The following is a 114,080-nucleotide window of genomic DNA, read 5'->3' as shown; positions in this document are numbered from 1 at the left end:
TAAGGGGATTTTTTCTTCATTGGAATACCTCGATTAGTTCCGGGCCTTGATTTTTCACATTACCCACGGCGCGAGTCACGGCGTGCCAGATAAATTTGTCGGCAGGCACTGCTCCACATGCAACAATCTCTTCAACTTCCTTCCCGCCTACATCCTGGCGCATCCACTCCCTTGCCGCTTCCGGTGTAAGCACAAGTGGCCGCCGATCATGAATATCGACCAGACCTTTATCAGCAGCAGAAGTCACTATCAAAAAACCTTCCGCTTCGTCACCACGCTCGAATGGCGTGCTGCCGATCGCTGCCATAAATATTGGCTGACCGTCGGCGCGGTGAATGAAGTAGGGCTGTTTCTTGTCACCTTCCTTCTTCCATTCGAACCATCCATCCGCAAAGCAGATCGCCCGACCGTGTTGCCACAACGGCTTAAACATTCTGCTGGTGGCCGCCGTCTCGACGCGCGCGTTAATCAGTGGGGCTTTATCCCACCAACCGGGAGCGTATGACCACAGGACCGGATCAAGGTGCAACTGCTCGTCGCGTTCGCTCAACAAAAGGACTTTGGTACCGGGTGCCACATTGTAGCGTCCGATCGGTTCCGGGTCATATGCGATGTCGCGATCGCCTTCATCGGCCAGGTAAGCCAGATATTCTTCACGCGTTTGAGCTTGTGCAAAACGTCCACACATAGAAACCTCAAGCCAGATGTCAGACTGAAAGTATAGGGCAGAGAGAAAAGAGGTACGCACTGGGTAAAGTTAGGGGCAAATTTAGGGGCAAAACTGCGGAATAGGGGCAAAAAAAGGGCATTAAAAATGTAGTCCTGGGTAGCTTTAGGGTGAAATCGCTATACAATAACTAATTGAATTAATTGATAAAGAAAATGGTATCAATGAGTTGACAAAATCAGCGTAGCTTATTCAGGTTGTACTGCTCTTTTTTTGTAATTTCTTGATTCTGTGACATTTATTCTTTACTCAAATATCAAATGGGGCACCAGTGGGACAATCCATTTTAAGCGCAAGCTTTGGGTTAAGCATTGCCACCTGTTCACTATCCAGCGTTTCAATCCTTGTAGCATAGATTTCATACACCCTCTGCGCATTTTCGTGCCCCATCGGATTGGCAATATAAAGACGGGTTAGCGCCTGCGGATAACAACCAGCATGCGAAAGTGTGCCGTGTATGGTACGGATTGCGACGACGAATGCCAGCACGTTTTACAGCAGAGTTCCACAGTGCGCCAATACTGCTCAGTGAGTAGAAAGTTTTTGAGGGGAGATCCCCTTTCTCACAACCTTTTGAAACTGGTCTTACGTGATGAAACCAATGGCTAACCCTAAGCAGCGATAACCAGTCAGAATTAAGGAAGGCGGGCAGTTTCGTTTGTACTATATTCAAACGGCGGATAAGACGTGTTCAGTCTTTATGGCATAAAGTCATTGGGTATGAACCTGCTTAGCTTTTTGAGGTCCTATGAAATTTCCTGGTGTTCCGGAAAACGAGGAAGAGCGATTAAAATCCCTCTATCTGGCAGACCTTCTTGATAAAGGTGCGGATAAACGTTTTGATCGTTTAACCCGCATCGCAAAGAAAATTTTTCAGGTACCTGTTGTATTGATAAGCCTGCTTGATCGCGATCGCCAGTGGTTGCTGGCGTGTGAAGGATTAGGTATTCGTGAAACTCCGCGCAAAATCTCCTTTTGTGGTCATGTCATTTTATAGGAGGGCCCCTTTATTGTTAACGACGCCGTTAAGGATGAACGTTTTCATGATAACCCTCTGGTTATTGGTGAGCCTTACATACGTTTCTACGCCGGTTATCCTGTCCATCTGCCTGATGGACAGGTCGCTGGTGCGCTGTGTCTGATTAATACCAAACCACGTGGCTTTAACGACGATGATATTGCCTCACTCCGCGATTTAGCCTTTATTGTAGAGGATGAATTCAAGGTGATTGGCATGGCAATGACCGATAGCCTGACAGGCATATCTAATCGTCGTGGTTTTTTCACGACGGGCGAAAAAAGATTCCTGACTCTTGATAAAGAGAATGCGGCATTCAGCCTTATCTTTTTTGATCTTGATAAATTCAAACCTATCAACGATCTCTGGGGACACGCCGAAGGTGATGAGGTGTTGAAAGTATTCTCAGCGCTGTTGTACCAACATCTTGGTCGCGAAGATATTGCAGGGCGTATTGGAGGGGATGAATTCGCCGTTCTCATTACTCATCAGGCTCATGCTGATTCTTTTTTGCACGATCTGCGAAATAGTGTGAACGTGTACAACAAAGAGTCTGGTAAACCCTACAATATTAATTATTCCTATGGAATGTTGCACAGTGGTGGGGGCCGATATCCTTCACTTGGGGAGATGCTTAAAGAAAGCGACGAGGTGATGTACTCGGCAAAGCGACGAAAGGGGATATAAGCAGAGACGGGTCACCGCTTGCCTGGACACCTTCAGTAGCCTGGTGAGCTGCTTGACTGGATCTGGGCAATTTTATTCTCTCAATACTCATTTGCGACACACGCAGGCTTGACCGTCTTGAATGCATTTAATAACGCATTTATCAGCCTTTAACCTAAATTTCATCCAGGGATATTGATAGCTGAAGGCCATTGGTAAGAGTATTTAGCTGGTATTCAGGACTCATTAACTAATCGGATTTGTTCATAATTAAGAGTGGGCAAATTACAATTAATGGCTATCTTGTTGAAGTTTTTCTTTTTTTTTACTGTTCATAATTGTAAAACCAGAGCAGATAATATATCTGCCAAAATATAAAATTATTGATATTAAGTTTGTCTTAAGGTTTTTGTTGTAACATACTTGAATAACGTGTTTTGTAAGTTATAAAGAATATATCGGTAGCGCAAAGTCTCCACTATTTATCAATGGGTATCAGTCAACGCAGCGAACGATATCCTTAGCTTTTGGTATCGCTTGATAAAGTTAATCATCCTTAATGCAAATTACCCTGCCAGAAAAATCTGACAATATGTCCATTTTTCATTGGTCCAAGCCCTTTCACTATCAAGGGTTGATCACTGTGACATTCTGAGCAAAAACATGACATCGTTGAATCTTATTTAATCATTATAATGTTATGTGTTTTTTCTGTAAAAACAAGCCAGATAATCACTTAACTGTCATGCTGTAAATGATAATCCGGCGTTTTTTTGCTGTCGCCTACCATTTTTAACGTAACTATGGAAGGACCCATACGTATTTATTAAAGGTTATATTAATGTACTCCGCTTCTCTGTGTGTCAAAGAAATTCATTATCTCAATCTATCGTATCTTCTTCTTATTCAACGGATTTCCAATTGCGATGAACCTACCATCTTCTCTGGAATCGATGCGGAGTTGTCTCTAGTTCTCCAAAAGTTGTCCTTATCAAAGCTTGTTGCGTTGGCTGAAACAAATCAACTGCTGCTTACTCTCAGGCCAGAAAAAATAGTGCAAAAACTGGGCGTGCCAACAACGTAAATATCCTGTAAAAACATTCGGCTGATTTCAAGAAAGTGCCAGAAGAAATTCTAAGCAGAACATGAGAATTGCATTTCACTAAAGGAGAATAAGTTGGATTAATTAATACTTATATTTTTCCTGCCATTGAAAGAGTAAACATTGAACATCAAGAGGTTTGTTGTTTTTTTGTCCAGTTCATGGGCGGAAAACTGTATGTATTATCTTCTATTTTACAGGAAGCATATTGTAAAATGAATTTTAAGCTCATGTTTCAAAACGTTATTTAATTTAAGGCTCAACATTGTCTTTCAGGCGCCGATAACTACTATCAGAACAAAACTTGATGAGCTGAAATGTTCTATCTAACTGCCATGTTAAACAAGGTGAGCATTGTGTCTGTAAGACGTTTTTCTTTAATCGTATTAATATTTTTATTGGGTATTTTCCTCGTTAGTTCAGCTTCCAATCTTTGGTCACTAACACGGAGTAATGATTCCCTCGATCGGGTAAACAAGGAAATCCGAGTGGTTCTTTCGGTGATTGACCCTATCAATCACAGTAGAACATTGCGTGTGAAACTGTCTGAAGCAATGATTTATATGTCCCTTGGGGATAACGTAAAAGCGGAATCATCACTCAACAGTGCCTTGAGCGTGAGAGAGAAAGCAGTTGCCGCCTTCCAACACTATGAGTCGGCTACTCATATTGCAGGAGAAGACGCGTTGTCGGAGCCTTATAAAAAAGCCTGGACACGTTACCTTGATGAGGGCTTGACGCCTCTCATTGGCGCAGTAAAGGATAAAGATAACGCCCGTTTCAACCTACTGATGGCTACCACGGTGCCTTCTCTTGATCGTGAGTTCGAAATTACCCTGGATAAATTGCTTTCTTTCCGTGAAAGTTATGCAAAAAAACTTAATCAGGAGGCACAAAAAAGTTTCTTTAACAGCATCTTGAATATTACTGTTTTTGCATTGATTTTTACCGTGGTGATGATCACCATCTTTATTTTAATCAGGCGTCGTCTTCTTTCCCGACTTGATTCGGCAAAACAACATTGCCAGAAAATGGCCGCCGGAGAATTGCATCTTCCTCTCGATACGGGTTCAAAAGATGAAATTGGAGAAATGCTCGCTTCTCTGGAAGAAATGCGTCTTGCTCTTACCGGAATAATATCGCAGGTACGTCATTCAAGCCAAAGTGTGGCTTCTGCTTCCGAAGAGATTGCAGCAGGCAATACCGATCTTTCTGCAAGAACGGAGGCGCAGGCGGCCTCGCTTGGCGAGACAGCAGCCAGCATGGAAGAACTGACGTCAACGGTCAAACACACTTCTGACAATACCCGCCAGGCCGATAACCTTGCAGGAAATATGCGTAATGTTGCGCAAGAAGCCAATATTATTGTGGGTACAGCCGTATCCTCAATGAAAGAGATTAAAACGAGTTCTGAGAAAATAGGCTCAATTATTGGTCTCATTGAGGCTATAGCCTTCCAGACTAATATTCTGGCGCTCAACGCTGCCGTTGAAGCTGCGCGAGCAGGTGAGCAGGGGCGCGGCTTTGCTGTTGTAGCAAGTGAAGTACGAAACCTCGCTCAGCGGTCATCGACGGCAGCAAAAGAGATCAAAGAACTTATTGAGCTTTCTGGTAAACAAGTGTTAATTGGAAGTGAACGTGTTGAACAGACAGGTAAAAGTATGGAGAGGATTATTGGTTCAGTGAAACAAGTTTCAGAGCTGATGTCTGAGATTGCACTTTCAACCAATGAACAAAGCCGTGGAATCGAACAGATAAATCAGGCTGTTGCTCAGATGGATACTGTTACCCAGCAGAATGCCTCACTCGTTGAAGAAGCTTCAGCAGCGGCTAAATCGCTTCGGGATCAGTCTGAGGTGCTTAAAACCACGGTCTCTGTATTTAAGCTGGCCTGATATAAGTTCTCGGTTGCGTAAACTATCCCGAAAGACTCCACTTAACCGTAACCATAACTTCGGTTAAGTGGGGCATCTTCACCTTTTTCAAGCGGAGCACTGTTATTTGCTGCCCTAGATATGGACAGGCTATCAGCGCGATGGACGAAGAATGGACATGAAATGTGCGGCGGGGAAAACTATCAGCACCTTTACCATGACGGCGACGTTGCACTCCGTTTGCAGACGATATATCCCTTCTGCGTGTAAATTTGCGTTATGGTGGTTGCTCCATTCACTTGATTGGAGGGGATATCCCCAACATTCACTTTCAGTGCCCGGTTTGTTCGAGCAAAAAATTCTTCTTTACCTGTTTTAGCGCTGAACAGAACCAACCTCACGGAGCCGTGTGTTCATTATGCGGAACCAGAATGACATCGTCGTCTTGTATTCAGAAACTCAAGCGCAGACGATGGCCAAAACCCGTAGCGTAACCTGAGGCCTTATTGGCCTCATGTTTTATTTATCGTAAAGAGGGCTGATGATGTCACAAAATCTGAATGCACAATGCCATTGCGGTGGGGTGAAATTTACGGTTGAACTGGCGGATGGTTTTAATACCGCCCGGCGGTGTAACTGCTCTTTTTGTCGAATGCGTGGCGCGGTGGTGGTTACAGCGTCTTTATCGGGAATCAAGATTATTCAAGGCGAAGACCAACTAACGGAGTATCGTTTTAACACGCAAGAGGCCCGACACTTTTTTTGCGCTGTCTGCGGAATTTATACTTTTCACCAACGCCGTTCGAATCCCGATCAATATGGCGTGAATGTCGCCTGCATTGAAGGGGTTAGCCCTTTTGATTTTACAGAAATAGACGTGACGGATGGCGTGAATCATCCAAATGATGGGGCCAGTGATGGCATTGTGGGTTTTCTTTCGTTTCGGGCAGTGAAAAGACCTCCTCAGCAATAAACGCTGTCACTACACGTTAACTTCGGTAAACTTTCCTTTAACCACACCGTCGTAGAATCGCCCTTTGGACACCACCTGCAAAAAGTCGTTATAGATTCGGGCTGGCACACGCTGATATTGAAGCGTCCGGCGATCGATAAAGCGAATCTCAAGCGTAGCGCTACGCTCATCGTAGGCAATAGAGGCAATACGAGACGATCTAACCGGGTGATGGACCATGATGCGTTCTCCCTTACCGCTCAAAACAGGAGATTTATCATCTATCAGGTAGGCGTATCAGCGCAAGGGTAAATTATGATCCTGAATCATTAAGCGCAGTAATAAGATAGAGTGCACGGGCTGACTTATCGTGTCTGGCTGACATATTAATACCCGCGATTTTTTCACACGCATCCCGTATTTCATTCTGACCAGATGTGAAGGACTTCTGTTTTTTATAAAGTAAATTTATAATGACTTATATATCTATTATGAATTTCTTATGCTGTTAGTCGTTTGCTATTATCTGGCGTGCGATAAATGCCGTGAATGGGTTATGCCAATGAATAATAAATAAAAATTATTCATTCGTGGCTGAGGGCGGTAGACTTCGCCTCGTTATATGCCTTAAGATTCTTTATCCGTTTACAGGTGAGTGTGTTTTTTTGAAATACAAACACTCACTTTATTATTTGGATAAGCCCGGAGTTGATACTCCGGGCTTTTTTTATTACTCGCTTGCGGATTTTTCTGTTTTTCCGGCCATCTGCGCCAGGAAGTCGTAGCGTTTTTGCAGATCCGCCGCCGCATCTTTCCAAAGCTGCTCGGCCACCTCAGGCTGCTGAGCATTCAGTCGACGGAAACGCTGTTCCTGGAGCAAGGTTTCGGCAAGTGCATCTGATGGCGGACGTGAGTCCAGCGCCAGCGGCAGTTTGCCTTCATCCGCACGGCGCGGGTCGAAGCGATACAGCGGCCAGAAGCCTGTGGCGGTGAGCTGGCGCATCTGATCGTGGCTCAGCGCCAGATCGTAACCGTGCTCTTCGCAAGGACTGTAGGCAATAATCAGAGAAGGGCCTGGATACGCTTCCGCTTCCTGAATGGCTTTCACGGTCTGATTAAGCTGCGCGCCCAGTGAAATCTGCGCAACATAAACATGGCCGTACATCATCATGCTTACACCCAAATCTTTGCGCGCTTTGCGTTTGCCGTGTTCGCCAAATTTGGTCACTGCGCCCAGCGGCGTTGCTTTGGACGCTTGTCCGCCCGTATTGGAATAACACTGCGTATCAAGCACCAGAATATTGACGTTTTCGGTCAGACTCAGAACATGATCCAGACCACCAAAGCCGATATCGTAGGCCCAGCCATCACCGCCAATCAGCCAGATTGATTTCTCCACCAGCGCGTCGGCGTCGGTTAAGAGCTGTTCAGCGCCCTCGACGCCAGCCAGATGTTGTCGCAGTTCGGCGACTTGGTCACGACGGACTTCAGGCGTGGCGTCGCTGTGCAGCGCGGTGTTCAGCGCCTCTGGGATCTTATCGGCAAACTGCTCCAGCAAACGCATGACGCGAGCGCGATGCTGATCGACCGTCAAACGAAAGCCCAAACCAAACTCTGCGTTATCTTCAAACAGCGAGTTCGCCCATGCCGGACCACGGCCATTGGCATCGGTGGTATATGGCGTAGAAGGTAAATTGCCGCCGTAAATAGAGGAACATCCGGTGGCGTTAGCGATTAGCATGCGGTCGCCATACAGTTGGGTGAGCAACTTAATATAAGGTGTTTCGCCGCAGCCCGAGCAGGCTCCGGAATATTCAAATAACGGCGTAATGAGCTGCGACGTACGGATATCAATACGTTCCAGCTTGCTACGATCTATTTCCGGCAGGTCGAGGAAGAAATCGTAATTCACTTTTTCTTCTTCCACATGTTCCAGGCGCGACATCATATTGATGGCTTTAATCTCTGGATTTTGACGATCTTTGGCCGGGCACACTTCGACACACAAATTACAGCCGGTGCAGTCTTCCGGTGCGACCTGCAGGACGTATTTTTGTCCACGCATATCCCGGGATTTCACATCGAGTGAATGCAGGCTGGAAGGGGCGTTTTCCATCTCGTCTGGCGAAACAACTTTGGCGCGAATAGCTGAGTGCGGGCAGGCCGCAACGCAGTGGTTACACTGGGTGCAAAGCTCCTCTTTCCAGATGGGGATCGCTTCAGCGATATTGCGTTTTTCCCAGCGCGTCGTTCCAACCGGCCAGGTGCCATCTGGTGGCAGCGCAGAAACGGGCAGGGCATCGCCCAGTCCCGCCAGCATCGCCGCAGTCACTGTCTTCACAAAATCAGGTGCGGCATCGGACACGACCGGCGGTCGATTTGGGCTTTCGTCATTGACTGGCTGCAGTGGGATCTCAGAAATGGATTCACGCGCCAGCGCCAGGGCTTGCCAGTTGCGCTCGACCAGGTCCTGGCCCTTACTGCTATAGCTTTTGGCAATCGCGCCCTGCAATGCCGCCAGTGCGCTATCACCCGGCAGAATATGGGTCAGATGGAAAAACGCCATCTGCATAACGGTATTAATACGTGCTGCCAGGCCACATTCGCGGGCAATTTTTGCCGCATTGATGGTGTAAAGGCGGACTTTTTTCTGATTTAGTACCGCTTGCACTTCGCGCGGTAAACGTGACCAGACTTCATCGGCGTTGTACGGGGTGTTGATCAGGAAAATACCGCCAGGTTTCAGACGCTCTGCCATCTGGTATTTATCAATAAATTGCAGCTGATGGCAGCCGACAAAATCGGCTTGCGAAACCAGATAGGCCGAACGGATCGGCTGCTCGCTGACGCGCAGATGCGAAACGGTCAGACCGCCTGCTTTTTTGGAGTCATAAACGAAATACCCCTGCGCATACCACGGCGTCGAGTTACCAATAATCTTGATGTTGTTCTTCGTTGCCGAGACGCTACCGTCGCTACCCAGACCATAAAATAGCGCTTCGAGCTTCGCTTTCGATGGCAACGCCTCTTCAGGGAGCGGCAGAGAAAGGTTTGTGACGTCGTCATAAATGCCGACGGTAAAGCGCGGTTTTGGCTTCGCGGCGTTTAGCTCGTTGAATACGGCCATCACGCAGTCGGGACCAAATTCTTTTGAGGAAAGGCCATAGCGGCCGCCAATCACACGCGGCAGCATTTCGCGTTCACCGCTGTTGAATGCCTCGGCCAGCGCCGTCATGACGTCCAGATACAGCGGTTCCGCATGCGCGCCGGGCTCTTTGGTGCGGTCAAGTACGGCAACAGAACGCACGCTTTCTGGCAGAACGGACAGCAAATGCTTCGCCGAGAATGGGCGATACAGGCGCACTTTCAACACACCGACTTTTTCGCCGCGAGAAAGCAGTTCATCGACCACTTCTTCACACGTGCCGATCGCGGAGCCCATGAGAACGATAACGCGCTCAGCCTGCGGATGTCCGTAATATTCAAAGGGTTTGTAGTCACGTCCCGTCGCGGCGGAGAAATCATCCATCGCCTGTTCGACGTGGTCGTAAACCGCGTTATACCAGGGATTTGTTGCCTCGCGAGACTGGAAATAGGTATCCGGATTCGCTGACGTGCCGCGAATAACCGGATGCTCTGGATTGAGCGCCCGTGCGCGATGGGCATCAATTTCCGCCTGCGGCATCAACTCAAGAATCGTGCTGTCAGCCAGCGGCACGATTTTATTGATTTCGTGCGAGGTACGGAAACCGTCAAAGAAATGAATAAACGGCACGCGGCTTTTGAGCGTTGCCACGTGAGAAATCAACGCAAAGTCCTGCGCTTCCTGCACGTTGCTGGCGCAAAGCATCGCACAGCCCGTCTGACGAATGGCCATCACATCAGAGTGATCGCCAAAAATCGACAGGGCATGGGTCGCCACGGTACGTGCGGCGACGTGTAAAACAAACGGGGTTAACTGTCCAGCCAGCTTATACAGCGTGGGGATCATTAACAGCAAACCCTGGGAAGAGGTAAACGACGTAGACAGCGCGCCGGTTTGCAACGCGCCGTGTACAGCGCCGATAGCGCCGGCTTCCGATTGCATTTCCACGACCCGAGGGACATCACCCCAGACGTTTTTAAGCCCGTTGCCCGCCCAGGCATCTGCCTGTTCCGCCATCGTCGAACTCGGTGTAATAGGGTAAATGGCGATAACTTCACTGGTGCGAAACGCGACGGACGCGGCCGCGCCATTACCGTCAATAGTGATCATGTGACACCCTTACATTGCGCAAAAAAGAGGGACCCGTGAAACGGCGACGAGTCCTGATAATTATTCCCTTATTTTAGCAAAGGTCAGCATTTGCGATTTTCGCTTTTGTGTCCTTGTTATTCACCGCAGCAATGAGCAGATCAAACTTAGGTCATAAAAAGTGACAGAAAATGTTTCAGGAGTGCATAAATGCACGCTGTTGCTCTCGACGGCGCGGCGTGTGATGCCTATGATGCATAGGTTTCGCAATTTAAATGGGGAAGAGAGAATGCGCGCAGCGTTTTGGGTTGGGTGTGCGGCGTTGTTGCTGTCAGCATGCAGCAATGAGCCGGTTCAGCAGGCGACAGCAGCACATGTTAAGCCAGGTATGAAAGCAGCGATGTCCAGTTCCGGACAGGCTAATTGTGCCATGGTGGGCGGTTCGCTATCTGCCGCACGTCAGCTTGATGGTTCAGCCATTGGCATGTGCGCGCTACCCAACGGCAAACGCTGCAGTGAACAATCGCTTGCCGTTGGCACATGTGGAGCTTACTGATTAATCAGCACGTTTGAACATTAACGTCTGTTCTGCTGTTGCCAGCGTTAACTGATCTTCTGTCAGATCAACCTGCGCGCCTTTGCGCAGCATATCGCCGATCGTACTGTCCAGTTCATTGAGTGCAGGGTCGGCGCAAAGCTTACGCGTCATCGCTAACGTTTTGACTGTGAGTTCGCCTTCCGACAATTTCCCTTCACCGGTAAAGCGGTTGCACATCACACCTGAAATCGCCATTTTATCGCCAATGCTCATTTCTGGCGGTACGGCGCTGGGTTTGACTGCAACACCGTTGACACTCTCCAGCATAAATCGGTGACCCTGAAGTTGTTCCGGCTGAACGGAGGCTTTACCGGGATTCACGCAGCCAGACAGTGCCAGCGAAAACAGACCTACTGCAACGAACTTTTTCATGTTTCTTCTCAAACTATCATTACTGTGAATATTTTTAACGATAGCGCGCGGGTTGTCTTCGGTGTTTATCTGAAAGTGCGAGGAGGGTTCCGGGCAGACGTTACGCTACCCGGTTTAGTGGAGATTAATGCGATTTAAAACCTGCGGCAGTCATCAGCACGCGGAAGATCATACCCACCGCAGCCAGAGCCAGCACGCTGCCGCCCCAGAGAATGACCAGCCACATCAGGCGTTTCCAGACAGGTTGTTGCATCAGTGATAACCCTCCCCATGTTGAACTTTGCCGCGGAACACGTAATAGCTCCAGAATGTATAGACCAGGATGATAGGGATAATCAGCAGCGCCCCGACCAGCATAAAGCCCTGGCTTTGCGGGGGTGCAGCGGCTTGCCACAGCGTTATCGACGGCGGAATGATATACGGCCAAATGCTGATCCCCAGCCCGCTGAACCCGAGGAAAATCAGCCCTAACGTGAGTACAAACGGCGTATTGTGGCTGTTCGCGTTGTTCAGGGTTTTCCATAATCCGCCGCTCAGAACGAGCACCAGCAGTGGAACCGGCATCAAGAAGTACAGGTTCGGCACGCTAAACCAGCGATCGGCAATACTCTGATGCGCCACCGGCGTCCACAGGCTGATGACCGCGATGATCCCTAGAAGCGCCAGCAGGAGCCGTTTTGACACTCGACGCATTCTGGCCTGCAGCGGGTTTTCACTTTTCATCACCAGCCAGGTGGCACCCAACAGGGCGTAAGCGACCGTCAATCCCACGCCGCAGAACAGGTTGAACAGCGTAAACCAGTCAAATGGCCCGCCGCTGTAAGCGCGTCCCGTGACGGAGAAACCATTAATGACCGCACCGACAACCACGCCCTGGCTAAAGGTGGCGAGAATCGAGCCGCCAATAAACGCTTTATCCCAGAAGGGCCGATGCGCGGGTGTCGCTTTAAAGCGAAACTCGAAGGCGACGCCGCGGAATATCAGGCCAATCAGCATCAGGGTCAGCGGAATGGTGAGGGCGTCGATAATCACCGCATAGGCCAGCGGAAATGCGCCGAACAACGCTGCGCCGCCCAGCACCAGCCAGGTTTCGTTCCCGTCCCAGACGGGGGCGACGCTGTTGACCATCACGTCGCGGTCATCCGCGTCCTGCGTAGTAGGGAACAAAATACCGATCCCTAAATCGAAACCGTCCATCACGATATACATCAGCGTGGCGAATACGATGATCACGAACCAAATAACGGAAAGGTCGAGCCCCATTATGGTTTCTCCTTAGTTACAAATTCTGTACTGGCGGCAGACAGCGGACGCGCGGGACGGCCATCATGCTCGGTGGCAAACGTTTCATCTTCCTGCGGGCCTTTCTTGATAAGACGCACCATATAGCTGTAACCCACGCCAAACACCGAGGTGTACACCACGAAAAAGGCCAGCAGGCTCACACTCATATGCAAATCGCCATGCGCAGAGACCGCGTCTTTGGTGCGTTGCAGTCCGTAAACCACCCACGGTTGGCGGCCCACTTCGGTCGTTACCCAGCCGGCCAGAATCGCGATAAGCCCAGAAGGACCCATCAGCAGGGCAAACCACAGGAACGGACGAGAGGTATAAACACGCTGTTTATAACGCAGCCATAATGCGACAGCGCCCAGCAACAGCATCAACATTCCGAGCCCCGCCATAATGCGGAATGACCAGAAAACGATGGTGGAATTGGGGCGATCTTCTTTTGGGAAATCCTTGAGCGCCGGAACCTGCTTGTCCAGACTGTGCGTCAGGATCAGGCTACCAAGCGCGGGGATTTCCAGGCCATAGCGAGTGCGTTCCTGTTCCATATCAGGCCAGCCAAACAGCAGCAGCGGCGTGGGTTCGCCAGGGGGATTTTCCCAGTGGCCTTCGATGGCCGCAATTTTGGCCGGCTGGTGTTTTAAGGTGTTCAGGCCGTGCATATCGCCGACCATCGCCTGGATGGGCGCGACAATCAGCGTCATCCACAAAGCCATCGAAAACATATGCCGAATGGCGGGCGTGTTGTTACCGCGTAACAAATGCCAGGCCGCCGATGCACCGACAAACAGCGCGCTGCTCAAAAACGCCGCGATGGACATGTGCAGTAGTCGATAGGGGAACGAGGGGTTGAACACCACGGCAAACCAGTCCACCGGCACCACGACACCGTTGACGATTTCATAGCCCTGCGGGGTTTGCATCCAGCTGTTCGACGCCAGGATCCAGAAGGTAGATATTATCGTTCCCAGCGCCACCATGCAGGTCGAGAAGAAATGCAGTCCAGGACCGACTTTATTCCAGCCAAACAGCATCACGCCCAGGAATCCTGCTTCGAGGAAGAATGCGGTTAACACTTCATACGTGAGCAGCGGGCCGGTAATGCTGCCCGCGAACTGTGAAAATCCGCTCCAGTTGGTACCGAACTGATAGGCCATCACCAGCCCGGACACCACGCCCATCCCAAAGTTGACGGCAAAAACTTTTGACCAGAAGTGGTAGAGCGATCGCCATACCGGATTTTTGGTTTTTAACCAAAGACCTTCCAGTACGGCCAGATAGCTGGCAAGACCAATGGTGATCGCCGGGAAAATAATGTGAAACGATACGGTAAACGCAAACTGTATTCGCGCTAAATGAAAAGCATCTAAACCAAACATGCACAGCCTCAATGTCAATCGGTGTGCTGTTATGGTATAGGGCGGAAAAGGGAACTATCAGAGTCAGAAAAGCGATATTTAGGTATAACAGTTTGCGAAAGTGAGAATCTTTACTAATCTGATATAGTCGCCAGGTGGCTGATAGCGGGCGAGGGAAGTGACTCATGAAGTATAAAAAAATCCTTTTTTATGACGTTTATGCATAAAATGGCTTGCGTTCTTTTCTGCAACGTGCGTTAATGATTCTTCGGTTTGAATTCCAAAAAAATATCTGACGTAGCATCTAAGCATTTCTCATCACGTTGTGCCTCTCCGCAGCCTCTTGGGTCTTTCTCCTACACTCTGATTAGTTTTGTCTCAGACCTCTATTGCCATAAAGGCCCATTAGCTATTTACGTTTTTACGTACAGGAGAATCATATGATTTCTTATATCCATTTCCGTTGTCCGTGCTGTCACGGCTCGCAATACCGCACCTCAATTTTTGACGTGTCAGAAAAAAATCCACATGGCGCGAAATGCATTTTCTGCAAATCGTCTATGGTGACGTTGGATCATTTAGCTGCGGCGATGCATACCCAACAGGCGTCACTGGATTATCGCAAGTAATAAACGCTTAACGTATTCGATCATCAAGTCGTTTCAGAACCGTCTGTAGATAACTATAACAGTTCATAAAATCTGCCTTTTTTCTCTTGCTGATATACTATGGTGTGCAGCGAGGAGAGACCGATGAAAAAATACCAGCGCCTGGCGCAGCAAATCATTTCGCAAATCGAACTTGGCGTGTGGTTGCCAGGAGATAAACTGCCGTCGTTGCGTGAGCAAGTTGCCAGCAGCGGCATGAGTTTCATGACCGTGGGTCATGCGTATCAAACGCTGGAAAGCCAGGGGCGAATCGTTGCTCGCCCGCAGTCGGGGTACTATGTTGCCCCGCGGCCCGTTAAGCAGCAGCCTGCGCCTCCGGCGCAGGTGATGCGCGATGAAGTCGTTGACATCAACACCTATATTTTTGATGTTCTTCAGGCCAGTCGCGACCCTTCAGTCATTCCCTTTGCTTCTGCTTTTCCCGATCCGCGCCTTTTCCCGCTTCAGCAGCTTAATCGATCGCTTGCCAACGTCAGCAAAACCGCGACGGCAATGAGCGTGATTGAAAATCTGCCGCCGGGCAATGTCGATCTGCGCCATGCCATTGCGCGCCGTTACGCCCAGCAGGGCATGAACATTTCCCCCGAAGAGATCGTCATCACCGCCGGCGCACTGGAAGCGCTCAATCTGAGTTTGCAAGCGGTGACTGAGCCAGGCGACTGGGTGATCGTTGAAAACCCCTGTTTCTATGGTGCGCTTCAGGCGCTTGAACGCCTCAAGCTGAAAGCGTTGTCGATTGCCACTGACGTGCGTGAGGGGATTGATCTGAACGCCCTTGAACAGGCGCTAAACGATTATCCCGTTAAGGCCTGCTGGCTGATGACAAACTGTCAAAATCCGCTCGGTTTCACGCTCAGTGCGCAGAAAAAATCTCAGCTTGTCGCGTTGCTGACGAAGCACAACGTCACGCTTATTGAGGATGACGTCTACAGCGAGCTCTACTTTGGTCGCGAAAAGCCGCTGCCCGCAAAAGCGTGGGATCGCCATGACATGACGCTGCACTGCTCGTCGTTCTCCAAATGCCTGGTGGCGGGATTTCGCATTGGCTGGGTAGCAGCCGGGAAACATGCGCGTCGCATTCAGCAGTTACAGCTGATGAGCACGCTCTCGACCAGTTCACCGATGCAGCTTGCGCTGGTGGATTATCTTGCCACCAAGCGTTACGACGCCCATCTCCGTCGCTTGCGGCGCACGCTTGCCGAGCGCAAACAACAGGCGTGGCAATCGCTTTTGCGCCATATGCCTGCCGACGTCAAAATTCATCACAGCGACAGCGGCTATTTTTTGTGGCTGGAATTGCCCGCGCCGTTAGACGCCGGGAAATTAAGTGAGCAGGCGCTGGCGCACCATATCAGCATTGCGCCGGGCAAAATGTTTTCAACCTCAGATGCCTGGACACCCTTTTTCCGTTTTAATACGTCCTGGGAATGGGGTGAGCGTGAAGAACACGCCGTCATCCAGCTGGCGCACTTAATTAACGGTATGCTGAAATAACACCCGGATCGTATTTTCAAACCTCCCCGCTGAAATAAACAATTCTTATTCTGTGGCAGGCGTTGGGTTTATTCCCAAACGTCTGTCATAGGAAATCTGCATACCGTCACCCGCCGCTAACTCCTTGTCTATAATCCAGTTAACAGGGAATGCGCCCTCGGTCACAACCTGATGAAATTTCCCCAGGCCAGCAGGTGCAGCGCATTTGCGCGGTCTACGTTTATGAAGGGAGATAATTTTACGGCACGGCTGCCGCCAAATTTTCATTGCGACAGGAGTACTACGAATGAGCATAAAATTTGCCCGCAGCAGCCTGTGTGCGCTCGGCATGACGATCATGACCGTGCAAGCCGCAGAGCCACCGAAAGAGATCGGTAAAGGCGAGGGAAGACTGGATATCATCGCCTGGCCGGGATACATCGAACGTGGTCAGACGGATAAAAACTACGACTGGGTCACGCAGTTTGAAAAAGAGACCGGTTGTGCGGTGAATGTGAAAACGGCCGCGACCTCCGATGAAATGGTCAGCCTGATGGCAAAGGGCGGTTATGACCTGGTCACGGCCTCCGGTGATGCCTCATTGCGCCTGATTATGGGTAAACGCGTTCAGCCCATTAACCCCGATTTGATCCCTAACTGGAAAACGCTCGATCCCCGCCTCGTTAAAGGCGAGTGGTTTAACGTCGACGGAAAAGTCTACGGAACGCCTTATCAGTGGGGACCCAACCTGCTGATGTACAACACCAAAACCTTCCCGACACCGCCTGATAGCTGGGCCGTTGTTTTTAAAGAGCAAAATCTTCCGGACGGAAAATCCAACAAAGGGCGCGTTCAGGCTTATGACGGGCCGATTTACATCGCCGATGCCGCGCTGTTTGTGAAAGCCACGCAGCCAGAATTAGGCATTACCGACCCGTACCAGCTCACTGAAGCGCAATACGCGGCGGTACTGAAAGTGCTGCGCGATCAGCACGCGCTGATTCACCGCTACTGGCACGACACCACCGTGCAGATGAGCGACTTCAAAAATGAGGGTGTGGTGGCATCAAGCGCGTGGCCCTATCAGGCCAATGCCCTGAAGGCGGACAATCAGCCCGTGGCGACCGTTTTTCCGAAAGAGGGCGTAACCGGCTGGGCAGACACCACCATGCTGCACGCAGAGGCCAAACATCCGATGTGCGCTTATAAGTGGATGAACTGGTCGCTCACGCCAAAACTTCAGGGCGATCTGGCCGCCTGGTTTGGCTCTCTGCCGGTTGTGGCCGAAGGCTGCAAAGCCAGTACATTGCTGGGTGATAAAGGCTGCGAAACCAACGGCTATAACTATTTCGACAAAATCATGTTCTGGAAAACGCCGATCGCGGAAGGCGGAAAATTCGTGCCGTACAGCCGCTGGACGCAAGATTACATCGCCATTATGGGTGGCCGTTAATCGCCCTGGAGCAGAACATGACGTACGCAGTAGAGTTTAGCGATGTGTCCCGTTTTTACGGTGATGTACGGGCGGTGGATGGTGTCACCATCGGCATTCGTGACGGCGAGTTCTTCTCCATGCTGGGGCCTTCGGGCTCCGGTAAAACCACCTGTTTGCGGCTGATTGCCGGTTTTGAACAGCTCAGTGGCGGGGCGATCAAAATCTTTGGCAAAGAGGCAAGCGAGCTCCCGCCGTGGGAGCGCGACGTTAACACGGTGTTTCAGGATTACGCGCTGTTCCCGCATATGTCGATAATCGAAAACGTGGCTTACGGCTTGATGGTGAAAGGCGTCGATAAAAAGCAGCGTCAGATTCAGGCTCGCGAGGCGCTTGAAAAGGTCGGTTTAGGTTTTGCCGAAAAACGCAAACCCTCTCAGCTCTCGGGTGGTCAGCGTCAGCGCGTCGCGATTGCGCGTGCGCTGGTGAATGAACCTCGGGTGCTTTTGCTTGATGAGCCGCTTGGCGCGTTGGATTTGAAACTGCGCGAGCAAATGCAGTTTGAGCTGAAAAAGCTCCAGCAGGAGCTGGGCATCACGTTTATTTTCGTCACCCACGATCAGGGTGAAGCACTGTCGATGTCCGATCGCGTCGCCGTATTCAATAACGGCCGCATTGAACAGGTCGATACCCCGCGTGAACTGTATATGCGCCCGCGCACGCCCTTTGTCGCCAGTTTTGTCGGCACCTCTAACGTTTTTGATAGCGCTGTTGCGCGCCAGATTTGCGGCATGGAAGGCATGTATTCGCTGCGCCCTGAACATATTCGTCTCAATGAGAGCGGTGAAGTCCAGGTACAGGGCATCGTGCAGGCGGTGCAGTACCAGGGGGCAGCAACCCGTTTTGAGCTGCGCCTGACGGATGGCGCAAAACTGCTGGTGAGTCAGGCCAACTTGAGCGGCGCTGATTTACCGGCTGGTGTTGAGCCTGGGCAACAGGTGCAGGCATCCTGGTCGCGTCAGGCAATGGTGCCGCTGCAAGAGGAACGGTGAGATGGAAATGAGCGCCTTGCACACCCGTTCCTCGCGTGGTCCCGTTAGCCGCATGACCGCGCTGCTGTGGCGCAAACCGTCGCTCGGCCTGTTTTTATTGCTGCTTGGTCCGCTGATGTGGTTCGGCATCGTGTATATGGGATCGTTGCTGACGCTGTTGTGGCAGGGATTTTATACTTTCGACGACTTCACCATGTCGGTGACGCCCGATCTCACTTTCGCGAACATCCTGGCACTTTTTAACCCCGCCAATTACGACATCATTCTGCGCACCTTGCTGATGGCGATTGCCGTCACGATTGCCAGCGCGATTCTGGCGTTCCCGATGGCGTGGTACATGGCGCGTTACACCCGTGGGAAATGGAAAGCGTTCTTTTATATCGCGGTCATGCTGCCGATGTGGGCGAGCTATATCGTTAAAGCCTACGCGTGGACATTGCTGCTGGCGAAAGATGGCGTCGCGCAATGGTTTCTTGGCTATATGGGGCTGGAGCCGGTGCTGATGTCGGTACTGACGCTGCCGGCGATTGGTGGAAATACGCTTTCGACATCCGGTCTTGGGCGGTTTCTGGTGTTCGTCTATATCTGGCTGCCCTTTATGATCCTGCCTGTACAAGCGGCGCTGGAGCGTTTACCGCCCTCGCTGTTGCAGGCCTCCGCCGATCTGGGCGCACGTCCCCGTCAGACTTTCCGCTATGTGGTTTTACCTCTCGCAATCCCGGGTATTGCGGCGGGCTCCATTTTTACCTTCTCGCTGACGTTGGGGGATTTTATCGTTCCGCAGCTGGTTGGCCCACCGGGGTATTTTATCGGCAACATGGTCTATTCCCAGCAGGGCGCGATTGGCAATATGCCGATGGCGGCGGCGTTCACCTTAGTGCCTATTGTGCTTATCTCACTCTATCTGGCGTTCGTGAAACGTCTGGGAGCATTCGATGCACTCTGAACGCGCGCCGTTGTTCCTGAAAATAGCCACCTGGGGCGGGGTGATATTTCTGCACTTCCCGCTGCTGATTATTGCCATCTATGCCTTTAATACCGAAGACGCCGCATTCAGTTTTCCACCGAAAGGGCTCACGCTGAAGTGGTTTAGCGTGGCAGCGTCGCGTGGAGACATTATCGATTCTGTGACGTTGTCACTTCAAATTGCGGCATTATCCACTGCTATTGCGCTGGTGCTGGGTACGCTGGCGGCAGCAGCGCTGTGGCGTAGTGAATTTTTTGGCAAAAACGCCATCTCGCTGCTGCTGTTATTGCCGATTGCACTGCCGGGGATTATCACTGGACTGGCGTTGTTGACGGCATTTAAAACCATCAATCTGGAGCCGGGATTTTTCACCATTGTCACCGGTCATGCCACTTTCTGTGTGGTCGTGGTATTCAACAACGTGATTGCACGTTTCCGGCGCACCTCCTGGAGCCTGGTGGAAGCGTCAATGGATCTGGGCGCAGACGGCTGGCAAACCTTTCGCTACGTGGTGATGCCCAATCTGGGCTCGGCGCTGCTGGCTGGAGGAATGCTGGCATTTGCGCTGTCGTTCGATGAAATCATCGTCACGACGTTTACGGCGGGACACGAACGTACGCTGCCGCTGTGGCTGCTGAATCAACTCAGCCGCCCGCGCGATGTGCCCGTCACCAATGTGGTTGCGCTTTTGGTCATGCTGGTGACAACCATTCCAATTCTGGGAGCCTGGTGGCTTACCCGCGACGGCGAAAATGTCGCCGAGAGCGGCAAATAACTTCGATTTCAACAGGACAAGACTATGCAAAATCAACTGCTGATTAATGGTGAACTGGTCAACGGAGAAGGTGAAAAACAGCCTGTCTATAATCCTGCGACGGCCGAAGTGCTACTGGAGATTGCCGAGGCGTCTGCGGCTCAGGTTGATGCCGCCGTCAGAGCTGCCGATCGTGCCTTTTCCGAATGGGGGCATACAACGCCTAAAGCGCGAGCTGAATGTCTGCTGAAGCTGGCTGACGTGATTGAAGAAAATGCCGAAACCTTTGCGCGTCTAGAGTCGAAAAACTGCGGCAAGCCGCTGCACTGCGTCATCAGCGATGAAATCCCGGCCGTCGTGGATGTATTCCGATTCTTTGCTGGCGCGGCGCGTTGTCTGAACGGGCTGGCGGCGGGAGAGTATCTGGAAGGGCACACGTCCATGATTCGTCGCGATCCGGTGGGGGTGGTGGCCTCTATTGCACCCTGGAACTATCCACTGATGATGGCCGCGTGGAAACTGGCCCCCGCGCTTGCGGCAGGCAACTGTGTGGTCATTAAACCCTCTGAAATCACGCCGCTGACGGCGCTGAAGCTGGCAGAACTGGCCAAAGACATTTTCCCGGCAGGCGTGTTAAACGTGCTTTTTGGCCGCGGGAAAACCGTCGGCGATCCGCTCACGGGACATGAAAAAGTGCGCATGGTTTCTCTGACCGGTTCGATCGCCACCGGTGAACACATCATTAGTCATACCGCCTCTTCCATCAAACGCACGCATATGGAGCTGGGTGGCAAAGCACCGGTCATCGTGTTTGATGATGCCGACATCGATGCCGTTGTCGAAGGGGTGCGTACTTTCGGGTTTTACAATGCGGGTCAGGATTGCACCGCCGCATGCCGCATTTACGCGCAAAAAGGCATTTATCCGCAGTTAGTCGAAAAACTGGGCGCAGCGGTCGCCACGCTGAAAACCGGTGCACCGGATGATGAGTCGACCGAACTGGGGCCGTTAAGCTCAGCGGCGCATCTGGAGCGCGTCTGTAAAGCCGTTGACGACGCGAAAGCACTCGGCCATGTCAACGTGGTGACGGGCGGCAATAAAGTCGAGGGAAGGGGGTATTTCTTCCAGCCAACGCTGCTGGCCGGGGCGAAACAGGAAGATGCGATTGTCCAGCGTGAAGTGTTTGGTCCCGTTGTCAGCATGACCGAGTTCGACGATGAAGAGCAGGTTCTGGCCTGGGCGAATGACTCGCACTATGGGCTGGCGTCGTCAGTCTGGACTCAGGATGTGGGGCGCGCGCATCGCATGAGTGCTCATCTGCAATACGGCTGCACCTGGGTGAATACCCACTTTATGCTGGTCAGCGAAATGCCGCACGGCGGGATGAAACTCTCGGGTTACGGCAAGGATATGTCGGTGTACGGCCTTGAAGATTATACCGTCGTCAGGCATGTAATGATTAAACACTAGACGTTTAAGGTGGCTGCAATGTTGACTTATTGAAGCCACCTTAATTTAAATATAAAGAGTATTGTTAGTGCCGTTTAACCTTTACAGGACAACTTTTTTTGCTCTAAAACCACGCTATTCTTATCGGGGTAATTGCCGAAGAACGTTGATAGCGAATTCCGCTCTACCACTGTTGTTATAACCAAATCTGGCTTGAATTCACGAATCACCCTCTTAAGCTGGCAGGGGTCTTCTAAGGCTTCCTTATAGTGTTTTTGCATAATTGTAGAGAATGTTGCATTCATATAAGGATAAAGTGCCATGCCAAATGAATCTCTTAACCATAGTACTTTTTTATTATTAAGAGCGTTCGATGAATTTATGATCAGATCATGTGTCATATTTTCTTGACGGTCTGAGATGTCACCATCCCTGATAGTTTTACCTTCCCAGTCAGTAATGTGCAGCTTCGAGTTCGGCTTTATTTCAACTGCAACCTCAGTATCTTTAATAAAAGGCGCAATCCGTAAGAAGCGACTTAAGTCACCACCATTTCTCTCATAATATTTAAAGCGAATGTTGCTATAGTCCACCCACTTTAGAGACGAATCTGTCATGCTGATTTTATTCTTTAAGGCCTGATAGCCATACCATGCACCTAATTCATTCCAGTGTGTATCAGTCTTATAATATAGAGGCGTCCGTGAGGAGATCTTATGCGACATGATTAACTCACTGAGGTCGGCAAGTGTTTTATCATCCTTTGCTTGATGCAACAGGTAATTGATATTTGGACTTGTATTTGCTTTTGCGGCCCACTCAGGCATCATTTCGCGATATATGGTGTGCGAATTCGGTGCTACGCTAACAAAATATCCGATACCACCTTGTTCTTTAACCATCTGGTCCCAGCGACTCCTTGCGTTTGCGAATCCCTGTATTTTTGTGCGTTTAAAAGTTTTTTGGCCTCTTGATTCTGAAATTACATAGGCATGACGCTCGCCAAGAAACAACCATCCTTTTTTTCCAATTATTGTATTCTCAGGAGAGATGGAAAGACCAAGCGTGTAGTAGATAAACCCAAGGTATGGAAGAGTAAAGTCTATATTGAATAAATTGGCCCGATTAAACCATGATATACCTTGGTGATTTAAATTCTTAGGGCCTCTAATGTCATTTGAAATGTTGACAATAGGTGCTGTAGACAAGCCTGTAAACGATGCAATTAAAAAAATAATAATGAACTTTTTCATCGTTTTCCTCAGAAGTTAAAGTACAGAAATACTGTGCTTGTAGATTGGATAGTCGCAAACATTGCAATGATAAAAAGAAGTGTCATCCAAATCGTTTTTGCAATATATGAACCTTTTATAATTGTTAACTCGTAGGCATTTTTAAAGGAAGTAATAATGAAAGCAAATGATATAAGTATCAGGCAGATAAAATTTTCCACGACGGGTACAGGTAGATAATTTGCAAGCGTATCTCCGAGTGTCCCGCTCCATTCGATCATCGTTGTAGGTGCTTGTGTCATTGTTATTGCGTTTAACGAGCCAAAATCAATCATTCCGGACAGTATTTTCTTTGCATCCTCAAGAGAGTGAGCACGGAAAAACACCCATGTAATGTTCACAAAAAAGAATGTTATCAGCCAGGCTAACGGTGAGGGCATATTGCACCCAAGTTTTTTCCAACAACGGTGAATTACTAAAGCGCCTCCGTGCAATGCTCCCCAAATGACAAACATCCAACTTGCCCCATGCCAGAGGCCGCCCAGAACAAATGTCACAAAAAGATTTATATGCACACGCATATTAGAACAGCGGTTACCACCTAGCGGTATGTATATATAGTCACGAAGATAACGACCTAGAGTAATATGCCACCGCCTCCAGAAATCCTGTATATCAAGGGATTTATAGGGGGAATTGAAATTTAGGGGCAGCCATATGTTAAAGAGAAGTGCTGCGCCTATAGCCATATCGCAGTAGCCGCTGAAGTCGAAATAAAGTTGAAACGTATATGATAAACTCGTGACCCATGAACTAACGAAATCATGCTGTGCACCAGGAGCAAAACCAGCATCTGCATAGATTGCGAAATTATCAGCAATTATAACTTTCTTAAATAAACCAATGCTAAAGATGAATAAACCCATAAATACGTTTTTATAACGAATGGCCCATGTCCATTTTGACCTGAACTGAGTCATCATCTCTTTGTGGTGAAGAAACAGTGTTGTAACCGTATTGATTTACAAGAATATTATCACTACGCAGATTTCACTTGGGGCATCAGTGGGGCAATAACGCCTATTTTTCTGTTTAAAAGCTCCAGTTGTTCGTTGTCATTATCACTCATCCATTTCCCGTAAACCTGATAAAGCATCTGGGCATTCGCGTGCCCCATTTGCGATGCAATGAAGCTAGGGTTTGCTCCTGCGGTTAAAAACCAGCATGCAAAAGTATGCCTGGACTGATAGGCATTACGGTGTCGCACCCCAGCTCGTCTTAATGCCTGAGTCCAGTTTCTTCCCAAAGCCCCCACACAGTAAGAGATCCCATGAAGTCCGTTCAGCATATTCTTTGATGGATCAAACACGAAAGTGCAATCATGCGACTCCTTCCTTTTATACTCTCTCAGCACCACTGTAACCTTTTGCTTTTTCCCAAGCCTGGTAAGTTCGGCCTGATCGCGCAATATCTCTAACGCCGGGTCAATCAGCGTGATGACGCGGTTAGTGCCAGACTCAGTTTTTGGCAATGTGTACTCGCCAACCTGAGTGAAGTTTCTCCTGACTGTGATTGTGCCTTTTACCAGGTCGATATCTTCCCATGCCAACGCGCACAACTCACCGTGCCGCATCCCGGTATACACAGCCAGCGACCAGATGTTCGCATCCTGTCTGTTCTTGCATGCAGAAATGACGCGGGAAAATTCGTCTTTGGTTAGCGGATCGGGTTCGACTCTGGACATCCTCAAGGGCTGCATTTTTTCCATCGGATTGGATTCTATATACCCACTATGCTCAGCAAAATTCAAAACCCCGTTGAGCCTGGTCATATAGCTCTTCACCGTAGATACTGACCGACCTTCACTGGCGACCTTGTGGTTGGGCTTTAAAATCTGAGTTCCCATTAGAAGCGTTCTCCTGAGTTCAAGCACGAACTCGACGGTTATCCTGCTTGCCATGCAGTCGCGTCCGATCACCTCCTTCAGAACGGATAATGCCGATATGTAGCGCTGCATCGTATTCCTGCATATCTCAACTTCCTTCAGCTCAATCCATTTGTCACAAAGCTCGCCGAAAGTGATATCCCGCCTGGCGTGACCAAAGCGTTTCAGGTTTACCGACTGCGGAAACCTATCCCCGTAATTAAAGACACCTGTTTTTATTGCGTAGCAGACTGAAGACCTCAACTCCCCGGCTACACGCCTGTTTTTTGGCGTATCTTCCACGCCTAAATTCTCTCTGACTCGCACCCCAAGATACATGAACCATATTCGCAGTTTTCCGCCATGGCATTCCACTCCAGTTGGATATGACATTTCCTTGCTCCTCAGTTAAATGGGATAGTATTTAAGCAGATTTGAAGCGTGATTTCGCTAACGCCTGGCTCTCAATCCATTTATCAATTTCATCGAGGTTGTAGAAACAGGGGCTGTTGTCCCATGGCTCGCAGTCATATGACACATGCTTGTAGTGCTTACCCTCCAGAAAGGTATTCTCACGAGCCTTTTTAAGTGTTCCTTTCTTGATACCCTTGAGTGCCATTAGGCTATCCTCAGAAACCCATTTCCCTGGGTTAATAACAAGGTAAGTTGTTTCGCTCATTGGCTATCTCCAGGCAATAAAAAACCGCCTCGGTGGGCGGCTAGTCGATGCGGATGTGTGGGATTTTCCCTGCGGCGATGGCGTCGTAAATCGCTTCGCGGACATCCTTCCCCAGCATTACATCTAGTGGCAAAGTATAAAACATGGATTCAACCGCAGCATCGCGCTTCTTATCTGCTTCTGAGCGGATAGGGCGTAACTCATCCGCCCAGAAAGGTCTGGTTGTGATGCGGTTAAATACCAGAGCTTCATTCCATACCGACTCGTCACTCTGAGATTCTGGGCAATCATTGTACGCAACAGTGACCTCTACCCACTCACCCTCAAATCTAGCCTCTACATTACTGCCAACTGGAGGCAACCCCTCGCCATCCCATTCTACTGGCTCAAATTTCCATGCAGCCGATATTACGTGGTATTTCTCACCCCCCTCTCTAACACCTTCCCATGCTGGCGACATGTAAAAACTCGGTTCTTTCGTTAAAACATTAAAAGGGGAAGCTCCGCGATTGAAGCTACCAATAGGTACAAACTGGCCAATGATTGGCTTATCCATTTAGATCTCCTTACGCTAATTTCTTATACACACGAGGCTCGTTCACAGTAGCCGAGCGAAGTTCGTTTTCGTTGTGTACCGAGTAGCTACCGTCATCCCATCGGCACCAGTATTTCGGGTGATCGCTATCCGGTTCTATCTGGCTCTCAACGTATCCATGTATGCCGCCAGTCTTAAGCTGGACTAATGCGCCCACAGCAAACTTAGCCATTGCACACCTGCCGGTTCATGTAGAAATGAGATGAGAGCGCCCAGCGCGATAAGTGCGATGATGAGCCAGTTCATAGGATTGGATTGCATGATTTACTCCCAAAAAAGAAGCCGCTTGTCAGGCGGCCGTCACATCAGGAAATAGCGGCAGGGTTAGTCTTTCAGGAATTCTTCTGTTTTTACTACGTGCTCACCCTGGAATGGCTCTGCACTGGTGCTTGTCACGATAACCGTGTGGTGAGGGTGAGCACTTTCAGCCAGCCACTTAATCAGTGGTTTTGCGGCTTCTTCAAAACCGTTCTGACGGGATGAATAATTTTCTTCTGAGTAGTAATCGCTTTTCACTTTTTCGCTCATGATTTCACCTTAAAAAAATGCCCTCACGGGGAGGGCTAAATGGGGTTTACGAGGCAGTGCTTTCGCACCCAATAGCCAGCTCGTCAGAACCGGCTATCAGTTGCGTCGTGGTTTGATGTGCAGACGCGGTTCCCCGTCTTTCGGTTCCGGCCACTGGCGAGCCATATTCACTTTCAGTTTTTCTTCGAGCGCCGCAGTGATCTGCTCATCAGTGATACCAGCGCGCCGCTGCGCGTCCCATAGTAAGAACTGCATATCAGCCCACTCACTGAGGTCGTCAGGATCGGCAGCAGCTTCCAGAGCCTCTTTGGAAAGGTGCTTTAGAGGTTCGATGGGGCCGACATTGCCGAAGGTCTTTTCTGACCATTCAGCGTGGCGCCGTCGAATCAGGTTTCTGGTGAACTGCGATTTCTTCGATTCGTAAAGCTTCACACTCCCTCCTCATGCCGCACGCTGGGTGCGTATCTATCTCTGATCCAATAAAAAACCCGCACTTGGCGGGTTTGAAATAGCAATTTAGCAGTTCACTCGTCTTTTTTTGCGGGTTCTTCTCTCTGATGCTGAGGATATGCTTTTCGCTCAATTTGGTCCGTTTCCCCACAATTACCGCATATCCAGTCTCCAGTCTGAGATCCCAGAATGTATTCTTTTCCTACTCGACCAGAACCGCATTTTGGACATGAGCTTGGTATTCCTGCTGGCATTAGATACTCCCTAATAATATTGAAAGAAGCATGAAAATATAGGCTTATCATCAATATTTCCGTGCCGACTGTCTCATTTCATTCCCTGCTTATTCCTCAAACCGATCCGTCACTGGGTGCAGATGACTCAGCGTGCCTTTAACGACTGGCGCCGTGAAATGCTCCTGGCTGCCGGGCATGTCTGCATCTCATGCGGAACAAAGACCGCTTTTGCCTGGCATGCAGGGCATTACCGCACCACGGCCGCCGCGCCACAACTGCGCTTCAATCCCGATAATTTGTGGCTTCAATGCTCCGCGTGCAACGTCCACAAATCCGGAAACATCGAGGCGTACCGTGCCGCTCTGGTCGAACTGATCGGCGAAGAGCGCGTGCTGGCGCTGGAGTCCAATAACGAAAACCACCGTTATACCCGCGAGGAGTTGGATGGCATCCGCGCTAAGGCCCGGGCAGACCTTCGCGCAATGAAACATCAGGAGGCTGCATGAGCCACGCCGACTTCCTCCGGTACCAGGCAGAAAGCGTTAAGCGCGCCAGCATGCCGCCAGTAGCAAAGCACAGCCAGACCAAAACCAATCAGTCACAGAAGGAAGCTGCATGAACAGTCAGCAACTGGAATACGTACGTCAGCAGCTCATTGTGGCGACCGCAGACCTCAGCGGGGCGACGAAAGGGCAGCTGGTAGCTTTCGCCGAGAATGCGCAATTCACTGCGACGGCGCGCAGCCGGGGCCGGAAGAAAGTCACCGATCCGGTCACCGGCCGGAAAGTTAACCCTGATGGACCGGCGATGAGCGGCGGCCAGTCCCGTGCCAAGGGATCATCCATAGCACTGGTCAGCCCGTTAGAGTTCGGTACCGCATCGTGGCGCCGCGCTGTCCTTTCGCTGGAAGAGCACCAGAAAGCATGGCTACTCTGGAACTACAGCGAGAACATCCGATTCGAACACCAGGTGGCGATCACCCAGTGGGCGTGGGCAGAGTTCCGGCAGCAGTTCGGCGCGAAGAAGGTGGCCAGCAAGACGATGGAGCGCCTGAAGAAACTTATCTGGCTAGCGTCTCAGGATGTGAAAGCAGAGCTGGCAGGGCGCGAGGTTTATCAGCATCAAGACCTGGCCGCGCTGTGCGGCGTTAAACCTGATAACTGGTGCCATAACTACGCCGATTACTGGCGGGCCATGTGCACCATCTTTAAGCTGCTTGATGGCGATTCTCTTCTCTGCACTGTGAGAACACGATCACAACAAAAGGCGACTTTTTCGCAGCGGGGTATTGCAAAAGTCAATTAAATAGCATACATTTCATGTAAATCTGATATCGTCGCCATAGTTTTGGTTGACGACCAAATTAAGAGCCTCGGTTAACGCCGGGGCTTTGTCGTTTTAGGGGCGGCAAAGGCTGTTTGCCACCTTTATCGTGTGCCCCTCGATCTCAGGGTCAAAAACTACGGCATCTGCCTTATAAGTTGGGAAGTAAAGGATGTACTGTGGGCCAGCAAATCCCTTGATTCTTGAGTAGGCTTCTACTTTTGCAAATTCGCCAAACCAACTGTAGCCAGTATCGGTGGCTGTGATGCAGTCGCCTTGCTCATATTTGCCTGTTTCATCCGAGGCTAAACATCCCGCGGAGATTAAGAGCAGTGAAGTGGAAATCATGAGACTTTTCACGTGGATTCCTTTTCGTTTTAAAGAGGCTGAATTTTAAGTGTTTTTGAACGCTGTGCATTTTCCAGATGCTAAGCGACAAAACACCAAACTCATATTGGATGTTAGCGGGTTAGAGTCCATTCGGGTGAACCAATTCCGCAGCTTGAAAACCGAAGGTTTCAGAAGCAACATTGTCGCGCAACCCAATACTACTCATTTCTGGCTGAGTTTTCTCTCATGCGTACTAAACATTTCCATTCCTCTTCCGATAATACTTCTGGTGCTATCGGGTTTTGGTATGTGCTTTTTTGCATCCTTGCTTGATGGATGAGTTTCACCCATTTTCGTTGGGATGTATATGGATAAAAATCTTTCTAGTTCGCAGATGAAAATTCAAAATTCTGTAAATATTAAATCGTGGATTTTTGGTGTCATTTCCGCATTTGTTATTGGTTTTATAGCGATTAACTTTCTTCCCAAAGACTCATTTCTACGTATTTCCAGTTTGATAGCCTTTACAGGTGCTGCTTTGGTTCCTGCAAAAAAAATCATCTATCACTTTCTGTCCGCTGATTCTCGTTGTAAGTCCTGCAATACAGAGTTCGCAGTGCAACGGGTTGATTCAAACAAGGAATTTATTTCAGCAATCCCGCGTAAGAACATAAAAAATATGGGGAAGGTGGGTGGTCATGGCCCTGATGTAGGTAAGCAAATTATTCTTCATGAATCCTGGACTGAAGAGCGTTATAACATTACCGACACCTTTGCTTGCGTTGAATGTGGCGACACCCACACATCCTCCCGTGTAACAACTCAACGATCTGGTTATACAAGTACAAAGGTACGCAAGTAATAATGAATCTTCGTTAAAAAATCTTTGGAGGCTGCTTTAAGCAGCCTTTTTCATTTTCAGTCCCCGGGAACCATCCTCGACATGCCTTCTTGTTAAATCGTCCCGAGGGCCTGACCCTTTTAAACACACAGCCCCCGCTTTTAAGCCGGAGGTTAGAGACTATGAAAATGCATAACGATCCCCACTCCTGGACGGAGTTTATCGAACTACTCCACAGTTGGTGGCGTGGCGAAACGCCGATGGGTGCCGTATTGCTATCGGTTGCCATGGCCGCATTGCGAATTGCTTACGGTGGTGGCGGCTGGAAGAAAATGCTTCTTGAAGGAGCCATATGTGGGGCTCTGACCCTTACCGCTGTGTCAGCTCTTGATTACTTCAACCTTCCACAGTCTCTGTCGATTGCTTTCGGCGGCGCGCTCGGATTTGTTGGCGTAGAGCAGGTTAAGGTTATGGCTTCCAGGGTGTTTAATTCTCGCTTTGGGGGTGGTGATGCAAACCAGTGATAAAGGTATTGCCCTGATCAAAGAGTTCGAAGGTTGCAAACTCACCGCCTACCAGGACAGCGTAGGCGTCTGGACGATCGGCTATGGCTGGACTCAGCCTGTGGATGCGAAACCAATCCGCGCCGGAATGACCATTAAGCAGGAGACGGCAGAACGCCTGCTGAAGACAGGAATGGTCAGTTACGAAAGCGACGTGTCTCGCCTGGTTAAAGTTGGGCTTACTCAGGGGCAATTTGATGCCCTGGTGTCGTTCACGTATAACCTCGGCGCCCGGTCACTATCCACATCGACTCTGCTGCGCAAACTCAACGCAGGTGATTACGCTGGCGCTGCCGACGAATTCCCGCGCTGGAATAAAGCCGGTGGCAAAGTCCTGAATGGGCTGACCCGTCGGCGTGAGGCAGAGCGCGCTCTGTTCCTGTCGTGATTAGCGCACTGGCAAAGCGCTACTGGCTGCAGCTGATTGTAGTGGCGGTAATCGGTGTGCTGGCGTTCTTCGTGAACCACTACCGCGACAATGCCATCATCTACAAAGTCCAGCGCGATAAAGCGACAGTCAGAGCAGACACATCGGAGGCGATCACTAACAACGTGATCACCACGATGAACATCATCCGCGACATCTCACAGGCTACCCAGAATGCTAAGAACGAACTGGCCCAGAAAGGCGAAACGCGCATTGTCTACATCAGGCAGGCGCTTGAAGGCGATCCGTGTGCTAAGCAGCTTGTTCCTGCTGCCGCTGCTGACAGCCTGCGGGAATACGCACACAGTTTACGTTCCAACCCCGGTGGTGCCGATAAGCGCTGACCTGACCTCAGACACTCCGACCCCCGGAATGGTAAATCCTTTCACGTGGCAGGCAAGTCTGGAGTTAAACGCTCAGCTTTATACGGCGCTGGGTCAGTGCAATCTGGATAAGGCGGCAATCCGGCAAATAGAGTCATCAAGAGCCACTCAATAATGCCACACAATTTACCTGTTTTTATGGAGTCGGTGATAGGATTCTGATACTACAGGTCGATATGAGGCAAAGTGGATAAATGGTTACTGTTAGCGAAGTCTATGAAGCAGGAAGCAAATATTTTAAGGGTGGTAATTTCTTTGTAGAGATACATAGAATTGGTATCCGGTTTGTTCACGAGACCGCCGTTGATGGGCAAACTAAAACCGAAAGCCATTTTTTACAGCGTAATCTGGATGATATTTCAGTGCCAGAATTGTTAGGTTTCCTTCAAGGCTCAACAGAAGAGCCTAACTACAGCGAAAACTGACCGCCTCCGGGCGGTTTTTTATTGCCATCACCATGGGTAGGCTCATCGTAATGGAAATATCCCCGCAAAGGGATAAAACAAAAATATCCCCGATCGCGGATAAAGAGGTTCTCAATGTCCGATATCTACCAAATCACGATCACCACCACATCGAAAGAAACCTTCACAGGCCTGATGAAGCGCAGCCAGCCTGAGATCGTTAACGGTTTCGTAGCGCTGGCGACCGACACAGGTGAATGGCGTTACTTCCGGCCTGACAGCGTTGAGCAGTTCCACTTTGTGCCAGTAGAAGATGGCAAAACGTAAGGCTATATTTATGGCCTTGAACTTAATTGCTCCGCTTCGAAGTGAGACCGCATTGAAAACATTGCATATAACATAATCAACTTATCTCGAAGTAGTGTTTCTGATTCATTAAATCGAACAACTCTAGGTTCACCAATGTAGACACCTAGGCGGAAATCTCTTATTGGCACTAGTTCAGAAGGGTAGTTCTGCTGCATTAATCCTTCGAGAGTATCAATTTCACTGATTGTTATTTCCGAGTTTTCTATCTGATGCGATCTTTTATTTCGAAAATTATTGAACTTTTTAACGAATTTAACTAGTTCTCGACTCATCCCAAAATTCATGGCTAGTTGAGCTTTGGCTGCAAAGTCAAGGCTAAGATTCTCGCCAAAACCAGCTAAAAAGTCTCTGTTGTTAGTAGAGCAAATTAACCATGCCTCTAAAGTTTGCTCAATCAATAAGTGGGCCCTCAGGTAAACGCCAATGTCATCCTGAGAGTTTATCAAGGAAACAATCTTTTCATCTTGCCCACTCTGCGTGGTCAGTGTTCTGTAATGTTGTAAGTCAAACATATATATCCCTAAGGTAATCTATGGCACTCACCGACAAGCAAGAGATGTTCTGTCGCGTGTACCTCATCGAGTTAAATGCCACGCTAGCAACGGCATCTTTTACAGCATTGATAACATCACAAAATGATGGTTAAAGAGCAAGTTTGCGGCTTCACTTTTACGATCTTAAACCGTAATACAGCCATTGATACAGGAATAAAAAACCGCTGCCACCTTGGTGTAGGGAAGTGGCGTACATTTACAATGGTGTAGCCATCCTTTTGGGCCAGTCGATGCAGCATAGCTAGTCTCTTTGAATCGATCAGATGGCTCTCCATTGATACACTTGCATAACCTTTTTTCTTCAGTTTTTTAAGTGCATTAATAAATGATGTCGTGAGTTTATGTACTCCTTTTTTATTTCTTGGTGTCCCAAAAATTGCCATATGTAGAGTTACGTCTTTGGTTCTTTTATCTACATAGAGAAACCTTCCCGCGATGCCATGTGTGAACGTTGAGCGGAAAATCAACGCAATAAGCGAAAAAAACAATGTTGCAAGTAACCAGTCCATTTAATACTCACCTCAAAATTGAAATCTGTAAGATTTATAACGGCAAAATCTCCATAAACTTAAACAAAGGATAACCAGTGAAATCACCCGACTGGGAGGCCATCGAGACGGCATACCGGGCCGGAGTGATGTCTCTTCGTGAAATTGCGGCACAACATGGTATCAGCGAAGGCGCTATCCGTAAGCGCGCTAAACGGGATGACTGGTCCCGCGATCTCAAGGCTAAAGTTAAAGAGCGTGCCGATGATCTGGTACGCAAAGCCGAGGTACGCAAACAGGTACGCAGTGAAGTCACTTTTAACGAACGCGTACTCATCGAGGCGACGGCTGAGGTAATCGCCAATGTCCGTATGGAGCATCGCGGCGACATTAAGCGCGCTCGGCAGATAACCAATGCACTATTTGATGAGTTGGGCGCAGAGTGCGCAGACGTGGCCGCGCTGGAGAAGCTCGGAGAGTTGATGTTCGACCCAGACGACAAAGGCCAGGACAAGCCCAACGAGATTTACCACAAGGTCATCAGCATGCCGGAGCGCGTTAAGTCGGTTAAGGCACTGAGCGACGCGCTGAAGAATCTGATCGGGCTTGAACGTCAGGCCTACGATATCGACGGGCCGGAAGGCGACAACTCCGTTAAGCAACTTTCGGACCTTATGGATTCACTGTCTCAGGGGGCGTAATGAAACCTGAGCACATCAAGCTGCTGGCCGACAAAGACTGGCGACTGAACAATCTCTACTGGATCACCGACAAAGAGGGTAATGGCGTATTGGGATGACGGGGTTCTGACGTTCACGCGCGATCAGAAGGTTGACTACCCGGCGGCGGTATTCAACCGGGCCAATATGAAGACCGATGAATACAAAATCTCATACGAAGCTACGCTGCCTGGAGGTTATGACGGCGTTCAGGTGTCCTACGTTCATCCGACGACAAACAACAAGACGTACATCAATTACCGCGTGCTGAACGGCGCTATCGTCGAGCAGGAAGCGGAGAACCCGAACAAACTGGAGATAGTTGGCTTCCGTGATGAGTACCAGGCGCGTGATCGTGCGGTGCGGGAAACGAAACGCCTTATCTACTCGCGGGTGAAGATGAGCGCCAAAGTGTTTGAAGACGGGATTATCCAGGTGGGTAGCGTCATTCAGATGCCAGACATCTACGACAGCAACCAGCAGCAGGGCTACATTACTGGTCGGGCAGGGAATAACTTCGACACAAGTGAGCCGATCACGTTTACTGGTTCGATGTATGTGCTGGTCACCGACAGCCTTGGCAATCCCACACTGCGTTATCCGGCGACGGCCCGCAGCGAAACGAAGTACGGATTCACCGCCGCAATACCCAACATTCAGCTCAATATCTGGAACGGAGATACAGTGCAGCTCCCATCGCGATATCTCATCGCAACAGTTGAGGAAATGGACAGCCAGCTTTGGACTGTCAACAGCATTAAACCAAACCCCGATAACACAGTATCTCTGACCGTAGCGGAGTACAGCGACAATATCTACTAAAAGACCAATCCACCAATCTCAACCCGGCCAATGCGCTGGTTTTTTTATGGAAAAAATATGGCTACCATCCCAACTCAAGACACTGTCCCGAGTGAATCCCCGCGCGATTTGAAATTCAATGCTGGGAAAATTGACGAGTTCGTTACATCGCTTGCACTGAAATATATCGACCGATTCGGCACTGAGCATTACACGATTGAGGGCCTTAAGCAGCTTGTACTGGAGCAAATCTACAGCCTTGGCTGGAACCTAAAGGGTTCATTCCAGGCTGGCGGAACGGTTATGAATCCTGGTGATCTTCTTCAGGATACATCAACCGGGTTATGGTATCGGTGGGATGACCTTTCATCGCTACCAAAAACAGTAACATCAGGTTCAACTCCGGGATCTTCTGGCGGTACCGGGCCCGGTAAATGGCAGCCTGTCGATGTTGCAGACGTACTGAGAAAGGATTTAGCTAAAACATCCGGCGCGGGGCTTTCTGGTTATGATTTTGCAGTATCCTATGAGGCAGGGACTGTCGGAAGTGAGCTGAGCAAGCGTAGAAGTAATATTGTATATGCCACTGCTGACGCCGGAATTTCGAATGATGGATCAGACGTTTCTGCGCAAGTATCGACATTTCTGAATGCGAACAAAGGTAAATTTATTGTTTTTGATTCAGGGACATATAAGTTTGCAGGAGTTGAGCTTACGGGGACAGGGTGGGAAGGGACGACAATTTACTTCAAGGGTAAGCACCTTTTAACGGAAAATACCACGGCACAAAGCAATAAATTCGGGGCATGGAATGGCTTAATAATTAACAGCACGGTAACTGGTCTTACCCTTTACTATCGCGGGGATGGCAACAGAGCAAACCAGTTCGACAGGCAGCACATTTTCAACGTCTCAATCACTGGGGCATCGAAAATCAACATCCCGTATTTCGAAGCTAATGAGATCCGAGGCGACGGGTTATATATCAGTCGCGGAGACCCTGTCACAGAGGGGACCAAGCAGCCTAACGATATTAATATCGGAACAGTTATCGGCAGAAACTCCACGCAGGACGGTAGGAATTTAGTGTCGGTTATTGCCTGTATTCGCGGCAGCATTAGCTACATGTATTCAGAGAATATTGGTGGTGTTGTCGGTGGTGAGCTGCAGCCGGGTGGCCTTGATATTGAGCCGAATGCAGGCAATGACTTTGTCGTACGAGACTTTATCGTATACAGCGTCGATGTAATCAACGGCGGAACGGGCGGCATCGCTATGTACTACGGTGGTGTTGTAAATCCGCCAAAAATTCAAAGTTGCCACATTCTCAAAGCCAACCTCCGCGGCTCCGGAGCTGTTCGAGTGGAAGGCACAAGCAATTGCAGCATAAATTTTGTTGGCGATACATTATCGGCTGTCGCTCTATTTTTTGAAGATTCAATCAGGACTAAAATTACCGGTGTTGTAAATGGGTGCATAGTTGGCGCTCGCGTCGGACAGAGGGTTGCAATCCGTCAGTGTTCGCTTGATTTGAACATGACCAACGTCCAGGATACCGGGGTTCTCATTGGCGGTGCTAATAACTGCGACATTTCTCTAAAAATCACTACGTTCTCGCCTGCCGTAGGCTCAAATCTATTCGGCCTATGGTTCAGAGATGCATTATTAGTTGGTGGGCTTGAGCAGCGAAATAACACATACCTCGTTAATATACCGGGTGCATCAGGCGCAGCGCGCTGCATAGAGTATTCGGCTACTTCACCAATTACATTCACTGGTTCGAATGTGGTTTTGCCAGGATCTAATTTCTTTGGGGTGGCAAACTACACAACATTGATGGGTGCAGCTGGGTTGTATCTTGTTAAGGGTGAGAATATTAATGGCATGACTCTGGCCGCAACTGTGCCAACGGTAGGCGTTTGGCGTCAGGGCGATATGGTAAGGAACTCAGCCACGGCAGCGGCTAACCTGACTTACGGCTGGATTCGCCTCACGACAGGCAATACAAATGTTGTTGGGACCGACTGGATGAAAGTGTCATTTAGCTAAACAAAACTAAGGCGGCTTGCGCCGCCTTCTTTTACATACTTATCGTTTTTATGATGTTTGCTTTCTTTGTTTCTCTATTATAAATCCCAATAATTATTCTTTCGATGTCATCTTTTGATACCCCTTCAAGGCTTTTTGAAGAGAAGAGTCTGCCATCTATATTCACTGGATTGGAGCCAACATCACAGTTAACAGTTTTCCCTGATTTGCTAACAATATGAATTGTGATCATTTCATTATTTTTTAGAGCAGGATAAAGCGGCTTATTGAACTCAAAGATAACATGAGGGCCAATCCCATACCCATCATCTCCAAAATACGCTGATTTAAGAGTCAGATCGCTCGTTAGTTTGATGTTGATATCCAGAGGGGTGGAGAAGTATGCGGGTGAATAGTCAAACCCAACTTTGAAAAGACCAATTTTATCTGCGCCATGATATTTTGCGAACGCAAAACTATGGTATAAATCAAATGCGTCCAGTTTCTTAGATAGCTTAGTAAACTCGAAATCAGGAATATTAAAATTCTTAACTCCATTGTCCAGATTATTTTTGATTATTTCATTTCTAATTTGTGCCTGCCTGTCTCCTACAATCCATGTGTTTGTAAGGAAAAGATATGAAGGTATGAAATAGAACAAGCACATTAATAAAACTGATGACAAGGCAGCTTTGTTTTGCCAGCTGCTGTGTCTAATAGATGAGGAAATAATGAACGACATGCTGATCAAAGTCAGGATTAATGCGCCGTTGTTTGAGCGTGCTGGGATGCCTGGTGCAAATAAGAACGCACAGTTAGCAGCAAGAGCGCCTGCAAAAAAGACCAGGCTGTAAAGCTTCGTTTTGTCTTTAATGTACTTTCCGACGGTGCCAGCGATTAGCAAAACTATAATTGCTATATATACCTGCCAGAACGAACCCATTAAATCAGGAAGTCGCTCGTAGAAATGGATGTCGAATCTATTGGGGAAACTTTTGCTATACCATGATTTGAACCTGGTCGCACGTACAGCATTGCCCGGTGCAAGTAGTAAAATCGCAGCCCCTACAGTTAACGAAAGCAGCCCTGTGATAAGCAGCTTCCTGTTCCCATCCTTTTCAAGAAAAATAGCAAATGCAGTAATCAATATGGTTACCATTGCTGTATTTTCATTTGAACATCCAGCAATCAGCCCAATTACTGCAACCATTGCATAGTGCTTGGAAGAACTTTTGGCGCGGAGAAGGCTAAATAAAGTCATAAAATAAATGCATATGAACAAGTTTGTCCACATGTAGTTAGCTGATCCGACGATCCAGAATGATGTTTGGCCAAGATTTGGGTTTGCTATCCAGTACAGCAAGAAGATTATGATAGGCCCAAAGAAGCTTGATTTTGAATCTTCACTACCAATAATATATTTAGGTAATTGAGCAATAGCTAAAATTAAAGCAGACACTCCGGCCGCATTGATTATTTCATACAGCCAATGAGGAAAGTAAGCGAGCATTGTTCCGCTTACATAATCTGCCACGAGCCGACCAGACCAATGTATGTAATGTGAGTAATGGTCCTTTACAGACGCACCCATTAGCGCATATGAATAATCGTCAGATTGCATCGGTGTAAACATAGATGGAATCAGCATTAATATAAATACTATGCCGAATGCCATCGCCGATGGATATCTTTTAAAGTAATGCATCCTTTAGCCTTCCTTTTTTAAAACATAGCGAGGTCTTTTTTTGACTTCTGTGTAAATTCTTCCGATGTACTCGCCGAGTACGCCGATGCCAATCAACTGTACGCCACCGAGAAACAGGATTGACACGAGCAGCGAAGGGTAGCCGCGGACGGGATTTCCGAAAGCCAGAGTGTCCACAATCATCCAGGCGCCGTAAAAGAATGACATCCCGGCGACAGCCAGTCCGATGTATGTCCACATGCGTAATGGCACAGTTGAGAAGCTCGTTATCCCTTCAAGTGCAAGGTTCCAGAGTTTCCAGCCATTGAATTTCGAATCGCCAGCCACGCGTTCAGCTCGCGCGTACTCAACAACGTCAGTTTTACCGCCAACCCAGCTTAATATGCCTTTCATAAAAAGGTTGCGTTCTGGCAGAAGCTTAATGTTTTCCACGATAGCGCGAGACATCAGGCGAAAGTCGCCCACGTTCTCTTCAATTTTGGGATTGCTGATTTTGTTGTGCAGCTTATAGAACCATTCGGCAGATTTACGTTTTAGGTGCCCATCTGTCGAACGGTCAGTGCGTTTTGCCAGGACCATATCCGCGCCAGCCTGCCACTTTTCAATCAGGTGCGGGATGACCTCAATTGGGTCCTGCAGGTCAACATCGATCGGTATAACAGCATTACCGGTCGCACGGTCAAGGCCAGCGAAAAGAGCGGGTTCTTTACCGAAATTACGGGTAAACGACAAAGGAATTACTAATGGGTCAGCTACGGCAAGTGCGTTGATTATCGACTCAGTAGCGTCTTTGCTGCCGTCATTGATGAAGACTATTTCTATATCGTGTTCTTTTAGCCCTTCGAATTCTCGGACCGTTTTATAGAAGATAGGGATCGCATCTTCTTCGTTGAAGACAGGAACGACAAGAGAGATTTTCATTTAGCATCCCTAAATACGATGTATTTTGAATAAATGAATCCGCATACCAGACTAATCGCTGAGAACACTACCAGCGTCACTATCGGCGCGAGAGAAACCCTGTCGGCTTCCCATCCAACAACGGCACTAAGCGCCCCCATGAACCCCACATAAAGCATGTAGCGCATCGTGGTTGTGCGAGCCTTAAACGTGAATCTGGCGTTAGCGAAAAAGCTGAAGCTTACTGCAAATACGAATCCTGCGAAGTTAGCCAGCGCCTGTGAGCTGTGGAAGACATAAATGCAGATCGCAAACACGACCCAGTGAATGAGTGTGTTGATGATGCCGATCGATGTGTACTTGGCGAATAACTTTAACATGTTAGAAATCAGTGAATTCGGAAAGGTCTGAAGTTTAGCATCCGATAGATACTTGATCGACCCTTATAATTGACGATACTGTATATATATACAGTTTATTTGTGAGGTCTTCATGCCACGCCTACGGGACATCAACGCTGCTTTCAATGCGGCCATACAGCGTAACCCCAAAGGATACCTGTGCCTTCGCACGGATGACTTTGTTCGCGAGCTTGGAATCCTGAACTGGCACTTCAGCCGGAAAGATGCGAACGAGTGGATTGAGCGTTATCAGAATGACTTTGCTGACAAGACTCCAGACCAGAGCGATAACCGATACTGGATGCTCCGTAACATGGGGAGGATATTCTAATGGGATTCCCTTCACCGGCAAAAGACTATGAGGAAGATCGTCTGACGGTAGATAAGCTTTGCGGCGTAGATATGAACTGCAAGGTTATCGAAACGGATAGAGGTTGGGCGGTGATCAATTTCGCGCTGCCAGTTATTCCTGGTGTGGTAGTTTTGGCCACGTTTGACGGACGAAACCACTTCGCGAAGGTAATGGGGAAGTCATTAATTACTGAAGATGGTGAAGCGGTAGAAGGTGAATCGCTGGAAGATGTCGTGGTGCACGGAGTGATTACATTCACCATCAACCGGATCAGAGATGAGAATTGTCCGGTGTAAGAAGCGGTGCGCACCTTTAAGTCATACAACGGATCGGTGGTGATAATGCTGATGAAGTTGGCATGCGTAAAGCGATGAATTGAGAAACTGGAAACAGCTACGCAAAGTTTATGTGATGGGGCACCCTTGGGGCAAAAAATTACCGCAGACATCTCGGATAAGTACATTTGTACCGAAATTGGCTGCGGTAAGGTCTTGCTAAATACTTAGACTATATTGATGAATACCTACACTCTCAAAATCAGGTGTCATCTCTTTGTGATGGAGTATCGGCCCGGCAATTAGATGTGGAAAGAAAGTTACGAAAAGAGCATAATTTATAAAATCGTACTCTTGGACTTTTCCACGATAGCTATCAACGAGAAAAGCAATTTGCGTAAAAGTATAGAAACTAATTCCAAGGGGAAGGATTATATTTCTAAAGGTTAGCTCTATATCTGTTAGGCTGTTTATATTTTCAATGAAAAAATTCGTGTACTTATAATAACCTAAGAAAGCCAGATTAATACTAATGGCGATACCTAATAATGTACCTCTCGAGATACCAAGGCGAACACCTTTTGTGAATGGAGAAACAGCACTACCAATCATAAAATTAAAGAAAATTGAGCCAAGAAGTAGTGGGAGATAACTAACATCCCAGTAACCATAGAAAAAAAGGCTACATGCAACAAGCCAGCACTTTCCTGCAGATATTAGCCTACGATTATTAAGAAAAAAATACCCTATAAAAGATATAGGTAAAAATATAAATATGAAAATTGATGAGCTAAACAGCATCGTGTGACCCCGTTGTTCCCGTGAGGTAATATGAACAAAATCAGTAAAATTTTAAAGAGAACGACTATAGCACTATCTTAGAGTCTGATCGATACTGACGTTTTGAGTTGCCGTTTATTTATACAGATCTCCATTGTGAAAAATTGTGTAATGCAATCCGTATAATGGGCAGCAAGTACTAATCAGCTCTAATGATAGATGTCTCCCTAACAGAAATGGATACCCAAAGGCCAAGGGCAGGGAGAGATAAATTCGTACCGCGAAGGTTTGGAGAAGATTATTGCAAATGGAATACTGATGATGTCGTCAAGGGTTCTGAAAGATTTAGCATATGCCGGATGATGTTACGTCATCCGGCGATTCTCCTACCAACCGCACACATCGTGCTCGTTTTCAGTATCATAGCCGCGAACGGTATTCACCAGATCCTTCACCACGTCTGCTGCGACATCCGGAATCAAAAGCTCCATCGGGGCTTGCGTCTCATAATCTACCGATACACCGTTGCTGTTATTGGTCACGGTGACGGTATACGTTGCTTTGCCCATTCTATTACCCCTTATGTGTGTTAACGACTTTGCCCAGCCCCGCGCCTTCGAGGTTTGCCTGTGGATCGGCGAAGAAATCAATGCTGAAGTAGGTATCGTCGGTCAGCAGCTCAATGCGGTGCCATTTTTCGGGTGGCGAAATGCCAAATGAACCCGCTTCAATAACGAGTTCCAGATCGGGCTCTGTTGCGTCGGCATCCGGAAAGCCAAAGTATTTCACCGCACCCTGCATGACAGAGAGGCGGCCATAGACGCCCGCCTTCGTGTTGTGGTGAGTGAAAAGGGCCTTTGGCGCAGAATCTTTATTCCAGAATGGCGTCGCGCGGGTGTGAACATAATTTTCAGGAATACTAAGCATAGGTTTTTCCTTATAAACGTTCAGAAGTTCAGAAAGATTTCAAAACCTCGGGTTCGACAAAGAAATCGACGCTGAAGACGGTATCGTCACTCATCATTTCAATGTGATGCCATTTTTCGGGGGGAAATACACCGAAGTGACCAGCCTCAATGATGAGTTCGCTATCAGGGTGCGGGGTGACATCGTCAGCATAGCCCAAATAACGCACCGCGCCCTTGCTCACCGATAAGCGGGGATAAACGCCCGGACGGGTACCTTGATCAAGATGGCGTTGGAAAATGCCAGCAGGGGCGGTGTCTTTGTTCCAGAAAGGGGTGGAACGAGTATGAATACAACTCGACGGAATGCGTAGCATATTAACTCCCTCTAAATCTTGGGACTAGTAGAGCACGACCTTGATGGCATCATTTTGCAAAAGATGCACTTATTATGCAACTTTAAAGGGGTAGTAACCCCCCTCTTTATTGACAGTTCAAACTTCCTTTATGATTGTCGGACTCGTTGAGAAACGTCGAGATAAAGGGGGGAAGGGGGAATAAACGCCCTGAAGATGTAGCGCTGATTACTCTATTGTTATTATCCATAAAGTTATAGTGGATAACCCGTAACATTAAAACTTGATCTGTATCAACATATGACGCATATTGCGCGCGGTTATTTTTAGATAAGGTGCACAAAATGACGTTGTATCAAAAAATGTTGGTCTTTTACGCAGTCATGGCGGCACTGTGTGCGCTCATCACCTGGTTTTTGTCCAAAGACCGTAAGCGGATTCGCTTTCTTAGCGCCGTCCTGGTCGGTTCGACCTGGCCTATGAGTTTCCCCGTCGCGTTGCTTATCTCCCTATTCTAAACACGCTTTCACGGTTTTGCGCCGACACTACAGCTCGACGAACGCTGGCCGGCGCAGTGTAGCGTTGCCTTGTACATGAAAAGCCGTCCAGACGATAATATGTCTAACACATTCTATCTTTAGCTATCTCTTCGAATGATCCCTTCAAGCTTGCGTTAAAATCCTTTTGCCCATGCGCAAGCCAGAGATATTAGCTCTGATCCCTCTACGTTCATTTTGTTAATTTCAGCCGTTTTTGATTTAGCGCTGAAGAAAAATCTATTTTCTCCGATATTAACGTAAGGCTTTCTAATGATTCATCGGCATTAAGCGTACCTCTTAATTTCCATGATGATCATTGGAGTTATTATAAAAGGGAGAGTTATGAAAATTAGCAACATGCGTATTGGAACCCGCCTGAGTGTAGGTTTTTTTCTTGTACTATTTATGATGTTTATCATGGGGATGATGTCATGGCAATTAACGCAGTCGAACAGCACTAGCGTTAATACTATGATCTATCAGGATTTACAGAAGGAACGGCTGGTACAAGAATGGATTACCCTGGTTGACCGAAATAGCGGAAATACCATCGCCGCAATGGCAACACAGGACCCGAAATTACGAGAGAAAATTCTCAACAATATTAAAAATGACACGGCGAGAACCTCGGAAGTGCAATCCACTCTCCAGCCGCTTTTGCGATTTGAAAAGGGGAAAGCGTTTTTCCGTGCCATTCAGGAAACGCGAGGGAAATATCTTGTCTTGCGGAAAGAGGGGCTCGAGATGGCTGAGCAGGGAAAATATGAAAACATGAGTGAATTCATATCCACCCGGTTTATGCCTGTCACGCAGGAATATAATAAAACGCTGCACTCTCTTCTTGAACTGCAAAACGAGATCATCAACGACACCCACGCCAGCATAAAAAAAGCGTCGCATCTCACTGAGATGGTGATTGTGCTGTCTGTGCTCTTCGGCATCGTATTGGGATCGTTAATTGCCTGGTATATCACTCGCAGTATTACGCGCCCGCTGAAAGAAGCCGTGACGGTAGCCACCCGGGCAGCGCAAGGTGATCTGACGACAGACGTTAACGTCCACTCGACGGATGAGCTGGGTCAGCTGATGAGTGCGTTGAAAGAGATGGTGTCTGAGCTGGGGTCAACGGTACTTAAGGTGAGACATGGCGCGGAAAGTATCTCTGTTGCCGCGGATCAAATTGACGCAGGTAACCAGGATCTGGCTTCTCGTACGGAAGAACAGGCGGCTGGCGTGGTCGAAACGGCTGCGACGCTGGAGCAGCTAACGTCCACCATCAAAAGTACCGCTGATAACGTCCGTCGCGTAAATGAGTTGTTCACGGAAACCGGTCAGGTTGTCAAAATCAACAGCGATCGTATGCATGAAGTTTCAGCAGCCATGGAAGCGATTCATAAAGGTGCTGAAAAGATGGGCGATATTATTGCCGTTATTGAGGGTATCGCCTTCCAGACCAATATTCTGGCGTTGAACGCTGCCGTTGAGGCCGCCAGGGCCGGGGAGCAGGGGCGTGGATTTGCCGTTGTGGCCGGAGAGGTCAGAACGCTGGCGCAAAGAAGTTCGGCGTCAGCCAAAGAGATCCGCGACATTATCAGCGCCTCGGTCAGCAAAATTGCCGACGGTCGCGGGCTGGTCTCACAGGCTGATAACGGTATGCAGGAGATCGTCGATACCGTCTCGAGCGTCCATACGTTAGTGGATGAAATTGCACGCGCCAGCCACGAACAAAGCGAAGGTATCACCCAGATCAACATTACGATGGGCCAGATTGACACTACGACGCAGCAGAATGCCTCTTTGGTTGAAGAATCCTCGGCCGCCAGTGGCTCACTAAAAGAGCAGGCGCGCATCCTGATCGAGAGTATTCGCGTCTTTGTGTTGCGGGATTCAGAAATGAACAACCCACCTCTGCGCCCTCAGGTTTCGTCCGCTGTGATACAAGGCAAACCTATAGAGCCGCGCGGTTCCGAAAAGGACTGGCAGGCGTTCTAATTCAGTTGCCATAAGTGTTGAAAAAAAGTATCGGTTAGCCTGCCAATGAACTGCGGCAGGCTATTTCTTTCTACGTCATACCGTTTTGAAATGATTCAGGCCTGGACGCTACCCATTTTCCGATCGGCAGAGAAATAGCGTAGTCACAGAACCCTCCTTCATACATCCGCCCAAAAATGCATCACTATATTCAGGCAAATTAACAACATGCCGTAAACCGTGATCGTCACACTCAATAAAAAGAAACACCGGTGCTATTTTTACAAAACTACAAACCAAAATGATGAAAGGATATCGTTATGTCCACTCGTACTCTACCTTTGTGGGTCGCAGCGGCCGCTGTCGGCATATTACCTTTTCACCTCGCACAGGCGGCAAGTTCAGTGAAGTTTCCAGATAAAGTTTGTAATATCACTCAATACGGTGCCGAAGGCCATCGGCTGCAAATTGCGCTGAACACCGACGCCATTCAAAAAGCCATTGATGATTGCGCTGCTGCGGGTGGGGGCACAGTTCTGGTGCCGAAGGGCAATTTCTTAACCAATCCGCTGTTCCTGAAAAATAACATTCAGCTAAAACTGGAAAAGGACGCCACGCTGGTGGCTTCAACCGAGGTCGCTGCGTATCGTGCAGATGAGAAAACTAAATTTGCCGAAGCGGAAAACGGCTGGCTACCGTTTATCAGCGTCGCAGACGCGCAAAACGTCGCTATTGTCGGGGAAGGAACTATCGACGGTCAGGGCGCAGTGTGGTGGGAGCGCTGGAGAGAAAACATCCGCGCGACCGGTAAAAAAGGCGGTACCGATCGTCCGCGGCTGATTTACATCACGCGCTCACATAACGTCCTGATCGATGGCGTCACCTTAACCCATTCACCCAGCTTCCACGTCGTGACTCGCTATGCGCACGATGTTGATATTAACGGTACGCGAATTCTTTCTCCGTGGCATGCGCCAAATACGGACGCTATCGATCCTATCGACAGCCAGAATATTCGTATCACCAATAACTATATCGATTGCAATGACGATCATATCGCCATCAAAGCTGAAAAAGCCGATCCGCGCTTCCCTGATGGGGTGGTAGATAACATCTATATTGCCAATAATACCCTCAAGCAGGGCCGCGGAATTTCTATTGGCAGTGAAAGTGCGGGTGGCGTGAATAACGTACTGGTGGAAAATAATACCTTTGAAGGATCGATGTACGGTATTCGAATAAAAAGTCCGCGCGGGAAGGGCGGCGAGGTAAAAAATATTATTTACCGCAACACCAAAATGCACAACGTCGAAGTACCGCTGGTATTTTCCGCTTATTATAAAGCTGCGCCTATTGTTGAAGCTGAGGTCGATAAATTGCTCCAGGAGGGCGGTTTTACGCTCGGCGAGCAAATTTATCCACCGGACAGCGATCCCAAACAGCCCTTCGAAAAATATAAAACGCCGCACTTCAGTAATATCACCGTGGAAAATTTAACTTCCACCGGCGATAGCAAAGCGGCCGCCTATATTATTGGAACGCCGGAAGCACCGCTCAGTGGTTTCCACTTTACGAATGTGAATATTGAGGCAGCCCAGGGTCTGCGTATTCGTCATGCCGAACTCGAGACCAAAGGACTTAATCTGACCGTAAAAGAAGAACCGAAAATTAAGAAAGATGCTGGCGCCATCGTTCAAGAATAACGTGACGTTGACGGAAGACTGCACCAATGAGACCTGCTATTGCGTGCAGTCTGTCCTGCTTAAAACCGCACCCTCACATCGTGTCAGGGCGCTGTTCCATGTCCAGTGCGCTTGCACTGGCGGGGTCAAACAGCGAAAAGCTTTCAATCTGATCCAGCATTATTACCCTGCGAAACGCCATTGCGCTCCTTGGCTCTGAATCAAGCGTTATGTCATGTTCGGCATACCACTTGCTGTAATTGTGTTCAATGCGCATATCCATTTTCTTGCCATCACGATAGCCGCTGAGCATCGGGATCAGCACGATATTCGCCGTCTTTTCATATTCCAGCGTCGCGGTATGTATCATCCCGATGTAAATTCGCCGCGATTTAAGCGTCACCATCGCCAGCTCGCCTTCTTCCATACACTGATAAAGCAACTGTTCGATACCGCTCGAACGCGCCAGACGTTTATAGAGTTGCTTCCTGCCTTCACCGTCCAGCCTGGCGCTGCCAGCCCAGTTTGAACGATAGAGACAAAAAATGATCGCAAAGGCCAACATGAGGATCACTGGGGCCTGAATACCCAGAAAGCTCCAGTTCATAAAATCGATTTGCCAGTTGGCATAGTGTTGCGAAGTAAAATGGAACCGATTATCGGCCAATGAGAGTCCAAGCAGCAGTAACCAGAGCAGCCCGGTGGCGATCACGCCCTGCAACACGAAAATGCAGCCATACAGCGCGACAAGAAAATAGACATCCCAGCCGAAGGAACGCTTGATTTTAAAACGGGTCGAGAGATCGCGACTGGTGTACCAGTACCCACACACCATCAGCACCATAAATATTGCCGTGCCCATATTATGCCCTCTTCAGCGCATTCACGTGGCGCAGAAAGTCTTGCCGCACCTCATTGCTCTTGAAGTTGACCGAGGCATTACCGTCCTGGTCAATAATAATACGGTCACCGTCCTCAACGGCCTCAATAATTTCCTGCTGACTCATCACCTGCAGTAACGACTCTGGGCTGGAGAAAACCGACATGAATATGCGTTTCATCGTCTGACATCCTTATAAACAAAAAGGATAAGCCTGGTAGACTCATGCCGGTGTCGCCATAAGGTAATCCTGAAAATGCATATTTTATTGGGATATGAAGGGATATATTTTTGGTTGGTTGGTTGGTTGGAGGAGGGGAATTGTCCGCTTTTGCTTATGGTCGATAGTATTCGACACATGAATTGACAGCAAAAGCGGCCATAATTTAACGATGCTGCCTCAGATATTATTTCGTCGCCAGTTCTCTGCGGATAATTTCAGCACCGGCACTCAGTGCATTGAGCTTGCCGTTGGCAACCTGACGAGCAAGGGGCGCCATGCCGCAGTTGGTCGACGGATAAAGTTTGTCGGCGTCAACAAACTGAAGCGCTTTTCGTAACGTGCTGGCCACTTCTTCTGGTGTCTCAATGGTATTGGTCGCCACGTCGATGGCACCGACCATCACTTTTTTACCACGAATCAGCTCAAGCAGATCCATGGGAACGTGTGAGTTATGACATTCCAGTGAAATGATATCGATAGAAGAGGTTTGCAGTTTTGGGAAGGCCTCTTCGTACTGTCGCCACTCAGACCCCAGCGTCTTTTTCCAGTCAGTATTGGCCTTAATGCCGTATCCGTAGCAGATATGGACAGCCGTTTCGCACTTAAGGCCTTCGATGGCGCGCTCTAACGCCGCAATTCCCCAGTCATTCACCTCGTCAAAGAACACGTTAAAGGCGGGTTCATCAAACTGGATAATATCCACACCCGCGGCCTCTAACTCTCTGGCTTCCTGGTTGAGAATTTTGGCAAATTCCCAGGCCAGTTTCTCGCGACTTTTATAGTGATTATCATACAGCGTATCGATCATTGTCATCGGCCCAGGCAGCGCCCATTTAATCGGCTGCGTGGTGAGCTGACGTAAATATTTGGCATCTTCAACAAACACGGGCTTTTGGCGTGCGACGGCACCGACGACCGTTGGAACGCTGGCATCATAACGATTGCGGATTTTAACGACCTCGCGTTTCTCAAAATCCACGCCGCTGAGGTGCTCGATAAAGGTTGTGACAAAATGCTGGCGGGTTTGCTCGCCATCACTGACGATATCAATCCCGGTGCGCAGCTGATCGTCCAGCGATAAACGCAGAGCATCCTGTTTGCCCGTGATTAATTCTTCATTTTGCAGTTTCCACGGAGACCACAGGGTCTCCGGTTGAGCAAGCCAGGACGGTTTGGGTAAACTGCCAGCCGTCGATGTTGGGAGCAATGTTTTCATAACAGGTGACCTTTTTATTTTTAATTAATCAAAGCGCGCAAGGGGCGGTAAATTTCTCAAGGATGTTTTTATAGGGTTTGATGAAATGTGTTTCAGTAAATTTCCCCTGCTCAATCGCTAACTGGCTGCGTTCTTCTCGATCGTAAACAATTTTAGTCAATGAATGATCCTGGTTATTCAGGTTAGGCTGATAATATTGCCCAGCGACCGAGTTAGCATTGTAAATTTCAGGGCGATAGATTTTCTGGAATGTCTCCATGGTACTGATGGTGCCAATCAGTTCAATAAACGTGTAATCATTCAGCAGATCGCCGGAGAAAAAGAAGGCCAACGGCGCGGCGCTGTTTGGTGGCATAAAATAGCGAACCTGCAGCCCCATCTTTTTGAAATACTCTTCAGTCAGCGAAGCGCCATTTTGCGTGTATTCAAAGCCCAGAACAGGATGCTCATTTCCGGTACGCTGATAGCTGTTTTTATTCGAAACACTCAGGCAAATCACCGGCGGCTTGCTAAAGTTAGCTCTGTATTCACTTGAATTTGCGAAATATTTAAAGATATTGCCGTGCAAATCACCAAAGTTATCGGGGATGGTAAACTCAGCCCGATCTTTATTGTGATCTAACAGCACCACGCTAAAGTCATAATCACGCACGTAGGAGGAGAAGTTATTACCGACAATTCCTTCGATACGCTGCTGCGTTTTCTTATCCAGAATAGTGGTTTTCAGTATTTCAATCGCAGGGAAGCGGGTGTGATTACCCTCTGCATCAATATTCATCTCAACGGTGATGATGTCGAGTTCGACAGAATAACGATCGCCCTTAGGATTATCCCAATGCGCTAATGTATTAAAGCGATTATCGATCATCACCAGCGTATTGCGTAAGTTCTCCTGACGGTTTTCGCCTCGCGCCAGATTTGCAAAGTTCGTCGTAATACGCGTGTTTTCCGAAGGGTTATAATTCTCATCGAAGCGGCTGTGCTTAATTGTGAAGGTGAAATTTTTATTCATAGTCATCTCGCTTCCTGAGTGCTGACGTAAAAACTGACTTTATCGCTGGATGTTCCAGTATTTGGAGAATCCGTTTTCATGTTGCCAATTCGTTAACATTGCATCTTTTATGCCAGAGCCAATGAGTGAGGGGAAGCGACTAAATTTCACGACAACATGAGCTATCTTCATGATCGCGGGCATGCCCGAATTTTGTCATGGTAAAGCGGTTAAAACCCATGCGGCGTACAGCGGGAATCAGTGGGGAAGGCAGGCTTGCAGTAAACGGTGAACCTGAGCGCCAGAAAATTCATCCACTATCAAGATGAAAAAGTGACACACCAGACAGCATAGGGGCGATGAACAAACGGAAGGAATGAGGCCCCTTACAGAGCCTCAGTCAAAGCAATTTTCGAGGGTAATCACTGCCTGACGGCAACAACCATCTCCAGCTCAATGGGCGCGCCGCGCGGCAGCTCGGCGACGCCAACGGAGGTGCGGGCATGTTGCCCCCGCGCGCCAAGCCGTTCAACAAGCCGATCGGACGCGCCATTCATCACCTGCGACTGTTGAATAAATCCAGGCGCTGACGCGATGTATCCCACCACTTTCACTACCTGGACGATGTGTGCATCGCCCCCCACGGCTTGTGAGACCGCATCAAGGCATAAGTCCGCGCAAAATGCGGCCGCTTCCTGAGCACTGGCGAGATCAACTTCAGCGCCGACCTTACCGGTGTACAGCAGCGTTTCTCCGCGCCGCGGCAGCTGACCGCTCACGTACGCAAGACCCTCATGAATCATGACAGGGACGTAATTCCCCCCTGGCGTATTTAGCGTATCTGTCATCATTCCCCCTGCGTCAGGCGCTATTTTACAATCGCCTGTAACGCTTTACGCGCGGCAGGCGTGATGTCGTGTGGATGCTGATACCCAATATTTTCAATTGCACGCGTGTAGAGTGCGACCAGCCAGTCATAGACATAAATCGTCGCAGCATGAACCGGCTGCTCTCCCAGGCGGGTGAGTCTTGGCGTTGTGTTGCTGACCACGGGCGTCACGAAAATGGCCTGACCTTTACGCACGCGACTGGCCGGACGAGACGACTCAGGCGTTTGCGCGTAACCTAGCCAGCCGATGAAATTCCCTATAGATGCATGCAGCTGGGCGGCGCTGCTTTTGTCGGCTTCGACAATCGCCTGCAGCATCTTCGGAAGATCCAGTCGGTAGCTGCTCAGCACTAGCGTATCCGCTATCTGCGGCAGCACGTTGATGTCCAGGCCCAGTCTGCTGGCCGCCGCGTCGTTGCGACTCCACTGACGCAGGTGATTAACCCATACGCGATGCGCCAGACGGGCTTTATCTTTGGTCTGATAAACATCACCGCCTTCGCTGGCATTATCGGCAAACAGGTCGATAACGTCGGTGAACAGGCCATTAACCTGTTCCTCACGCGGCTGTTGAACAGCCAGAAGCGTTTCGAATGCTTTAAGCGGGGGCAGCAAGCCCTCCAGCAGCTCGCCATGACGTGCTGCGCTGTTCTGCAAGGCTCTCACCATCGCTTCAGCCTGGGTGCGCTGCACTTCCGGTTTCACTGTCGCAGGCGTGAGATAGCTTTGCATCAGTGCACGACGCTCACGCTGTTGTGCCGTTTTCAACGCCTGAAGCCGCGACTGACGCTGTGCGGGGAGCGTGGCCTGTGACAGCCATTCCACGACGCGCTGCATGCTGTGTGCGTCCAGAGCCTGCAAGGTCCCCCAGCGCTGGCCCGGTTTACCGAGCAGTTGCTGTACAGCTTCATCCAGATTTTGTTTAGTGGTAAAGCGCGCATCATGCGGAGTGATCGCCCAGACCAGCCCCGGCAGCGCAGACTCTTCACCCGCCTGTGTATCTTTGACCCAGTTCAGCAGGGCTTTTGCCGTTTTGGCGGTTTGCTCGTGCTGTGCGGTCGCGTTGCAAATCACCAGCACATCCGGCTGCATTTGCTGGCGATAATGCTCCAGCAGCCAGACATATTTTGCCTGCGCCAGCGGCGATAATTCGGTATCGGAAGGGGCAGGAATATCAATGATATCGACATTTTCCAGCACGCCATTTTCAGTCGGGAGGACCAGTTCACGGGTCAAAAACGCCAGGACGTCGACGGGAATACTGATGGCATTCAACATCTCGCCATCGTTGAGCGGATGCAACACCGCCTCCTGCGCTTCAGGAGAGGTGAACTCACCGCGCGTCAGGAATCCTTCGCTCGGCAGGCCAAAATTATCAACCAAAAGACTCAGCGGCGCGGCCAGTTCGCTGGCATGACCGGTTTGATGCAGAACGTGCGCGAGCTTCAGCCACTGCTGCGTCAGTTCCTGCTGCTCGCCCCATAACAGCGACCAGATGCTGGCGCGCGTGCTCAAATCGAGCGACGGAATGAGCTGCGCAAACTGGTGCCACAGGGCATCATCCATTTGCTGTTCCGATCCCGGCACAGTGCTTCGCCAGAATCGCGCAATGGCTCCCACTTCCTGCGCCGTCATTCCCGGCACAGCCTGCGGCTGGCGCAATGCGCGCCATTTTTCCACGCGCGCTTCAATGACCGCTTTCTCAACCGGACGAATCAAGCCCTGTAGGGTGGTGCGCGCAATGAAAAGTTGAACCAGCTCGGCTTCGGTGACCAGACTCAGACGGAGAGGGAAAGCGTCGTCGGTCACCGCAGGTGAGAACGGGGTAAAGCGCACGGCCATATTGGTCAGCGCATGGCCGGGATTCAGGTGTGAAAAGTAGTCAAAGGTACGCAAACCGGGCGCGACATCCAGCCGTCCGCTGCCGCTTCCGCACAGCGCCACCAGGAGGTGCGCTTTGGCGGCCTGCGAGTGGCCATACAATCCGATACTGCTGTGCGCGTCGATGGCGCGGTCAAGCGCCTGTTCACGTGCTTGCACCGAGGTCAGTCGGGCCAGCAGCGCGTCGGCGTCATTATCCAGCATCGGGGCGTGCAGGCGCGTTTCATTGATCCACCCGATCAAGGCCTGAGTGGTGGCAGTCTTCGCTGTCATTTCAGATATACGCTCCCGCTGTCGATCCAGTAATGACTTCCGCTATGACGGCGGTCAGCCAGGGTATTCAGTTTAAAGGTTAATGCATCAGGCGGAACCGGAGTACCGTCCTGTAACCAGGCATCGCTCAGCTCAAAGGCTTCCGGGCCTTCCTGTTTGGTTCCGCCGGTCAATTTAAGACGCACGTTCAATACCCCGTCTCCTGCGATGGCTTTCGCCAGTTCCGCAGAGTTAATGCTCAGGGTATACAGCGGCGTAGCTGGCCAGCGCGCGTTTTCCAGCTGACGGAATCCCAGCGTCACGTTGCCGCGCAGCGGGAAGTGCAGTTTGGTGTCGAGTTTCGCGCCAGGTTTGTCCAGATCGATATTTTGATACCAGACGTTTTCCTCACGCAGCGTATTGACCGTATTGTCCAGCACGCCCAGATAACGCACGGTGGAGTAAGCGCCAATATCGGCCGCTTTAAAATTAAAGCGCGGCAAACGCAGGTCGAGCGCAAGGCTGCACAGCATCGCCCCAACCGCCGCCGTTGATTTTGGATTGCCAATTCGGCCCTGCTGGCTGAACGGATACCACTCATGGACGCGGTATTTATCCAGCCAGACGATGCGGTTCACCGGCACCGGTTGCAGGTGGCGAATTAATGCCTGCACGCCAGGCAGACAGCCAGGGCGTCCGGTAATCAGCAAAATATCGCAGGTATAATGTGAAATCGCTTCGCAAACGGCGTGCAGCGGAGCGGCCAGCGTAAACTGACCCGCCAGCATCGCATCCTGCATTTCGTGGAAATTCACGTGCAGCGGGACGGCAAACAGATCGAAGGCGGCAGAGCCCGCAGGCAGCGCATGATCAATCGCCTGCTGCAGGTAATTCATGACGTTGCGCGTCGGTTTTTGCGACAGCAGATCGCCAAAGGTGGCGTGTAAACCCGCCAGCGGATCGTCGATATCGCTGCTTTCCCACGCCGCCAGAATGGCGTGGCCAATCGGCATAAACAGCTGCAATGCCGTTTGCTGGCGTAATACCGCCTGCGTATCGATGCGTCCGGAATCGCCAAACAGCGACGCCATCAGCAGGGACGCGTCCGCAATTCCGGATTTTTGTAACTGGGTTTGCAGCGCAGGCAAGACGTAGCGCTGAATAACATCCAGCAGCGTGTCATCGCCCGCCACTTTAAAGCCTTCGCGGAACAGCAACTGCGGGGTGATTTTGACGTTATTGCCGGAGCCATCATCAAGCTGATAATGGGTGATCGCCATATCGGTCGTGCCGCCGCCAATGTCAATCGAGGCAACGCGCAGCGCGCGGCCTGGCGATGAATTCGTTTCGGCCGCGCGATCCGGGCGGGCGAGGGAGGCAAAGAACGCTTCCGTCTGGCCGCCAAAATGGGAAATGGCTTCGTTATAGAGCCACACCAGCTGTCCGCAACTCGCTTCGTCCCATTCCATTTGAATTTCCGGAACGGGAATGACGCTTTTATCCTGCTGTTTGCGGCTGGCAAAGTCTTCATCCTGCGGGTGCCAGCCCATCGCTTTCCAGACAATCGCGATAGCTTCAAACATACGGCGGCGGAATATTTCACGCTCTTGCTTTGGCATGGCTGACGGCAGGGTGAGGATCAGCGTGCGGAGCTGTCGCGGCGAGGCCGGGAAGCCCAGACGCAGGCGCGTGGCGACGCTGTTGATTTGGCCCAGCGCCTGCGCGAGTAATTCACACAGCATATGCGTCATCAGCGTGCTGCGGCTGTATTGCGGTGAAAAGACCGGCAAGCGTTCATCCTGAGGCAGGGTAAACAGCGGTTGCCCGTCATCATTCATTAAGTTCATCAGCGGGAAGGCGGTCGCCAGCGGCTCGCGCTGGGTTTTGCTGTTCATCTGACTAAAGCGCCAGTCCTGAACCACCGGCGTTTCATCCCACAGATAGCGGCGTGGGCTGGAAATTCCGCTGTTGCCTTCCGTTCCCAGGCGTTGCATCGCCAGCTTGCGCGCTTCATCGCCCACTCGGACGATAGACGGCCAGACGAACGCATCTTCACGTCCGCTTTCGACCGAGAAATGCTGTTTGCCAAAACGCGCTTCAGAAAATTCAAGACGACTGGTAAACAGGGGCTCATTCAGGAACTGAGGTTCGCTTAACGAGCGCACCTGCAGCTCGGCTGTCTGGCGTAAACCGTCGTTGGCATCGCCATGATCTTCAATGATCACGCCGCAGGTGTGAGTGTTGCCCACGTCAAGAATCAAATCGACGGGGATCGCCGGCGTGCTGAGCGTATGCGTAACAAATTTGACTTCAGGGACGGTGATTTGCTCGCCCAGCATAGTCATCAGGTTGAGCCAGTGTGCCTGGTACTCAAAGCCGCGCATGGCCTGTTGCAGATCGCGATCTGAGCGGTTTTCTACGCCCGTGGCATAGCCGGTGAACGCTTCGCGCAACCAGCCGTCAATCCAGGTCTGATCGAGGAAATTGAGCACTTCCTCATCACGCCACGCCAGCGCAAAACGGGTGCCGTTGAGAATATCGTTCTCAACAGGCGACAATCCGTGGGTGGCGTGCTCGGCGATTTGACTGTCGAGCGCAAAGGTCACACGGTGGGTATTGCCTGCGCCGTCAGGGATTTCCAGCTTGCGCACCTGAACGCGCGCCCAGTTGTCCGGGCCGTCCACAAAGGTACGCGGCGGGTTAAAGCGTAAAAAAGGCACCGGCAACCAGACGCCGTCGAGCACCGTCAGTGACTGATGCAGCAGGATTGTGTTTTCCGGTTTTACGACTTCAGGATGACCGCCGCCCGCGCCTGGCAGGGTATAGCGGCCATTGACCAGATCGTAATTCAGGCGCAGCAGGGGACCGTTGGCGGTTTTACGCACAAAACGACCGTGGCTGGCCGAGTCCTGCGGCGTCAGGCCGAAATCGAGAAACTGTACGCCGCTGTTCGCAATCAGCGTGACGCTTTGTTTGTAGTCGCAAAGATTTACCAGCATAGAATCAGGCACCTGCTTTCTTGAACGTCAGCGGAACGACGGTTTTGGCATCATAACGGGCAGTACACTCTGCCACATCGTTAGTCCCTGCTTTACAGGCAATCTCTGGCATCGGGTAGCGTGAACCATCCGAGCAACGGGCGTTGCCGCGACTTTTTATCATCAGCTCACCGTTGCTGTGCAGACCCGAGAAAATATCCGTTCGGCAAACAACATTATCGCCGTGAACCACACGCGCCGTACCTTTATTGTTCTGAACCTGATAGCGCATTGACGGTGGTTTGCCGGTAATCGGGTCCTTCACGTCAAGCAGTGCGCGCCAGGTCCCGTTCAGGAATTTGGTCGAACCGGTTTTCACCTGCATGGCGTCCATCACCAGCGCATCTTTAGGAATGGCTGAGATGATGACTGCTTCTTCTGCTGGCGCTGGCGTCACGACAGGCGCGGCAACGGGTAAAATTTCGGCCTGGTGGAGCGGCAGGTTCATGGCGATGTCGGCCACTGGCTGCACCGGTTTTGGCGCGATCGCTACGGGCGCAGGCGCAGGTGTTGGGGCAGGTTCTGCTGACGGTGCCGCTTTCGGCCACAGCAGTGGTGCCGCGACGGCGGCAACAATCACCGCTGCAACAGGCAATGTCCAGAGTGGAACGCGGCGCTTTTTGGTTACGGCTGCCGGTTCAGGCTGAGCGGGCGCAGTCGGTTCATTTGGGGCTAATTTGGCAGGCTGCGCAACGTACAAATCGTCTTCGGTAACACGAAGTACCGCCGTGGTCACTGGTGCAGGCACAACGGCTGTCGCAGGCGTTGGGGCAATCAGCGGCGCATCGGCCTCTTCAAAGGTCACTACCGGAAGCTGTTCCGGCTCTGGCTCTTCTTCGACCGGAGAAGGCATCGGCTCAGGCGCGAGCGATTCGCGCAGGCAATCCAGAACATCCTCGCGCGCGTTCTCATTAAGGTTTACAAATCCCCAAAAGGCGATAACCGGCTTGCCCTCGATCAGGTAAATGAAATTTTCGCCGGGGAACTGGAACGCTTTGGAAAGCAAAGAGCCAAAGAGCTGCTGCGCCGTTTTAGGCGACTGAAGGCTCTTTTTACTCAGCGACTCGACGCTGGAGATCGTATTTTCCAGATAGCGCAGGGCGCGGAAACGGGCGTCTTCGTCGGCGGCGTTCCAGCCGGTGACAGCGCCATCCACGGGAGAGTACCAGTCAACGCGATCGCCGCCGTCGTTAACTTGCGGAATGGCCAGGCAATCGACTATTGCCTGTTGTTTGCGCAGGCGAAGCGCCTCGCGGATTTGCAATGCTGATTCAAATACGGCCTGACCGCCGCCGCCAACGGCCTGAAAATCATCCAGATTGCCGCTGCGTAAAAGTGTTTTTGCCACGATTTGGTCCTGTAGACTTTTTCACGCCTCTACTTTAACGAAACTGGATGGCAAGCAAACGGGCGAAGAGACGCCAAAAGGGGCGATTTCTTCGCGCATAGAAAATGACGGTAGTGCTTGACGAACAATGGCACTTAAGGCAAATCAATCCGCGGGGGCTGGTGACAAAATCAGCGAAATTATCTGCTTTAGAATAACCTGATAGTGTTTCGTTATTTGCCACTGTTACTTCCCTGTGCTGTTATTAACCCTCTATATAATAAAATTGAAAAGGCTTATAACCATGTCTACAGGGAAAACACTGCTCGCATTAGCGCTGAGCACATTGTTACCGGCAAGTGCCGCGTGGGCGGCGAAAAGCGACACCCTTATTTATTGCTCTGAAGCCTCACCGGAGTCGTTTAACCCGCAAATTGCCAGTTCAGGCCCGTCATTCGTCGCCAGCTCGCAGGTGCTTTATAACCGCTTGATTAACTTTGACCCGGTGAAAAATACGCCAGTTCCTTCTCTGGCTGAATCCTGGACAATTTCACCTGACGGTAAAACCTATACTTTTGCTTTGCGCAAAGGGGTGAAATTCAATAGCAATAAATTCTTCAAACCAACGCGTGATTTTAACGCCGATGACGTTATTTTCTCGGTGATGCGTCAGAAAGACCCTAAGCATCCGTATCATAATGTGTCGAAGGGCAACTACGAATACTTTAACGACGTCGGCCTGGACAAACTGATTCAGGAAGTGAAAAAGGTCGATGATTATCACGTTCAGTTTGTCTTAACCGAACCGAATGCGGCGTTCCTGGCGGACTGGGGAATGGACTTTGCCTCGATTCTGTCTGCCGAGTATGCGGATGTAATGCTGAAAAAAGGCACGCCGGACAACGTGGATACCTGGCCTGTCGGGACCGGTCCATATGTGCTGCAACAGTACAAAGTCGATTCACTGATCCGCTATATCGCGAACCCCAATTACTGGGATGGCGACGTGCCGACTAAGCACCTGATTTTCTCCATCACGCCAAATGTCGAAACGCGTCTGGCGAAGTTGCAAACCAACGAGTGCCAGATCATTCCTGCGCCGTCACCGGTGCAATTTGATGTGATCAAGAAGAATAAAGATCTGGCGCTGCACTCTGTCGATGCGCTGAACGTCGGCTATCTGGCGTTTAACACCGAGAAAAAACCGTTCGACAACGTGCTGGTGCGGCAGGCGCTGAACTATGCCACGGACAAAAAAGCGATCGTTAATGCTGTCTTTATGGGCTCCGGTACGGTGGCGAAGTCGCCGATTCCGCCAAATATGATGGGCTATGACAAAGAGTTGAAGGACTACAGCTACGATCCAGAGAAAGCGAAAGCGCTGCTGAAGCAGGCCGGGCTGGAGCAGGGCGCGGAAGTGACGCTGTGGTCAATGCCGGTTCAGCGTCCCTATAACCCAAACTCGCGCCGTATCGCGGAGATGATCCAAAACGACTGGGCAAAAGTGGGCGTGAAAGCGAAAATTGTTTCCTATGAATGGGGCGAATATTTGTCCGGTATGCGTAAAGGCGAGCATGATTCTGCGCTGTTTGGCTGGATGTCTGATAACGGCGATCCGGATAATTTTGCGGATGTGCTGCTGGGCTGTAACAGCATCAAAACCGGTTCTAATGCCGCACGCTGGTGCGATAAGGGATACAATGACCTCGTGCAAAAAGCGAAGCTGACCAGCGATCCAGCCGCACGCGCCAAGCTCTACGGCCAGGCGCAGGAGATTTTCTATCAGCAAGCGCCGTGGATTGCGCTGGCGAACGGCAAAACGTTCTTCGCCACCCGCAGCAACGTGACGGGTTATAGCGTCAGCCTGATGGGCAGTGATTTCTCGAAAGCGAAGCTGAATTAATGTAAAAATCCTCTCCCGCGAGGGAGAGGAAAGAGACAAAAGGAGTGACAATGTCACATCTGGATGCAGTGACGGCGCGTGTGGATGCCGCTGTGGAAGAAAGTGTTATTACGCATATGAATGAACTGTTGGTCGAATTGAGCGAGGACGCGGAACTGAGCCGCGAAGATCGTTACGCGCAGCAGCAGCGCCTGCGTAACGCCATTGCTCATCACGGCAAGCATTACAAAGAAGATGCCGAAGCGCGGCAGGAACAGCTCACCAAAGGTGGCACGATCCTGTAAGGTTTAAAACTGGCGTCGGGCAACCAGCCAGGCGCCAATCACCAGCAATACCGCACCGCAAATCGGGCCAATCAGCGCACGCAGGGGGATCCCCTGGCTTTTCAATACGTCCATCACCAGCCCGCCAATCAACTGACTGGCGACCAGCACCGCAATCGTCGTGGCTGCTCCAACGTACTGGTAGCCGCTGATACTGGCAAAGACAAAAAACGATCCCAACAAACCGGGAATTAACGTCCACCAGCGAATCGTCGACGCCAGTTCGCTGAATCCCGCCACGCCATTTTTAAGTAATAAAATACTCACGAACAGCACAATGCCGACCAGCGAGTTCAGCAGCATCGCGATCAAAATGGTGGAGGATGACTGGGTGATGCGCACCATCAACGTATTTTGCACCACCAGACCGATCCCGGCAGCGACCAGAAAGACCAGCGTCAGGGATTGATTCATCAGATAGCGTCCGGGTCGTTGCGCTCATCAAGCTGGAGCTGCATAAAGGTAAGATCCAGCCAGCGGCCAAATTTGGTCCCGACCTGCGGCATTTGTCCGGTAATCACAAATCCGAGCGTCTTGTGAAGGTGAATCGAGCCGTGATTTTGTGCCTCAATTCCCGCCACCATAACGTGTTTACCGATGTTGCGCGCTTCACCGATCAGCGCTTTCATCAGCTCACGACCAATCCCTTTGCCCTGATACTCGGGGTGAACGTAAACCGAATGTTCAACCGTATGTCGGAATCCGTCAAATGCCCGCCAGTCGCCAAATGAGGCATAGCCCGTGATGACACCCTTTTCTTCGCTCACCAGTACCGGATAGCCCATCAGCGTCCGCGCTTCAAACCACGCAATGCGGTTCTCGGTATCAACGGTAGTGTCATTCCAGATTGCGGCAGTGTGCACAACGGCATGGTTATAAATTTCGCCGATTGCGGCGCAGTCTTCTTTATTGGCGTGGCGGATGATCATGAGGACCTCGGAATAGAGTGTTCACTATAGTGGTACAGTTTTATCACAATATTATACAAACCGCGCCGTGAAACACGACGGCATAAGCCATATTTTTTTGTTATGAAAGGGGGCGTTGAAATCGATTTCATACACTATAGTATGACGTCATGAATACTATGCCAGACGATATGAATCAACGGATCAGCGCGCGCATTCGCCTTGAACGCGAATCGCGTGGCTGGTCACTTAGCGAACTCGCCGAGCGAGCGGGCGTCTCGCGTGCCATGATCCACAAGATTGAACGCAGTGATAGCAGCCCGACGGCCACGCTTCTGGCCCGTCTTTCCGGCGCATTCGGGATCAGCATGTCGACGTTAATTGCCCGCGCTGAAATGCAAGAGGGCAAACTGTTACGCTTCGCGAATCAACCGGTCTGGCGCGATCCGCAAAGCCATTACCTGCGACGTCATGTTTCTCCGCGTACCGATTTGCCTATCGATCTGGTCCAGGTTGAGCTCCCGGCGGGCAGCGATGTGCCGATGCCAGCATCTTCGTATGCGCTGGCGCGGCAGTTGATCTGGCTGCAATCGGGCGAACTGGTGTTTCAGGAGGGGGATACCCGCCATGAAATGCAGGCGGGGGATTGTCTGGAACTGGGCCCGCCCAACGACTGCCGGTTCATTAACGAAAGCCAGCAGCCGTGCGTGTATCTGGTGGTTCGGCTGAATCAATCTGGCTCGTAATGTTAAGGCAGTCGCCGCAAACAGGGTCTAGTCTTAAAGGTCATTTGTATAAGAAGGAGCGAACCATGAGTCAATCTGCAAAAACAAACCGTCGCCTTGTGTTAGCGTCACGCCCGCACGGTGCACCGGTTGCTGACAATTTTCGCTTAGACGAACATCCAGTCCCTGCGCCTGCTGAAGGGCAACTGTTGCTGCGCACCATCTGGCTGTCACTTGATCCCTACATGCGTGGTCGTATGAGCGACGCGCCGTCTTATTCTCCACCAGTGGATATCGGCGCGGTGATGGTGGGCGGTACGGTCAGCCGCGTGGAACAGTCCAGGCACCCCGATTATAAAGAAGGTGAATGGGTGCTGAGTTATAGCGGCTGGCAGGAGTTTGATCTGTCCGACGGCAAAGGGCTTGTTAAGCTTGGCGAGAATCTGGCGCATCCCTCGTGGGCGCTTGGGATTCTGGGTATGCCGGGCTTTACAGCCTATATGGGGCTGCTGGATATCGGTCAGCCTAAATCTGGCGAGACGCTGGTGGTCGCCGCAGCAACCGGGCCGGTCGGCGCAACCGTTGGGCAAATCGGCAAAATTAAAGGCTGTCACGTGGTCGGCGTTGCAGGCGGTGCGGAGAAATGCCGTCATGCCGTTGAGGTGCTTGGATTCGATCGCTGTCTCGACCATCACGCGGATGATTTTGCGCAACAGCTGGCGCAAGCCTGTCCTGACGGTATTGACGTCTATTACGAAAACGTCGGCGGCAAAGTCTTTGATGCGGTTCTGCCGTTGCTGAACACCTCCGCGCGCGTGCCCGTGTGTGGTCTTGTCAGCGGTTATAACGCCACAGAACTGCCCGCTGGACCGGATCGTTTACCGTTGCTGATGGGGACAATTCTGAAAAAACGCCTCCGGGTGCAAGGGTTTATCATCGCTCAGGACTACGGTGATCGCATTGATGAATTCCAGACCGAGATGGGGCGCTGGATTCAGGAAGGCAAAATTCACTACCGCGAGCAGGTGACAGAAGGGCTGGAAAATGCACCTGAGGCATTTATCGGGCTGCTCGAGGGCAAAAACTTCGGCAAAGTGGTCATACGCGTCGCCAACGATAATTAACGATTTTTGTTTGACGCTTATATGGCGGAAATATCCGCCATAATATATTCTTAATTTTTGTCTATAATGTCTTTAATAATACAAGCATAGCCATCCACTCTCTCGATAGAGTGAGCTGAGCCATGTGAATTAACATCATAATTAGTTCTTGCTTTTTTTGCGATATTCCCAACACCAGGCATGAAAATACAGGATATATCTGGCAAGCACCGTTAGGGGCAAACGGGGCGGTGAATAGCGCTTATTTTAAGCAAAAGGAAAAATACATGCTTGATTTGGAAAACCTTGAAAAAGCACAACGTCTGAGCCTCACTATGCAAGTGGAGGTCAGTCTTAAGGGAGCGCTGATAGCTGGCGCACTTAAACCCGGTGCGAGACTCATTACTAAAGAAATTGCTGATAAATTAGGAACCAGTATCACTCCGGTGCGTGAGGCGCTGTTGCGACTGGTCTCTGCAGGCGCGTTACACGCGACCCCCGCGCAGGCGTTTTTGGTGCCAGAAATCACCCTCGAACGCTATAACGAAATCAACGCCATTCGTAAACAGCTTGAAACCATGGCGGTGACGGCAGCGTGTGAGAATATGTCTGCCAGCCAGGTACAAGAGTTACGCGATCTGGCGGAGCGATTCCATGAAGCGATGCGTAACGGCAACGCGCAGCGTGCGTTGCATGCTAATCGCGTATTTCGCTTCAGGCTATACGAGTTTGCCCATATGCCGACATTGACGTCGATGATTGAGCAACTTTGGGTGCGTATTGGGCCATGCTTTAACTATCTTCATGAAGATGAACACGACATTGCGAAATACCCTTATCGTTACGATCAGCTGCTGGACCATCTCGAACGCGGGGATGTTGTGGCCAGTCAAAAAGCGATAGATAAACTGATTGATGAGTCAACAGCGCTCTTATTACAACAATATTTTAGTTAGGGAATCATTTAATGCAGTTTTAGTTTTATATATAAATTATCTCCCCTCTTCATTATTTGCCCGGTGACGAATGTTTACCGGGAACGCTATTTCATTTCTGTGACAGATAAGACCAGATGACTATGCATTAACCGAAAATCCTGCCGATAAAGGATCAGGCACATTTGCCTTTTGAGGAGCAGGAAGATGAGTTTCAGCCAACGATTACGTAATATAAAAATGAGCAGAAAGCTCGCGGCGGGTTTTGGTCTGGTATTGCTGCTGGTGGCGGTATCTACCATCATGAGCGTATTACGCTTTAAAGAAATTCGCGATGTCTATCAACAAACCAATCTTATTTATAACATTAATATCGAAGTTTTTCAGGCCAAGATTAATCGTCTCAAATTTCTGTATAACGGAGACGAAAAATCGGGTCAATTACTGGCGAACTATGTCCAACATGCGGCGGAAATAACAGCAGAAGCGAAGAAACTAAAATGGACGCCTCAGGAAGGGGTCATTATTAACGCTATCGCCGACAATCTGGCACGTTTTGAAAGCAGCGTTGCCGAAATGCAAACCGCAATGGCCGGTCTTAAAGCGAATAAAGACGATCCCACAGCGCAGCAAGCGCTAAAAGTTGCTGAAGATAAAGTTAAAACGGCAGGTGATGACAGCAGCGCGTCTATTCGCGAAATTATCGCGCTGGTCAAAATCCATAACGATTCGCTCGCCAACAGTTCAAGCACGATTACTGCCATTGTCGGTGTCGTTGCCGTGCTTTTTGGCATCCTGGTTTCATGGTGGGTGACGCGTCAGATTACTCATCCAGTGAGACACAATTTGCAGCTGGCGGAACTGATTGCCAGCGGCGATCTGAGTTCGGTTATTCGTGCTCAGGGTGATGATGAGCTCGGCAAATTGACGGGTGCGATGGGGCGCATGAACGACACGCTCCGCGCAATGATTGGCGAAGTACGCACCAGCGTCGCGCAAGTATCGCTGGCCGCCAGTGAAATTGCCGAGGGAAATACCGATCTTTCGTCACGCACTGAGCAACAGGCCGCCGCCGTCGTGGAAACGGCTGCCAGTATGGAAGAGTTAACGGCAACGGTGAAAAACAATGCTGATAATGCGCGCCACGCCAGCAAACTGGCGGCGGAAGCGTCGCAAACGGCCACCCAGGGTGGACGCGTGATGCGCGATGTCGTCAGCACCATGAGTGATATCAACACCAGCTCGAAGAAAATCGCCGACATTACTGCCGTGATTAACAGCATTGCCTTCCAGACCAATATTCTGGCGCTGAACGCCGCCGTCGAAGCCGCGCGAGCCGGGGAACAGGGCCGTGGATTTGCCGTTGTGGCGAGTGAAGTTCGCAGTCTTTCCCAACGCAGTTCGCAGGCCGCGAAAGATATCGAATTGCTCATTAGCGAGTCTGTATCGCGTATTACGACGGGCAGCGATCTGGTAACAAAAGCCGGGCAAACCATGGAACAGGTGGTGCATTCTGTCACGCGCGTGAACGATATTATGGGCGAAATTTCGTCGGCGTCTGAGGAGCAGAGCCGAGGCATTGAGCAGATATCCCGGGCCGTAATGGAACTGGATAGCACGACGCAACAGAACGCCTCGTTGGTGGGGGCATCATCTTCAGCCGCGGGCGCGCTGGAAGATCAGGCGCGTTTGCTGGAATCACTGGTGGCAGCGTTCCGTTTAGAACAGAACGCCAGAGCCGCTTAATCTCTACCCGGCAACGCTGTGTTGCCGGGGTTTTATCACTCGAAGCGGTATGAAACAGACAACCCTACGCCGTAGTTTCGTCCCGGAGCCGGTTCGTAGTAGCGCCCATTAGACTCATTGACGATGACCGATCCGACATATTCTTTATCGAACAGATTATCGACCCGTCCAAAGAGGTCCATTCCCCAGTTGCCGTAATTGAATTTATACCCGGTGTTCAGGCCCACAAGAGTATAAGAGGGAGCTTTGGCGCTGTTTTCGTCATCCGCCATAATGTCACTCATATAACGGATGTCGGAACCCGCGTACCAGCCTTCTTCCGGTTGCCAGCCAAATGATGCATAGCCCATATTGCGCGCGATCCCCGGCATGCGGTTACCGTTGCAATCTGCGTCAGAGCAGACGTTGGTGCGATAGGTGGCATCCAGCCAGGTCCACGCCATTTTCAGCTTCCAGTTCTCGGCAAACTGCTGATCGAGAGACACTTCCACACCCTGACGTCGCGTTTTTCCGGCGTTCTTATAGCTGGTGCGCCCGCCAGAACTGGCATCAACCACGATTTCATCGTCGGTATCAGTACGGAATAAGGCTGCCGTCAGCAGACCGTTCCCCACACGCGTTTTGCTGCCCACTTCGAAGGTATTATTGGTTGACGGTTTAAGACCAAAATTCAGGCCGCTCTGGTTACCGGAACGATATGAAAGTTCATTGATCGTGGGCGTTTCAAACCCGCGTCCTGCCGCAGCGTAAAGATTCCACGCGTCGGTCACCGAGTATTTCAGCGATCCCGCTGGCAACCATTTGTGATAACTCGCTTCACCGCTGTCATCACCGTTTGCGCCCTGCACGTAGCGATCGTTGGAATCGAACCACACCGAGCTGTAGCGTACGCCCGCATCGAGGGACAGTTTCTGCGTCAACTGCCAGCTCGTTTGCAGATACGGATCCACGTTCCACATCAGATTACGTTCGTCACGGCGTTTGTCGCCCTTCACGCCGTAATCCGGTACGCCATTGTTCATGACAAAGTTTTCGTATCCGCGACGATCTTCGCTCATGTTTTCGTAATTAAGACCGGTGGTGACTGTTACAGGAACGCCTAGTTCACCGCGATGCGTCCAGCGAGTATCGATACCCTGATAGTGACGCTGCATGTCGATTACGCCGCCGGAGTGGGTAGGGCGCAGCTGCGGCTGATAGGGAATCGACTGGTACTGCGTCATCTCGCGTTCGCCCGCATAGGCCATCACGCTGAGATCGTCCTGCTCGCTTAACTGGCGGTCATAGCGCAAACCCGCCTGCGTCTGTTTGATGGTTTTGCGCGTATTGTACTGATCTCCGCGCGGCGACTGACGCGGATTGTCGCGCCACTCCTGATAATCCAGACCGCCCGGATCGTTGGCTTTCATGTCCACGCTGTTGAAGATCAGCGTCAGCTTGCTGGCGTCATCAATGCGTACGCCGAGTTTTGCGTTGGCGAGATTTTTGCGCGCGCCGCTGTGGTCGCGATAGCCCTGGGTGGTGAAACGCGTTGTCGACACCGTGTAATCCACGTCGCCGGCGTGGGTGCCGTCACCCATTGCGCCCGTTGCTTTCATCCCATAACGCCAGGTGCCGTAGCTGCCGTAATAGCTGCTGGCTTCGACTGTAGGCGGTTGCTGACCCGTCTGAGTGGCGATATTAATCACGCCGCCCGAGGCGTTTCCGTACAGCGCCGAAAACGGACCGCGCAAGACTTCGACGCTCTCAATGCTGGAAAGATCGATATTAGACGTCTGCCCCTGGCCGTCAGGCATAGTGGCCGGAATGCCGTCGACATACATGCGGATGCCGCGCACGCCAAAGGTCGAGCGCGCGCCAAACCCACGCATTGAAAGCTGTAAATCCTGGGCGTAATTTTGACGATTTTGAATTTGTAAGCCGGGCACGCTACCGAGAGATTCCGAAAGATTAATGCGCGGTGCGGCCTGGCGCATGTCGTCCCCGTTGACCACGCTAATGGCGGCCGGGGTATCCAGCTCAGAAACGGTCTGCGGAGTGGCGCTAACGATCATCGTTTGTTCTTGTGCGGCGAGCGCGACTGCGGGGGCCAGGACGATCGGAGCCCACAAAAGGGAGAGCGTTGCCTGCCGGGCGGAAATGATTTTCATGGATAAAAGCCAGTTAAGAGAGTGACGAACCAAATGGAACACATGCGCGTATGGTAAATCTTTTGTAAACATTATGAAAACTTTAACAGCACATTGCGTTAATGGGAGTGTAGATAAAAAGAGAGCGGCGTGCGAAACAGGAAACAATTACTCCACATTCAAGGGAATAATGATTACTATTCTCAACAATAAACATGACGAAGCGATGACTTCGTCTCAAGGAAGCACTGTCGGCATTACACATTTTTTATCAAAGGGAGTCGTCATGTCATTACGTCATCTGTGCTCGCCGCGTCTGCGTGGTTCACTGCTGTTAGGTTCTTTACTGATCGCGGGTTCGTTCAATGTGCATGCTGCAGAGGAGATGCTGCGCAAAGCGGTGGGTAAGGGCGCATACGAAATGGCCGTGAGCCAGCAGGAAAATGCCCTGTGGGTGGCCACCACGCAGAGCCGCAAAATGGACAAAGGTGGCGTGGTGTATCGTCTCGATCCCGTCACGCTTGAAGTGACGCAGGCGATCCATAACGATCTGAAGCCTTTTGGTGCGACCATCAACAGCAAAACCCAAACTCTGTGGTTTGGCAATACCACCAACAGCGCCGTCACGGCGATTGATGCAAAAACGGGTGAACTGAAAGGCCGTCTGGTGCTGGACGATCGTCAGCGTACCGAAACCGTTAAACCTCTCCAGCCACGCGAGCTGGTGGCGGATGACACGACCAATACCGTGTATATCACCGGAATCGGCAAAGAGAGCGTGATTTGGGTGGTTGATGGTGAAACGCTGAAACTCAAAGACACCATCACCAATACCGGAACGTACAGTACCGGTCTGGCGCTGGATCCGCAGGCAAAACGTTTGTATACCACCAACGCCGACGGCGAACTGGTAACGATCGACACCGCCACTCACAAGGTGTTGAGCCGTAAAAAAGTACAGGACGATGGGAAAGAGCATTTCTACCTGAACCTGAGCCTGGACACGGCGGGGCAACGTGCGTTCCTGACGGATTCCAAACAGCCGGAAGTGCTGGTGGTTAACCTGAAGGATGGCAGCGTGCTGGAGAAAATCGCAGCGCCAGAATCGCTGGCCGTGCTGTTTAACCCGACGCGTAACGAAGCGTACGTGACGCACCGTGAAGCGGGTAAAGTGAGCATCATCGACACCAAAACCTATAAAGTCATCAAAACGATTGATACGCCCGTATTCCCGAACAGCCTGGCGCTGTCATCGGATGGCAAAACGCTGTACGTGACGGTGAAGCAGAAATCGACACGTCAGCAAGAAGCCACTCAGCCTGACGATGTGATTCGCATCGTGCTGTAATCGCGTTGTAACGGTAAAAGAAAAGGGAAGGCAGATGCCTTCCCTTTTTTATTGGTCGTCTAACGCTTAACGCGACGTCTCTTCAACCAGTGGGCCGTCGTGTTGGTCATCTTCGGCCATGACGGGCGCAGTACTGTGGATCTCATTCACGCGCTTACGCACGCCAAACCAGCCAATGATCAGCAGAACCGCCAGCAGCGGAATAGTCGCAATGGTGTAGGTGCCGTTGGGATAGTCAAAGGCCATCAGCACCAGAACACTGAACAGGAACAGCAGCGTCAGCCAGGACGTGACTGGCGCACCCGGCATCCTGAAGGCCACGTCAGCCGCTTTGCCTTCTTTAATGGCTTTGCGCAGACGCATCTGGCACACCACGATAAAGGCCCAGGAGGCGATAATGCCGATGGCCGCCACGTTCAGGACGATCTCAAACACCTGAGAGGGAACCAGATAGTTCAGGAACACGCCGAAAACGTAAACGACCAGCGTCGCCAGAATGCCCGCGTAAGGCACCTGCTGCTTGCTCATTTTGGACATGAATTTAGGCGCGGAGCCCCCCATCGACATGGAGCGCAAAATACGCCCTGTGGAATAGAGACCCGAGTTCAGGCTCGACAGCGCGGCGGTCAGCACAACAATGTTCATAATGCTGCCGACGTAGGGCACGCCAAGTTTGGAGAAGAACGTCACGAACGGGCTTTGTCCCGCCTGATAGGCATTCCACGGCAGCAGCAGAACCAGCAACACCACGGAGCCAACGTAGAACAGGCCGATACGCCAGATCACGCTGTTGATCGCTTTTGGCACCATGGTCTGCGGATCTTTACATTCTCCCGCAGCGGTACCGACCAGTTCGATGGATGCAAAGGCAAAGACCACGCCCTGAACCAGCACCAGCGCCGGCAGCAGGCCATGGGGGAAGAATCCGCCGTTATCGGTGATCAAATGGAAGCCCGTCGCATTGCCGTCGAGCGGCTTGCCGCTGCCAAGAAACACGGTACCGACCACCAGGAAAATGACAATCGCCAGCACTTTTACCAGTGCAAACCAGAACTCCATTTCGGCGAACCACTTCACACCGATCATGTTCATGGTGCCGACAATCGCCAGCGCGCCAAGGGCAAAGACCCATTGCGGCACGTCACCAAACGCGCCCCAGTAGTGCATATAAAGGGCAACCGCCGTGATATCGACAATCCCGGTCATCGCCCAGTTGACGAAATACATCCAGCCCGCGACGTAAGCGGCTTTTTCGCCCAAAAACTCACGCGCATAGGAGACAAAACTGCCGCTGGAAGGGCGGTGCAATACCAGCTCGCCAAGCGCTCGCAGAATGAAGAAAGAGAAAATCCCGCACACCAGATAGACCAGTGCAAGAGCAGGCCCCGCCATCTGCAGACGCGCGCCTGCACCTAAAAACAACCCTGTACCGATAGCACCGCCGATGGCAATCATCTGTACCTGACGGTTGCCCATGGCTTTGTGATATCCCTCTTCGTGAGAGTTCAACCAGCGACGTTTCGCAGCGTGATGATCGGCTGCGTTTTTATTGCTTGTTTTCATTGAGTTACCTGTTTACCTGTCTGAATCATCTTAGGGATGTCCGTACCCGGCAGTGAGCGAACCAAACGATTGCTTCTGCACGGGCACATGCCGCCTTTCCAGTCATTCTGCGTATGGATAAGGCAAAACATGGCGAAGCATCCTACCCGCAATCAATAAGCGAGGCAAAATATTACCAGGCTGAAAGTGATGCAAGTCGAAGGAAATCGTGTGGTCAGAGCAGAAGAGGTAAACAACGTACTGAATTGTGAGTATTTTTTAGACGAAGCATCCGCCTGAGGGGAAATTCATTCATCAGTTGTGCTTAATAGTTGACCACTGACCATTTTGGTTACGCAGGGCTTCAACCAGCAAAGTAAACGCGGTTGTGTGCTGGCGACGGCTGGGATAGTAGAGATGATAACCCTCAAATGACGGACACCATGATTCGAGCACACGCGTCAGTCGTCCATCGGCCAATTGAGCGGCGGCGCTCTCTTCCGGGACGTATGCCAGACCTAGCCCCGCCACGGCAGCATCCAGGCGTTGCGGCAGACTGTTTAACGTCAACTGACCGTCCACGCGCACGCGAATCTCTCGCCCGTCGTGTCTAAATTCCCATGCGTACAATCCGCCCAGGGTCGGCAAACGCATATTGATGCAGCGATGGTGTTCGAGCTGCTCGGGTGTTTCCGGCACGCCGTTTTTGGCGAAATAGGCTGCAGACCCGACGACAGCCATCTGCATATCCGGGGCGATACGTACCGCAACCATATCTTTGGCGATCTGCTCCCCTAAACGCACGCCAGCATCAAAACGGCCGTCGACGATATCCGTCAGGCCGTTATCCACCGTCACTTCGATATTGATGTCGGGATAATGCGTCATAAAAGGTTTCAGCACGGGCCACAGAACGGCAGACATCGCGTGTTCGCCAGCGCTGAGACGAATATTTCCGGCGGGGCGGTCACGTCTGTCTCGCAGCGCCGTCAGTTCCTGTTCGATTTCCAGTAAGTGCGGCGTTAAGCGCATAAGGAGCTGCTCGCCCGCCTCGGTAGGCACGACGCTGCGGGTGGTGCGCGTAAGCAACCGCACGTCCAGACGGGCTTCAAGATTACGCATAGCGTGGCTGAGCGCAGACTGCGAAACGCCAAGCTGTGCGGCAGCCCGGGTGAAACTGCGCTCCCGGGCGACCACCATAAACGACAGCAAATCGTTGAAATTGTCTTTAAGCATGTTACCACTCCATTTATGAATTCAATTCATGGTCCCTTTCTGATTATGCTCTCTAATCCTGCCCCTGTCTTTGCGCTACTGTTAATGCACTATCCAGACAGGAGGCAGCATGAAAATTATACGTAGCGGATCATTACCGTCAGTTCGCGGGCCCGAGGCCTGGTTTAGCGGAACGGTGCGTATCGACGCGCCTTTTCAGGCCACGGAGCCTGCGGCTGTTGGCGGAGCGACGGTGACGTTTGAGCCAGGCGCGCGCACGGCGTGGCACACCCATCCGCTGGGGCAAACGCTGATCGTGACGCAAGGGCGCGGCTGGTTACAGGAATGGGGAGAAGAGGCGCAGGCGCTGAATCAGGGCGATATCGCGTGGATACCGCCTGGAGTGAAACACTGGCACGGCGCCAGTTCACAGACCGCGATGACGCACATTGCCATCGCCGAATCCGTCAACGGCAGCCCGGTGGACTGGCTGGAAAAAGTGACTGACGAGCAGTATCAGGGGCGTTAACCGCCGAAGACCGCAATCGCCTGCTGCAGACGCGTGGTGCGCTGCGTCAGGTGATTCGCTGCGTTTGTCACATTATCCACCATGCCCGTATTGTTATGGGTCATCGTGCCAATACGGGAAATCGACTCGTTAATCAGCGTCAACGCCAGCGTCTGTTCCTGCGTAGCGTGCCCGATCTCTTTAATCAGCGACGTCACTTGCAGCACGTTGCCAATCATCGCCGTGAGATGCGTTTCAGTTTGTTCCACCATGCTTACACCCGCGTTCACGCTGGCGACGTTTTTCTCGATGAGCGTCTTGATCTCTTTGGCCGCGGAGGCGGAATGCTGCGCCAGATTACGCACTTCGGCGGCGACGACGGCAAAGCCGCGCCCGGCTTCCCCAGCGCGCGCGGCTTCCACGGCCGCATTGAGGGCCAGGATATTGGTCTGGAAGGCGATACGATCAATCACCCCGATGATGTCGACAATCTGGCTGTTGTCTTTTGACACCGACTGCATCATGCCGATGGTTTGCTTCATGGCCGTTTCGCCGCTGTGCGCGCTGGCGCTGGTGCGATCCGCCATTAAAATGGCTTCACCTGCGGTTTGGGCAGTTTGCTCAACGGCGCTGGCAATCTCTTCGACGGCGGCTGCCGTCTGTTGCAGGTCATCCGCCGTCTCTTCTGAACGCGCCTGTAAAGATGCACCTTCTTTTGCGACCTGCTGACTGATCGTACTTATCCCGGCGATTTGTGTACCGACGTCATCGACAAGTGAGCGTAAATTTAAACCTGATTGATTCACCAGACGCATCATCATGCCAATTTCATCGACGCGATCAAAATGGTAATAATCAGCTTTACGCCCGGAAACGACATGTTGCATTTGCCGAACTATCGTTTTGACAGGACGACTGATCTGGGTATTAAGATAAACCCCAAGCAATATAAAGAGTGCAATAAGTCCGCCGCTTTGCATTATCCTTTCGGGGGATATAAAAATGACAAGTAACGCCAAAAGGGCGGTAACCCCAATCCCAGCGTTCACTCTTTTTGCCGTGCTCAGTTTTTTAAAGAGTGAAAGGAATGAAAATAAACCCCGGCGAACAACCAACCCTTTATAGAAACGATGACCGCTTAATTCATTATTCCGTACGCGTTCGTAAAGACGTTCGCTGGCTTCAATCTCTGAACGCGGCGGGATATTTCGCACTGAAATGTATCCGGTGAGTGTTTCGTCCTGATACACCGGCGTAACGTTGGCACGAACCCAATAATGGTCGCCGTTACCCCGACGGTTCTTCACAAGCCCTGTCCAGCTCTGACCCTGCTGCAAGGTAAACCACATGTCACCAAATGCCTCAGGCGGCATATCGGGATGGCGAATCACATTGTGCGGTTCACCAATAAGATGTTCTTCTTTATAACCGCTGGCTTCAATAAAGGCAGAATTAGCGTAGGTAATATGACTTTGTGTATTGGTGGTCGACATAAGCGTCGACTCTTCGTTAAGCAAATACTCGCTTTGTGTAACAGGAGTGTTATTTCTCATGAAAAACTCCATGGTGATGTCAAGAATATAAAGAAGCCGCCCGAAAAATGTTCAGGCAAGACAAAAGTTATTGTTGTGTTTATTACGGCCTGCGCATTCTTCCACAGAATGGGGTGAACAAGAAAGAACCTAAATTAAATATTTTTTATCTATTAAAGTTCTCTTATGTAATAAAAATGCAAACAACGGAATAACCTATTTTAAATGGCAAATGAAATACTCCACTTAAGCCAAATAAGCAGGGGTTTATGGATGCTCGCAACAAAATGGGGTATCGACGTGACGTTTCATTAACATTCATAAAACGCTATGATAGTTCAGTACATTTTCTGAACACCCTCGGTCATTCTTGTGAAAATCAATCTTATCGGTACCAGCGGCAGCGGAAAAACGACGTTAGCCAGGCGGCTCGCCGCTGAATTATCACTTCCCTATATCGAAATGGACACCTTGTATTGGCGGCCAGACTGGCAGGGCACACCGGACGATCGGTTTCTGATTAAACTGGAAACCGCGTTAAACGCCTCGTCCGGCTGGGTACTGGATGGCAACTATAATCGCACGCGAACCATAAAGTGGCGCGAAGTTGACCTCATTGTGTGGGTGGATTACGGTTTTGCGCGCACGCTATGGCAGGCTGTGAGCCGCGCCGCAAAACGCGCCATGACACAACAGGAGCTGTGGCCTGATACAGGTAATCGTGAAAGTTTCCGCCGCGCGTTCTTTAGCCGCGAGTCGGTGCTGCTGTGGACGATCAAAACCTGGCGCAGCAATCGCGTGCGTTATATCGCTGACATGAATAATCCAAAGTACGCGCACATCCGTTTTGTGCGCATAACATCACGTCAGGACGCCGAAAATCTCATCACAGAACTGAAGTCATCCCTCTAGCAGGGCGTTGTATTTCTGATTTTTGGCAAACCAAATGTAAATTAATTGTTTCTCAGAGGTGAAATCGCCCCTAAATAATGACGACATGTTAAGTCAAACGAGAACACAACATGTCCTGGCGAATCAGCATTCTGGATAAAAGCCCCGTCGCGGTGAACGAAACGCCTGCCGATGCGCTGGCGCGCACGTTAAGTCTGGCGAAACAGGCAGAGGCGCTCGGATTTCACCGCTTCTGGATTGCCGAACACCATAACACCGCCCAACTCGCCAGCCCGTCCCCTGAGCTGCTGATTGCCTGGATCCTTGGGCAAACAAAACGTATCCGCGTCGGTTCCGGCGGGGTGATGCTTCAGCACTACAGCCCGTATAAAGTCGCCGAAAATTTCAACGTGCTGGCCTCAATTGCGCCGGGACGCGTGGATTTGGGCGTTGGTAAAGCTCCCGGTGGACTGCCGCTTTCAACGCGTGCGTTGCAGCAGGGTCTTAATCAACAAGAAAAGGGCACATTTGCCGAACAACTGACGCAGCTGAATCACTGGCTTTCACCGGCTGGCGACGCGCAACAGGACGCCGTGCAGGCGACACCGCTTCCCGCCGTCCCGGCAGAACGATTCCTGCTGGGCGCAAGTGTCGAAAGCGCGCGCCTGGCCGCTCAGCTCGACTGGGATTTTGTCTTCGCCGCGCATCTCAATGGCGATGTGAATCTTCTGCGCGATGTGCTTAAAACCTGGCGTGAAAACAGCACTCGTCACGCGATGGTGGCTGTTCAGGCGATTGTCGCACCGTCTCAGGCGCAGGCCGATGCCCTTGCCGAAAAAGTCGAAGTGTGGGGCGTGGAGCTGGCCAATGGACAGCGCGTCACCGTCGCCAGTGAGGAGCAGGCCTATGCCTTTGCCCGCCAGGCTGGAAGTGAGCCGTTACGCATTGCCCGTCGTGCGCAATCGTTGATCAAAGGCACAGTCGATTCGGTGCTGCAGCAACTGGACGCGCTGCACCGGACCTATGGAATCGATGAGTTCATTATTGATACGCCTGTCGCAGATGGCAGCGCCCGCACGCAATCCCTGCGTTTGCTGGCGCAGGCAAAATTTGCCGGGGAGGTGTTGGTATGAGCCTCGGAAAACAGCTGATCGACTGGCGACGTGAACTGCATCGCCATCCGGAGCTTTCCGGACAAGAAGTTGACACCACCGCCCGTCTGCGCCAGTGGCTCTCGGCTGCTGATATTAAAATTCTTCCCTACGATTTGCCGACCGGAATTGTCGCGGAAATTGGCAAGGGGAATAAGCAGATTGCCCTGCGCGCGGATATCGATGCGCTCCCGATTGAGGAACGTAGCGGCGTGGCATTTAGCTCGCAAAATCCCGGCGTGATGCACGCCTGCGGGCACGACGTGCACACCAGCGTGATTCTGGGTGCCGCATTACAGCTCAAAGCCCGCGAAGCGGATCTCCAGGGACGGGTTCGGATACTTTTCCAGCCTGCTGAGGAGAACTTTGGCGGCGCGAAAAGTCTGGTGCGCGCGGGGGCGTTGCAGGATGTCAGCGCCATTTTTGGGATGCACAACGAGCCCGGTTTACCAGTTGGTGCCTTTGCCACGCGCGGCGGGCCGTTCTACGCCAACGTCGACAGATTCGTTTTCCGCGTCACCGGTAAAGGTGCGCATGCGGCGCGGCCGCACGAAGGGTCGGACGCCATCGTGCTCGCCAGCCAGCTGGTGACGGCGCTGCAAAGCGTGGCGAGCCGTAACATCAACACCCTGGATTCGGTGGTGCTGAGCGTCACGCGTATCGAGGGCGGAAACACCTGGAACGTTCTTCCAGAAAGCGTTGAGCTGGAAGGCACATTACGCACCCATCGCACTGAAGTTCAACAGAATGTTAAAGCGCGCGTGGGCGAAATCGCCGCCGGGTTTGCCAGCGCCTTTAATGCCCAAATTGATATCACCTGGTATGCCGGGCCAACGGCGCTGGTGAATGACGAACGCTGGGCAGATTTTGCCACCTCAATTGCGCGGGAAACCGGTTACGAAACGCAGCACGCGGACCTGCACATGGGCGGCGAAGATTTTGCCGTCTATTTACAGCATATTCCTGGGGCGTTTGTCAGCATCGGCAGTGCAAGTCCTTTTGGTCTGCATCACCCGGCATTTAATCCTGACGAAGCGCTAATTGAACCCGCGGCACATTATTTCTCGCAGCTTGCAGAAAAAGCGCTACATCACATTTAATTATTAAGAGGTGAATATGTCTGCAACACGACAATTGCGGCTGGGGACCATTTTACATGGGGCGTCCGGAAATATGTCTGCCTGGCGTCATCCCGCTGCGACGGCGGATGCCAGTATTAATTTTAATTTCGTTAAAGATACGGCGTTAAAAGCTGAAGAGGGCAAGCTTGATTTCTTATTTGTGGCTGATGGACTTTATATTAATGAAAAATCCATTCCGCATTTTCTTAATCGCTTCGAGCCGCTAACCGTATTATCTGCGCTGGCGAGTGTAACGTCGCGTCTGGGATTAGTCGGTACGTTATCGACGTCCTACAGCGAACCCTTTACCGTCGCACGTCAGTTCGCCAGCCTCGATCATTTAAGCAATGGTCGTGCGGGCTGGAACGTGGTGACGTCGCCGCTGGAGGGCTCAGCAAAGAACTTCTCACGCGATAAACATCCCGAGCACGCCCTGCGTTATCGCATTGCCGATGAGTATCTTGATGTGGTGAAGGGCCTGTGGGATTCCTGGGAAGACGACGCTTTTGTGCGTAATAAAGACAGCGGGCAGTTCTTCCACCCTGAAAAATTACATACGCTCGACCATCACGGTGATTTCTTCCAGGTGGCCGGCCCCTTAAATATTGGCCGCACGCCGCAGGGACGTCCGATTGTTTTTCAGGCAGGCGCATCCGATGACGGTAAAAAATTAGCGGCGAAACACGCTGATGCCATATTTACCCATCACGAAACGTTAGACGAAGCCAAAGCGTTTTATCGCGACGTGAAACAACAGCTTGAATTACACGGACGTCGTGCCGATGAATTACATATATTCCAGGGTGTCAGCGTTATTGTCGGAAAAGATGCTGACGACGTCGAGCAACAATATCAAACCACAGCTGCGCTGGTGTCCATAAATGATGCGTTGAATTATTTAGGGCGTTATTTCGAACACCATGATTTTAGCCAGTATCCGCTGGATGAACCGTTCCCGGATATCGGGGATTTAGGGCAAAACAGTTTCCGCAGTACTACCGATGAAATCAAACGTAACGCACGGGAGCGTAACTTAACGCTGCGACAGGTCGCGCTCGAGGCCGCTTCTCCGCGCCCGCGTTTTTCCGGTACGCCGGAAGAGGTGGCCGACGGTTTGCAGCAGTGGTTTGAAGAGTACGCCTCTGACGGATTCATCATCCAGGGCGGAACGCCAGACACATTCCCGCGCTTTGTCGACCAGGTGGTTCCGGTATTGCAGGCGCGTGGCCTGTTTCGCACAGAATATCCCGGCACAACGCTGCGAGAGAGTCTGGGCTTAGACCAACCGAAAAATCAGTTCACACAACAATAAGAGACACTCGCTATGCAAAAATCATCGCTCGTTCTGGCGCTCGCGCTGGCCTTTACTCCTGCCGTCTGGGCAGAAAATGTGAATATTAACGGCACAGGCGTGAGCCTCGACGCCAATAAAACGCCCGTCAATACGGTGAAAAATCCCCAGGCCATCGCGCAGCTACCCGCCGGTTTACACCTTGCCGTACCGGGCAAATTTACGGTGGCCATCGCGGGATTAAGTCAGCCGCCATTAACTGTTTTTGCCGATGACAATAAAACGTTAATCGGCAGCGAAGCCGACATCGCGCGTCTGGTGGCCGACAGCCTGGGGCTGGAACTGAATATTGTCCCGACGTCCTGGGAAGACTGGCCGCTGGGGGTGGCGTCCGGTAAATACGATGCCGCGATCAGCAATATTACCGTCACCAAAGAGCGCAAAGAGAAGTTCGACTTCGCCACGTATCGCAAAGATTCGCTCGGTTTTTACGTGAAATCGACCAGCCCGATCAAGCATCTTGAAAAGGCCGAAGACATCGCCGGTCTGCGCATCATTGTCGGGTCCGGCACAAACCAGGAGGCGATCCTGCTGGCATGGGATGCCGAAAACCAGAAAAAAGGCCTCAAGCCTTTTACCCCGGTTTATACCAAAGATGATGCCGCCCAAACGCTGGCGCTGCAGTCCGGTCGCGCCGATGCGTTTTTTGGCCCGAACGTCATCGGTGCGTGGAAAGCTGCGCTGACGGGTAAAACTAAGCTGGTCGGCAGCGTGGACGGCGGCTGGCCAAAAGCGGCGCATATTGCGGTGACGCTGAAAAAAGGCAGCGGGTTGGCTGAGCCAGTGCAAACGGCGCTCAATGGCGTGATCAAAAATGGTGATTACGACAAAGTGCTGAACCGCTGGGGCGAAGGTGTGGAGCGCATCCCGAGCTCAGAAGTGAACCCGGCGGGATTAGGTGATTAAGGAGTTTTTATGAACGAACTTTTTCGCGATGTTTCACCGGAGGATGGCGATCTTCAACCCATTATTGACGGGTTATTCGGCGAGTACTCCGCACGCTACGGCGACTATTTTTCGAAAGATGCAGAAGTGGAACTGACCGAGTGGTATCTGCCACCGCAGGGGCTCTTTATCGTCCTGGAGCGGGACGTCGAGATCGTTGCGATTGGCGCATACAAACCTTTCGATGAGCACACGGCCGAAATCAAACGCATCTGGACCGATAAATCCCTGCGTCAGCAGGGATTGGCTGCGCGAATAGTTCAGGAACTGGAGCGCAGGGCGGTGCTGGCGGGCTACAGCCAGATCTACCTCACCACCGGTTTTCGGCAGCCAGAAGCCGTGAAGCTGTATTTGAGTCAAGGGTATACGGCCCAGTTTGATCTGAACCGCGATCCGGAAGAGTACAGCCAGCCGCCGTTTGACGGGCGGCTGCGCTTCACGAAAACACTGGTACGCGAAGCGTTCAGTAAAACCGCATGAGGAACGACGATGAACAACGTTGAAACCATCAAAGTGGTCCCGGCGCGCTATCCGTGGCGCACCGTTGGGGCAATCGCTGCGCTGTTTGTGCTGGCGATCGTCGTCCAGTCGGTTGCGTTTAATCCGCGTTGGGAGTGGGGCGTGTTCGCACGCTGGTTCTTCAATCCGGTGATCCTTGAAGGCGTCGGTCAGACACTTTTACTCACGCTTATCGGCACCGCGCTGAGCGTGGTGATCGGCGGCATGCTGGCGTTGGCGAGGCTCTCGTCGTCGTGGCTGCTCAGTAGTCTGGCGTGGGGATACATCTGGCTGTTTCGTTCGCTGCCGCTGATTGTGGTGCTGATTATTCTTTATAACTTCTCCTATCTTTACGACACGCTGTCGCTCGGCGTGCCGTTCACCGGGATCACCTGGGGGAGTTTCGAAACCATCAACGTTCTGGGGCAATTTTCCACGGCCGTTGTGGGACTGACGCTGGTGCAAAGTGCCTACACCGCCGAAATTATTCGCGGCGGTTTTTTAGGCGTCGACCACGGTCAGTACGAAGCCGCGGCTGCGCTGGGTTTACCCGCATGGCGTCGCACTTTGCGCATCATTCTCCCGCAGGCGCTGCGCACCATTTTACCTGCCGGATTCAACGAAATTATCAGCCTCGCGAAAGGCACGGCGATGGTTTACGTCCTGGCGATGCCGGAACTTTTCTACACCATTCAGATGATCTACAACCGCACTCAGGAGGTAATCCCGCTGCTGATGGTCGGCGCAGTCTGGTATCTGGTGATCACCACCGTGTTGTCGGCCATTCAACACATTGTTGAACGTGGGCTGGCGCGCAGCGAGCGCCGCTCTGCGGTGAATCAATCTCGTACGTCCGGCCGCACCCGTTCCGTCACCACCACACAGGAGCCTATCCATGCCAGCCTCTCCTGAAGGTCATATTTCGATAACAGGCGTCAGTAAATTCTTTGGGCGTCATAAAGCGCTCGATAACGTGTCACTCGAGATCCCACCGGGTTCAGTGACCGTCATTCTGGGGCCGTCAGGTTCCGGCAAATCGACGCTTTTACGCACCATTAACCACCTGGAACGTGTCGATGAAGGGTTTATCCAGATAGACGGTGACTACATTGGCTATCGCCGTCAGGGCGACAAGCTTTACGAGCTCAAAGAGAAAGAGATCCTCAAACAGCGCGTCAACGTCGGGTATGTGTTCCAGAATTTCAACCTGTTCCCGCATCTGACGGTGCTGGAGAACCTGATTGAAGCACCGATTGCGCATAAGCAGCTGAGTCGTAAAGCTGCCGTCGACAGGGCTTACAGCCTGTTGGATGTGGTGGGTCTACGGGATAAAGCCGATGCGTGGTCGCGTCATTTATCCGGTGGGCAACAGCAGCGAATCGCCATTGCCCGTGCGCTGGCCCTGCGACCGCGCGTCATGCTGTTTGATGAACCGACATCTGCGCTCGATCCGGAACTGGTGGGCGAAGTTCTGGATGTGATCAAAAAACTGGCGCGTTCTGGAACCACGCTGGTCGTCGTGACGCACGAGATCGGATTTGCGCGCGAAGTGGCGGATCAAATCGTGTTTATGGTGGATGGCAAAATCGTGGAACAGGGCAGCAGCGACGAAGTATTGAATCGACCGTCGCATGCGCGAACGCGTCAGTTCCTGTCAAAAGTGCTGTAAGGAGGGAAAATGAAATATGGATTTCTGGCGCTTTTAGGCGTTGTTTCGGTGAGTCATGCGGGCATTGATTTACAGGCTAACGAACAGCCGTTGCCCGTCACCGTCGATCAACAGGCGGTATCGAAGATCCCCCACAACTACACATTTGTGGAGCCAGGGACGCTAACGGTGGCGATTTCAGCCCTCAATTCACCGCCGTTGGCGCTGCTGGCCAGCGACAACCGGACGCGCATCGGCAGCGATCCGGACATTGCGCGTCTGCTGGCGGGGAGTCTCGGCTTAAAGCTTAAGCTGGTGCCCACGGCGTGGGAAGACTGGCCGCTGGGGATCAGTTCCGGTCGGTACGATGTTGCGCTGGTGAATATTGCCGTGACCGAACAGCGTAAGCAAAAGTTTGATTTTGCAACGTATCGTGTCGATTCTCTGGCGTTTTCGGTTAAGTCGACCAGTGACGTGACGTCAATCAAAAGCGCCGCCGACCTGGCCGGTAAAAAAGTGATTGTCGGTTCCGGGACGAATCAGGAACGCATTCTGCTGGGCTGGAATGAAGAGAACCAAAAGGCGGGGAGAGAGCCTGCGCTTCCGGTCTATCTGACCGATGATGCCTCGGGTAATTTGTACATTCAGTCCGGCAGGGCGGATGTGTTTTTTGGCCCGCAGTCGGTATCTGCTTATAAAGCAGCGCTCACCGGTAAAACGCGGGTGGTTGGACTGGGTCCGAAAAAAGCCTATGTTGCGACGACCACCAAAAAGGGTAATGAGCTGGTGTACGCCTTGCAGGCCGCGCTTGATGGTGCAATCCAGCGTGGGGAATACCAGAAAGTATTGGCACGCTGGGGTGAACAGGGCGAAGCGGTGGAACAATCGGAGGTCAATCCGCCAGGGATCACCTATTGACGCTGCGCGCTAAGTCGATTCGATGACGTACAGACTCTCGTTCGAAACTGCACAAGGTGTTAAAGGCTGATGAAATAATCTGATAACCTGGAATACTACTCATAAAGGAGCCTGAAAATGCCACATGTTGATATCAAATGTTTCCCTCGTGAACTGAATGACGAACAAAAAACGGCGCTGGCGGCGGATATTGCCGAGGTGATTATTCGCCATTTCAACAGCAAAGATGGCTCGGTGTCGGTTGCTTTACAGCAGATTCAGCAGGAAGACTGGAAAGCGAAGGTCTGGGATACGGAGATTGGCCCGAAGCTTGAAGAGCTGATTAAGAAGCCGGGTTATTCGATGTAATGCTGGTGTCCTGAAGCCGCCGCCTGGCGGCTTTGTTAATTTGCGAGGCGGCTTCCAGCCATTCTTACTCCCCCTTATTGTTATCACGCGACGTAGCCATCAAACTGACTGCGTTGGTGAAGGAATGCCTTCCGACTTTTCAGCGCATCATTTCATTGAGAGTGGTCTAGATATGGTCTATATTAAAACTTCGGAACGCAACAAAGTTGATCTTATGAAAGTTGAAACCATTAGCTTCGTGAAGAAGAATGCCGCGACATTAGAACTCTCAGAACCTATTTTGGTCACGCAAAATGGCGTCCCTGCGTATGTGATTGAATCTTATGAGCAGCACCAGGAACGTCAAAACGCTATCGCATTGTTAAAACTGCTCACGCTGTCAGAAAAAGACAAGGCCGCAGGAAACGTCTTTTCGAAAGATCAGTTACTGGATGGGCTGATTGACTGAACATCGTGTCAACCAGACAGGGAAGGGTTATGAACGGTAGCGATTTGGTTTTTGAATACACCCTCACGGCGAAATACTGCATTGAGGATATCATCGTTTTTTTGCGACGGATTGATGTCGAACCACGGCCTGCTATTGCCGATATTCTGGAACAATTTGAAAAAACGGTAAGACAATTTCCGCAGGGTTCTCAACTTTGTCCAGAGTTGTTGAAGATCGGATGCACTAAATACCGTGAATTTAACAGTCGGAGCGGTTATCGCGTTCTGTATTCTGTAGAAGGAATGACCATCACGGCGCACGATATCTTGTCGCAGCGACAGGATATCCAACAGTTACTCTTCAGGCGTCTGGTTCAGGCCTGATTAAGGCCTGTCCCTGCAAGTCTTACTCCTTTTCCATCACCTTTAGCAACGTGTTCAGCAGGCCAGGAAAACGGGCGTCCAAATCCTCTTTTCGTAATGAAATCATGTTCTCGCGTCCCTGGGGGCGCTGCCAGATGACGCCGCTATCGCGCAATACACGCCAGTGATGCGTCATGGTGGATTTCGCCACTTCCTGCGGGCGTAAGGCATTGCAGCTTAACTCGCTGCCATCTGCAATCAGGCGCAAAATGGTCAGCCTTAACGGGTTGCCGAGGGCAAAAAGGACGTTTTCTAGCTGAATTTGTTCCGGCTCGGGGTGGTTCGGGATCATGGTGCTCCTGGGCGTAATGATCAGGTTGAGCTATACCAATGATAGCTCCTCCCTAAAAAAAATAGTTCGTATATACTCGTACAATAGGACTATTATAGCAAACGAACACTAAGGCGACCATCCCGGTCGTCAATCTCACGTCAAACTGACTAAGGACGCATCATGCCCCGACCCATCCCCCTCGAACGTTATCGCAACATCGGTATCTCCGCGCATATCGATGCCGGTAAAACGACCACCACCGAGCGCATCCTGTTTTACACCGGAATGAGCCACAAATTGGGTGAAGTCCACGATGGCGCGGCAACAACTGACTGGATGGCGCAGGAGCAAGAGCGCGGAATTACGATTACCTCCGCCGCCGTGAGCTGCTTCTGGCCTGGCATGGACAGAGGTTATGAGCCGCACCGGATCAATATTATCGACACCCCGGGCCACGTCGATTTCACCATCGAGGTGGAGCGATCCATGCGCGTTCTGGATGGCGCAGTTATGGTCTATGACTCTGTGGGCGGCGTACAGCCGCAGTCGGAAACCGTCTGGCGGCAGGCGAATAAATATCATGTGCCGCGCCTGGCTTTCGTCAACAAAATGGACCGTCAGGGCGCAGATTTCTTCCGCGTGGTGCAGATGATGCGCGACCGTCTGAAAGCCAATCCCGTGCCGATTGTGATTCCAGTCGGTGCGGAAGAACACTTCACCGGCGTGGTGGATCTCATCAAAATGCGCGCCATTTTGTGGGACGACGCGACTCAGGGAATGACGTTCAGCTACGCGCCTGTGCCGGATGAACTACTGGCGACAGCGCAGGAGTGGCGAGAAAAAATGGTCTCTGCGGCAGCAGAAGCCAGCGACGCGCTGATGGACAAATATCTGGAAACCGGCGATCTCGATGAAGCCGAAATCATCAGCGGGCTGCGCATCCGTACCATTGCCGGGGAAATCCAGCCAATGCTGTGCGGCAGCGCGTTCAAGAATAAAGGCGTGCAGCGCATGCTCGACGCGGTGATTGAGCTGATGCCGTCACCACTCGACATTCCGGCTATTGATGGCGTGGATGAAAAAGGCGAACACGCGGAACGTCATCCAAGTGACGACGAACCGTTCTCCGCGCTGGCGTTCAAGCTGATGACGGACCCCTACGTCGGCCAGTTGACCTTTATCCGCGTCTACTCCGGCGTGCTGAAAAAAGGCGACGCGGTGTACAACCCGGTGAAAGGGAAGAAAGAGCGGATCGGTCGTATTGTGCAGATGCACGCCAACGACCGTCATGAAGTAGACGAGCTGCGTGCGGGCGATATTGCCGCCTGCGTGGGGCTGAAAGACGTTACGACGGGAGATACCCTGAGCGATCTCACAGCGGTGATTACGCTTGAACGTATGGAATTCCCGGAACCGGTGATTTCACTCGCGATCGAGCCAAAAACCAAGGCGGATCAGGAAAAAATGGGCATCGCGTTGCAGCGTCTGGCGGCAGAAGATCCGTCGTTCCGGTTGCACACGGATGAGGAGTCCGGCCAGACGATCATCTCCGGCATGGGTGAGTTGCATCTGGAAATTATCGTTGACCGTATGAAACGCGAGTTTGGCGTTGAGGCGAATATTGGCCGTCCGCAGGTGACCTATCGTGAAACATTGCGTAAAGCGGTGAGCGATATTGAAGGTAAATTTGTGCGTCAGTCCGGCGGTAAAGGCCAGTATGGTCATGTGGTGCTGAGCCTCGAGCCGCTGGAACCCGGCAGTGGTTTTGTCTTTGCTGATGCCACGAAAGGGGGTGTGGTGCCGCGCGAGTATATACCTTCGGTTGAAAAAGGGCTGCGCGAAGCCATTAACAGCGGCGTGCTGGCGGGTTATCCGGTGGTCGATGTTAAAGCAACGCTGACGTTCGGTTCTTATCATGAGGTGGACTCCTCAGAAATGGCCTTCCGCATGGCAGCCATCTTTGGCTTTAAAGAGGGCGCACGCCGGGCGGATCCGGCGATTCTTGAGCCGGTGATGCATGTGGAAGTTGAAACGCCGGAAGAGTACGCCGGAAACATCATGGGCGATCTCTCGTCTCGTCGCGGGATGGTGCAGGGCATGGATGAACGTTTTGGCAGCCAAATTATTCGCGCCGACGTTCCGCTGGCAGAGATGTTTGGTTACGCCACGACATTACGTTCGATGTCGCAAGGCCGCGCCACCTATAGCATGGAGTTCCACCATTACGCCGAGGCACCACGTAACGTGGCGGACGATATTATCGCCAGCCGCGCAAAAGGTTAGAGCGATTAATCTGACCTGAATAAAACCCCACTTCGGTGGGGTTTTTCGTTTCTTACATCACAACGTCTACGTTTCACATGTAGGAACGCATGGTCTGCTGAAGGGGACTGGCGCGGAGCAGGGGAATAGCAGGCGCACACCGCATAAATTACAGGGTAAAACCGCCTTCACCCACCTGCGTCTGACAGTACCATTTCATCAGTTCAGCCGTTCCTGGCTCGCCTTCAGCGGGAGCCCATGCTGCAGAATCTTGCTCAGTTACAGGCTGATACCCCCCGTGTTTCACCTCAAAGATGACGCCACCTTTATCCATCGACAGTACGGCATGCCAGGTGCCAGCGTCCATCTCCACCACCTTGCACTCCTCGCCTAATACGACGCGATGAGTCACAGTACCGTTGTCATCAAAATTCAACACCAAAAAGCGTCCGCTAAGGGGTGTGAGTAGTTCAAAAGTGTGCGGATGGCGGTGGGGGCGAACGTATGTTCCCGGCTCCATTGCGATAGCCAGGCGCTGTACCGGGTCGCTCAATTCAGGGTGGATATTACGATGAGCGCGCAAGCGCGGAGAGTTTGCAGCCTGCTCGCTTTGTTGCTGTAGGTCATTAAACGTTATCTGCTTCATATCTACCTTTATGGTTTCGGGCATCTTGCGGTCATTCTCAACTGCAAATTTACCGCGGTTTTCGCGTAACGCATCGGTATGAGGGTGTTACCTGATTAAACGCGCAAAAAGGATGACTAAAAATCCTGATAAACCGGATGCAAACAGCCACGGTAATATATTGCGGAATGCCCAAATTAAATTACATATTATCTTCGAGAGTTATTCACAACTAACCTTAACTTAACCTTAAGATTGGTCCCTTACAACGTTAAATATGCTCTAAGTGACAGGCGTGTGACAAAAAAGAATATATTACGATTTGTCATGCTTAGACATAATTGATCGTGAATCTCTCTTTAGCGTTTTTTATGTCACGTCACGCCTCTTAATATTGCGCTAAGAAACTTCTGTTAGACTCTCTTTGATTTAATAACTGTTTAGGTTGCTGCGCCACGAATCATTCGCGTTGTCGCTCCATTTAATTTTCGTGCTTCATGATAAAACCTGTGCACATTTTATGAATGGAAAAAACATAATGTGGACGAACGTAATACGTTGCTGGTTAATTATGGGATTATTCAATGAATGAATTTCTTCCTTTCTCGCGCCCCGCTATGGGGCCGGAAGAACTCGCTGCGGTGAGTGAGGTTTTGCAGTCTGGTTGGATAACAACGGGGCCAAAAAATCAGGCACTCGAGCAGGCATTTTGCGCGTTAACGGGCAATCAGCATGCTATTGCCGTCAGCTCTGCGACGGCAGGCATGCATGTTGCGTTGATGGCGCTGGGCATTCAGGCGGGTGATGAGGTGATTACCCCCTCGCTCACCTGGGTATCTACGCTGAATATGATTGTGTTATTGGGCGCAGAGCCCGTCATGATCGATGTCGACCGCGACACGCTGATGGTGACGCCACACGCGGTTGAAGCCGCTATCACGCCGCGAACGAAAGCGATTATCCCAGTCCATTACGCGGGTGCTCCCGTCGATATTGACGCCATCCGCGCAGTTGCAGACCGCCATGGGATTCCGGTAATAGAAGATGCCGCTCATGCTGCGGGCACGTACTATAAAGGCAATCATGTCGGTCATCGCGGCACAGCCATTTTTTCATTCCACGCCATTAAAAACATGACCTGCGCCGAAGGTGGGTTAATCGTGACGGATGATGAGCAACTGGCTAATCGGATGCGGAGCCTGAAGTTTCACGGGCTGGGCGTTGATGCATTTGACCGGCAAACGCACGGGCGTGCACCGCAGGCGGAAGTCATTTCTCCAGGATATAAATATAATCTCGCCGATATTAATGCCGCGATTGCGTTGGTTCAGTTGCAAAAACTTGAACAACATAATGCGCGTCGTAAAGAAATTGCCGAGCGTTACCTCACAGAATTAGAAAATACGCCGTTTTTACCGCTGAGCCAGCCGCCGTGGGCACATAAACACGCCTGGCACCTGTTTATTCTGCGGGTAGATGAGGCTTCTTGTGGTATTTCCCGAAATGACCTGATGGAAGCTTTAAAAGCAAAAGGAATAGGCACGGGGTTGCATTTCAGAGCTGCGCACACCCAGAAATATTATCGTGAACGCTACCCGGCGCTTGTATTACCGAATACAGAATGGAACAGCGATCGTATTTGTTCTATTCCGCTATTCCCAACAATGACGGATGACGATGTTACCCGCGTGATCGCCGCCTTGCGTGAAGTTGCAGGATATTAAAATGACCAAAGTAGAAGCCATCCACAAAGTGTCCGTGGTGATCCCGGTTTATAACGAGCAGGAAAGTTTGCCCGAGCTTATCCGGCGTACGACTGCCGCATGTGAAATGCTCGGTAAAGATTACGAAATTCTGTTGGTCGATGATGGGAGCAGCGACGAATCCGCCAGCATGCTCAGCGATGCCGCAGAAGAACCCGGTAGTCATATTGTTGCCGTGTTGCTCAACCGAAATTACGGACAACACAACGCAATTATGGCCGGTTTTAGCCACGTCACCGGGGACCTAATTATCACGCTGGACGCCGATTTACAAAACCCGCCAGAAGAGATCCCGCGTCTGGTCGCTAAAGCCGACGAAGGGTATGACGTTGTCGGCACCGTGCGCCAGAATCGCCAGGATACCTGGTTTCGCAAACGCGCGTCGCGGCTGATTAATCGCCTCATTCAGAGCACCACCGGTAAAGCGATGGGCGACTATGGGTGCATGTTACGCGCGTACCGTCGGCACATTGTCGACGCGATGCTGCATTGCCACGAGCGCAGCACGTTTATACCGATTCTGGCCAATACCTTTGCGCGAAAAGCGATCGAAATCCCTGTGCATCACGCTGAGCGTGAGTTTGGGGAGTCGAAATACAGCTTTATGCGCCTGATTAACCTTATGTACGACCTGGTGACCTGCCTGACCACTACACCGCTGCGCATGCTCAGCGTCTTCGGCAGCATTATCGCCGTGCTGGGCTTTGCGCTGTCGGTTCTGCTGGTGGTTTTACGTCTTGCCTTCGGTCCGCAATGGGCGGCGGAGGGCGTGTTCATGCTGTTTGCCGTGCTGTTTATGTTTATCGGCGCGCAGTTTGTCGCCATGGGACTGTTGGGTGAATACATCGGCCGCATCTATACCGATGTCCGGGCCCGCCCTCGTTATTTTATTCAGCGCGTTGTTAGCCGCGACGTCGTTTCAACTCCAAAGGAAAATCAACAATGAAAGCTGTCGTATTCGCTTATCACGACATTGGGTGTGCGGGCATTAACGCACTGGTAGCTGCGGGTTATGACATCACAGCCATTTATACCCATCCTGATGCTCCTTCTGAAAACCATTTCTTTGGCTCAGTGGCTCGCACCGCGGCGGAGCATGGTATTCCCGTTTATGCACCCAACGATGTGAATCATCCACTGTGGGTTGACCGCATTAAATCTGCACAGCCTGACGTGATTTTTTCGTTCTATTATCGCCACTTGCTGTGCGATGAAATTCTGAATAGCGCCACGGTGGGGGCATTCAACCTGCACGGTTCGCTGCTGCCGCATTACCGTGGCCGCGCGCCGCTGAACTGGGTGCTGGTGAAAGGAGAAACGGGAACAGGCGTTACGCTCCACCGAATGGTGAGCCGTGCCGATGCCGGTGCCATTGTTGCACAGCATTGTGTGGCCATTACGCCGGAAGAAACGGCATTAACGCTGCATCGTAAACTGACGCAAGCGTCGACCGATCTGTTGAACGATATTTTGCCGGTGATCAAAACCGGGCATTTCCCACAGGTTGAACAAGATCACACCCAGGCCAGCATTTTTGGCCGCCGTACTGCGCAAGATGGCTGCATTGACTGGCATGCTTCGGCACAGGACATTAACAATCTGGTGCGTGCGGTGACTGACCCGTGGCCGGGGGCGTTTGGATATGTGGGCGGCAGTAAGTTTATTGTCTGGAAAGCGCGTGTTCGGGACGAATTACAGCCCGCAAAAGCGGGAACCGTATTGTCTGTCAGCCCGCTGGTGATTGCTACCGGCGCGGGTGCGCTGGAAATCATGACCGGGCAAACCGAAAATGGCGTTTACATGCAAGGCTCGCAGCTGGCACAAACGCTGGGGCTGGTTGCGGGCGCGATCATCAGTAGCCAGCCGGTTTCCGCCATCAAGCGCCGCACACGCGTGTTAATTCTTGGCGTGAACGGGTTCATCGGTAATCACCTGACGGAACGTTTACTGCAAGACGACAACTTTGAAGTGTATGGCCTGGATATCGGTTCCGATGCGATAAGCCGTTTCATTGGCAATGCGCGTTTCCACTTTGTGGAAGGGGACATCAGTATTCACTCTGAATGGATTGAATACCACATCAAAAAATGTGACGTGGTTCTGCCCCTGGTGGCGATTGCCACGCCAATCGAATATACCCGTAATCCGCTGCGCGTCTTTGAGCTCGATTTCGAAGAAAACCTGAAGATTATTCGTGATTGCGTGAAATACCAAAAACGCATTATCTTCCCGTCCACGTCTGAAGTGTATGGCATGTGTAGCGATAAGGTGTTCGATGAAGATCACTCGAATCTGATCGTTGGCCCAATCAACAAGCAGCGCTGGATTTACTCCGTTTCCAAGCAGTTGCTTGACCGTGTTATCTGGGCTTATGGCGAAAAGGAAGGGCTACGCTTTACGCTGTTCCGTCCATTTAACTGGATGGGTCCCCGTCTTGATAACCTTAATGCGGCGCGTATCGGTTCTTCTCGTGCAATCACCCAACTGATCCTGAACCTGGTCGAAGGATCGCCGATTAAGCTGATTGACGGCGGGCGTCAAAAACGGTGCTTTACTGATATTAGCGATGGTATCGAAGCGCTGTTTCGCATCATTGAGAACAAAAACAGCAACTGCGACGGGCAAATCATCAATATCGGTAACCCGGATAATGAAGCGAGCATCAAAGAGCTGGCTGAAATGCTGCTGGCGAGCTTTGAAAAACACCCGCTGCGCCACCATTTCCCTCCGTTTGCCGGTTTCCGTGAAGTGGAAAGCAGCACGTATTATGGTAAAGGCTACCAGGACGTCGAGCATCGTAAACCGAGCATCCGTAACGCTCAGCGCTTAATAAGCTGGACGCCAACGGTTGAGATGGAAAAAACGATAGATGAAACCCTGGATTTCTTCCTAAAAACGGTTGAATTGACGGAACCTCAGGTATGAGAAAAGTGGGTCTGCGCATTGATGTCGATACATGGCGCGGCACCCGAGAAGGGGTTCCGCATCTTCTTGAGATTTTAAGTTTGCATGCAATCCAGGCCACTTTTTTTATGAGCGTTGGGCCGGACAACATGGGACGCCATCTATGGCGGCTGGTGAAACCGCAGTTCTTGTGGAAGATGCTGCGTTCAAACGCCGCCTCGCTCTACGGCTGGGACATTTTGCTGGCGGGTACGGCATGGCCGGGCCGCCAGATTGGGGCGGGTAATGCTGACATTATTTCAGCGGCGGCGGACCACCATGAAGTCGGCCTGCACGCGTGGGATCACTTTGCGTGGCAAACCTGGGCAGGTGTTTGGGACAACAACCATCTTGAGAAACACATTCGTCTCGGGCTTGATACGTTGACCGACATTATTGAACAGCCGGTGACATGCTCAGCGGTTGCCGGGTGGCGAGCCGATCAGCGCGTTGTGAAAGCGAAAGAGTCTTTCGGTTTTCGCTACAACAGTGACTGCCGGGGCACCACACCGTTTCGACCGGTGATGGCGGACGGGAGCACCGGGACGGTGCAAATTCCGGTCACGCTACCCACCTGGGATGAAGTGATCGGTGAGGGCGTTAGCCGTGAAAGTTACAATCGATTTATCCTTGATCGCATCAAACAAGACACCGGAACCCCGGTGTACACCATCCACGCCGAAGTGGAAGGGATTGTGATGCGCAAAGACTTTGACGAGTTGCTCACGATGGCCGCGCAGGAAGGTATTACCTTTTGTCCACTAAGCGAGCTGTTACCTGACGATTTATCGACATTGCCATTGGGCAAAGTGGTGCGCGGCGCGATTCCTGGCCGCGAGGGTTGGTTGGGTTGCCAACAACGTGTCGGCCAGTAAATCCAGGCTTACCTCAGGCTGCAGGTACGTTGGCTCCCGAAGTGTGTCCCCGTCACATCGTTCGCGCTGTGGCGGGGATTTTTGCCCCGGTCGTCTGCCTGACATTCGAATTATTTAGGGTATTTAAGGATGAAATCAGCACAGTATTCGCTCGTCCTGTTATTGGGTTTTGCTCTGCTTTACCTGCTTCCACTTGAATTTCGTGCGCTTTGGCAGCCTGATGAAACCCGCTACGCGGAAATCAGCCGCGAGATGCTGTCAGCAGGAAACTGGATAGTTCCGCACTTTTTGGATGTGCGCTATTTTGAAAAACCGGTGGCGGGATACTGGATTAACAACCTTAGCCAGATGATTTTCGGCCATAACAATTTCTCGGTCAGATTCGGTTCGGTATTTTCAATAACCTTAAGCGCGCTGATGGTGGTGTGGTTGGCTTTCCGCCTCTGGCGTGACACGAAAATGGCCGTCCTGTCAGGGGTGATTTTCCTGACCTGTTTACTGGTTTATGGCGTGGGGACGTATGCCGTTCTTGACCCCATGATTACCCTGTGGCTGGTCGCGGCGATGTGCAGTTTCTGGTTGGGGGCCAACGCGCAAACGCGCGCGGGTAAAGCAGGGGGATACATTCTGCTCGGTCTGGCCTGTGGTATGGGCGTGATGACCAAGGGATTCCTCGCGTTAGCCGTCCCGGTGCTGGGTGTTTTGCCGTGGGTGATTACGCAAAAACGCTGGAAAGAGGTGCTGCTGTTTGGGCCGTTGGCGGTCATCAGCGCCACGCTGATAACGTTGCCGTGGGCGCTGGCGATTGCGAAAGCGGAACCGACGTTCTGGCACTATTTCTTCTGGGTTGAGCACATTCAGCGTTTTGCAGAAAATGACGCGCAGCATAAGGCTCCGTTCTGGTATTACATTCCATTCCTGATTGCGGGTTGCCTGCCGTGGGTCGCGTTATTACCCGGGGCGCTTAAACGTGGCTGGACAGAACGGCATCTCGAAAGCGGAACGCTGTACCTGTTGGGTTGGGTCGTGATGCCGCTGCTGTTCTTTAGCATCGCGAAAGGCAAACTTCCTACTTATATTTTGCCGTGCTTCGCGCCGCTGGCTATTTTGCTGGCGCGCCATGCCACACAGTTAGTGGCAACACCCCGCACGCTAAAAGTGAATGGTTGGATCAATACCGTATTTGGCGCGGTGTGCACGCTGATTGTGCTGCTGGTTCTGGCGCCGTGGGGAGTGGTGAAACATCCGCTTTATGCCAACCATGAAGTGCTGAAAGTGATTCAGGCGAGTATTGCGTTCCTGGTGTGGGCATTGGTCGGTTACTTCACCACGCGTAACAATGCCCGGCTCTGGCAATGGGCCGCGCTGTGTCCGCTGGGTATCGCGCTGTTAGTGGGGGGCATGATTCCCGACAAGGTTATCTACTCCAAGCATCCGCAGGCTTTTATTGAGCAGGTGCGTCCGGAACTGGAGAGCAGCCGTTACATTCTTGCTGACAGCGTCGGTGTTGGCGCAGGCATCGCCTGGGAAATGAAGCGTAACGATATTACGCTTTATGCAAAACCGGGTGAGCTTGACTATGGCCTGACAAACTTTGCTGATGCGAAAGATAACTTGGTTTCTCGCAACGATTTCGCCAGCTGGCTGGCGTTACATCGTAAAGAGGGTAACGTCTCGCTGGTGAAATTATTGTCGAAAGATAACGTCCCGGAAGACAGTGATCTGCCACCGCCCGATCGGCTTTATCATAAAGGGCGTTTCTTACTCTTCTTCTATGAAAAAACGCCATGAGTTATGTGCTCATTGTGTTTGCCAGTCTACTGAGTTGTGGCGGCCAGCTTTGTCAAAAGCAGGCCGCCCACACGCGAGCGCGCCAGCGTGTTTTGGGCTGGCTGGCGCTAAGCCTTCTCCTGCTGGGCTGCGCCATGTTGCTGTGGCTTTTCGTGCTCCAGACCGTGCCGGTCAGCGTTGCGTACCCGATGCTCAGCCTGAACTTTATCTTTATTACGCTCGCGGCACGTTTTATCTGGCATGAGCCCATCTCGCTTCGCCACGGGGTGGGCGTTTTGCTGATCATGGTGGGGATTATCCTCCTGGGAGGGACCGCATGATGGGATACGTCTGGGCAGTAATGAGCGTGCTGTTGGTCAGCGGTGCTCAGCTCATTATGAAATGGGCGATGGTGACGCTGCCGCCGGTGGGCCAGACCGACGCATTAATATCGGCGTTTTTACATGTCACACCCGGTGCAGTGGCATTGGTCATCGGCTTGTTTGCCTATGTCTTTTCAATGGGCTGCTGGTATATGGCTTTGCGCCGTATCGCGTTAAGTAAAGCGTACCCGCTGCTGAGTATAAGTTACGTGCTGGTGTGGGCTGCCGCTATCTGGCTCCCCTGGCTGCATGAATCGTTCAGCGCAGGTAAGCTTGCGGGGGTTAGCGTGATTTTTGTCGGTTTGTTGTTAGTGAGTTTGCCTGACAAAAAATCGTAGGCGTACCGTTCAGGCTCCGCAGGCAGACAATTGCGGTGAAAGGAATCACCGCCGCAGTCATAAATTCAGCGGTTGTAGCTGCCTATTCCGGGGCACGCACTGTTTTCCCACTGACAACAAACGTCCCCGCGCCCAAATGGTGGAGCGTGTTCAGTTTGTCCTCATCAAAATGCCAGCGACCCGCCACGAACGCGCGTTCGTCGGCCGCTGCCGCAACAACTTCGCCGAACAGGGTATCGTATTTTTCCGCCGCGGACGTCGCGGGGAGCAGACGGCACTCCATCCACGCCAGACATTTCTCTTCAATCACCGGCAGGCCCAATTCCGGGCCGTTTATCACCGGAATACCGTAGGCGTTGAATTTGTCTTCGTCTCGTCCGCTGACGCTGCCTACCGCATACGTCCAGTTGGCTGCGGCAACGCCTGGGATCACGATACCGAATTTCCCGCTGCGCTCGATGAGTTCACGCGACCACGCGCTTTTGTCGACGACGATAGCGATGCGCGGTGGTTCAAATTCGACGGGCATCGACCAGGCGGCGGCCATCACGTTGCGACGGTCAATCGTCTCGTCACGGCTGGTAATCAGCACCGTCGGGCCGTGATTGAGCAGGCGACTGGCGTGTTTTAACTCGACGGGACGGAAGTGGTTCATAGAAATTCCTTAAAGAGGTTTTACGGCATTAAACGACTGAATCACGGATGAAATCAAGTCGCAACATAACCGTCATGCATTCGTCATCTTGCCTGCCTACAGTGTCGGACATTAAATCCCAAAGAGGATAACAATATGTTCACATCTATCACGCTCAATGGCGTTTCCTACGCTTTTGGTGCGAACACGGTATTAAATCAAATCGATCTGCACATTGACGCAGGCAGTGTGGTTGCACTGCTGGGACCGTCAGGCTGCGGTAAAAGTACGCTGCTGCGTCTGCTCGCCGGACTCACGCATCCCGCGCAAGGTGAAATCCATTTTGGCGATCGGCTGGTTGCGAAAGCCGGGTGGTCGTTACCGCCAGAAGCGCGCGATATCGGCATGGTTTTCCAGGATTACGCTCTGTGGCCGCACATGACGGTCGCGCAAAACGTCGCGTTCCCGCTAAAAATGCGCAACGTCAGACGCCAGGAGTGTGATTCCCGCGTCGCGCAGGCGCTGGCTCGTGTTGGACTCAGTGAGTTTGCCGATCGTAAACCGGCAGGTTTATCGGGCGGTCAACAACAGCGCGTGGCACTCGCCCGCGCGATTGTCGCGGAACCGCGCGTGCTGCTGTTCGACGAACCGCTTTCCAACCTCGATAGCGAACTGCGCGAATCTCTTTGTCTGGAGATGGCTACGCTGCTGCGTCAGCTTGGGACGACGGCTGTCTATGTCACCCACGATCGCCGGGAGGCTGAAATCCTGGCCGATCGCATCGTGCATTTATCTGCTGGCAGCGTCGCTGCCGATCGTTTGATTTCATCCTCTGGGGAGTTCGCATGAAAAAGTCATTTTCCGCTAAAAAGGGAGTATTGCTCGCAATGGCGCTATCCACCGTCATGATGTCCAGCGCACATGCGCTGACGGTTTACACTGCGGGGCCAGGATCGCTGGCCAAAAATCTGGCGACCGGTTTTGAAAAGAAAACAGGCGTGAAAGTGGATATTTTCCAGGCAACCACGGGCAAAGTGATGGCGCGTCTGGAAGCTGAACAGGCCAATCCGCAGGCCGATATTTTGATTTCTGCGTCGTGGGACACGGCTGAAGATCTGCATACTCGCGGATGGCTGTTGCCGTATCAGAGCGCGAATGCCGCTAACGTACCGGCTGAACTGAAATCTGCCGATTACGTCGCGCAGGGGATCTCTGCGCTGGGGATCGTGTGGAACACCAAAAGCGGCACGCCGGAACCCAAGGAGTGGCAGGATCTCGCCACTGAGGCATTCAAAGATAAAGTCACCACGCCCGATCCGGCGCTGTCGGGGGCTTCGCTGGATTTGCTGATCGGTTTGCAAAATGGCATGGGCGACAAAGCCTGGACACTGTTTGACGAACTGAAGAAGAACGGGATGGTCGTAAGCGGCCCGAACGCACAGGCCGTCACGCCGGTGATGCAGGGCGCGAAAGCCGCGGTGTTTGGCGCGGTCGACTATGTTTCCTACGGCAATATTCATCAGGGCGAGTCGCTGAAAGTGATCTTCCCGGCGAGCGGAACAGTGATCGCTCCGCGTCCCATGATGATTCTGAAGTCGACTCAGCATGCTGACGACGCGAATGCGTTTGTTGATTATGTCCTGTCACCGGAAGGGCAGTCGATGGTGGCCGACGCCTGGCTGATGCCCGCGCGCGAAGACGTTAAGGCTAAACGCCCGTTGTTAAATGAGCTGAAAATCCTGCCGGTCAAAAATGATGGCTCCAGCGAGCGCAGCGCGATCCTCAAGCGCTTCAACACGCTTTTCTCCCTGTAATTCATCCGACGGGGGCAACCCCGTCTTCAGGATTTCCTCGTGAAACAGCGATTTATTTCGGGTGTGACGCTCGCCGTGTTGATCGTTCTGGTGGCGTTTCCGCTCGCTTTTATTGTCTTGCAGGCAATTTTCCCGCAGTTCAGCGCCGGATCGCTTTCGGGCGCGTTCAGTGGCGTGAGTATATTATTGGCGGAACCTCAGCTGCCTGTGATGCTGGGTGGGACGTTGCAGATTGCAACCGGCGTGGCGCTGGTCAGCGCGGTGATTGGTTTTCCGCTCGGTGTCGCGCGTGGGCTTTTTAATGTGCCGCTGCCGCGTCTGTGGGATCTGCTTTTTTTGATTCCGTTTTTCACCCCGCCTTATATTGCCGCGCTGTCGTGGATGCTGGTGCTCCAGACCAACGGATATTTGCAGCAGCTAACGGGCATTAATCTCAACGATCTGCTGTTCAGTAAAACCGGCATTGTGCTGGTGATGGCGCTGAATATTTTTCCGGTTATCTACTTTGCGGTTTCGCGCAGTTTACTGGCCAGCGGACAGCGTCTGGCGTTAGTGGCGCGCGTCCACGGCGCGAGCGCCGGAAGGGCGTTCTGGCACATTACGCTGCCGATGCTCTCTCCCGCGCTGGCCGCAGGGATGCTGCTGGCGTTTACGCTGGCCATCGAAGAGTTTGGCGTTCCGGCGGCGCTGGGAACACGTGCCGGGGTATTGATGTTAACGACGGATATCGAGAAAAAACTGGCAGACTGGCCGGTTGATCTCTCGGGTACGTCAATGCTGTCCGTGGTGTTAGTGGTGATTGCGCTGTGCGCCTGGGCATTACAGAAAAAGCTGACCGGGCATCATGACGTCACCAGTATTACCGGTAAACCCACGGAAAATAGGGGGACAGATGCAGGGGTGTTCACGTTTCCGATTGTGCTGATGATGGCGCTGGTCGGCATCATCGCCGTTATTCTGCCGGGCGCGTCGATGGCGCTTTCGGGCATTTTAGGCACGCTGTCTGGGGGTGTGACAACCGATAACGTGACGTTGTCACATTATACGGCGCTATTTAGCCAGCAGGGCGATGCGCTGTCGGCGCTCGGAACCAGTCTTTCACTGGCGTTTGGGGCCGCCTGTATTACGGGAAGTTTTGGGCTTCTTGCCTCCTGGCTGGTCGTGGTGCAAAAGATTAAAGGGCGCGGCGTGATTGATGCCTTGTCGCTGATGCCTGCGGCATTGCCGGGCGTGGTGGTTGGCGTGGGGTTAATCCTGCTGTGGAACCAGCCGTTCTGGACGATTTCGCCCTATAACAGCTGGGTGATTTTACTGCTTTCCTATTGCTGTCTGCTGCTGCCGTGGCCGGTGCGTTACGTCGGGAGCGCGTTACGCCAGTTAGGCGGTAATCTCGAGCCGGCTGCGCGCGTTCACGGCGCGTCGGCGTTTCAGGCGCTGCGGTTTATCGTGCTGCCTCTGGTCTCTCCGGCCTTGCTGGCGGCGATGTTGATGGTGTTTGCGATCGCCTCGCGAGAGTTGGTGACTTCGCTGTTACTTGCCCCTGCCGGAACGCAAACCGTGTCAGTGTTTATCTGGCGTCAATTTGAGCAAGGCTCGATTGGACAAGGCATGGCGATGGCGACGCTCACGCTGATGACAGGGCTTGTGCTGATGCTCACGGCGCTAGGCATCATGCAGCGCGGTGTTCGTCGCTAAAAAGCACTTTTGCGCCAGTGGCGGCGTAAAAATAGGTTATAAAAAGGGGAAATCATTTCAAGGAACCCGATGATGTCCCCATTTCTGAGTGCTTATTTCGCCCGTATCGACTGGCATCAGCCAGTGCAAGCGGATATCGACACCTTGCGTGCGCTGCATTTGCAGCACAACAGCGCTATTCCGTTTGAGAATATCGATGTGGTGTTGCCGCGAGAAATCCATCTGGACGATCAAAACGTCGCGGATAAGCTGATCGCCGCCAGACGCGGCGGCTACTGCTTTGAGCAAAATGGACTTTTCGAGCGCGTCCTGCGGGAAATCGGTTTTCACGTCCGCAGCGTTTTGGGCCGCGTGGTGCTGTCTAATCCGCCGCAGATGCCGCCGCGTACGCATCGCCTGTTGCTCGTCGAGTTGAACGGTGAGCGCTGGATTGCCGATGTCGGTTTTGGTGGTCAAACGCTGACGGCGCCGATTCGGCTAATTGCAGGAGAGGAACAGGCCACGCCACACGGGCTCTATCGTCTGATCAACGAGGGCAATGACTGGGTGCTGCAGTTCCGTCACCACGATCACTGGCAGTCGATGTATCACTTCGATCTGGTGACGCAATATTTCAACGATTACGTGATGGGGAATTTCTGGTCTGCCCACTGGCCGCAATCGCATTTCCGTCATCATCTGCTGATGTGCCGACACCTGTCGGATGGCGGCAAATTAACGCTCACTAATTTCCATTTTACCCACTGGCAGGGCACGCATGTCGTCGAGCAGCACAATCTGGCCGATGCCAGCGAGTTGTATGAACTGATGCAGGAGCGGTTTGGGCTGGGGGTGGATGATGCGAAACACGGTTTTTCTCTGGCGGAATTAACAGCGGTAATGGCCGGGTTTGATACCCATCCGCAGGCGGGGAAATAATATTTTCTACCTGCTCTGTTGTTCTCAGGCTATCCCTCTCCCACAGGGAGAGGGAATGAAGCAAAATTTTAAACCTGGGTGACGCCAAAGATAAATCCCGCGAAACAGAATCCTCGTATCAACGCCGTGACCGCACTACCTGATATCGCCGGGTCAAGTATTCCACCGGCGCGCTCCAGACGTGGACCAGTCGGGTGAAGGGGAAAATCAGGAAGATAGTCATACCCAGCACAAGATGCACGCGGAAAATAGGGGCCACGCCATCAAGATGCGCGGATGCGCCGCCGTGGAAGGTGACCACGCTCTGGGCCCAGTCGACCAGTTTTAACATTTCGCTGCCGTCCGGGTGTTGCGCCGAAAACGGAATCGTCGCCAGCCCCAGAACGCACTGAATCAGCAGGATGCACAGAATCAAAATGTCGGCAGTCGTTGAGGTTGCGCGAATACGTGGATTGGTTAATCGACGTATCAATAATCCCGCACCGCCGACCAGCGTTAACACGCCGCACACGCCGCCCAGAATCATCGCCATCAGCTGCTTTTGCGACATCGGCAGAAACCACGAATAGACCCAGTGTGGGGTCAGCATTCCGAATAAATGGCCGAAGAAAATCCCCAGAATGCCGATGTGGAACAGATTTGACCACAGCACCATTCCGCGTTTATCGAGCATCTGGCTGGACGATGCGCGCCAGGTGTATTGCCCGTAGTCATAGCGCAGCCAGCTTCCGATCAGGAATACCGTTCCGCAAACGTACGGATAGATGTCGTAGAAAAAGACGTTCAGAAATTGCATCATTTTGGGCCTCCGGCGCTGACGTCTACGTATTGCGGCGCGACGTCCTGGCTAAAGCGGCGTTGATATTGCTGCATCGGCGAACTGTCACAGGCGGTGGCGTTGTCCTCAATAAATTTCACCTGCTCCTCTTCCCAGACCGCGTCGAGCGCCTGCCGGGTGTCATCGCGTTGTTCCGTCGATACCTGATTAGTGACACTGTCACTTCTGAGAGGGCTTTGGGCAAAGGTCAGCAGGGCATCAAAAAGCTGATAATGCGCGACGTCACGCTGTTTCAGTCGTCCGCCGATAAGCGCCAGAATGGGCGCAACGTTTTGCAAACCTTCCCGCGCTTCAGCGTCTGGAACGATGCTTAAATATTCCAGATACAGCGGCAAATAGTCCGGCAGTTCGCGGCAATCCAGCTGTAACCCGGCTTTCTCATATTGACTCATGAGATCGACCATCGCCTGACCGCGATCGCGGGACTCTGCATGAACATGCTCAAACAACAGCAGCGACGTCGAGCGACCGCGCTCAAACACTTCGCACCAGTGCGCCTGTTTATCGAGAAGCGATGCCTCAAGATGCTGCTGCGCAAAGGGCAGCAGCATCGGTGCATCCTGCGCGATCAGCGACAGCGCTTCGGCCTTATTTTCCCACAACGTCTCATCGGGATATTCAATCAGCAAAGCAATGATTTTGAGGATCTGCATTATTCACCCTCCCCATGTTTGCGCACCTCGTCGATGTTGATGGCGTCGATGCGGCTGCTGTTGAAGAGGTTGAATTTGGTGTCGGAGCCGTGACAGCCGTCGCCGAAGGTAAAGCCGCAGCCATTTTTCTCCGGGAAGGCGTCGCGCGCCATTTCGCGGTGACTGGTTGGGATCACGAAGCGGTCTTCGTAGTTAGCGATGGCCAGATAGCGGTACATCTCTTCGACCTGTTCCACGCTCAAACCGACTTCTTCGATCGCGCGGGTGTCGGTCACGCCTTCGACGGTTTGCGAGCGTTTGTAATGGCGCATCGCCATCATGCGTTTCAGGGCGCGCAGCACCGGGCCGGTGTCACCCGCGCTGAGCATATTCGCCAGATACTGCACCGGAATACGCAGGCTCTCGACCGCAGGCAAAATGCTGTCGGTTTGCGGCAAGCCCCCGGCATCGGCATAGGACTGAATCGGCGACAGCGGCGGAACATACCAGACCATCGGCAGGGTACGGTATTCCGGGTGGAGCGGCAGAGCCAGCTTCCAGTCCATCGCCATTTTGTAAACCGGCGAGCGCTGCGCGGCGTCAATCACGTTTTGTGGAATACCCTGTTTAAACGCTTCTTCAATCACTGCCGGGTCATGTGGGTTCAGGAACACATCGCACTGACGTTCGTACAGATCGGTTTCATGCTCGGTGCTGGCCGCCTCTTCGATGCGGTCCGCATCGTACAGCAGTACGCCGAGATAGCGGATGCGACCGACGCAGGTTTCGGAACACACGGTTGGCTGACCGGATTCGATACGCGGGTAGCAAAAGATGCATTTCTCTGACTTGCCGCTTTTCCAGTTGAAGTAGATTTTTTTGTACGGACAACCGCTGATACACATGCGCCAGCCACGGCATTTGTCCTGGTCGATCAGCACAATGCCGTCCTCTTCGCGCTTGTAGATCGCGCCGCTCGGGCAGGTGGCGACACAGCTTGGGTTCAGGCAGTGTTCACATAAGCGCGGGAGATACATCATGAAGGTGTTTTCGAACTGGCCGTACATCTCCTTTTGCATCTTGTCGAAGTTACGGTCGCGAGCGCGTTTCTCGAACTCGCCGCCAAGCAGCTCTTCCCAGTTAGGTCCGCCGACGATTTTGTCCATGCGTTTGCCGCTGATCAGCGATCGCGGGCGGGCAGTGGGCAGATGATCGCCCTCCGGGGCGCGGTGCAGATCCTGATAGTCGAAGGTAAAGGGTTCGTAGTAATCGTCGATGCCGGGTAACGACGGGTTAGCAAAGATTTTTGACAGCACACCGACGCGTCCGCCGAGCTTTGGCGTCAGCTTGCCGGTGATCCCCCGAACCCAGCCGCCTTGCCACTCTTCCTGGTCTTCCCAGTTTTTCGGATAGCCAACGCCCGGCTTGGTTTCGACGTTGTTAAACCACGCGTATTCCATACCTTCGCGTCCGGTCCAGACGTTTTTACACGTCACCGAGCAGGTGTGGCAGCCAATGCATTTATCGAGATTCAGTACCATGCCGACCTGTGAGCGTATTTTCATTTTTTCGCCTCCTGTACCTGATCCCGACCTTCGCCGTCCAGCCAGTTAATATTTTTCATTTTGCGGATCATGATGAACTCGTCGCGGTTAGATCCGACGGTGCCGTAATAGTTGAAGCTGTAGGCCAACTGGGCGTAACCGCCGATCATGTGCGTCGGTTTCGGGCACACGCGGGTGACGGAGTTATGTATGCCGCCGCGTCGTCCGGTCACTTCCGATCCCGGAATGTTCAGAATGCGTTCCTGAGCGTGGTACATCATGGTCATACCGGGCGGTACGCGCTGGCTGACGACGGCGCGAGCAGTGAGAGCGCCGTTGGCGTTGAAGGCTTCGATCCAGTCATTGTCCTCAATGCCTAACTCGCGGGCGTCGGTTTCGCTGATCCACACAATCGGCCCGCCGCGCGACAGCGTTTGCATCAGCAGGTTTTCGCTGTAGGTGGAGTGAATGCCCCATTTCTGGTGCGGCGTCAGGAAGTTCAGCGCTTTTTCCGGGAAACCGTTCGGCGGGATCTCGCGCATGTGCGTCACGCTGCGGGTATCAATCGGCGGACGATAGGCCACCAGGCTTTCCCCGAAGGCGCGCATCCACTGATGATCCTGATACAGCTGTTGACGTCCGGAGAGGGTGCGCCACGGAATGAGTTCGTGAACGTTCGTGTATCCGGCGTTATAGGAAACGTGTTCACTCTCGATGCCTGACCACGTTGGGCTGGAGATGATTTTGCGCGGCTGCGCCTGGATATCGCGGAAGCGAATTTTCTCGTCTTCTTTGTTTAGCGCCAGATGCGCATGTTCGCGCCCCGTGAATTCACTGAGCGCTTCCCAGGCTTTTACGGCCACATGGCCGTTGGTTTCCGGGGCGAGCGCGAGGATGACTTCAGAAGCATCTATCGCGGTATCGATCAGCGGACGGCCTTTTGCCGGCCCATCCAGCTTGACGTAGTTCAGCTTGCCGAGGAAATCGATCTCAGTTTGTGTGTTCCACGAGATGCCTTTCCCGCCATTGCCGAGTTTGTCCATTAACGGGCCAAGCGCGGTAAATCGTTCGTAAGTTTCCGGATAATGACGCTCAATAACGGCAATATTTGGCGCAGTTTTACCGGGAATCAGATCGCATTCGTCCTTGCGCCAGTCCTGGATATCAAACGGCTGGGATAGCTCTGCTGGCGAGTCGTGTTGCAGGGGTTGCAGGACCACGTCAGTTTCGGTCCCCAGGTGTCCGACACACACGTCTGAGAACACTTTCGCCAACCCTTTATAAATTTCCCAGTCGCTGCGCGATTCCCACGCAGGATCGACGGCAGCCGACAGCGGATGAATAAACGGGTGCATATCCGAGGTATTCATGTCGTCTTTTTCATACCAGGTGGCGGTCGGTAAGACGATATCGGAGAACAAACAGGTGCTGGACATGCGGAAATCGAGCGTTACCAGCAGGTCTAACTTGCCTTCGATGGCGGCGGTTTGCCATTCCACTTCTTCGGGTTTGACATCGTCCGTCGAGCCTAAATCGTCGCCCTGAATACCGCTCTCGGTGCCAAGAAGATACTTGAGCATGTACTCGTGGCCTTTGCCGGATGAACCCAGCAAATTCGAGCGCCAGACGAACAGATTGCGCGGATGGTTTTTACCGTTATCCGGCTGCTCGCAGGCGAAGCGGATATCACCCGTTTTGAGCGCCTGCACGGTGTAATCCTGCGGCGACATGCCCGCCGCGTCGGCCCGCGCCTTGATATGCAGCGGATTAACACCAAGCTGCGGAGCCGAGGGCAGCCAGCCCATACGTTCGGCCCGCACGTTGAAATCGATCAGATGCCCGGTAAATTTCGACGCGTCGGCAAGTGGAGAGAGGAGCTCCTGGGCGGTGAGCTTTTCGTAGCGCCACTGGCTGGCGTGATTGTAAAAATACGATGTGCTGTTCATCTGGCGCGGCGGGCGGTGCCAGTCCAGGGCAAACGCCAGCGGCAGCCAGCCGGTTTGCGGGCGCAGCTTTTCCTGGCCGACATAATGTGACCAACCGCCACCGCTTTTACCGACGCAGCCGCAGAAGACCAGCATGTTGATCATCCCGCGGTAGTTCATGTCCATGTGATACCAGTGGTTCACACCGGCACCCAGTATGATCATCGAGCGTCCGTGGGTCTTATTCGCGGTGTCGGCAAACTCGCGGGCAATTTGTTCGATATGCCGACGCGGAACGCCCGTAATTTGCTCGCCCCATGCGGGAGAATAGGCTTTGACATCGCTGTAATCGTTAACCGCATTTTCATCATCAAGACCGCGGTCGAGACCGTAATTCGCCAGCACCAGATCGTAAACGCTGGCGACCTGTTGCTGGCGACCGTCCGCAAGCGTAAGGGTTTTGGACGGTACTTTGCGGATCAGCACGGGATCTTGCTTCACGCTGCGGAAATGCGGATTTTCGTTGCCGCCGAAATAGGGGAACGCCACGTTTGCCACGGTGTCGTGGGTGATCAGCAGAGACAGCGTCAGCTCGATTTCCTGTCCCGCCGCCACCGGCTCAAGATTCCATTTCCCTTTCTCGCCCCAGCGGAACCCAATCGAACCGTTCGGCGCAACCAATCCACCGGCGATATCAAAGGCCACGGTTTTCCATTCAGGGTTATTTTGCTCGCCCAGCCCGTCGGCCAGATCCGATGCGCGCAGCATTCGTCCGGGTACCAGACTACCGTCTTCGCGTTGGTCAAGCATCACCAGCATCGGCATATCGGTGTAACGGCGGCAGTAATTGAGGAAATATTCACTCGGATTATCGAGGTGGAACTCTTTGAGAATTACATGGCCCATCGCCATGGCCAGCGCGCTGTCGGTGCCTTGTTTTGGTGCCAGCCACTGGTCGCTAAGCTTCGCGACTTCCGAAAAATCGGGTGTTATCGCGATAGTTTTGGTGCCTTTGTAACGCACTTCGGTAAAGAAGTGAGCATCCGGCGTGCGCGTCTGCGGGACGTTAGAACCCCAGGCAATGATGTAGCTGGAGTTATACCAGTCGGCGGATTCCGGTACGTCGGTCTGCTCACCCCAGGTCATTGGTGAAGCAGGTGGGAGATCGCAATACCAGTCGTAAAAGCTCAGGCAGGTTCCGCCCAGCAGGGAGAGATAACGCGTGCCTGCCGCGTAAGAAACCATCGACATCGCCGGAATCGGTGAGAAACCGGCCACGCGATCTGGACCGTAGTGTTTGATGGTCCAGACGTTTGCGGCCGCGATCAGCTGGTTCAGTTCTTTCCAGTTTGAGCGGATAAAGCCGCCGTGCCCGCGCGCCTGTTTGTAGCTTTTGGTTTTTTGCGGGTCGCTCATGATGGCATTCCACGCCAGTACCGGATCGCTGTGTTGGCTCAGCGCCTCACGCCACAATTCGATCAGCTTGCGGCGGACCAGGGGATATTTCAGACGGTTGGCGCTGTAGAGATACCAGGAGTAGCTCGCGCCCCGCGGGCATCCGCGCGGTTCGTGGTTTGGCAGGTCAGGGCGGGTACGGGGGTAATCGGTTTGCTGTACTTCCCACGTCACCAGCCCGTTTTTAACGTAGATTTTCCAGCTGCAGGAGCCGGTGCAGTTGACGCCGTGGGTCGAACGCACGATTTTGTCGAACTGCCAGCGCTGGCGATAACTGTCTTCCCAGTCGCGGTTGGTGTGATACACCTGCCCGTGCCCGTCGGCGAAAGTCTCGCCTTTTTGTTTGAAGTAGCGAAAGCGATCCAACAGTTTACTCATGACGTTCCTCCTGACTGCTCACAAAAAATGCTGAAAGGTCAATGCCCTACATATTTCGAGTTGCAGCAATGTGGCATGAGAGTGAATTCCAAATCACTGACTCAGATAAGTGATTCGGGTGAACGAACGCAGCCAACGCACATGCAGCTTGAAATAGGACGGGTATTATTTGACGTGCTTTTGCCGACGGCCATAGACCAGCCAGGTCACCAGCACGCAGACGATATAGAACACAAGGAAGACTTTCATCGCACCCACCGGCGAGCCGGTCATGGCGAGGGACGTGCCGAACGCTTTAGGAATGAAGAAGCCCCCGACCGCGCCGATGGCCGAGATAAACCCGAGCGCCGCCGCAGTATCGGTAACCGCTTCCTGCTGGGCTTGCTCTTCCGTCCCGCCGCGCAGTTTCACCTTGTAGATGGTGATTTGGCGGAAGATAACGGCGATCATCTGGAAGGTGGAACCGCTGCCTAAACCCGCGGTCAGGAACAGGCCCATAAAGATCAGATAAAAGGCGGTAAAGTTTCCGGAACCCGTTCCTGGAAGCGTCAGAAACAGCAGGGCGCTGAATAGGGCCATAAAGACAAAATTAACCAGCGTCACGCGCACGCCGCCAAGTTTGTCCGACACCACGCCGCCCGCCGAACGCGCCAGCGCGCCAATTAGCGGACCGAAGAACGCGAGATGCAGAATATTCACGTCCGGGAACTGCGTTTTTGACAGCATTGCAAACCCGGCTGAAAAGCCGATAAACGAGCCGAATGTGGCCAGATAAAGCAGACTGAGCAACCATAAATGCGGCTGTTTAAGTACCGGCAACTGGCTGGCAATGGACGCTTTTGAACTGGCGATATCATTCATACCAAAAAATGCCGCGAGCGTTGCGATAAACAGCAGCGGTGCCCATATCCACGCAGCGTTCGCCAGCGCGAGCGTGGAGCCGTCATCCTGGAGCACGCCTTGAACGCCCAGGAAGGAAAACATCGGTAAGAAAATCACCACTGGCGCGACCATTTGCATCACGCTGACGCCCAGATTACCCAGCCCGCCGTTGATCCCCAGAGCACTACCTTGTTTTGATTTGGGGAAGAAGAAACTGATATTGCCCATGCTGGACGCAAAATTAGCACCGGCGAATCCACACAGCAGCGCAATGGTGATAAACACCCAATACGGCGTAGCGCTATTCTGAACGGCGATGCCCAGCCAGACGCAGGGAATAATCAAAATAACCGTGCTAAATAGTGTCCAGTAACGGCCACCAAATATCGGCACCATAAAAGAATACGGTACGCGTAATATCGCACCGGAGAGAGAAGGGAGGGCGGTTAACAGAAAAAGCTGATCGGTTGTGAAATTAAAACCTACTTTATTAAGATTTACCGCAACGGCGCTAAATAACATCCATACGCAGAAAGCCAGTAACAGACAGGCGACGGAAATCCACAGATTTCGTCGTGCAATATATTTGCCTTTGTTCTCCCAAAATTCCGCGTTTTCAGGTTTCCAGTTATTCAAAAGGTAATGATTATTCTTCTCACTTTTTTGTGACATATCGCCCTCGGACTGACCCATATCGTGGAGAAAAGGAAAGTGAAAACAGACAGTTATTTTAAAGTGTGACGTTATGAATTTTTTGGATGTTTTGGGATACGTCTGAAGGATAGATAAAAAAGCGAACCCCTGTGATTAGAAGGGAGAAAGGAGTTCGCTTTAAGTGTTACTAATTGTAAAATTTAACAACTTCTTATACTCCATAAGAAGTATTATGCCAACTCAAGCGTTATTAATTTATTCAGATGCTGATTAAATGCGGCATCGTCCATTTCGGGCATCCCCAGAACATAAATACCATCCAGACCACAAACCAGGCCGATTAAACGCCAGGCAATATTTTCCGGGCGGTCCTTCAAAATAAAGGCATTGTCAGCAGCACCTGCGCGAATAATAGCGACCGTTTCCTGGTGCCACATTTCCATTGTGAGCACATAAGCGCCTTTTATTTCCGGGTCGCGAGTGGCCAGGAACTGTGCTTCACGCCAGAGTCGAATATAAGGTTCGAATCCCCCTTCATCGCTACCGAGCATGCCGTGAAGTCGGTCGCGCCAGCTGGCACTTTCAGGCACCACTTCGGCATCCAGCAGGGCACGAATCAGGTGGATAAATGACTGCGATTTTAACTCGCCGATGCTGGCGAAGTGATGGTGAACCTGTCCGGCTGCGACGTTTGCCTCAGCGGCAATGCGCCTGACGGTCATCCCGCTAAATCCTTCATTCAGGGCCACCCGCATGGCGGCCTGAAGGATAGCTTCTCTGCGTTCGTCCTTGCTTAGATAGGTCATTTCTCATCACTCTCAATGGTAACGAAACGAGTGTAACAAAAAGCTGGACACACGTTCAACTTTCCGTAGGATCGCATTCTGGACATGTGTCCAGAAAAGGTAAAAAGGATCTTTATGTTTCGTCAGTGGTTAGCGTTAGTCATTATTGTGCTGGTGTATATCCCGGTGGCGATTGACGCAACGGTGCTGCACGTCGCCGCACCGACATTGAGCATGACGCTCGGCGCCAGCGGCAACGAATTGCTGTGGATTATTGATATTTATTCGCTGGTGATGGCCGGGATGGTGCTGCCCATGGGCGCGCTGGGCGATCGCATCGGCTTTAAAAAATTACTCATGCTCGGCAGCGTGTTATTTGGTTTGTCGTCGCTGGCGGCGGCGTTCTCGCCTTCAGCGGGCTGGCTGATCGCTGCGCGTGCGTCGCTGGCGATCGGTGCGGCGATGATTATTCCGGCAACGCTCGCGGGGATCCGCACGCTCTTTACCGATCCTCGGCACCGTAATATTGCCCTCGGCGTGTGGGCGGCGGTGGGGTCGGGCGGTGCGGCGTTTGGTCCATTGGTTGGCGGTATTCTGCTGGAGCACTTCTACTGGGGATCGGTCTTTTTGATCAACGTCCCGATTGTGATTGTGGTTGTCGCCCTTGCGGCACGCCTCGTCCCGAAACAGCAGGGGCGCCCCGAGCAGCCGCTAAATATTAGCCATGCTCTGATGCTGATCGTCGCGATTTTGCTGCTGGTTTACAGCGCCAAAACGGCGTTGAAAGGGGCGCTTTCGCCGTGGCTTGTTGTGATGACGTTACTGACCGGCGCCGTGATGCTGTTTATTTTTGTGCGTATTCAGTTGCGCGCCAGCACGCCGATGATCGACATGCGCCTGTTCTGCAATCGCATCATTTTAAGCGGCGTCGTGATGGCGATGACGGCCATGATCGCGCTGGTGGGTTTTGAGCTGCTGATGGCGCAGGAGTTGCAGTTTGTTCACGGCTTCACGCCGTTTGAAGCGGGCAAGTTTATGCTGCCAGTGATGGTTGCCAGCGGGTTCAGTGGGCCTATTGCCGGCGTGCTGGTAGGGCGTCTGGGCCTGAGGATCGTGGCGGCGGGTGGCATGGGGTTGAGTGCGGTGAGTTTCTTTGGATTATCGATGCTCAATTTCAGCACCCAGCAGTGGCAAGCGTGGAGCCTGATGGTGCTGCTGGGCTTTAGCGCCGCCAGTGCGCTATTGGCGTCAACGTCCGCCATTATGGCCGCCGCGCCAAAAGAGAAAGCGGCCGCCGCCGGTGCGATTGAAACCATGTCCTATGAGCTGGGAGCGGGGCTAGGGATTGCGATTTTTGGTCTGCTGCTAACTCGCAGCTTCTCGGCGTCGATTGTTCTGCCGCAAGGGTTGAACGACACGCTGGTTGAAACAGCGTCGTCATCCATTGGTGAAGCCGTGAAAGTGTCGCAGGAGCTGACGCCGACGCTGGCAGACTCGGTCATTGGAGCCGCCAAAGCCGCTTTTATCACCTCGCACAGCGTGGCGTTGGGAAGTGCAGGCGGGATGCTGTTAATCCTTGCGATCGGCATTTGGTTTAGCCTGGCGAAAGTGAAACAGTAGCCATTGACCCGGCGGCGCGTAGCATGCCGGGTATCACGCACTATCTCTGTCGGCGCGTACCTCCTGCTTGCAACCCGAGCAGAGAGGTTACGCCGTCAGCGAACAGCTTTTGTCCAGCGCTTCAATTTCGGTTCCGCTAAAACGCGCGTATTGCCCGGTTAACCGCCAGAAAGCCGGCTGCGTTTCGGTATAGATTTCGGCGGCTAACACCAGTCGACGGCGCTCATCTTCACTCAGTTCCAGCAATGTCCACGGGACAAAATAGCGTTCAGTTGACGTCAGTTCGTACCACAGCGGGCAGCCGCAACCGGGACAGAACCACCGTTCGCCGCGTGCCGACGACGAGAAGTGCGAAGGGGCTATTGAATCGTGTTCCACAGCTGGCACGCCTGCGGTTTCCAGATACATGGCAATGCCGCCCGACCATTTTTGGCACGTTGTGCAGTGGCAGGCATACACATCCAGATTTTCAATGTTGACGCTGAAATGGCTCATCCCACATAAGCAGCGTCCTGTATAGATTTGCATGGCGTACTCCTTTATCACGCCAGATGACCGCGATAAAAAAAGCCAGCCACAAGGGCTGGCCTTTTTAACTCACAAATTCTTAGAACTGGTAGGTCAGGCCCAGTGCAACGATGTTATCGGTAGCGATTTTCGCATCGTTGGTGAATTTGTTGTCGTCCAGCAGGTTGATTTTGTAATCAACGTAGGTGGACATGTTTTTGTTGAAGTAGTAGCTCGCGCCCAGCTCGATGTACTCAACCAGATCCTGGTCACCGTAAGTCTCGATATCTTTGCCTTTGGACTTCAGGTAAGCGATGGAAGGACGCAGACCGAAATCAAACTGGTACTGAGCAACAGCTTCAAAGTTTTGCGCTTTGTTGGCAATATGCTTGTCACCGAAGACCGTCATGTTGCGGGTTTCGGAATAGGTGGTTGCCAGATAGATGTTGTTCGCATCGTATTTCAGGCCAGCCGCCCACACTTCAGCGTTATCGCCGGAGGCATTCAGAACGCTCTGCGCTGCGTAACGGACCTGATCGTCGGTACGGTCAGCTTTTGCGTAAGTTGCACCCACGACGAAGCCGTCGAATTCATAAGTAGAAGAAAGACCCCAGCCGTCGCCGTTCGCTTTGGTGACGTCATCACGGTCGTTTTTGCCCTGGTACTGCGCAGCCACGTTCAGGCCGTCAACCAGACCGAAGAAGTCCTGGTTACGGTAGGTTGCCACGCCGGTGGTACGGCCGGTCATGAACACGTCGGTCTGAGTCCAGGTATCTCCGCCGTATTCTGGCAGTACGTCGGTCCATGCGCCGATATCGTAAGCCACGCCGTAGTTACGACCGTAGTCGAAAGAACCAAATTCGTTGAATTTCAGGCCCGCGAATGCCAGACGGGTTTTGTTGCCTTTGTCACCGTTGGATTCGTCGTTGTTGCCTTTGAACTCATATTCCCACTGGCCAAAACCGGTCAGCTGATCGTTGATCTGGGTTTCACCTTTGAAGCCCAGACGCACGTAAGTTTTGTCGCCGTCGTTGTCGGTGTCATCAGAGAAGTAGTGCAGACCCGTCACTTTACCGTACAGATCCAGCTTGTTACCGTCTTTGTTGAATACTTCTGCTGCGTTTACCGCGCCTGCTGCCAACAGGGTAGTCACTGCCACTGCAACTAATTTAAGTTTCATTTTTAATCGTCCTTATAATTTTCTTTAAGCATATCCTGAGCCATTGCTAAACAATTTCTCAACGAAGTGGTTTGTCAATGGCATGCTATTTTTAAAAATCTTCGTGTGTTCTTTCAATAATAAGTTTCAGGATATTACTTTTAATTTCAATTAGTGTGACCGAGATCCGATTAAATGGTCTCAAATTACCAATATCGGTTATTTGTTACTCTCATTGCAGCTATTTTCCACTTATGACAATTAATTGAATCATAGTTTCAAAGTGGTTTAGTTACCTTTAAATATTATCTGTTATTTCAGAGTGTTTATACTTTAAATATTCTCTGCGAGAATATAAAACAAAGGCTTAGACGTTATTGCGCAGCTATTTTCGAAATGTTCAGCGAGGGATTATTGCACGACACGTTATATCAGCCGGGAATAATAGTCGGTAATTAATACTGCGTGTTGTCAGTTTTTGTCAGCAATAATGTAAGGAGACGTTTCTGTCGAGGAAATATAACCAAAAGAATCACGGATGCAGAGCGGAGAAATGAATATTTTGACGCGCGATCACAAATACGTTGCCGCGCAATACGCGCGAAAGAATTCTCCTTCGCGCTTATCTTTTAGTGTTGCTTATTTCGGGTCGCATACCAGCACAGAAGCGATCCTGCGCAGACCATCAGTGCACCTTGCCAGAAGGAGAACGAAAGCGGGGCGTTAAGCAATACGGCAGCAAGGGCGGCGGAAAGCACAGGCGTGAAATAGGAAACGGTCGCCAGTACCGACACGTTTCCGTGCAGAATGCCGATATTCCATGAGGCGTAACCAAAACCCAGCGCCACGCCGCACATTAATAGTTTGGTAACCACGGGCACGCTAAAGACCATTTCAGGCTGTACGCTGAAGAGATATTTCAGCCACAGCGCCAGCGCAGTGAGTAACACAAACAGCGTAATCCCGTTGTTCCCTTTGGCATATTTACTGGTGACGGTGCAGTACGCCGCCCAGATAAATGCGCCCGCAAACGCCAGACCATAGCTCAATGGATTCGAGACGACATTGCTGACAATTTCATCGAGATGTAGCCCTTGCTCGCCGCCTAAAACCCATGCCACGCCGAGTAGCGAAATCAGTAATCCGGGGATCACCCACAAATTCGTTTTTTGCCCGTTGAACACTATCGCAAAGACAATCGTCAGGCTAGGCCACAAATAATTCACCATCCCGACTTCGATCGCCTGATGTCGGTTGCTGGCGTAACCCAACGACAACGCCAGACATATTTCATAGCTGACAAACAGCACGCTGCCAGCAATAAGATAGCGCGGCGGAAAACGTTTCAGATTGGGAAATCCAACGGTCAGTAGACACAGTAATCCGCTGAGGGTGTAGATCATCGCCGCGCCGCCCACAGGCCCGAGCCCTTCACTGACACCGCGAATGAGTCCCACCATTGTGCTCCATAAGACAATCGCGGCGAGGCCAATCAGTGTTGCTCTTTTCCTGTCCATTACTTTCCCAAAAACCTGTCATTAAGGGGCAAATTTATAGCATTTTTTCAAAGGCTTTCGCGAACGATTCAGCAAGTAGCTCATCCTAAAGGATTATCTAAAGTCGCCAGCGGTGACTATTTAGGGGGCGAAGATCCTTGAGATTGATTTGACGCAAAAAATGCAGGGATATTACTGATAGTTTTCGGCGCGAAGACTCATTTCTATCACGAGGACCGCAATGGACGTCAGCCGCAGAAAGTTTTTTAAAATCTGCGCGGGCGGTATGGCCGGAACAACAGCCGCTGCGTTGGGATTTGCTCCCAAAATAGCGCTGGCTCAGTCGCGCAACTATAAATTGCTGCGCGCAAAAGAGATCCGTAACACCTGCACATACTGCTCCGTGGGATGTGGGCTATTGATGTATAGCCTGGGCGATGGCGCGAAGAACGCCAAAGAAGCGATTTATCATATCGAAGGGGATCCGGATCATCCGGTCAGCCGTGGGGCGCTGTGCCCGAAAGGCGCGGGTTTGCTGGATTATGTTCACAGCGATAATCGACTGCGTTATCCGGAATACCGTGCGCCAGGTTCCGATAAATGGCAGCGTATTTCCTGGAACGAGGCGTTTTCCCGGATCGCGAAATTAATGAAAGCCGACCGTGACGCCAACTTTATCGAGAAGAATGCGCAGGGCGTAACCGTCAACCGCTGGCTGTCCACCGGGATGCTGTGCGCCTCAGCGGCAAGCAATGAAACGGGCATGCTGACGCAAAAATTCGTGCGTTCACTCGGCATGCTGGCGGTAGACAACCAGGCGCGCGTCTGACACGGACCAACGGTAGCAA

At 51.7% G+C, this 114,080-nt stretch carries 108 protein-coding genes and 7 pseudogenes (1 of these 115 running past the window's edge); 64 read left to right on the top strand and 51 right to left on the bottom strand.

The window, feature by feature from the left end; translation table 11 throughout:
* Positions 1-16: 16 nt before the first annotated feature.
* Positions 17-688 carry an SOS response-associated peptidase gene (locus I6L74_RS19510; RefSeq protein ID WP_059179053.1) on the bottom strand — a complete coding sequence of 224 codons (672 nt, stop codon included), beginning with the start codon at positions 686-688 and terminating at the stop codon, positions 17-19.
* A gap of 288 nt (positions 689-976) precedes the next feature.
* Positions 977-1,271 (bottom strand): annotated as a pseudogene (locus tag I6L74_RS21520) (tyrosine-type recombinase/integrase); the annotation flags it as partial.
* Positions 1,272-1,475: 204 nt separating this feature from the next.
* Between I6L74_RS21520 and I6L74_RS19505 the strand changes: the two are divergent.
* The 4 genes and pseudogenes from I6L74_RS19505 (at position 1,476) to I6L74_RS19490 (ending at position 6,360) form a co-directional block, all read left to right on the top strand.
* A pseudogene (locus I6L74_RS19505) lies at positions 1,476-2,432 on the top strand (sensor domain-containing diguanylate cyclase).
* 820 nt (positions 2,433-3,252) lie between these two features.
* The gene (locus I6L74_RS21655) at positions 3,253-3,495 is read left to right on the top strand and encodes a flagellar transcriptional regulator FlhD (protein ID WP_059179052.1); all 243 of its coding nucleotides are present in this window, start codon (positions 3,253-3,255) and stop codon (positions 3,493-3,495) included.
* Between the two features lie 374 nt (positions 3,496-3,869).
* On the top strand, positions 3,870-5,408 hold the full coding sequence (locus I6L74_RS19495; RefSeq protein ID WP_059179142.1) for a methyl-accepting chemotaxis protein: 1,539 nt from the start codon (positions 3,870-3,872) through the stop codon (positions 5,406-5,408).
* Positions 5,409-5,931: 523 nt separating this feature from the next.
* Positions 5,932-6,360: a GFA family protein gene (locus I6L74_RS19490; RefSeq protein ID WP_072241862.1), complete on the top strand. Its 429-nt coding sequence runs from the start codon at positions 5,932-5,934 to the stop codon at positions 6,358-6,360.
* Between the two features lie 9 nt (positions 6,361-6,369).
* On the opposite strand, the gene I6L74_RS19485 is transcribed toward I6L74_RS19490, so the two are convergent.
* Together I6L74_RS19485 and nifJ are read right to left on the bottom strand one after the other, a co-directional pair.
* The gene (locus I6L74_RS19485) at positions 6,370-6,579 is read right to left on the bottom strand and encodes a KTSC domain-containing protein (protein ID WP_059179051.1); all 210 of its coding nucleotides are present in this window, start codon (positions 6,577-6,579) and stop codon (positions 6,370-6,372) included.
* A 490-nt stretch (positions 6,580-7,069) separates the two neighbouring features.
* Positions 7,070-10,594, bottom strand: a complete 3,525-nt coding sequence (nifJ, locus tag I6L74_RS19480; RefSeq protein WP_059179050.1) for a pyruvate:ferredoxin (flavodoxin) oxidoreductase — start codon at positions 10,592-10,594, stop codon at positions 7,070-7,072.
* A 268-nt stretch (positions 10,595-10,862) separates the two neighbouring features.
* On the opposite strand from nifJ, the gene I6L74_RS19475 reads away from it, so the two are divergent.
* Positions 10,863-11,129: a putative hemolysin gene (locus I6L74_RS19475; protein ID WP_059179049.1), complete on the top strand. Its 267-nt coding sequence runs from the start codon at positions 10,863-10,865 to the stop codon at positions 11,127-11,129.
* On the opposite strand, the gene hslJ is transcribed toward I6L74_RS19475, so the two are convergent.
* The 4 genes from hslJ to I6L74_RS19455 all read right to left on the bottom strand — a co-directional run bounded on the left by hslJ (position 11,130) and on the right by I6L74_RS19455 (position 14,212).
* Entirely contained in the window at positions 11,130-11,543 is a 414-nt protein-coding gene (gene hslJ, locus I6L74_RS19470) for a heat shock protein HslJ (RefSeq protein WP_059179048.1), read from the bottom strand.
* 124 nt (positions 11,544-11,667) lie between these two features.
* Positions 11,668-11,796 carry a DUF2474 domain-containing protein gene (locus I6L74_RS19465; RefSeq protein ID WP_072241843.1) on the bottom strand — a complete coding sequence of 43 codons (129 nt, stop codon included), beginning with the start codon at positions 11,794-11,796 and terminating at the stop codon, positions 11,668-11,670.
* Positions 11,796-12,806 (bottom strand): cytochrome d ubiquinol oxidase subunit II, encoded by a 1,011-nt coding sequence (gene cydB, locus I6L74_RS19460; RefSeq protein WP_059179047.1) that lies wholly within the window; start codon positions 12,804-12,806, stop codon positions 11,796-11,798. The genes I6L74_RS19465 and cydB overlap by 1 nt, the downstream gene beginning before the upstream one ends.
* A complete protein-coding gene (locus tag I6L74_RS19455; protein WP_059179046.1) occupies positions 12,806-14,212 on the bottom strand; it encodes a cytochrome ubiquinol oxidase subunit I in 1,407 nt (468 codons plus the stop codon). Before I6L74_RS19455 ends, cydB begins: the two co-directional genes overlap by 1 nt.
* 419 nt (positions 14,213-14,631) lie before the next feature.
* Between I6L74_RS19455 and ymcF the strand changes: the two genes are divergently transcribed.
* The 7 genes from ymcF (at position 14,632) to patD (ending at position 22,007) form a co-directional block, all read left to right on the top strand.
* The gene (ymcF, locus tag I6L74_RS19450) at positions 14,632-14,820 is read left to right on the top strand and encodes a cold shock small protein YmcF (protein WP_059179045.1); all 189 of its coding nucleotides are present in this window, start codon (positions 14,632-14,634) and stop codon (positions 14,818-14,820) included.
* 123 nt (positions 14,821-14,943) lie between these two features.
* The gene (locus tag I6L74_RS19445; RefSeq protein ID WP_059179044.1) at positions 14,944-16,353 is read left to right on the top strand and encodes an aminotransferase-like domain-containing protein; all 1,410 of its coding nucleotides are present in this window, start codon (positions 14,944-14,946) and stop codon (positions 16,351-16,353) included.
* A gap of 286 nt (positions 16,354-16,639) precedes the next feature.
* Positions 16,640-17,785: a putative ABC transporter substrate-binding protein YdcS gene (gene ydcS / locus I6L74_RS19440; protein WP_059179043.1), complete on the top strand. Its 1,146-nt coding sequence runs from the start codon at positions 16,640-16,642 to the stop codon at positions 17,783-17,785.
* A 17-nt stretch (positions 17,786-17,802) separates the two neighbouring features.
* Positions 17,803-18,816: an ABC transporter ATP-binding protein gene (locus I6L74_RS19435; protein ID WP_059179042.1), complete on the top strand. Its 1,014-nt coding sequence runs from the start codon at positions 17,803-17,805 to the stop codon at positions 18,814-18,816.
* 7 nt (positions 18,817-18,823) lie between these two features.
* The gene (locus I6L74_RS19430) at positions 18,824-19,762 is read left to right on the top strand and encodes an ABC transporter permease (protein WP_420489146.1); all 939 of its coding nucleotides are present in this window, start codon (positions 18,824-18,826) and stop codon (positions 19,760-19,762) included.
* Positions 19,752-20,558 (top strand): ABC transporter permease, encoded by an 807-nt coding sequence (locus I6L74_RS19425; protein WP_059179040.1) that lies wholly within the window; start codon positions 19,752-19,754, stop codon positions 20,556-20,558. The genes I6L74_RS19430 and I6L74_RS19425 overlap by 11 nt, the downstream gene beginning before the upstream one ends.
* A gap of 24 nt (positions 20,559-20,582) precedes the next feature.
* Positions 20,583-22,007 carry an aminobutyraldehyde dehydrogenase gene (patD, locus tag I6L74_RS19420; protein WP_059179039.1) on the top strand — a complete coding sequence of 475 codons (1,425 nt, stop codon included), beginning with the start codon at positions 20,583-20,585 and terminating at the stop codon, positions 22,005-22,007.
* A 74-nt stretch (positions 22,008-22,081) separates the two neighbouring features.
* Here the strand turns inward: patD and I6L74_RS19415 are convergent, their stop codons facing one another.
* From I6L74_RS19415 to I6L74_RS19385, 7 genes and pseudogenes are all read right to left on the bottom strand, one after another.
* Positions 22,082-23,239, bottom strand: coding sequence for an alginate O-acetyltransferase AlgX-related protein (locus I6L74_RS19415; protein WP_059179038.1), 1,158 nt, complete (start codon positions 23,237-23,239; stop codon positions 22,082-22,084).
* Between the two features lie 8 nt (positions 23,240-23,247).
* The gene (locus tag I6L74_RS19410) at positions 23,248-24,201 is read right to left on the bottom strand and encodes an MBOAT family O-acyltransferase (RefSeq protein ID WP_072241842.1); all 954 of its coding nucleotides are present in this window, start codon (positions 24,199-24,201) and stop codon (positions 23,248-23,250) included.
* Positions 24,202-24,257: 56 nt separating this feature from the next.
* A complete protein-coding gene (locus tag I6L74_RS19405; protein WP_059179036.1) occupies positions 24,258-25,535 on the bottom strand; it encodes a tyrosine-type recombinase/integrase in 1,278 nt (425 codons plus the stop codon).
* Positions 25,536-25,566: 31 nt separating this feature from the next.
* Positions 25,567-25,821 carry an excisionase family protein gene (xisR, locus tag I6L74_RS19400; RefSeq protein WP_059179035.1) on the bottom strand — a complete coding sequence of 85 codons (255 nt, stop codon included), beginning with the start codon at positions 25,819-25,821 and terminating at the stop codon, positions 25,567-25,569.
* A gap of 40 nt (positions 25,822-25,861) precedes the next feature.
* Entirely contained in the window at positions 25,862-26,377 is a 516-nt protein-coding gene (locus tag I6L74_RS19395) for a hypothetical protein (protein ID WP_059179034.1), read from the bottom strand.
* Positions 26,378-26,740: 363 nt separating this feature from the next.
* Positions 26,741-26,944 carry a hypothetical protein gene (locus I6L74_RS19390; RefSeq protein ID WP_059179032.1) on the bottom strand — a complete coding sequence of 68 codons (204 nt, stop codon included), beginning with the start codon at positions 26,942-26,944 and terminating at the stop codon, positions 26,741-26,743.
* 99 nt (positions 26,945-27,043) lie between these two features.
* Positions 27,044-27,340 (bottom strand): annotated as a pseudogene (locus I6L74_RS19385) (dATP/dGTP pyrophosphohydrolase domain-containing protein); the annotation flags it as partial.
* 403 nt (positions 27,341-27,743) lie between these two features.
* On the opposite strand from I6L74_RS19385, the pseudogene I6L74_RS19380 reads away from it, so the two are divergent.
* The 3 genes and pseudogenes from I6L74_RS19380 to I6L74_RS19375 form a co-directional block, all read left to right on the top strand.
* A pseudogene (locus I6L74_RS19380) lies at positions 27,744-28,136 on the top strand (recombination protein NinG); the annotation flags it as partial.
* Positions 28,133-28,249, top strand: coding sequence for a PPVAKH motif-containing phage-derived small protein (locus tag I6L74_RS21755; RefSeq protein WP_096759526.1), 117 nt, complete (start codon positions 28,133-28,135; stop codon positions 28,247-28,249). The pseudogene I6L74_RS19380 and the gene I6L74_RS21755, both read left to right, overlap by 4 nt.
* A complete protein-coding gene (locus I6L74_RS19375; RefSeq protein ID WP_059179030.1) occupies positions 28,246-28,935 on the top strand; it encodes a bacteriophage antitermination protein Q in 690 nt (229 codons plus the stop codon). Before I6L74_RS21755 ends, I6L74_RS19375 begins: the two co-directional genes overlap by 4 nt.
* A gap of 93 nt (positions 28,936-29,028) precedes the next feature.
* Here I6L74_RS19375 and I6L74_RS19370 read toward each other — a convergent pair whose 3' ends face one another.
* On the bottom strand, positions 29,029-29,313 hold the full coding sequence (locus I6L74_RS19370; RefSeq protein WP_059179029.1) for a hypothetical protein: 285 nt from the start codon (positions 29,311-29,313) through the stop codon (positions 29,029-29,031).
* A 337-nt stretch (positions 29,314-29,650) separates the two neighbouring features.
* Between I6L74_RS19370 and I6L74_RS19365 the strand changes: the two genes are divergently transcribed.
* From I6L74_RS19365 to I6L74_RS19340, 7 genes are all read left to right on the top strand, one after another.
* The gene (locus I6L74_RS19365; RefSeq protein WP_128131049.1) at positions 29,651-30,145 is read left to right on the top strand and encodes a hypothetical protein; all 495 of its coding nucleotides are present in this window, start codon (positions 29,651-29,653) and stop codon (positions 30,143-30,145) included.
* Positions 30,146-30,306: 161 nt separating this feature from the next.
* Entirely contained in the window at positions 30,307-30,648 is a 342-nt protein-coding gene (locus tag I6L74_RS19360) for a phage holin, lambda family (RefSeq protein WP_059179027.1), read from the top strand.
* Positions 30,632-31,075, top strand: coding sequence for a lysozyme (locus I6L74_RS19355; protein WP_096759583.1), 444 nt, complete (start codon positions 30,632-30,634; stop codon positions 31,073-31,075). The genes I6L74_RS19360 and I6L74_RS19355 overlap by 17 nt, the downstream gene beginning before the upstream one ends.
* Positions 31,072-31,458: a DUF2570 family protein gene (locus tag I6L74_RS19350; RefSeq protein WP_059179025.1), complete on the top strand. Its 387-nt coding sequence runs from the start codon at positions 31,072-31,074 to the stop codon at positions 31,456-31,458. The genes I6L74_RS19355 and I6L74_RS19350 overlap by 4 nt, the downstream gene beginning before the upstream one ends.
* Positions 31,364-31,612 (top strand): Rz1-like lysis system protein LysC, encoded by a 249-nt coding sequence (lysC, locus tag I6L74_RS21725; protein WP_243398837.1) that lies wholly within the window; start codon positions 31,364-31,366, stop codon positions 31,610-31,612. The genes I6L74_RS19350 and lysC overlap by 95 nt, the downstream gene beginning before the upstream one ends.
* Before the next feature lie 79 nt (positions 31,613-31,691).
* A complete protein-coding gene (locus tag I6L74_RS19345) occupies positions 31,692-31,922 on the top strand; it encodes a hypothetical protein (RefSeq protein ID WP_059179024.1) in 231 nt (76 codons plus the stop codon).
* A 114-nt stretch (positions 31,923-32,036) separates the two neighbouring features.
* Positions 32,037-32,228: a hypothetical protein gene (locus I6L74_RS19340; protein WP_059179023.1), complete on the top strand. Its 192-nt coding sequence runs from the start codon at positions 32,037-32,039 to the stop codon at positions 32,226-32,228.
* 8 nt (positions 32,229-32,236) lie between these two features.
* Here I6L74_RS19340 and I6L74_RS19335 read toward each other — a convergent pair whose 3' ends face one another.
* Positions 32,237-32,782, bottom strand: coding sequence for a hypothetical protein (locus I6L74_RS19335; RefSeq protein WP_059179022.1), 546 nt, complete (start codon positions 32,780-32,782; stop codon positions 32,237-32,239).
* A 20-nt stretch (positions 32,783-32,802) separates the two neighbouring features.
* Here I6L74_RS19335 and I6L74_RS21505 point away from each other — a divergent pair.
* Positions 32,803-32,871 (top strand): annotated as a pseudogene (locus I6L74_RS21505) (terminase small subunit); the annotation flags it as partial.
* A gap of 27 nt (positions 32,872-32,898) precedes the next feature.
* On the opposite strand, the gene I6L74_RS19325 reads toward I6L74_RS21505, so the two are convergent.
* Positions 32,899-33,333: a hypothetical protein gene (locus I6L74_RS19325; RefSeq protein WP_059179021.1), complete on the bottom strand. Its 435-nt coding sequence runs from the start codon at positions 33,331-33,333 to the stop codon at positions 32,899-32,901.
* Between the two features lie 77 nt (positions 33,334-33,410).
* Between I6L74_RS19325 and I6L74_RS19320 the strand changes: the two genes are divergently transcribed.
* From I6L74_RS19320 to I6L74_RS19310, 3 genes and pseudogenes are all read left to right on the top strand, one after another.
* The gene (locus I6L74_RS19320; RefSeq protein ID WP_059179020.1) at positions 33,411-34,013 is read left to right on the top strand and encodes a hypothetical protein; all 603 of its coding nucleotides are present in this window, start codon (positions 33,411-33,413) and stop codon (positions 34,011-34,013) included.
* A gap of 78 nt (positions 34,014-34,091) precedes the next feature.
* Positions 34,092-34,853, top strand: a pseudogene (locus I6L74_RS19315) (host specificity factor TipJ family phage tail protein); the annotation flags it as partial.
* Positions 34,854-34,910: 57 nt separating this feature from the next.
* Complete coding sequence (locus tag I6L74_RS19310) at positions 34,911-36,881, top strand: tail fiber/spike domain-containing protein (RefSeq protein ID WP_059179019.1); 1,971 nt, start codon at positions 34,911-34,913, stop codon at positions 36,879-36,881.
* Positions 36,882-36,912: 31 nt separating this feature from the next.
* On the opposite strand, the gene I6L74_RS19305 is transcribed toward I6L74_RS19310, so the two are convergent.
* Genes I6L74_RS19305 through I6L74_RS19295 form a run of 3 tightly spaced genes read right to left on the bottom strand, consistent with a single transcriptional unit; the run spans position 36,913 to position 39,845 of the window.
* The gene (locus I6L74_RS19305) at positions 36,913-38,565 is read right to left on the bottom strand and encodes a DUF6056 family protein (RefSeq protein ID WP_059179018.1); all 1,653 of its coding nucleotides are present in this window, start codon (positions 38,563-38,565) and stop codon (positions 36,913-36,915) included.
* Positions 38,566-38,568: 3 nt separating this feature from the next.
* Complete coding sequence (locus I6L74_RS19300; protein WP_059179017.1) at positions 38,569-39,486, bottom strand: glycosyltransferase family 2 protein; 918 nt, start codon at positions 39,484-39,486, stop codon at positions 38,569-38,571.
* A complete protein-coding gene (locus I6L74_RS19295; protein ID WP_059179016.1) occupies positions 39,483-39,845 on the bottom strand; it encodes a GtrA family protein in 363 nt (120 codons plus the stop codon). The genes I6L74_RS19300 and I6L74_RS19295 overlap by 4 nt, the downstream gene beginning before the upstream one ends.
* 112 nt (positions 39,846-39,957) lie before the next feature.
* Here I6L74_RS19295 and I6L74_RS21500 point away from each other — a divergent pair, with 112 nt between their 5' ends.
* Both I6L74_RS21500 and I6L74_RS19290 read left to right on the top strand, forming a co-directional pair.
* Complete coding sequence (locus I6L74_RS21500; protein WP_059179015.1) at positions 39,958-40,197, top strand: hypothetical protein; 240 nt, start codon at positions 39,958-39,960, stop codon at positions 40,195-40,197.
* Positions 40,197-40,514 (top strand): hypothetical protein, encoded by a 318-nt coding sequence (locus I6L74_RS19290; RefSeq protein WP_059179014.1) that lies wholly within the window; start codon positions 40,197-40,199, stop codon positions 40,512-40,514. The genes I6L74_RS21500 and I6L74_RS19290 overlap by 1 nt, the downstream gene beginning before the upstream one ends.
* A gap of 198 nt (positions 40,515-40,712) precedes the next feature.
* On the opposite strand, the gene I6L74_RS19285 is transcribed toward I6L74_RS19290, so the two are convergent.
* The 4 genes from I6L74_RS19285 to I6L74_RS19270 all read right to left on the bottom strand — a co-directional run bounded on the left by I6L74_RS19285 (position 40,713) and on the right by I6L74_RS19270 (position 42,555).
* Entirely contained in the window at positions 40,713-41,294 is a 582-nt protein-coding gene (locus tag I6L74_RS19285) for an MBOAT family O-acyltransferase (protein ID WP_059179013.1), read from the bottom strand.
* A 365-nt stretch (positions 41,295-41,659) separates the two neighbouring features.
* Entirely contained in the window at positions 41,660-41,842 is a 183-nt protein-coding gene (locus I6L74_RS19280; RefSeq protein ID WP_012017513.1) for a DUF1869 domain-containing protein, read from the bottom strand.
* Between the two features lie 4 nt (positions 41,843-41,846).
* Entirely contained in the window at positions 41,847-42,200 is a 354-nt protein-coding gene (locus I6L74_RS19275; RefSeq protein WP_059179012.1) for a TehB family protein, read from the bottom strand.
* A 28-nt stretch (positions 42,201-42,228) separates the two neighbouring features.
* Complete coding sequence (locus I6L74_RS19270; protein WP_059179011.1) at positions 42,229-42,555, bottom strand: TehB family protein; 327 nt, start codon at positions 42,553-42,555, stop codon at positions 42,229-42,231.
* A 323-nt stretch (positions 42,556-42,878) separates the two neighbouring features.
* Here I6L74_RS19270 and I6L74_RS19265 point away from each other — a divergent pair, with 323 nt between their 5' ends.
* From I6L74_RS19265 to I6L74_RS19255, 3 genes are all read left to right on the top strand, one after another.
* Entirely contained in the window at positions 42,879-43,052 is a 174-nt protein-coding gene (locus I6L74_RS19265) for a GhoT/OrtT family toxin (protein WP_072241840.1), read from the top strand.
* Positions 43,053-43,415: 363 nt separating this feature from the next.
* Positions 43,416-45,065: a methyl-accepting chemotaxis protein gene (locus I6L74_RS19260; RefSeq protein WP_059179010.1), complete on the top strand. Its 1,650-nt coding sequence runs from the start codon at positions 43,416-43,418 to the stop codon at positions 45,063-45,065.
* Positions 45,066-45,364: 299 nt separating this feature from the next.
* Positions 45,365-46,747 carry a glycoside hydrolase family 28 protein gene (locus I6L74_RS19255; protein ID WP_082691921.1) on the top strand — a complete coding sequence of 461 codons (1,383 nt, stop codon included), beginning with the start codon at positions 45,365-45,367 and terminating at the stop codon, positions 46,745-46,747.
* Between the two features lie 73 nt (positions 46,748-46,820).
* On the opposite strand, the gene I6L74_RS19250 is transcribed toward I6L74_RS19255, so the two are convergent.
* The 8 genes from I6L74_RS19250 to I6L74_RS19215 all read right to left on the bottom strand — a co-directional run bounded on the left by I6L74_RS19250 (position 46,821) and on the right by I6L74_RS19215 (position 57,444).
* Positions 46,821-47,588, bottom strand: coding sequence for a hypothetical protein (locus tag I6L74_RS19250; protein WP_059179009.1), 768 nt, complete (start codon positions 47,586-47,588; stop codon positions 46,821-46,823).
* A gap of 1 nt (position 47,589) precedes the next feature.
* The gene (locus I6L74_RS19245) at positions 47,590-47,787 is read right to left on the bottom strand and encodes a hypothetical protein (RefSeq protein ID WP_059179008.1); all 198 of its coding nucleotides are present in this window, start codon (positions 47,785-47,787) and stop codon (positions 47,590-47,592) included.
* 226 nt (positions 47,788-48,013) lie between these two features.
* Positions 48,014-49,045, bottom strand: a complete 1,032-nt coding sequence (locus I6L74_RS19240; protein WP_059179007.1) for a methionine synthase — start codon at positions 49,043-49,045, stop codon at positions 48,014-48,016.
* A gap of 28 nt (positions 49,046-49,073) precedes the next feature.
* Positions 49,074-50,057 (bottom strand): DUF1852 domain-containing protein, encoded by a 984-nt coding sequence (locus tag I6L74_RS19235; RefSeq protein ID WP_059179140.1) that lies wholly within the window; start codon positions 50,055-50,057, stop codon positions 49,074-49,076.
* 401 nt (positions 50,058-50,458) lie between these two features.
* Positions 50,459-50,887, bottom strand: coding sequence for a RidA family protein (locus I6L74_RS19230; protein WP_252687777.1), 429 nt, complete (start codon positions 50,885-50,887; stop codon positions 50,459-50,461).
* 17 nt (positions 50,888-50,904) lie between these two features.
* Complete coding sequence (locus I6L74_RS19225; RefSeq protein ID WP_059179005.1) at positions 50,905-53,079, bottom strand: virulence factor SrfC family protein; 2,175 nt, start codon at positions 53,077-53,079, stop codon at positions 50,905-50,907.
* Complete coding sequence (locus I6L74_RS19220) at positions 53,076-56,057, bottom strand: virulence factor SrfB (protein ID WP_059179004.1); 2,982 nt, start codon at positions 56,055-56,057, stop codon at positions 53,076-53,078. Before I6L74_RS19220 ends, I6L74_RS19225 begins: the two co-directional genes overlap by 4 nt.
* Positions 56,058-56,061: 4 nt before the next feature.
* Positions 56,062-57,444 carry an SrfA family protein gene (locus tag I6L74_RS19215; RefSeq protein WP_059179003.1) on the bottom strand — a complete coding sequence of 461 codons (1,383 nt, stop codon included), beginning with the start codon at positions 57,442-57,444 and terminating at the stop codon, positions 56,062-56,064.
* Positions 57,445-57,727: 283 nt separating this feature from the next.
* Here I6L74_RS19215 and I6L74_RS19210 point away from each other — a divergent pair, with 283 nt between their 5' ends.
* Together I6L74_RS19210 and I6L74_RS19205 are read left to right on the top strand one after the other, a co-directional pair.
* On the top strand, positions 57,728-59,326 hold the full coding sequence (locus I6L74_RS19210; RefSeq protein WP_059179002.1) for an ABC transporter substrate-binding protein: 1,599 nt from the start codon (positions 57,728-57,730) through the stop codon (positions 59,324-59,326).
* Between the two features lie 50 nt (positions 59,327-59,376).
* Positions 59,377-59,610, top strand: a complete 234-nt coding sequence (locus I6L74_RS19205) for a YdcY family protein (RefSeq protein WP_059179001.1) — start codon at positions 59,377-59,379, stop codon at positions 59,608-59,610.
* A 3-nt stretch (positions 59,611-59,613) separates the two neighbouring features.
* Here the strand turns inward: I6L74_RS19205 and I6L74_RS19200 are convergent, their stop codons facing one another.
* Both I6L74_RS19200 and I6L74_RS19195 read right to left on the bottom strand, forming a co-directional pair.
* Positions 59,614-60,063, bottom strand: coding sequence for a DMT family transporter (locus I6L74_RS19200; RefSeq protein ID WP_059179000.1), 450 nt, complete (start codon positions 60,061-60,063; stop codon positions 59,614-59,616).
* The gene (locus I6L74_RS19195) at positions 60,063-60,578 is read right to left on the bottom strand and encodes a GNAT family N-acetyltransferase (RefSeq protein WP_059178999.1); all 516 of its coding nucleotides are present in this window, start codon (positions 60,576-60,578) and stop codon (positions 60,063-60,065) included. Before I6L74_RS19195 ends, I6L74_RS19200 begins: the two co-directional genes overlap by 1 nt.
* Positions 60,579-60,727: 149 nt before the next feature.
* Between I6L74_RS19195 and I6L74_RS19190 the strand changes: the two genes are divergently transcribed.
* From I6L74_RS19190 to I6L74_RS19175, 4 genes are all read left to right on the top strand, one after another.
* Positions 60,728-61,303, top strand: a complete 576-nt coding sequence (locus I6L74_RS19190; RefSeq protein WP_059178998.1) for a helix-turn-helix domain-containing protein — start codon at positions 60,728-60,730, stop codon at positions 61,301-61,303.
* Between the two features lie 65 nt (positions 61,304-61,368).
* Positions 61,369-62,406 (top strand): NADPH-dependent curcumin/dihydrocurcumin reductase, encoded by a 1,038-nt coding sequence (gene curA, locus I6L74_RS19185; RefSeq protein ID WP_059178997.1) that lies wholly within the window; start codon positions 61,369-61,371, stop codon positions 62,404-62,406.
* A gap of 266 nt (positions 62,407-62,672) precedes the next feature.
* The gene (locus I6L74_RS19180) at positions 62,673-63,341 is read left to right on the top strand and encodes a GntR family transcriptional regulator (RefSeq protein ID WP_059178996.1); all 669 of its coding nucleotides are present in this window, start codon (positions 62,673-62,675) and stop codon (positions 63,339-63,341) included.
* 186 nt (positions 63,342-63,527) lie between these two features.
* Positions 63,528-65,066: a methyl-accepting chemotaxis protein gene (locus tag I6L74_RS19175; RefSeq protein WP_059178995.1), complete on the top strand. Its 1,539-nt coding sequence runs from the start codon at positions 63,528-63,530 to the stop codon at positions 65,064-65,066.
* A 35-nt stretch (positions 65,067-65,101) separates the two neighbouring features.
* On the opposite strand, the gene pqqU is transcribed toward I6L74_RS19175, so the two are convergent.
* Positions 65,102-67,216, bottom strand: a complete 2,115-nt coding sequence (pqqU, locus tag I6L74_RS19170) for a TonB-dependent receptor PqqU (protein WP_059178994.1) — start codon at positions 67,214-67,216, stop codon at positions 65,102-65,104.
* Between the two features lie 265 nt (positions 67,217-67,481).
* Here pqqU and yncE point away from each other — a divergent pair, with 265 nt between their 5' ends.
* Positions 67,482-68,543 carry a 7-bladed beta-propeller protein YncE gene (yncE, locus tag I6L74_RS19165; RefSeq protein WP_059178993.1) on the top strand — a complete coding sequence of 354 codons (1,062 nt, stop codon included), beginning with the start codon at positions 67,482-67,484 and terminating at the stop codon, positions 68,541-68,543.
* 66 nt (positions 68,544-68,609) lie between these two features.
* Here the strand turns inward: yncE and ansP are convergent, their stop codons facing one another.
* Both ansP and I6L74_RS19155 read right to left on the bottom strand, forming a co-directional pair.
* Positions 68,610-70,106, bottom strand: coding sequence for an L-asparagine permease (gene ansP, locus I6L74_RS19160; RefSeq protein ID WP_059178992.1), 1,497 nt, complete (start codon positions 70,104-70,106; stop codon positions 68,610-68,612).
* A 294-nt stretch (positions 70,107-70,400) separates the two neighbouring features.
* The gene (locus tag I6L74_RS19155; protein ID WP_059178991.1) at positions 70,401-71,321 is read right to left on the bottom strand and encodes a LysR family transcriptional regulator; all 921 of its coding nucleotides are present in this window, start codon (positions 71,319-71,321) and stop codon (positions 70,401-70,403) included.
* 109 nt (positions 71,322-71,430) lie between these two features.
* Between I6L74_RS19155 and I6L74_RS19150 the strand changes: the two genes are divergently transcribed.
* The gene (locus I6L74_RS19150; RefSeq protein WP_059178990.1) at positions 71,431-71,829 is read left to right on the top strand and encodes a (R)-mandelonitrile lyase; all 399 of its coding nucleotides are present in this window, start codon (positions 71,431-71,433) and stop codon (positions 71,827-71,829) included.
* Here the strand turns inward: I6L74_RS19150 and I6L74_RS19145 are convergent.
* Positions 71,826-73,361: a methyl-accepting chemotaxis protein gene (locus I6L74_RS19145; RefSeq protein WP_059178989.1), complete on the bottom strand. Its 1,536-nt coding sequence runs from the start codon at positions 73,359-73,361 to the stop codon at positions 71,826-71,828. The genes I6L74_RS19150 and I6L74_RS19145 overlap by 4 nt on opposite strands.
* A 351-nt stretch (positions 73,362-73,712) precedes the next feature.
* Between I6L74_RS19145 and I6L74_RS19140 the strand changes: the two genes are divergently transcribed.
* From I6L74_RS19140 to I6L74_RS19090, 11 genes and pseudogenes are all read left to right on the top strand, one after another.
* Positions 73,713-74,252 carry an AAA family ATPase gene (locus tag I6L74_RS19140; protein ID WP_059178988.1) on the top strand — a complete coding sequence of 180 codons (540 nt, stop codon included), beginning with the start codon at positions 73,713-73,715 and terminating at the stop codon, positions 74,250-74,252.
* A gap of 110 nt (positions 74,253-74,362) precedes the next feature.
* Complete coding sequence (locus tag I6L74_RS19135; protein ID WP_059178987.1) at positions 74,363-75,364, top strand: LLM class flavin-dependent oxidoreductase; 1,002 nt, start codon at positions 74,363-74,365, stop codon at positions 75,362-75,364.
* On the top strand, positions 75,361-76,482 hold the full coding sequence (locus I6L74_RS19130; protein WP_059178986.1) for an amidohydrolase: 1,122 nt from the start codon (positions 75,361-75,363) through the stop codon (positions 76,480-76,482). Before I6L74_RS19135 ends, I6L74_RS19130 begins: the two co-directional genes overlap by 4 nt.
* Positions 76,483-76,498: 16 nt before the next feature.
* A pseudogene (locus I6L74_RS19125) lies at positions 76,499-78,760 on the top strand (NtaA/DmoA family FMN-dependent monooxygenase).
* A gap of 9 nt (positions 78,761-78,769) precedes the next feature.
* Positions 78,770-79,279, top strand: a complete 510-nt coding sequence (locus tag I6L74_RS19120; RefSeq protein ID WP_059178983.1) for a GNAT family N-acetyltransferase — start codon at positions 78,770-78,772, stop codon at positions 79,277-79,279.
* Between the two features lie 9 nt (positions 79,280-79,288).
* Entirely contained in the window at positions 79,289-80,209 is a 921-nt protein-coding gene (locus tag I6L74_RS19115; RefSeq protein ID WP_059178982.1) for an amino acid ABC transporter permease, read from the top strand.
* Positions 80,193-80,966: an amino acid ABC transporter ATP-binding protein gene (locus I6L74_RS19110; RefSeq protein WP_012017476.1), complete on the top strand. Its 774-nt coding sequence runs from the start codon at positions 80,193-80,195 to the stop codon at positions 80,964-80,966. The genes I6L74_RS19115 and I6L74_RS19110 overlap by 17 nt, the downstream gene beginning before the upstream one ends.
* A 9-nt stretch (positions 80,967-80,975) precedes the next feature.
* Positions 80,976-81,863: a transporter substrate-binding domain-containing protein gene (locus I6L74_RS19105; RefSeq protein WP_059178981.1), complete on the top strand. Its 888-nt coding sequence runs from the start codon at positions 80,976-80,978 to the stop codon at positions 81,861-81,863.
* 117 nt (positions 81,864-81,980) lie between these two features.
* Positions 81,981-82,211 carry a tautomerase PptA gene (gene pptA, locus I6L74_RS19100; protein WP_059178980.1) on the top strand — a complete coding sequence of 77 codons (231 nt, stop codon included), beginning with the start codon at positions 81,981-81,983 and terminating at the stop codon, positions 82,209-82,211.
* Between the two features lie 214 nt (positions 82,212-82,425).
* Positions 82,426-82,659 (top strand): type II toxin-antitoxin system Phd/YefM family antitoxin, encoded by a 234-nt coding sequence (locus I6L74_RS19095; protein ID WP_059179139.1) that lies wholly within the window; start codon positions 82,426-82,428, stop codon positions 82,657-82,659.
* Between the two features lie 29 nt (positions 82,660-82,688).
* Positions 82,689-83,024 (top strand): type II toxin-antitoxin system RelE/ParE family toxin, encoded by a 336-nt coding sequence (locus I6L74_RS19090; RefSeq protein ID WP_059178979.1) that lies wholly within the window; start codon positions 82,689-82,691, stop codon positions 83,022-83,024.
* Positions 83,025-83,046: 22 nt separating this feature from the next.
* On the opposite strand, the gene I6L74_RS19085 is transcribed toward I6L74_RS19090, so the two are convergent.
* Complete coding sequence (locus tag I6L74_RS19085; RefSeq protein WP_059178978.1) at positions 83,047-83,355, bottom strand: ArsR/SmtB family transcription factor; 309 nt, start codon at positions 83,353-83,355, stop codon at positions 83,047-83,049.
* 162 nt (positions 83,356-83,517) lie between these two features.
* On the opposite strand from I6L74_RS19085, the gene fusA reads away from it, so the two are divergent.
* The gene (fusA, locus tag I6L74_RS19080; RefSeq protein WP_059178977.1) at positions 83,518-85,620 is read left to right on the top strand and encodes an elongation factor G; all 2,103 of its coding nucleotides are present in this window, start codon (positions 83,518-83,520) and stop codon (positions 85,618-85,620) included.
* Positions 85,621-85,768: 148 nt separating this feature from the next.
* On the opposite strand, the gene I6L74_RS19075 is transcribed toward fusA, so the two are convergent.
* Complete coding sequence (locus I6L74_RS19075) at positions 85,769-86,245, bottom strand: WbuC family cupin fold metalloprotein (RefSeq protein ID WP_059179138.1); 477 nt, start codon at positions 86,243-86,245, stop codon at positions 85,769-85,771.
* A 563-nt stretch (positions 86,246-86,808) separates the two neighbouring features.
* Between I6L74_RS19075 and arnB the strand changes: the two genes are divergently transcribed.
* The 7 genes from arnB to arnF all read left to right on the top strand — a co-directional run bounded on the left by arnB (position 86,809) and on the right by arnF (position 94,296).
* Positions 86,809-87,948: a UDP-4-amino-4-deoxy-L-arabinose aminotransferase gene (gene arnB / locus I6L74_RS19070; RefSeq protein WP_059178976.1), complete on the top strand. Its 1,140-nt coding sequence runs from the start codon at positions 86,809-86,811 to the stop codon at positions 87,946-87,948.
* A 1-nt stretch (position 87,949) separates the two neighbouring features.
* Positions 87,950-88,933, top strand: a complete 984-nt coding sequence (gene arnC / locus I6L74_RS19065; RefSeq protein ID WP_059178975.1) for an undecaprenyl-phosphate 4-deoxy-4-formamido-L-arabinose transferase — start codon at positions 87,950-87,952, stop codon at positions 88,931-88,933.
* A complete protein-coding gene (arnA, locus tag I6L74_RS19060) occupies positions 88,930-90,912 on the top strand; it encodes a bifunctional UDP-4-amino-4-deoxy-L-arabinose formyltransferase/UDP-glucuronic acid oxidase ArnA (RefSeq protein WP_059178974.1) in 1,983 nt (660 codons plus the stop codon). The genes arnC and arnA overlap by 4 nt, the downstream gene beginning before the upstream one ends.
* Complete coding sequence (gene arnD, locus I6L74_RS19055) at positions 90,909-91,805, top strand: 4-deoxy-4-formamido-L-arabinose-phosphoundecaprenol deformylase (RefSeq protein ID WP_059178973.1); 897 nt, start codon at positions 90,909-90,911, stop codon at positions 91,803-91,805. Before arnA ends, arnD begins: the two co-directional genes overlap by 4 nt.
* Positions 91,806-91,934: 129 nt before the next feature.
* Positions 91,935-93,596 carry a lipid IV(A) 4-amino-4-deoxy-L-arabinosyltransferase gene (gene arnT, locus I6L74_RS19050; protein ID WP_059178972.1) on the top strand — a complete coding sequence of 554 codons (1,662 nt, stop codon included), beginning with the start codon at positions 91,935-91,937 and terminating at the stop codon, positions 93,594-93,596.
* Positions 93,593-93,916, top strand: a complete 324-nt coding sequence (arnE, locus tag I6L74_RS19045) for a 4-amino-4-deoxy-L-arabinose-phosphoundecaprenol flippase subunit ArnE (protein ID WP_059178971.1) — start codon at positions 93,593-93,595, stop codon at positions 93,914-93,916. Before arnT ends, arnE begins: the two co-directional genes overlap by 4 nt.
* Complete coding sequence (gene arnF / locus I6L74_RS19040) at positions 93,916-94,296, top strand: 4-amino-4-deoxy-L-arabinose-phosphoundecaprenol flippase subunit ArnF (RefSeq protein WP_059178970.1); 381 nt, start codon at positions 93,916-93,918, stop codon at positions 94,294-94,296. Before arnE ends, arnF begins: the two co-directional genes overlap by 1 nt.
* Positions 94,297-94,378: 82 nt before the next feature.
* On the opposite strand, the gene I6L74_RS19035 is transcribed toward arnF, so the two are convergent.
* Complete coding sequence (locus tag I6L74_RS19035; protein WP_059178969.1) at positions 94,379-94,951, bottom strand: flavin reductase family protein; 573 nt, start codon at positions 94,949-94,951, stop codon at positions 94,379-94,381.
* A 135-nt stretch (positions 94,952-95,086) separates the two neighbouring features.
* On the opposite strand from I6L74_RS19035, the gene I6L74_RS19030 reads away from it, so the two are divergent.
* From I6L74_RS19030 to nhoA, 4 genes are all read left to right on the top strand, one after another.
* Positions 95,087-95,779, top strand: a complete 693-nt coding sequence (locus I6L74_RS19030; protein ID WP_059178968.1) for an ABC transporter ATP-binding protein — start codon at positions 95,087-95,089, stop codon at positions 95,777-95,779.
* Positions 95,776-96,744, top strand: a complete 969-nt coding sequence (locus I6L74_RS19025; protein WP_059178967.1) for an ABC transporter substrate-binding protein — start codon at positions 95,776-95,778, stop codon at positions 96,742-96,744. Before I6L74_RS19030 ends, I6L74_RS19025 begins: the two co-directional genes overlap by 4 nt.
* Positions 96,745-96,783: 39 nt before the next feature.
* Entirely contained in the window at positions 96,784-98,439 is a 1,656-nt protein-coding gene (locus I6L74_RS19020; RefSeq protein ID WP_059178966.1) for an ABC transporter permease, read from the top strand.
* Positions 98,440-98,511: 72 nt separating this feature from the next.
* Complete coding sequence (nhoA, locus tag I6L74_RS19015; protein ID WP_059178965.1) at positions 98,512-99,357, top strand: N-hydroxyarylamine O-acetyltransferase; 846 nt, start codon at positions 98,512-98,514, stop codon at positions 99,355-99,357.
* A 118-nt stretch (positions 99,358-99,475) separates the two neighbouring features.
* On the opposite strand, the gene narI is transcribed toward nhoA, so the two are convergent.
* From narI to I6L74_RS18985, 6 genes are all read right to left on the bottom strand, one after another.
* On the bottom strand, positions 99,476-100,156 hold the full coding sequence (gene narI / locus I6L74_RS19010) for a respiratory nitrate reductase subunit gamma (protein WP_059178964.1): 681 nt from the start codon (positions 100,154-100,156) through the stop codon (positions 99,476-99,478).
* Positions 100,153-100,848, bottom strand: coding sequence for a nitrate reductase molybdenum cofactor assembly chaperone (gene narW / locus I6L74_RS19005; RefSeq protein ID WP_059178963.1), 696 nt, complete (start codon positions 100,846-100,848; stop codon positions 100,153-100,155). Before narW ends, narI begins: the two co-directional genes overlap by 4 nt.
* On the bottom strand, positions 100,848-102,392 hold the full coding sequence (gene narH, locus I6L74_RS19000; RefSeq protein WP_059178962.1) for a nitrate reductase subunit beta: 1,545 nt from the start codon (positions 102,390-102,392) through the stop codon (positions 100,848-100,850). The genes narW and narH overlap by 1 nt, the downstream gene beginning before the upstream one ends.
* Positions 102,389-106,129: a nitrate reductase subunit alpha gene (locus I6L74_RS18995; RefSeq protein ID WP_059178961.1), complete on the bottom strand. Its 3,741-nt coding sequence runs from the start codon at positions 106,127-106,129 to the stop codon at positions 102,389-102,391. The genes narH and I6L74_RS18995 overlap by 4 nt, the downstream gene beginning before the upstream one ends.
* A 165-nt stretch (positions 106,130-106,294) precedes the next feature.
* The gene (locus I6L74_RS18990; RefSeq protein ID WP_059179137.1) at positions 106,295-107,683 is read right to left on the bottom strand and encodes a NarK family nitrate/nitrite MFS transporter; all 1,389 of its coding nucleotides are present in this window, start codon (positions 107,681-107,683) and stop codon (positions 106,295-106,297) included.
* Positions 107,684-107,895: 212 nt separating this feature from the next.
* Positions 107,896-108,471: a TetR family transcriptional regulator gene (locus I6L74_RS18985; protein WP_059178960.1), complete on the bottom strand. Its 576-nt coding sequence runs from the start codon at positions 108,469-108,471 to the stop codon at positions 107,896-107,898.
* 114 nt (positions 108,472-108,585) lie between these two features.
* On the opposite strand from I6L74_RS18985, the gene I6L74_RS18980 reads away from it, so the two are divergent.
* A complete protein-coding gene (locus tag I6L74_RS18980; RefSeq protein ID WP_059178959.1) occupies positions 108,586-110,070 on the top strand; it encodes an MFS transporter in 1,485 nt (494 codons plus the stop codon).
* Positions 110,071-110,157: 87 nt separating this feature from the next.
* On the opposite strand, the gene I6L74_RS18975 is transcribed toward I6L74_RS18980, so the two are convergent.
* From I6L74_RS18975 to yddG, 3 genes are all read right to left on the bottom strand, one after another.
* Entirely contained in the window at positions 110,158-110,598 is a 441-nt protein-coding gene (locus I6L74_RS18975) for a GFA family protein (RefSeq protein ID WP_059178958.1), read from the bottom strand.
* Between the two features lie 79 nt (positions 110,599-110,677).
* Complete coding sequence (ompC, locus tag I6L74_RS18970) at positions 110,678-111,757, bottom strand: porin OmpC (RefSeq protein ID WP_059178957.1); 1,080 nt, start codon at positions 111,755-111,757, stop codon at positions 110,678-110,680.
* Positions 111,758-112,365: 608 nt separating this feature from the next.
* Positions 112,366-113,253, bottom strand: coding sequence for an aromatic amino acid DMT transporter YddG (gene yddG / locus I6L74_RS18965; RefSeq protein WP_059178956.1), 888 nt, complete (start codon positions 113,251-113,253; stop codon positions 112,366-112,368).
* Between the two features lie 220 nt (positions 113,254-113,473).
* Here yddG and fdnG point away from each other — a divergent pair, with 220 nt between their 5' ends.
* Positions 113,474-114,080 carry the 5' end (the start) of a formate dehydrogenase-N subunit alpha gene (gene fdnG, locus I6L74_RS18960; protein WP_096759525.1) on the top strand. Its footprint extends 2,441 nt past the window's final position, so 607 of the gene's 3,048 nt are visible here — the first part of the coding sequence; its start codon is at positions 113,474-113,476; the stop codon falls past the right edge of the window.

The sequence above is a fragment of the Lelliottia amnigena genome, from assembly GCF_019047465.1.
GTDB classification, from domain to species: Bacteria; Pseudomonadota; Gammaproteobacteria; order Enterobacterales; family Enterobacteriaceae; genus Enterobacter; species Enterobacter amnigenus.
The sequence above is the reverse complement of the archived record's forward strand: the minus strand, read 5'-3'. Positions and strand labels throughout refer to the sequence as shown.

Bases quoted from the DNA above. Each gene is read 5' to 3' on its own strand.
- I6L74_RS19510 (WP_059179053.1), bottom strand. From the start codon at position 688: ATGTGTGGACGTTTTGCACAAGCTCAAACGCGTGAAGAATATCTGGCT.
- I6L74_RS21655 (WP_059179052.1), top strand. From the start codon at position 3,253: ATGTACTCCGCTTCTCTGTGTGTCAAAGAAATTCATTATCTCAATCTA.
- I6L74_RS19490 (WP_072241862.1), top strand. From the start codon at position 5,932: ATGTCACAAAATCTGAATGCACAATGCCATTGCGGTGGGGTGAAATTT.
- I6L74_RS19485 (WP_059179051.1), bottom strand. From the start codon at position 6,579: ATGGTCCATCACCCGGTTAGATCGTCTCGTATTGCCTCTATTGCCTAC.
- nifJ (WP_059179050.1), bottom strand. From the start codon at position 10,594: ATGATCACTATTGACGGTAATGGCGCGGCCGCGTCCGTCGCGTTTCGC.
- I6L74_RS19475 (WP_059179049.1), top strand. From the start codon at position 10,863: ATGCGCGCAGCGTTTTGGGTTGGGTGTGCGGCGTTGTTGCTGTCAGCA.
- hslJ (WP_059179048.1), bottom strand. From the start codon at position 11,543: ATGAAAAAGTTCGTTGCAGTAGGTCTGTTTTCGCTGGCACTGTCTGGC.
- I6L74_RS19465 (WP_072241843.1), bottom strand. From the start codon at position 11,796: ATGCAACAACCTGTCTGGAAACGCCTGATGTGGCTGGTCATTCTCTGG.
- cydB (WP_059179047.1), bottom strand. From the start codon at position 12,806: ATGGGGCTCGACCTTTCCGTTATTTGGTTCGTGATCATCGTATTCGCC.
- I6L74_RS19455 (WP_059179046.1), bottom strand. From the start codon at position 14,212: ATGTTTGGTTTAGATGCTTTTCATTTAGCGCGAATACAGTTTGCGTTT.
- ymcF (WP_059179045.1), top strand. From the start codon at position 14,632: ATGATTTCTTATATCCATTTCCGTTGTCCGTGCTGTCACGGCTCGCAA.
- I6L74_RS19445 (WP_059179044.1), top strand. From the start codon at position 14,944: ATGAAAAAATACCAGCGCCTGGCGCAGCAAATCATTTCGCAAATCGAA.
- ydcS (WP_059179043.1), top strand. From the start codon at position 16,640: ATGAGCATAAAATTTGCCCGCAGCAGCCTGTGTGCGCTCGGCATGACG.
- I6L74_RS19435 (WP_059179042.1), top strand. From the start codon at position 17,803: ATGACGTACGCAGTAGAGTTTAGCGATGTGTCCCGTTTTTACGGTGAT.
- I6L74_RS19430 (WP_420489146.1), top strand. From the start codon at position 18,824: ATGAGCGCCTTGCACACCCGTTCCTCGCGTGGTCCCGTTAGCCGCATG.
- I6L74_RS19425 (WP_059179040.1), top strand. From the start codon at position 19,752: ATGCACTCTGAACGCGCGCCGTTGTTCCTGAAAATAGCCACCTGGGGC.
- patD (WP_059179039.1), top strand. From the start codon at position 20,583: ATGCAAAATCAACTGCTGATTAATGGTGAACTGGTCAACGGAGAAGGT.
- I6L74_RS19415 (WP_059179038.1), bottom strand. From the start codon at position 23,239: ATGAAAAAGTTCATTATTATTTTTTTAATTGCATCGTTTACAGGCTTG.
- I6L74_RS19410 (WP_072241842.1), bottom strand. From the start codon at position 24,201: ATGATGACTCAGTTCAGGTCAAAATGGACATGGGCCATTCGTTATAAA.
- I6L74_RS19405 (WP_059179036.1), bottom strand. From the start codon at position 25,535: ATGTCATATCCAACTGGAGTGGAATGCCATGGCGGAAAACTGCGAATA.
- xisR (WP_059179035.1), bottom strand. From the start codon at position 25,821: ATGAGCGAAACAACTTACCTTGTTATTAACCCAGGGAAATGGGTTTCT.
- I6L74_RS19395 (WP_059179034.1), bottom strand. From the start codon at position 26,377: ATGGATAAGCCAATCATTGGCCAGTTTGTACCTATTGGTAGCTTCAAT.
- I6L74_RS19390 (WP_059179032.1), bottom strand. From the start codon at position 26,944: ATGAGCGAAAAAGTGAAAAGCGATTACTACTCAGAAGAAAATTATTCA.
- I6L74_RS21755 (WP_096759526.1), top strand. From the start codon at position 28,133: ATGAGCCACGCCGACTTCCTCCGGTACCAGGCAGAAAGCGTTAAGCGC.
- I6L74_RS19375 (WP_059179030.1), top strand. From the start codon at position 28,246: ATGAACAGTCAGCAACTGGAATACGTACGTCAGCAGCTCATTGTGGCG.
- I6L74_RS19365 (WP_128131049.1), top strand. From the start codon at position 29,651: ATGGATAAAAATCTTTCTAGTTCGCAGATGAAAATTCAAAATTCTGTA.
- I6L74_RS19360 (WP_059179027.1), top strand. From the start codon at position 30,307: ATGAAAATGCATAACGATCCCCACTCCTGGACGGAGTTTATCGAACTA.
- I6L74_RS19345 (WP_059179024.1), top strand. From the start codon at position 31,692: ATGGTTACTGTTAGCGAAGTCTATGAAGCAGGAAGCAAATATTTTAAG.
- I6L74_RS19340 (WP_059179023.1), top strand. From the start codon at position 32,037: ATGTCCGATATCTACCAAATCACGATCACCACCACATCGAAAGAAACC.
- I6L74_RS19335 (WP_059179022.1), bottom strand. From the start codon at position 32,782: ATGTTTGACTTACAACATTACAGAACACTGACCACGCAGAGTGGGCAA.
- I6L74_RS19325 (WP_059179021.1), bottom strand. From the start codon at position 33,333: ATGGACTGGTTACTTGCAACATTGTTTTTTTCGCTTATTGCGTTGATT.
- I6L74_RS19310 (WP_059179019.1), top strand. From the start codon at position 34,911: ATGGCTACCATCCCAACTCAAGACACTGTCCCGAGTGAATCCCCGCGC.
- I6L74_RS19305 (WP_059179018.1), bottom strand. From the start codon at position 38,565: ATGCATTACTTTAAAAGATATCCATCGGCGATGGCATTCGGCATAGTA.
- I6L74_RS19300 (WP_059179017.1), bottom strand. From the start codon at position 39,486: ATGAAAATCTCTCTTGTCGTTCCTGTCTTCAACGAAGAAGATGCGATC.
- I6L74_RS19295 (WP_059179016.1), bottom strand. From the start codon at position 39,845: ATGTTAAAGTTATTCGCCAAGTACACATCGATCGGCATCATCAACACA.
- I6L74_RS21500 (WP_059179015.1), top strand. From the start codon at position 39,958: ATGCCACGCCTACGGGACATCAACGCTGCTTTCAATGCGGCCATACAG.
- I6L74_RS19290 (WP_059179014.1), top strand. From the start codon at position 40,197: ATGGGATTCCCTTCACCGGCAAAAGACTATGAGGAAGATCGTCTGACG.
- I6L74_RS19285 (WP_059179013.1), bottom strand. From the start codon at position 41,294: ATGCTGTTTAGCTCATCAATTTTCATATTTATATTTTTACCTATATCT.
- I6L74_RS19280 (WP_012017513.1), bottom strand. From the start codon at position 41,842: ATGGGCAAAGCAACGTATACCGTCACCGTGACCAATAACAGCAACGGT.
- I6L74_RS19275 (WP_059179012.1), bottom strand. From the start codon at position 42,200: ATGCTTAGTATTCCTGAAAATTATGTTCACACCCGCGCGACGCCATTC.
- I6L74_RS19270 (WP_059179011.1), bottom strand. From the start codon at position 42,555: ATGCTACGCATTCCGTCGAGTTGTATTCATACTCGTTCCACCCCTTTC.
- I6L74_RS19265 (WP_072241840.1), top strand. From the start codon at position 42,879: ATGACGTTGTATCAAAAAATGTTGGTCTTTTACGCAGTCATGGCGGCA.
- I6L74_RS19260 (WP_059179010.1), top strand. From the start codon at position 43,416: ATGAAAATTAGCAACATGCGTATTGGAACCCGCCTGAGTGTAGGTTTT.
- I6L74_RS19255 (WP_082691921.1), top strand. From the start codon at position 45,365: ATGTCCACTCGTACTCTACCTTTGTGGGTCGCAGCGGCCGCTGTCGGC.
- I6L74_RS19250 (WP_059179009.1), bottom strand. From the start codon at position 47,588: ATGGGCACGGCAATATTTATGGTGCTGATGGTGTGTGGGTACTGGTAC.
- I6L74_RS19245 (WP_059179008.1), bottom strand. From the start codon at position 47,787: ATGAAACGCATATTCATGTCGGTTTTCTCCAGCCCAGAGTCGTTACTG.
- I6L74_RS19240 (WP_059179007.1), bottom strand. From the start codon at position 49,045: ATGAAAACATTGCTCCCAACATCGACGGCTGGCAGTTTACCCAAACCG.
- I6L74_RS19235 (WP_059179140.1), bottom strand. From the start codon at position 50,057: ATGAATAAAAATTTCACCTTCACAATTAAGCACAGCCGCTTCGATGAG.
- I6L74_RS19230 (WP_252687777.1), bottom strand. From the start codon at position 50,887: ATGATGACAGATACGCTAAATACGCCAGGGGGGAATTACGTCCCTGTC.
- I6L74_RS19225 (WP_059179005.1), bottom strand. From the start codon at position 53,079: ATGACAGCGAAGACTGCCACCACTCAGGCCTTGATCGGGTGGATCAAT.
- I6L74_RS19220 (WP_059179004.1), bottom strand. From the start codon at position 56,057: ATGCTGGTAAATCTTTGCGACTACAAACAAAGCGTCACGCTGATTGCG.
- I6L74_RS19210 (WP_059179002.1), top strand. From the start codon at position 57,728: ATGTCTACAGGGAAAACACTGCTCGCATTAGCGCTGAGCACATTGTTA.
- I6L74_RS19205 (WP_059179001.1), top strand. From the start codon at position 59,377: ATGTCACATCTGGATGCAGTGACGGCGCGTGTGGATGCCGCTGTGGAA.
- I6L74_RS19200 (WP_059179000.1), bottom strand. From the start codon at position 60,063: ATGAATCAATCCCTGACGCTGGTCTTTCTGGTCGCTGCCGGGATCGGT.
- I6L74_RS19195 (WP_059178999.1), bottom strand. From the start codon at position 60,578: ATGATCATCCGCCACGCCAATAAAGAAGACTGCGCCGCAATCGGCGAA.
- I6L74_RS19190 (WP_059178998.1), top strand. From the start codon at position 60,728: ATGAATACTATGCCAGACGATATGAATCAACGGATCAGCGCGCGCATT.
- curA (WP_059178997.1), top strand. From the start codon at position 61,369: ATGAGTCAATCTGCAAAAACAAACCGTCGCCTTGTGTTAGCGTCACGC.
- I6L74_RS19180 (WP_059178996.1), top strand. From the start codon at position 62,673: ATGCTTGATTTGGAAAACCTTGAAAAAGCACAACGTCTGAGCCTCACT.
- I6L74_RS19175 (WP_059178995.1), top strand. From the start codon at position 63,528: ATGAGTTTCAGCCAACGATTACGTAATATAAAAATGAGCAGAAAGCTC.
- pqqU (WP_059178994.1), bottom strand. From the start codon at position 67,216: ATGAAAATCATTTCCGCCCGGCAGGCAACGCTCTCCCTTTTGTGGGCT.
- yncE (WP_059178993.1), top strand. From the start codon at position 67,482: ATGTCATTACGTCATCTGTGCTCGCCGCGTCTGCGTGGTTCACTGCTG.
- ansP (WP_059178992.1), bottom strand. From the start codon at position 70,106: ATGAAAACAAGCAATAAAAACGCAGCCGATCATCACGCTGCGAAACGT.
- I6L74_RS19155 (WP_059178991.1), bottom strand. From the start codon at position 71,321: ATGCTTAAAGACAATTTCAACGATTTGCTGTCGTTTATGGTGGTCGCC.
- I6L74_RS19150 (WP_059178990.1), top strand. From the start codon at position 71,431: ATGAAAATTATACGTAGCGGATCATTACCGTCAGTTCGCGGGCCCGAG.
- I6L74_RS19145 (WP_059178989.1), bottom strand. From the start codon at position 73,361: ATGAGAAATAACACTCCTGTTACACAAAGCGAGTATTTGCTTAACGAA.
- I6L74_RS19135 (WP_059178987.1), top strand. From the start codon at position 74,363: ATGTCCTGGCGAATCAGCATTCTGGATAAAAGCCCCGTCGCGGTGAAC.
- I6L74_RS19130 (WP_059178986.1), top strand. From the start codon at position 75,361: ATGAGCCTCGGAAAACAGCTGATCGACTGGCGACGTGAACTGCATCGC.
- I6L74_RS19120 (WP_059178983.1), top strand. From the start codon at position 78,770: ATGAACGAACTTTTTCGCGATGTTTCACCGGAGGATGGCGATCTTCAA.
- I6L74_RS19115 (WP_059178982.1), top strand. From the start codon at position 79,289: ATGAACAACGTTGAAACCATCAAAGTGGTCCCGGCGCGCTATCCGTGG.
- I6L74_RS19110 (WP_012017476.1), top strand. From the start codon at position 80,193: ATGCCAGCCTCTCCTGAAGGTCATATTTCGATAACAGGCGTCAGTAAA.
- I6L74_RS19105 (WP_059178981.1), top strand. From the start codon at position 80,976: ATGAAATATGGATTTCTGGCGCTTTTAGGCGTTGTTTCGGTGAGTCAT.
- pptA (WP_059178980.1), top strand. From the start codon at position 81,981: ATGCCACATGTTGATATCAAATGTTTCCCTCGTGAACTGAATGACGAA.
- I6L74_RS19095 (WP_059179139.1), top strand. From the start codon at position 82,426: ATGAAAGTTGAAACCATTAGCTTCGTGAAGAAGAATGCCGCGACATTA.
- I6L74_RS19090 (WP_059178979.1), top strand. From the start codon at position 82,689: ATGAACGGTAGCGATTTGGTTTTTGAATACACCCTCACGGCGAAATAC.
- I6L74_RS19085 (WP_059178978.1), bottom strand. From the start codon at position 83,355: ATGATCCCGAACCACCCCGAGCCGGAACAAATTCAGCTAGAAAACGTC.
- fusA (WP_059178977.1), top strand. From the start codon at position 83,518: ATGCCCCGACCCATCCCCCTCGAACGTTATCGCAACATCGGTATCTCC.
- I6L74_RS19075 (WP_059179138.1), bottom strand. From the start codon at position 86,245: ATGAAGCAGATAACGTTTAATGACCTACAGCAACAAAGCGAGCAGGCT.
- arnB (WP_059178976.1), top strand. From the start codon at position 86,809: ATGAATGAATTTCTTCCTTTCTCGCGCCCCGCTATGGGGCCGGAAGAA.
- arnC (WP_059178975.1), top strand. From the start codon at position 87,950: ATGACCAAAGTAGAAGCCATCCACAAAGTGTCCGTGGTGATCCCGGTT.
- arnA (WP_059178974.1), top strand. From the start codon at position 88,930: ATGAAAGCTGTCGTATTCGCTTATCACGACATTGGGTGTGCGGGCATT.
- arnD (WP_059178973.1), top strand. From the start codon at position 90,909: ATGAGAAAAGTGGGTCTGCGCATTGATGTCGATACATGGCGCGGCACC.
- arnT (WP_059178972.1), top strand. From the start codon at position 91,935: ATGAAATCAGCACAGTATTCGCTCGTCCTGTTATTGGGTTTTGCTCTG.
- arnE (WP_059178971.1), top strand. From the start codon at position 93,593: ATGAGTTATGTGCTCATTGTGTTTGCCAGTCTACTGAGTTGTGGCGGC.
- arnF (WP_059178970.1), top strand. From the start codon at position 93,916: ATGGGATACGTCTGGGCAGTAATGAGCGTGCTGTTGGTCAGCGGTGCT.
- I6L74_RS19035 (WP_059178969.1), bottom strand. From the start codon at position 94,951: ATGAACCACTTCCGTCCCGTCGAGTTAAAACACGCCAGTCGCCTGCTC.
- I6L74_RS19030 (WP_059178968.1), top strand. From the start codon at position 95,087: ATGTTCACATCTATCACGCTCAATGGCGTTTCCTACGCTTTTGGTGCG.
- I6L74_RS19025 (WP_059178967.1), top strand. From the start codon at position 95,776: ATGAAAAAGTCATTTTCCGCTAAAAAGGGAGTATTGCTCGCAATGGCG.
- nhoA (WP_059178965.1), top strand. From the start codon at position 98,512: ATGTCCCCATTTCTGAGTGCTTATTTCGCCCGTATCGACTGGCATCAG.
- narI (WP_059178964.1), bottom strand. From the start codon at position 100,156: ATGATGCAATTTCTGAACGTCTTTTTCTACGACATCTATCCGTACGTT.
- narW (WP_059178963.1), bottom strand. From the start codon at position 100,848: ATGCAGATCCTCAAAATCATTGCTTTGCTGATTGAATATCCCGATGAG.
- narH (WP_059178962.1), bottom strand. From the start codon at position 102,392: ATGAAAATACGCTCACAGGTCGGCATGGTACTGAATCTCGATAAATGC.
- I6L74_RS18995 (WP_059178961.1), bottom strand. From the start codon at position 106,129: ATGAGTAAACTGTTGGATCGCTTTCGCTACTTCAAACAAAAAGGCGAG.
- I6L74_RS18990 (WP_059179137.1), bottom strand. From the start codon at position 107,683: ATGTCACAAAAAAGTGAGAAGAATAATCATTACCTTTTGAATAACTGG.
- I6L74_RS18985 (WP_059178960.1), bottom strand. From the start codon at position 108,471: ATGACCTATCTAAGCAAGGACGAACGCAGAGAAGCTATCCTTCAGGCC.
- I6L74_RS18980 (WP_059178959.1), top strand. From the start codon at position 108,586: ATGTTTCGTCAGTGGTTAGCGTTAGTCATTATTGTGCTGGTGTATATC.
- I6L74_RS18975 (WP_059178958.1), bottom strand. From the start codon at position 110,598: ATGCAAATCTATACAGGACGCTGCTTATGTGGGATGAGCCATTTCAGC.
- ompC (WP_059178957.1), bottom strand. From the start codon at position 111,757: ATGAAACTTAAATTAGTTGCAGTGGCAGTGACTACCCTGTTGGCAGCA.
- yddG (WP_059178956.1), bottom strand. From the start codon at position 113,253: ATGGACAGGAAAAGAGCAACACTGATTGGCCTCGCCGCGATTGTCTTA.